This is a genomic window from Stappia sp. WLB 29, from assembly GCF_023507705.1.
In the GTDB taxonomy this organism is placed as follows: Bacteria; Pseudomonadota; Alphaproteobacteria; order Rhizobiales; family Stappiaceae; genus Stappia.
In genome coordinates, this window is sequence record NZ_JALBGD010000006.1 from 112,060 (window position 1) to 226,579 (window position 114,520).

General features: G+C 67.8%; 98 protein-coding genes, 1 tRNA gene, 2 other RNA genes and 1 pseudogene (2 of these 102 running past the window's edge). 54 read left to right on the forward strand and 48 right to left on the reverse strand.

What is annotated here, in order from left to right; genetic code table 11:
• Both MNI96_RS13265 and MNI96_RS13270 read left to right on the forward strand, forming a co-directional pair.
• Nucleotides 1-135, forward strand: the 3' portion of a protein-coding gene (locus MNI96_RS13265; RefSeq protein WP_249693864.1) for an N-acetylmuramoyl-L-alanine amidase. The gene continues 621 nt to the left of window position 1, outside the view; the window shows 135 of its 756 coding nt (coding positions 622-756); its start codon lies off the left edge, out of view; it ends in the stop codon at nt 133-135.
• A gap of 240 nt (nt 136-375) precedes the next feature.
• A complete protein-coding gene (locus MNI96_RS13270; RefSeq protein ID WP_502960340.1) occupies nt 376-873 on the forward strand; it encodes a lytic transglycosylase domain-containing protein in 498 nt (165 codons plus the stop codon).
• Here MNI96_RS13270 and MNI96_RS13275 read toward each other — a convergent pair.
• The gene (locus MNI96_RS13275; protein ID WP_249693868.1) at nt 848-1,606 is read right to left on the reverse strand and encodes a pyridoxamine 5'-phosphate oxidase family protein; all 759 of its coding nucleotides are present in this window, start codon (nt 1,604-1,606) and stop codon (nt 848-850) included. The two genes, MNI96_RS13270 and MNI96_RS13275, sit on opposite strands and share 26 nt — an antisense overlap.
• Before the next feature lie 105 nt (nt 1,607-1,711).
• Between MNI96_RS13275 and pdxR the strand changes: the two genes are divergently transcribed.
• From pdxR to MNI96_RS13395, 24 genes and pseudogenes are all read left to right on the forward strand, one after another.
• Nucleotides 1,712-3,190, forward strand: coding sequence for a MocR-like pyridoxine biosynthesis transcription factor PdxR (gene pdxR, locus MNI96_RS13280; RefSeq protein ID WP_249693870.1), 1,479 nt, complete (start codon nt 1,712-1,714; stop codon nt 3,188-3,190).
• A gap of 32 nt (nt 3,191-3,222) precedes the next feature.
• Nucleotides 3,223-3,620: RNase P RNA component class A (gene rnpB, locus MNI96_RS13285), an RNA gene on the forward strand.
• Between the two features lie 837 nt (nt 3,621-4,457).
• Nucleotides 4,458-4,919: a division/cell wall cluster transcriptional repressor MraZ gene (gene mraZ, locus MNI96_RS13290; protein ID WP_158193210.1), complete on the forward strand. Its 462-nt coding sequence runs from the start codon at nt 4,458-4,460 to the stop codon at nt 4,917-4,919.
• Entirely contained in the window at nt 4,916-5,935 is a 1,020-nt protein-coding gene (rsmH, locus tag MNI96_RS13295) for a 16S rRNA (cytosine(1402)-N(4))-methyltransferase RsmH (RefSeq protein WP_249693873.1), read from the forward strand. Before mraZ ends, rsmH begins: the two co-directional genes overlap by 4 nt.
• Before the next feature lie 4 nt (nt 5,936-5,939).
• Nucleotides 5,940-6,296, forward strand: a complete 357-nt coding sequence (gene ftsL, locus MNI96_RS13300; protein ID WP_249693874.1) for a cell division protein FtsL — start codon at nt 5,940-5,942, stop codon at nt 6,294-6,296.
• Nucleotides 6,297-6,305: 9 nt separating this feature from the next.
• Entirely contained in the window at nt 6,306-8,018 is a 1,713-nt protein-coding gene (locus MNI96_RS13305; protein ID WP_249693876.1) for a peptidoglycan D,D-transpeptidase FtsI family protein, read from the forward strand.
• A gap of 82 nt (nt 8,019-8,100) precedes the next feature.
• Nucleotides 8,101-9,573: pseudogene (locus MNI96_RS13310) on the forward strand (UDP-N-acetylmuramoyl-L-alanyl-D-glutamate--2,6-diaminopimelate ligase); the annotation flags it as partial.
• A gap of 663 nt (nt 9,574-10,236) precedes the next feature.
• Nucleotides 10,237-11,904, forward strand: coding sequence for a UDP-N-acetylmuramoylalanyl-D-glutamyl-2,6-diaminopimelate--D-alanyl-D-alanine ligase (locus tag MNI96_RS13315; protein ID WP_283776493.1), 1,668 nt, complete (start codon nt 10,237-10,239; stop codon nt 11,902-11,904).
• Between the two features lie 8 nt (nt 11,905-11,912).
• Nucleotides 11,913-12,998, forward strand: a complete 1,086-nt coding sequence (mraY, locus tag MNI96_RS13320) for a phospho-N-acetylmuramoyl-pentapeptide-transferase (RefSeq protein WP_249693878.1) — start codon at nt 11,913-11,915, stop codon at nt 12,996-12,998.
• A 4-nt stretch (nt 12,999-13,002) separates the two neighbouring features.
• A complete protein-coding gene (gene murD / locus MNI96_RS13325) occupies nt 13,003-14,403 on the forward strand; it encodes a UDP-N-acetylmuramoyl-L-alanine--D-glutamate ligase (RefSeq protein WP_249693880.1) in 1,401 nt (466 codons plus the stop codon).
• On the forward strand, nt 14,403-15,560 hold the full coding sequence (ftsW, locus tag MNI96_RS13330; RefSeq protein WP_249693882.1) for a putative lipid II flippase FtsW: 1,158 nt from the start codon (nt 14,403-14,405) through the stop codon (nt 15,558-15,560). The genes murD and ftsW overlap by 1 nt, the downstream gene beginning before the upstream one ends.
• A gap of 11 nt (nt 15,561-15,571) precedes the next feature.
• On the forward strand, nt 15,572-16,717 hold the full coding sequence (gene murG / locus MNI96_RS13335) for an undecaprenyldiphospho-muramoylpentapeptide beta-N-acetylglucosaminyltransferase (protein WP_249693884.1): 1,146 nt from the start codon (nt 15,572-15,574) through the stop codon (nt 16,715-16,717).
• Entirely contained in the window at nt 16,714-18,135 is a 1,422-nt protein-coding gene (murC, locus tag MNI96_RS13340) for a UDP-N-acetylmuramate--L-alanine ligase (protein ID WP_249693887.1), read from the forward strand. The genes murG and murC overlap by 4 nt, the downstream gene beginning before the upstream one ends.
• On the forward strand, nt 18,132-19,115 hold the full coding sequence (gene murB, locus MNI96_RS13345; RefSeq protein WP_249693889.1) for a UDP-N-acetylmuramate dehydrogenase: 984 nt from the start codon (nt 18,132-18,134) through the stop codon (nt 19,113-19,115). The genes murC and murB overlap by 4 nt, the downstream gene beginning before the upstream one ends.
• Complete coding sequence (locus MNI96_RS13350) at nt 19,108-20,037, forward strand: D-alanine--D-alanine ligase (RefSeq protein WP_249693891.1); 930 nt, start codon at nt 19,108-19,110, stop codon at nt 20,035-20,037. The genes murB and MNI96_RS13350 overlap by 8 nt, the downstream gene beginning before the upstream one ends.
• Nucleotides 20,038-20,057: 20 nt before the next feature.
• Complete coding sequence (locus MNI96_RS13355) at nt 20,058-20,936, forward strand: cell division protein FtsQ/DivIB (protein WP_249693893.1); 879 nt, start codon at nt 20,058-20,060, stop codon at nt 20,934-20,936.
• Between the two features lie 32 nt (nt 20,937-20,968).
• The gene (ftsA, locus tag MNI96_RS13360; protein WP_502960341.1) at nt 20,969-22,255 is read left to right on the forward strand and encodes a cell division protein FtsA; all 1,287 of its coding nucleotides are present in this window, start codon (nt 20,969-20,971) and stop codon (nt 22,253-22,255) included.
• A 112-nt stretch (nt 22,256-22,367) separates the two neighbouring features.
• Entirely contained in the window at nt 22,368-24,158 is a 1,791-nt protein-coding gene (ftsZ, locus tag MNI96_RS13365) for a cell division protein FtsZ (RefSeq protein WP_249693898.1), read from the forward strand.
• Between the two features lie 289 nt (nt 24,159-24,447).
• Nucleotides 24,448-25,395, forward strand: a complete 948-nt coding sequence (gene lpxC / locus MNI96_RS13370; RefSeq protein ID WP_249693900.1) for a UDP-3-O-acyl-N-acetylglucosamine deacetylase — start codon at nt 24,448-24,450, stop codon at nt 25,393-25,395.
• Between the two features lie 230 nt (nt 25,396-25,625).
• A complete protein-coding gene (locus tag MNI96_RS13375) occupies nt 25,626-26,492 on the forward strand; it encodes an outer membrane protein assembly factor BamD (RefSeq protein WP_249694113.1) in 867 nt (288 codons plus the stop codon).
• A gap of 230 nt (nt 26,493-26,722) precedes the next feature.
• Entirely contained in the window at nt 26,723-28,396 is a 1,674-nt protein-coding gene (gene recN / locus MNI96_RS13380) for a DNA repair protein RecN (RefSeq protein ID WP_249693901.1), read from the forward strand.
• A 124-nt stretch (nt 28,397-28,520) separates the two neighbouring features.
• The gene (ligA, locus tag MNI96_RS13385; protein ID WP_249693902.1) at nt 28,521-30,689 is read left to right on the forward strand and encodes an NAD-dependent DNA ligase LigA; all 2,169 of its coding nucleotides are present in this window, start codon (nt 28,521-28,523) and stop codon (nt 30,687-30,689) included.
• A 143-nt stretch (nt 30,690-30,832) separates the two neighbouring features.
• Nucleotides 30,833-33,256 carry an ATP-dependent helicase gene (locus tag MNI96_RS13390; protein WP_249693903.1) on the forward strand — a complete coding sequence of 808 codons (2,424 nt, stop codon included), beginning with the start codon at nt 30,833-30,835 and terminating at the stop codon, nt 33,254-33,256.
• 95 nt (nt 33,257-33,351) lie between these two features.
• Nucleotides 33,352-34,242 (forward strand): 50S ribosomal protein L11 methyltransferase, encoded by an 891-nt coding sequence (locus MNI96_RS13395; RefSeq protein WP_249693904.1) that lies wholly within the window; start codon nt 33,352-33,354, stop codon nt 34,240-34,242.
• 86 nt (nt 34,243-34,328) lie between these two features.
• Here the strand turns inward: MNI96_RS13395 and MNI96_RS13400 are convergent, their stop codons facing one another.
• The gene (locus MNI96_RS13400) at nt 34,329-34,553 is read right to left on the reverse strand and encodes a hypothetical protein (protein WP_120267158.1); all 225 of its coding nucleotides are present in this window, start codon (nt 34,551-34,553) and stop codon (nt 34,329-34,331) included.
• Between the two features lie 267 nt (nt 34,554-34,820).
• Here MNI96_RS13400 and MNI96_RS13405 point away from each other — a divergent pair, with 267 nt between their 5' ends.
• Nucleotides 34,821-36,635, forward strand: a complete 1,815-nt coding sequence (locus MNI96_RS13405) for an aminopeptidase P family protein (RefSeq protein WP_249693910.1) — start codon at nt 34,821-34,823, stop codon at nt 36,633-36,635.
• A gap of 30 nt (nt 36,636-36,665) precedes the next feature.
• On the opposite strand, the gene MNI96_RS13410 is transcribed toward MNI96_RS13405, so the two are convergent.
• Together MNI96_RS13410 and MNI96_RS13415 are read right to left on the reverse strand one after the other, a co-directional pair.
• Nucleotides 36,666-38,309 carry a chloride channel protein gene (locus MNI96_RS13410; RefSeq protein ID WP_249693913.1) on the reverse strand — a complete coding sequence of 548 codons (1,644 nt, stop codon included), beginning with the start codon at nt 38,307-38,309 and terminating at the stop codon, nt 36,666-36,668.
• Between the two features lie 48 nt (nt 38,310-38,357).
• The gene (locus tag MNI96_RS13415) at nt 38,358-38,852 is read right to left on the reverse strand and encodes a thioesterase family protein (protein ID WP_249693914.1); all 495 of its coding nucleotides are present in this window, start codon (nt 38,850-38,852) and stop codon (nt 38,358-38,360) included.
• A gap of 191 nt (nt 38,853-39,043) precedes the next feature.
• Between MNI96_RS13415 and MNI96_RS13420 the strand changes: the two genes are divergently transcribed.
• Both MNI96_RS13420 and MNI96_RS13425 read left to right on the forward strand, forming a co-directional pair.
• Nucleotides 39,044-40,459 carry an FAD-binding oxidoreductase gene (locus tag MNI96_RS13420; protein WP_249693916.1) on the forward strand — a complete coding sequence of 472 codons (1,416 nt, stop codon included), beginning with the start codon at nt 39,044-39,046 and terminating at the stop codon, nt 40,457-40,459.
• A gap of 65 nt (nt 40,460-40,524) precedes the next feature.
• Nucleotides 40,525-44,349, forward strand: coding sequence for an AsmA family protein (locus MNI96_RS13425; RefSeq protein WP_249693918.1), 3,825 nt, complete (start codon nt 40,525-40,527; stop codon nt 44,347-44,349).
• A 32-nt stretch (nt 44,350-44,381) separates the two neighbouring features.
• On the opposite strand, the gene MNI96_RS13430 is transcribed toward MNI96_RS13425, so the two are convergent.
• The 4 genes from MNI96_RS13430 to ssrA form a co-directional block, all read right to left on the reverse strand.
• Complete coding sequence (locus MNI96_RS13430) at nt 44,382-44,624, reverse strand: ribbon-helix-helix domain-containing protein (protein ID WP_249693921.1); 243 nt, start codon at nt 44,622-44,624, stop codon at nt 44,382-44,384.
• A 5-nt stretch (nt 44,625-44,629) separates the two neighbouring features.
• Nucleotides 44,630-44,845, reverse strand: a complete 216-nt coding sequence (locus tag MNI96_RS13435; RefSeq protein ID WP_349629171.1) for a DUF4169 family protein — start codon at nt 44,843-44,845, stop codon at nt 44,630-44,632.
• A 46-nt stretch (nt 44,846-44,891) separates the two neighbouring features.
• A complete protein-coding gene (locus MNI96_RS13440; protein ID WP_249694114.1) occupies nt 44,892-45,491 on the reverse strand; it encodes an SspB family protein in 600 nt (199 codons plus the stop codon).
• Nucleotides 45,492-45,703: 212 nt separating this feature from the next.
• Nucleotides 45,704-46,071: a transfer-messenger RNA gene (ssrA, locus tag MNI96_RS13445) on the reverse strand.
• Nucleotides 46,072-46,257: 186 nt separating this feature from the next.
• Between ssrA and MNI96_RS13450 the strand changes: the two genes are divergently transcribed.
• Nucleotides 46,258-46,761 carry a YHS domain-containing (seleno)protein gene (locus MNI96_RS13450; protein ID WP_249693925.1) on the forward strand — a complete coding sequence of 168 codons (504 nt, stop codon included), beginning with the start codon at nt 46,258-46,260 and terminating at the stop codon, nt 46,759-46,761.
• Between the two features lie 118 nt (nt 46,762-46,879).
• Nucleotides 46,880-47,674, forward strand: a complete 795-nt coding sequence (locus tag MNI96_RS13455; protein ID WP_249694115.1) for a thymidylate synthase — start codon at nt 46,880-46,882, stop codon at nt 47,672-47,674.
• Between the two features lie 52 nt (nt 47,675-47,726).
• Here the strand turns inward: MNI96_RS13455 and MNI96_RS13460 are convergent, their stop codons facing one another.
• The 4 genes from MNI96_RS13460 to MNI96_RS13475 all read right to left on the reverse strand — a co-directional run bounded on the left by MNI96_RS13460 (nt 47,727) and on the right by MNI96_RS13475 (nt 50,051).
• Nucleotides 47,727-48,488 carry an ABC transporter permease gene (locus tag MNI96_RS13460; protein WP_249693927.1) on the reverse strand — a complete coding sequence of 254 codons (762 nt, stop codon included), beginning with the start codon at nt 48,486-48,488 and terminating at the stop codon, nt 47,727-47,729.
• The gene (locus MNI96_RS13465; RefSeq protein WP_249693929.1) at nt 48,485-49,411 is read right to left on the reverse strand and encodes an ABC transporter ATP-binding protein; all 927 of its coding nucleotides are present in this window, start codon (nt 49,409-49,411) and stop codon (nt 48,485-48,487) included. Before MNI96_RS13465 ends, MNI96_RS13460 begins: the two co-directional genes overlap by 4 nt.
• Before the next feature lie 123 nt (nt 49,412-49,534).
• A complete protein-coding gene (locus MNI96_RS13470; protein WP_249693931.1) occupies nt 49,535-49,813 on the reverse strand; it encodes a hypothetical protein in 279 nt (92 codons plus the stop codon).
• 162 nt (nt 49,814-49,975) lie between these two features.
• A tRNA-Lys gene (locus MNI96_RS13475) sits at nt 49,976-50,051 on the reverse strand.
• Nucleotides 50,052-50,784: 733 nt separating this feature from the next.
• Between MNI96_RS13475 and MNI96_RS13480 the strand changes: the two genes are divergently transcribed.
• From MNI96_RS13480 to MNI96_RS13490, 3 genes are all read left to right on the forward strand, one after another.
• A complete protein-coding gene (locus MNI96_RS13480; RefSeq protein WP_249693933.1) occupies nt 50,785-52,551 on the forward strand; it encodes an acetolactate synthase 3 large subunit in 1,767 nt (588 codons plus the stop codon).
• A gap of 19 nt (nt 52,552-52,570) precedes the next feature.
• On the forward strand, nt 52,571-53,143 hold the full coding sequence (gene ilvN / locus MNI96_RS13485) for an acetolactate synthase small subunit (RefSeq protein WP_249693946.1): 573 nt from the start codon (nt 52,571-52,573) through the stop codon (nt 53,141-53,143).
• Nucleotides 53,144-53,599: 456 nt separating this feature from the next.
• The gene (locus tag MNI96_RS13490; protein ID WP_249693948.1) at nt 53,600-55,147 is read left to right on the forward strand and encodes a 2-isopropylmalate synthase; all 1,548 of its coding nucleotides are present in this window, start codon (nt 53,600-53,602) and stop codon (nt 55,145-55,147) included.
• Nucleotides 55,148-55,250: 103 nt separating this feature from the next.
• Here MNI96_RS13490 and MNI96_RS13495 read toward each other — a convergent pair whose 3' ends face one another.
• Entirely contained in the window at nt 55,251-55,793 is a 543-nt protein-coding gene (locus MNI96_RS13495) for a GNAT family N-acetyltransferase (RefSeq protein WP_249693950.1), read from the reverse strand.
• A 255-nt stretch (nt 55,794-56,048) separates the two neighbouring features.
• Nucleotides 56,049-56,963, reverse strand: a complete 915-nt coding sequence (gene miaA / locus MNI96_RS13500; protein ID WP_249693952.1) for a tRNA (adenosine(37)-N6)-dimethylallyltransferase MiaA — start codon at nt 56,961-56,963, stop codon at nt 56,049-56,051.
• Between the two features lie 32 nt (nt 56,964-56,995).
• Here miaA and serB point away from each other — a divergent pair, with 32 nt between their 5' ends.
• Nucleotides 56,996-57,892 carry a phosphoserine phosphatase SerB gene (gene serB, locus MNI96_RS13505; RefSeq protein WP_249693955.1) on the forward strand — a complete coding sequence of 299 codons (897 nt, stop codon included), beginning with the start codon at nt 56,996-56,998 and terminating at the stop codon, nt 57,890-57,892.
• An 83-nt stretch (nt 57,893-57,975) separates the two neighbouring features.
• On the opposite strand, the gene MNI96_RS13510 is transcribed toward serB, so the two are convergent.
• The 12 genes from MNI96_RS13510 to MNI96_RS13565 form a co-directional block, all read right to left on the reverse strand.
• Nucleotides 57,976-59,499 carry a DegQ family serine endoprotease gene (locus MNI96_RS13510; RefSeq protein ID WP_249693956.1) on the reverse strand — a complete coding sequence of 508 codons (1,524 nt, stop codon included), beginning with the start codon at nt 59,497-59,499 and terminating at the stop codon, nt 57,976-57,978.
• 118 nt (nt 59,500-59,617) lie between these two features.
• Nucleotides 59,618-59,803 (reverse strand): DUF2065 domain-containing protein, encoded by a 186-nt coding sequence (locus MNI96_RS13515; protein ID WP_158193169.1) that lies wholly within the window; start codon nt 59,801-59,803, stop codon nt 59,618-59,620.
• Nucleotides 59,800-60,732, reverse strand: a complete 933-nt coding sequence (gene hflC / locus MNI96_RS13520) for a protease modulator HflC (RefSeq protein ID WP_249693957.1) — start codon at nt 60,730-60,732, stop codon at nt 59,800-59,802. Before hflC ends, MNI96_RS13515 begins: the two co-directional genes overlap by 4 nt.
• Nucleotides 60,732-61,901, reverse strand: a complete 1,170-nt coding sequence (gene hflK / locus MNI96_RS13525) for an FtsH protease activity modulator HflK (protein WP_249693958.1) — start codon at nt 61,899-61,901, stop codon at nt 60,732-60,734. Before hflK ends, hflC begins: the two co-directional genes overlap by 1 nt.
• 224 nt (nt 61,902-62,125) lie before the next feature.
• Nucleotides 62,126-63,376 carry a flavin monoamine oxidase family protein gene (locus MNI96_RS13530; RefSeq protein ID WP_249693959.1) on the reverse strand — a complete coding sequence of 417 codons (1,251 nt, stop codon included), beginning with the start codon at nt 63,374-63,376 and terminating at the stop codon, nt 62,126-62,128.
• Nucleotides 63,377-63,387: 11 nt separating this feature from the next.
• Nucleotides 63,388-64,230 carry an S-formylglutathione hydrolase gene (fghA, locus tag MNI96_RS13535; RefSeq protein WP_249693960.1) on the reverse strand — a complete coding sequence of 281 codons (843 nt, stop codon included), beginning with the start codon at nt 64,228-64,230 and terminating at the stop codon, nt 63,388-63,390.
• 30 nt (nt 64,231-64,260) lie between these two features.
• Entirely contained in the window at nt 64,261-64,809 is a 549-nt protein-coding gene (locus MNI96_RS13540; protein WP_349629172.1) for a GNAT family N-acetyltransferase, read from the reverse strand.
• Complete coding sequence (locus MNI96_RS13545) at nt 64,806-65,216, reverse strand: helix-turn-helix domain-containing protein (RefSeq protein ID WP_249693961.1); 411 nt, start codon at nt 65,214-65,216, stop codon at nt 64,806-64,808. The genes MNI96_RS13540 and MNI96_RS13545 overlap by 4 nt, the downstream gene beginning before the upstream one ends.
• 99 nt (nt 65,217-65,315) lie before the next feature.
• On the reverse strand, nt 65,316-66,425 hold the full coding sequence (locus MNI96_RS13550) for an S-(hydroxymethyl)glutathione dehydrogenase/class III alcohol dehydrogenase (protein ID WP_249693962.1): 1,110 nt from the start codon (nt 66,423-66,425) through the stop codon (nt 65,316-65,318).
• A gap of 119 nt (nt 66,426-66,544) precedes the next feature.
• The gene (locus MNI96_RS13555; RefSeq protein ID WP_249693963.1) at nt 66,545-67,072 is read right to left on the reverse strand and encodes a dihydrofolate reductase; all 528 of its coding nucleotides are present in this window, start codon (nt 67,070-67,072) and stop codon (nt 66,545-66,547) included.
• A 121-nt stretch (nt 67,073-67,193) separates the two neighbouring features.
• The gene (gene ilvC / locus MNI96_RS13560; RefSeq protein WP_249693971.1) at nt 67,194-68,213 is read right to left on the reverse strand and encodes a ketol-acid reductoisomerase; all 1,020 of its coding nucleotides are present in this window, start codon (nt 68,211-68,213) and stop codon (nt 67,194-67,196) included.
• A 53-nt stretch (nt 68,214-68,266) separates the two neighbouring features.
• Complete coding sequence (locus MNI96_RS13565) at nt 68,267-68,920, reverse strand: TetR/AcrR family transcriptional regulator (protein ID WP_249693973.1); 654 nt, start codon at nt 68,918-68,920, stop codon at nt 68,267-68,269.
• A gap of 487 nt (nt 68,921-69,407) precedes the next feature.
• On the opposite strand from MNI96_RS13565, the gene MNI96_RS13570 reads away from it, so the two are divergent.
• From MNI96_RS13570 to MNI96_RS13585, 4 genes are all read left to right on the forward strand, one after another.
• Nucleotides 69,408-70,268, forward strand: coding sequence for a matrixin family metalloprotease (locus MNI96_RS13570; protein ID WP_249693975.1), 861 nt, complete (start codon nt 69,408-69,410; stop codon nt 70,266-70,268).
• A 193-nt stretch (nt 70,269-70,461) separates the two neighbouring features.
• Entirely contained in the window at nt 70,462-71,070 is a 609-nt protein-coding gene (locus MNI96_RS13575) for a PRC-barrel domain-containing protein (RefSeq protein WP_249693978.1), read from the forward strand.
• Between the two features lie 214 nt (nt 71,071-71,284).
• Nucleotides 71,285-71,854: a DJ-1/PfpI family protein gene (locus MNI96_RS13580; protein WP_249693981.1), complete on the forward strand. Its 570-nt coding sequence runs from the start codon at nt 71,285-71,287 to the stop codon at nt 71,852-71,854.
• A gap of 87 nt (nt 71,855-71,941) precedes the next feature.
• Nucleotides 71,942-72,304, forward strand: a complete 363-nt coding sequence (locus tag MNI96_RS13585; protein WP_249693982.1) for a ribbon-helix-helix domain-containing protein — start codon at nt 71,942-71,944, stop codon at nt 72,302-72,304.
• 22 nt (nt 72,305-72,326) lie between these two features.
• Here the strand turns inward: MNI96_RS13585 and MNI96_RS13590 are convergent, their stop codons facing one another.
• The gene (locus MNI96_RS13590) at nt 72,327-73,244 is read right to left on the reverse strand and encodes a PhzF family phenazine biosynthesis protein (protein ID WP_249693984.1); all 918 of its coding nucleotides are present in this window, start codon (nt 73,242-73,244) and stop codon (nt 72,327-72,329) included.
• A gap of 208 nt (nt 73,245-73,452) precedes the next feature.
• Between MNI96_RS13590 and MNI96_RS13595 the strand changes: the two genes are divergently transcribed.
• Together MNI96_RS13595 and trhO are read left to right on the forward strand one after the other, a co-directional pair.
• Nucleotides 73,453-74,166 carry an SDR family NAD(P)-dependent oxidoreductase gene (locus MNI96_RS13595; RefSeq protein ID WP_249693986.1) on the forward strand — a complete coding sequence of 238 codons (714 nt, stop codon included), beginning with the start codon at nt 73,453-73,455 and terminating at the stop codon, nt 74,164-74,166.
• Between the two features lie 88 nt (nt 74,167-74,254).
• A complete protein-coding gene (trhO, locus tag MNI96_RS13600; protein WP_249693988.1) occupies nt 74,255-75,061 on the forward strand; it encodes an oxygen-dependent tRNA uridine(34) hydroxylase TrhO in 807 nt (268 codons plus the stop codon).
• Here the strand turns inward: trhO and MNI96_RS13605 are convergent.
• From MNI96_RS13605 to MNI96_RS13615, 3 genes are all read right to left on the reverse strand, one after another.
• On the reverse strand, nt 75,051-75,932 hold the full coding sequence (locus MNI96_RS13605) for an SMP-30/gluconolactonase/LRE family protein (RefSeq protein ID WP_249693990.1): 882 nt from the start codon (nt 75,930-75,932) through the stop codon (nt 75,051-75,053). The genes trhO and MNI96_RS13605 overlap by 11 nt on opposite strands.
• Nucleotides 75,933-76,040: 108 nt before the next feature.
• Complete coding sequence (locus MNI96_RS13610; protein WP_249693992.1) at nt 76,041-76,520, reverse strand: response regulator; 480 nt, start codon at nt 76,518-76,520, stop codon at nt 76,041-76,043.
• A gap of 148 nt (nt 76,521-76,668) precedes the next feature.
• Nucleotides 76,669-77,169: an Lrp/AsnC family transcriptional regulator gene (locus MNI96_RS13615; RefSeq protein ID WP_158193153.1), complete on the reverse strand. Its 501-nt coding sequence runs from the start codon at nt 77,167-77,169 to the stop codon at nt 76,669-76,671.
• Between the two features lie 136 nt (nt 77,170-77,305).
• Here MNI96_RS13615 and ald point away from each other — a divergent pair, with 136 nt between their 5' ends.
• On the forward strand, nt 77,306-78,442 hold the full coding sequence (ald, locus tag MNI96_RS13620) for an alanine dehydrogenase (RefSeq protein WP_249693994.1): 1,137 nt from the start codon (nt 77,306-77,308) through the stop codon (nt 78,440-78,442).
• Between the two features lie 89 nt (nt 78,443-78,531).
• Here ald and MNI96_RS13625 read toward each other — a convergent pair whose 3' ends face one another.
• The 13 genes from MNI96_RS13625 to MNI96_RS13685 all read right to left on the reverse strand — a co-directional run bounded on the left by MNI96_RS13625 (nt 78,532) and on the right by MNI96_RS13685 (nt 92,138).
• Nucleotides 78,532-78,801 (reverse strand): YMGG-like glycine zipper-containing protein, encoded by a 270-nt coding sequence (locus MNI96_RS13625; RefSeq protein ID WP_249693996.1) that lies wholly within the window; start codon nt 78,799-78,801, stop codon nt 78,532-78,534.
• Nucleotides 78,802-78,929: 128 nt separating this feature from the next.
• The gene (locus tag MNI96_RS13630) at nt 78,930-79,199 is read right to left on the reverse strand and encodes a YMGG-like glycine zipper-containing protein (RefSeq protein WP_249693997.1); all 270 of its coding nucleotides are present in this window, start codon (nt 79,197-79,199) and stop codon (nt 78,930-78,932) included.
• A gap of 202 nt (nt 79,200-79,401) precedes the next feature.
• Entirely contained in the window at nt 79,402-81,027 is a 1,626-nt protein-coding gene (pgi, locus tag MNI96_RS13635) for a glucose-6-phosphate isomerase (protein WP_249693998.1), read from the reverse strand.
• Nucleotides 81,028-81,079: 52 nt separating this feature from the next.
• Complete coding sequence (locus MNI96_RS13640; protein ID WP_249694003.1) at nt 81,080-82,006, reverse strand: calcium/sodium antiporter; 927 nt, start codon at nt 82,004-82,006, stop codon at nt 81,080-81,082.
• Between the two features lie 144 nt (nt 82,007-82,150).
• On the reverse strand, nt 82,151-82,474 hold the full coding sequence (locus tag MNI96_RS13645; RefSeq protein ID WP_249694006.1) for a hypothetical protein: 324 nt from the start codon (nt 82,472-82,474) through the stop codon (nt 82,151-82,153).
• A 147-nt stretch (nt 82,475-82,621) separates the two neighbouring features.
• Entirely contained in the window at nt 82,622-83,266 is a 645-nt protein-coding gene (gene eda / locus MNI96_RS13650; RefSeq protein WP_249694008.1) for a bifunctional 4-hydroxy-2-oxoglutarate aldolase/2-dehydro-3-deoxy-phosphogluconate aldolase, read from the reverse strand.
• Nucleotides 83,267-83,293: 27 nt separating this feature from the next.
• The gene (gene edd / locus MNI96_RS13655) at nt 83,294-85,129 is read right to left on the reverse strand and encodes a phosphogluconate dehydratase (RefSeq protein ID WP_249694010.1); all 1,836 of its coding nucleotides are present in this window, start codon (nt 85,127-85,129) and stop codon (nt 83,294-83,296) included.
• 181 nt (nt 85,130-85,310) lie between these two features.
• Nucleotides 85,311-86,783 (reverse strand): glucose-6-phosphate dehydrogenase, encoded by a 1,473-nt coding sequence (zwf, locus tag MNI96_RS13660; RefSeq protein ID WP_249694011.1) that lies wholly within the window; start codon nt 86,781-86,783, stop codon nt 85,311-85,313.
• A gap of 30 nt (nt 86,784-86,813) precedes the next feature.
• Entirely contained in the window at nt 86,814-87,743 is a 930-nt protein-coding gene (locus MNI96_RS13665) for a carbohydrate kinase family protein (RefSeq protein ID WP_249694012.1), read from the reverse strand.
• Nucleotides 87,744-87,806: 63 nt separating this feature from the next.
• On the reverse strand, nt 87,807-88,586 hold the full coding sequence (locus MNI96_RS13670; RefSeq protein WP_249694013.1) for an ATP-binding cassette domain-containing protein: 780 nt from the start codon (nt 88,584-88,586) through the stop codon (nt 87,807-87,809).
• Nucleotides 88,583-89,659: an ABC transporter permease gene (locus tag MNI96_RS13675; RefSeq protein WP_249694014.1), complete on the reverse strand. Its 1,077-nt coding sequence runs from the start codon at nt 89,657-89,659 to the stop codon at nt 88,583-88,585. Before MNI96_RS13675 ends, MNI96_RS13670 begins: the two co-directional genes overlap by 4 nt.
• A gap of 112 nt (nt 89,660-89,771) precedes the next feature.
• On the reverse strand, nt 89,772-90,788 hold the full coding sequence (locus MNI96_RS13680; RefSeq protein WP_249694015.1) for a sugar ABC transporter substrate-binding protein: 1,017 nt from the start codon (nt 90,786-90,788) through the stop codon (nt 89,772-89,774).
• A gap of 51 nt (nt 90,789-90,839) precedes the next feature.
• Complete coding sequence (locus tag MNI96_RS13685; RefSeq protein ID WP_249694016.1) at nt 90,840-92,138, reverse strand: ROK family transcriptional regulator; 1,299 nt, start codon at nt 92,136-92,138, stop codon at nt 90,840-90,842.
• A gap of 221 nt (nt 92,139-92,359) precedes the next feature.
• Here MNI96_RS13685 and ade point away from each other — a divergent pair, with 221 nt between their 5' ends.
• From ade to MNI96_RS13700, 3 genes are all read left to right on the forward strand, one after another.
• Nucleotides 92,360-94,081 carry an adenine deaminase gene (gene ade, locus MNI96_RS13690; RefSeq protein WP_249694017.1) on the forward strand — a complete coding sequence of 574 codons (1,722 nt, stop codon included), beginning with the start codon at nt 92,360-92,362 and terminating at the stop codon, nt 94,079-94,081.
• Nucleotides 94,082-94,339: 258 nt separating this feature from the next.
• Nucleotides 94,340-95,959, forward strand: a complete 1,620-nt coding sequence (locus MNI96_RS13695; RefSeq protein WP_249694118.1) for a long-chain-fatty-acid--CoA ligase — start codon at nt 94,340-94,342, stop codon at nt 95,957-95,959.
• A 111-nt stretch (nt 95,960-96,070) separates the two neighbouring features.
• Complete coding sequence (locus tag MNI96_RS13700) at nt 96,071-96,940, forward strand: substrate-binding domain-containing protein (protein WP_249694018.1); 870 nt, start codon at nt 96,071-96,073, stop codon at nt 96,938-96,940.
• Nucleotides 96,941-96,955: 15 nt separating this feature from the next.
• On the opposite strand, the gene MNI96_RS13705 is transcribed toward MNI96_RS13700, so the two are convergent.
• Nucleotides 96,956-97,954 carry a DMT family transporter gene (locus MNI96_RS13705; RefSeq protein ID WP_249694021.1) on the reverse strand — a complete coding sequence of 333 codons (999 nt, stop codon included), beginning with the start codon at nt 97,952-97,954 and terminating at the stop codon, nt 96,956-96,958.
• 298 nt (nt 97,955-98,252) lie between these two features.
• Here MNI96_RS13705 and MNI96_RS13710 point away from each other — a divergent pair, with 298 nt between their 5' ends.
• Nucleotides 98,253-100,556 (forward strand): xanthine dehydrogenase family protein molybdopterin-binding subunit, encoded by a 2,304-nt coding sequence (locus MNI96_RS13710; protein WP_249694023.1) that lies wholly within the window; start codon nt 98,253-98,255, stop codon nt 100,554-100,556.
• A 139-nt stretch (nt 100,557-100,695) separates the two neighbouring features.
• Nucleotides 100,696-101,676, forward strand: a complete 981-nt coding sequence (locus MNI96_RS13715) for a DMT family transporter (protein ID WP_249694025.1) — start codon at nt 100,696-100,698, stop codon at nt 101,674-101,676.
• A gap of 24 nt (nt 101,677-101,700) precedes the next feature.
• Here MNI96_RS13715 and MNI96_RS13720 read toward each other — a convergent pair whose 3' ends face one another.
• Nucleotides 101,701-101,937 (reverse strand): Lrp/AsnC ligand binding domain-containing protein, encoded by a 237-nt coding sequence (locus MNI96_RS13720; RefSeq protein WP_120267215.1) that lies wholly within the window; start codon nt 101,935-101,937, stop codon nt 101,701-101,703.
• A 262-nt stretch (nt 101,938-102,199) separates the two neighbouring features.
• Between MNI96_RS13720 and MNI96_RS13725 the strand changes: the two genes are divergently transcribed.
• Nucleotides 102,200-103,342, forward strand: coding sequence for a TRAP transporter substrate-binding protein (locus MNI96_RS13725; protein ID WP_249694029.1), 1,143 nt, complete (start codon nt 102,200-102,202; stop codon nt 103,340-103,342).
• Nucleotides 103,343-103,373: 31 nt separating this feature from the next.
• Here the strand turns inward: MNI96_RS13725 and MNI96_RS13730 are convergent, their stop codons facing one another.
• Complete coding sequence (locus tag MNI96_RS13730; protein ID WP_249694030.1) at nt 103,374-104,072, reverse strand: TetR/AcrR family transcriptional regulator; 699 nt, start codon at nt 104,070-104,072, stop codon at nt 103,374-103,376.
• Nucleotides 104,073-104,559: 487 nt separating this feature from the next.
• Here MNI96_RS13730 and MNI96_RS13735 point away from each other — a divergent pair, with 487 nt between their 5' ends.
• The 3 genes from MNI96_RS13735 (at nt 104,560) to MNI96_RS13745 (ending at nt 110,510) form a co-directional block, all read left to right on the forward strand.
• A complete protein-coding gene (locus tag MNI96_RS13735) occupies nt 104,560-105,633 on the forward strand; it encodes an efflux RND transporter periplasmic adaptor subunit (RefSeq protein WP_249694120.1) in 1,074 nt (357 codons plus the stop codon).
• Nucleotides 105,630-108,836 carry an efflux RND transporter permease subunit gene (locus tag MNI96_RS13740; protein ID WP_249694032.1) on the forward strand — a complete coding sequence of 1,069 codons (3,207 nt, stop codon included), beginning with the start codon at nt 105,630-105,632 and terminating at the stop codon, nt 108,834-108,836. The genes MNI96_RS13735 and MNI96_RS13740 overlap by 4 nt, the downstream gene beginning before the upstream one ends.
• A 405-nt stretch (nt 108,837-109,241) precedes the next feature.
• Entirely contained in the window at nt 109,242-110,510 is a 1,269-nt protein-coding gene (locus MNI96_RS13745; protein ID WP_249694034.1) for an OmpP1/FadL family transporter, read from the forward strand.
• 79 nt (nt 110,511-110,589) lie between these two features.
• On the opposite strand, the gene MNI96_RS13750 is transcribed toward MNI96_RS13745, so the two are convergent.
• Nucleotides 110,590-111,369 (reverse strand): SDR family oxidoreductase, encoded by a 780-nt coding sequence (locus tag MNI96_RS13750; protein WP_249694036.1) that lies wholly within the window; start codon nt 111,367-111,369, stop codon nt 110,590-110,592.
• A gap of 203 nt (nt 111,370-111,572) precedes the next feature.
• Here MNI96_RS13750 and MNI96_RS13755 point away from each other — a divergent pair, with 203 nt between their 5' ends.
• The 3 genes from MNI96_RS13755 to MNI96_RS13765 all read left to right on the forward strand — a co-directional run bounded on the left by MNI96_RS13755 (nt 111,573) and on the right by MNI96_RS13765 (nt 114,480).
• On the forward strand, nt 111,573-112,382 hold the full coding sequence (locus MNI96_RS13755; protein ID WP_249694038.1) for a UDP-2,3-diacylglucosamine diphosphatase: 810 nt from the start codon (nt 111,573-111,575) through the stop codon (nt 112,380-112,382).
• Entirely contained in the window at nt 112,379-113,413 is a 1,035-nt protein-coding gene (locus MNI96_RS13760; RefSeq protein WP_249694040.1) for a glycosyltransferase family 4 protein, read from the forward strand. Before MNI96_RS13755 ends, MNI96_RS13760 begins: the two co-directional genes overlap by 4 nt.
• A gap of 77 nt (nt 113,414-113,490) precedes the next feature.
• Nucleotides 113,491-114,480 carry a threonine ammonia-lyase gene (locus tag MNI96_RS13765; RefSeq protein WP_249694042.1) on the forward strand — a complete coding sequence of 330 codons (990 nt, stop codon included), beginning with the start codon at nt 113,491-113,493 and terminating at the stop codon, nt 114,478-114,480.
• A 9-nt stretch (nt 114,481-114,489) separates the two neighbouring features.
• On the opposite strand, the gene MNI96_RS13770 is transcribed toward MNI96_RS13765, so the two are convergent.
• Nucleotides 114,490-114,520, reverse strand: the 3' end of a protein-coding gene (locus tag MNI96_RS13770; RefSeq protein WP_249694044.1) for a DUF2336 domain-containing protein. 1,019 nt of this gene lie beyond the right edge of the window; only the last 31 of its 1,050 coding nucleotides appear in the window; the start codon falls outside the window, past its right edge; the stop codon is at nt 114,490-114,492.

The following is a 114,520-nucleotide window of genomic DNA, read 5'->3' on the forward strand; positions in this document are numbered from 1 at the left end:
TTCGACGAGCGGACGCGGGCGGCGGTCGCCGCCTTCCAGCGTCACCACAGGCGCGAACGGGTCGACGGCATTGCCGACATGTCGACCATCGCCACGCTGCACCGGCTTTTGCAAAAGGTTCCGCAGCTCGGCTGACGCTGCGTCCCGCGCCGATTGCTGCATCGCAACATCCGCAAATCGCTGCCATCTCCCGGCCATGTTTGCCGGGATGATGGCCTTGCTTTCGCCAATTACGACGTTTTCTGCACGTTTTTGCCATATTTTATCGATGTTTTTGTAATATTTCGTGATCGTGCGTGCCGGATTTCGGTCGTACCGTCCCGCCATACAGCCGGCCTCTCAACAACGACGAACAGTTTGAAGGTCGGGCACATGATCAACTTCAAGGCGCCGCGTCTCATCGGTGCGCTCCTCCTGGCACTTGCCGCAGGGGCATGCCAAACGGCGACAGTCTCCACTACGACAGTCGATCCCAAGATCCTCGAGGCCGGGGCACGCGCCGAGAAATACAATGCGATGATCACTGCGGAAGCACGCAAGCACGGCGTGCCGGTGGAACTCGCCCACGCCGTCGTGCGGGTGGAAAGCAACTACAACCCGCGGGCTCGCGGCCGGGCCGGCGAGATCGGCCTGATGCAGATCAAGCCGCAGACGGCACGGGGCGTCGGCTTCCGCGGCAGCGCCAAGGCGCTCTACGATCCCAAGACCAACATCACCTACGGCATGAAGTACCTGGCGGGCGCCCACAAGCGCGCCGGCGGCGACCTGTGCGGTACGATCCTGCGCTACAATGCCGGCCACTTCGCCAAGCGCATGAACCCGGTGAGCCGTCGCTATTGCAGCAAGGTCAAGCTGCTCCTCGCCCGCGGCTGAGGCCCGGTGAGGGGGTGGGCGCTCCCGCCGCCTCCAGGGCGCGCAACGAGCGCGGCCGCGGCACGTCGGGAGCGAGCCTTTCGTCGGGCGTGACGGCGGTGACGGTCTCGGCGAGCTCGACGACGCCGGCCCATACGGGCAGGGCATAATCCGCCTCGTCGTCGACCGGCGGTCCCTCGCGCCGCTTCATGGTGATGTGCTCGACATCGATGGCGAGCACTCCGGTGGCGGCGAGCTCCTTGTCGGTCATCGGCCGCACCTCGTCCCAGCGGCCGGGCAGCAGCCGGTCGGTGAGGGCGACCAGCGCGGCCTTGCGCTCCCGGTCGTCGACGACATGGCGGGCCGCGCCGTGCACCACCACCGAGCGGTAGTTCATCGAGTGGTGGAAGGCGGAGCGGGCGACGACGATGCCGTCCAGCAGCGTCACGGTGAGGCATACCGGCGCGCGGTCCTGCATCCCCTTTACGATGCGCGTCGCCTTGGCGCCGTGGATGTAGAGCGTCCGCTCGATGCGGGCGTGCAGCATCGGGATGACCATCGGCCGGCCTTCGTCGATAAAGCCGACATGGGCGATGCGGGCGAGATCCAGCACTTCGAACGCGGCGGAGGGGGCAGCCACCTCGCGCTTGCCGACCCGCACCCTGGCATGACGGGGCAGGGAGGCGCGGCGGCTGCGCCGGGTCTCCGGCACGGAGACTGGGGTGGCGGTCTGGCGGGTCTCGGCATCGGTCATCGCTGGCAGTTCCCTACGTTTCGTCCCCTTTGCGTTGCTGCGAGGAATGTGCCATCAAACTGGTTCCAGTGAAGATCCGCTTTCGGGATTTGTGAGGATCCAGTCATGCTTGCCGGCCTCATCTCCATCGACCGTTCCTCGGCTGTGCCGCTGCCCGAGCAGGTCTATCGCGCCGTGCGCGCGGCCATCGGTGCGGGCCGGCTGGACGCGGGCGCGCGGCTGCCCTCCAGCCGGTCGCTGGCGGCCGCACTCGGCATCTCGCGCAACTCGGTGAACGCGGCCTATGAGCTGCTGGTGGCGGAGGGCATCGTCACGGTGCGCGGCGGCTCGGCGCCCAGGGTCGCAAACATCGCCCTGTGGGGCGAGGGCGAGACGCCGGCGATCGCGGCAAGGGCGGTGGCGCTGTCGGCGCGCGGACGGGCGATGAGCACCGATCCCTGGTCGGCGACCGAACGCCGGCGCGGAGGCAAGCTGGAGCCGGGAACGCCGAGCCTCGACCGGTTCCCGGCCAACGAATGGGCGCGAACGCTGCGCCGCGCGGCCCGCCGACTGCGCGGCGACGTGCTGAGCTACGGCGAGACGCGCGGGCTTCCGGACTTGCGCCGGGAGCTCGCGGCCTATCTGGCGGCCGAACGCGGCGTCCGGGCGACGCCCGAACGCATCCTCGTCACCCCGTCGACCCAGGCGAGCCTCACCCTGCTGGCGAGCGCCCTGGCCGATCCGGGCGAGGCCGCATGGCTGGAGGATCCCGGCTACCTGGGGGCCCGCGCGGCCTTCACCGCCGCGGGTCTCGACATCGTGCCGATGCCGGTCGACGAGGAGGGAGCGGACCCGCGCCTCGTCGCCGACCGGCGGCCGCCGCGGCTGATCTATGTCACCCCCTCGCACCAGTATCCCTATGGCACGCGCATGTCGCTGGCGCGCCGCGCGATGGTGCTGGATGCGGCGCGCGCCTGCGGCGGCGTGGTGCTGGAGGACGACTACGACAGCGAGTTCCTGTTTTCCGGGCGGCCGCTCGCGGCGATGCAGGGGCTCGGGGCGGAGGGCGAGGTGATCTATCTCGGCACCTTCTCCAAGAGCATGCTGCCGGGCCTGAGGGTCGCCTACATGGTGGTGCCGGACCATCTTGCCGGTCCGCTGGCGGTGGCGCAGCGGGTGTCGGGCATGCTCGCCAATGTGACGACGCAGGCAGCGCTCGCCGATTTCATCGCCTCGGGCCGGTATCGCGCGCATCTGCGGCGGGTGCAGGAGACCTGCGAGGCGCGGGGGCGGGGGCTGGCCGCCGCCCTGCGCCAGCGGCTCGGTGCGGCGGCCGACGTGCCGGACCCGGTCGGCGGCGTGCAGCTAGCGCTGAGGTTTACCGCTGCGGTCGACGATCTTGCGGTGGCGGCACAGGTCAATGCGGCCGGCTTCAGCGTTGCCGCGCTGTCGCCCTACGGCATCGGTTGTCGCCCGTCCGGTCTCGTCATCGGTTTCGCCGGGGCGCAAGAGGGCGAGGCGGAAGCCTGTGCCGAGGCAGTGGCCGAGGCAGTGGCGGGGGCAGTGGCGGGGGCGGCGGCCGGCCCGACGAAGCGTCGCGCTTGACCGAAGGGCCTGCGACGCATACCAGTCGCGCGTCAGCCGGCTGGACGGCCGCTCCTGCAAGTGCGGAAACGCCGCAGGGGAGGAAAGTCCGGGCTCCACGGAAAAACGGTGCCGGGTAACGCCCGGCGGGGGCGACCCCAGGGAAAGTGCCACAGAAAGCAAACCGCCGCGGTTGCGGCCGCGGTAAGGGTGAAAGGGTGGGGTAAGAGCCCACCGCGCGACCGGCAACGGAAGCGGCACGGTAAACCCCACCGGGAGCAAAACCGAATAGGGGCGGCGCGGGTCCCGCAAGGGATCCGGCCCGTTTCCAGGCCAGCCGCCCGGGTTGGTTGCGCGAGGCGCCCGGCAACGGGCGTCCCAGATGAATGGCCGTCACGTGCGGCAGCGATGCCGCGCCATACAGAACCCGGCTTACAGGCCGGCTGACACTTTTTCCTTTCCTGTTTCGATGATCCGCCCGGCGCCAGCCGGGGCGCGAGGGCGCCCTCGGCAGGTGTTTTTTCGCCCCTGCCTCTGCCGGCGTCTTCCCGGGCACGCGAAGCGCGACCGGGGATCCATTGGCACCCTCGGCAGGCATGAAACGGGCGCGTATCGCCACCTCTACCGCTGTCACGCCTGCGCAGGCAGGCGTCCAGTATCCGCCGGAGCGGATGGGTGCGCGAGAGCGGCCGCCTCCGGCCTTCCGGCGGCAGCGCAACGGCTTCGGTCGCGACCTTCCGTGGTTACTGGTTCCCGGTCTTCGGCTGCGCCGAAACCGGGACGACAGCCGAGGAGTGAGCTTCGCGTCGGAGTGGCTGTCCGCCTTTCCTCACGCCCCTGCTTCCCAGGCTGTCCTTCCCGCTCGAACCGAAGCCGCGAGCCGGGACCGGCGCCACGGACAAGCTGCGCCTGTGGGCAAGTCGTTGGAACCATTGCGCTTAGACCGCGAGGGCGGCGCGGAAGATCCCGAATCTGCGGCGTTGCAGGATGCAAGCGGCCGGCAACTCAAAATTAAGCTTAACGGTGGATAACTGATCCCCGGTGTTTCGCCGCACCGGCCGGGAGGGGGCAGAAACCATTGGATTCCGTTGACGCCCAGAAGGTCCCATGCTATCCCAGATTATCCCGTTTCGACAGACTGCAACGGGGCTCAAGCGGCTCACAATTCGACAGTGCGGGCCGACATGCGGTCGGGCCGTCGGCGTTGCGTTACGCATCGGCGTTTCCAGGGATCGGGGGTTAGGCGGTGGCCGGATGCGACGCATCCGGCGATGGGGCGAGAGAATCGATGTCCGGCTTCGTGTCGCACTACACAAATCGACTCGACGCCAAGGGGCGGGTTTCCGTACCCGCTTCCTTTCGCCAGGCCCTGACGCGCGACGGTTTCGAAGGCCTCTACTGCTTCCCTTCCCTGCACCAGATGGCGGTGGATGCCGGCGGTCACCAGCTCGTGGCGGAGATCGCCAAGCGGCTGGAGGGGCTCGACACCCTGACCGCGGACCACGACGCCCTGTCCACGGCGCTCTACGGCGCCAGCGAAACCCTGAAGATCGATGGAGACGGCCGCGTGATGCTTTCCGACATGATCCGCGAACACGCGGGAGTGACGGACCAGGTCACCTTTGTCGGCCAGGGCTACAAGTTCCAGATCTGGGAGCCCGAGCGCTTCCGCGCCCACCGCGCGGACGCGATGAAGCGCGCCATGTCGGTGCTGTCCTCTCCCCGTGCGGGCGCGGGAGGCGGCCAATGACGGCGCAGGCAAAGGACGAGGCGGCGCCCCGCCATGTTCCGGTTCTCCTGAAAGAGGTGATGGAGGCGCTCGGCGACGTGTCGGGCGCCACTGTCGTCGACGGCACGTTCGGTGCCGGCGGTTACACTTCGGCGCTGCTCGATGCGGGCGCGCAGGTGATCGCCATCGACCGGGATCCCAATGCGATCGCCGGCGGGCAGGCAATGGTCGCGAAAAGCGGCGGCCGCTTGATGCTCGTCGAGGGCCGGTTTTCCGCGCTCGATGCCCATGCGGCGGCCTCCGGCCATCCGCAGGTCGATGCGGTGGTGCTGGATCTCGGCGTCTCCTCCATGCAGCTCGACGAGGCCGAGCGGGGCTTTTCCTTCCGGTTCGACGGGCCGCTGGACATGCGCATGGAAGTGCGCGGGCTGTCGGCGGCGGACGTCGTCAACACCATGCCCCAGCGCGAGCTGACCCGGCTGATCGGCATTCTGGGCGAGGAGCGGCGCGCGTCCGCCGTCTCGCGAGCCATCGCCGAGCGGCGCAAGGAGCGGCCGTTCGAGCGGACCGCGGACCTTGCCGCCGTGATCGAGAAGGTGGTCGGGCGCTCGTTCAAGGGCAAGCAGATCCATCCGGCGACGCGCACCTTCCAAGCGCTGCGGATCTATGTGAACCGCGAACTCGACGAGGTGGTCGATGCGCTGGCCGCGGCCGAGCGCACGCTGAAGCCGGGCGGCCGGCTGGTCGTCGTCACCTTCCACAGCCTGGAAGACCGGATCGTCAAGAAATTCGTCGCCGAGCGCAGCCGTACCCGCGCCGGCGGTTCCCGTCACATGCCGGACATCGAGGTGCCGCCGGCGACCTTCGAACCCCTCCATCGCGGTGCGGTGGACCCGGGCGAGGAAGAGGTCGCCGCCAACCCGCGTGCGCGCTCCGCGAAGCTGCGCGCGGCCCGCCGTCTCGATGCCCCGGCACGCGAAGTCGACCCCCGCGAACTCGGCGCCCCGTCGGTCGCCGCGCCGGCCGGGGAGGAGTAAGCCCATGAGCCGCTACACCAACGTCATTCTCGCCATCGGCGTCCTGGCCGCCGCCGCTGCCGTCTACGACATGAAGCACGATGCGGAACGCTCGGCCGAGCATGTCGCGGCGCTGCAGAGGCAGATCGAGGACGAGCGGGCGCAGCTGCAGATGCTGCGCGCCGAATGGAGCCTGCTCAACGACCCGAGCCGCCTGCAGCGGCTGGTCGACCGCTACAACGACCACCTCCAGCTGCAGCCGCTCTCGGTCGAACAGATCACCCGGATCGAGGATGTGCCGATCAAACCGGTGCAGCTCGAGCCTATCGACAGCAACGTGACGCTCGGCGGTTTCGCCGGCGCGTCGCCGACGGTTCGATAGGGGGCAACAATGGCGGTCACGGATCAGCCCGTTTCCTTCCTGCAGCGCCGTACGGTCGGCGAGCGGCACGTGCCGCGCGGTCCCTCGACGCACGCCGTGCGGGCCCGGGTGCACATGGCCATGGCGGTCTTCGCGCTGGTCTACATGGCCATCGGCGGCCGGCTGATCATGCTGGGCATGAGCGAGGAGTCCAAATCCGCCTCCTACATTTCGGCGCAGGACAGCGTCGCCGCCTCGCGTCCCGACCTGCTGGACCGCAACGGCCAGATCCTGGCGACCGACATCAAGACCGCCTCGCTGTTCGCCGAGCCGCGCAAGATCCTCGACGTCGACGAGGCGCTGGAGGGCATCGCCAGCGTGCTGCCGGAGCTGGGCACCGATGCGGTGCGCCGGCGGCTGGCGAGCAATGCCGGCTTCATCTGGCTGAAGCGGGAACTGACCCCGCGCCAGCGCCAGCAGATCCACGACCTCGGCATTCCGGGCATCGGGTTCCTGGAAGAGAACAGCCGCTTCTATCCGGGTGGCCCGACGGCCGGCCATATCGTCGGTTCGGTCAATGTCGACAACCAGGGCATTTCCGGCATGGAGCTGGCGGTCGACCGGGCCTGGCTCGGCGATCTGCGCGAGCTCGGGTTCGCCAGCGACCGCACGATGGAGCCGGTGCAGCTGTCGGTCGACCTGCGGGTGCAGCACGTGGTGCGCGACGAACTGGTGAAGGCGCTGGAGCGCTACCGGGCCATCGCCGGCATCGGCGTCGTCCTCGACGTGGAGACCGGCGAGGTCGTCGCCATGTCCTCGCTCCCCGACTTCGATCCCAACGACCGGGCCCAGGCGCTGGAAAAGGACCGCATGAACCGCGCGTCCGGCGGCGTCTACGAGATGGGCTCGGTGTTCAAGGGCTTTACGGTCGCCATGGCGCTGGACAGCGGCAAGGTGACGATGAACGACAGTTTCGACGCCACGCGGCCGATGCGCGTCGGCGGGCGGACGATCAGCGACTTCTACGGCAAGGGACGCATCCTGTCGGTCGCGGAGACCTTCATCTATTCGTCCAATATCGGCACGGCCAAGATGATGCTGTCGGCCGGCATCGACAGGCAGAAGGAATTCCTGGAGCGGCTCGGCCTGACGTCGCGGCTGCAGACGGACCTGCCGGAAGTGGCGACGCCCCTGCTGCCGCCGCGCTGGAACGAACTGGCGGCGATCACGATCTCCTTCGGCCACGGCATCTCGGTGACGCCGCTGCAGACGGCGGTGGCGACGGCGGCCTTGATGAACGGCGGTCGCCTGATCCCGCCGACCTTCCTGCCGCGCTCGCGCGAGGAGGCGGACAAGCTGGCCAAGCAGGTGGTCAGCCCGCAGACCAGCGAGATGATGCGCTATCTGTTCCGCCTCAACGTGCTGTCGGGCTCGGGCCGGCGCGCGGAAGTGCCGGGCTACATGGTCGGCGGCAAGACCGGAACGGCGGAAAAGATCGAGAACGGCCGCTACGTATCCAACAAGCGCCGCAATTCTTTCCTTTCTGCCTTCCCGATGGACAAGCCACGCTACGTGGTCCTGGTCGTGCTGGACGAGCCGAAGCCCGAGCGCGAGGGCGTCAGCGCGACCGCAGGCGTGAACACCGCGCCGGTCACCTCGGCGATCATCCGGCGGGTTGCCCCGATGCTCGGAGTTTTGCCGAAGTTCGGAGACAAGACGGAGACGGTATCGATTTCCTACTGACCGGATCGCCAAGGGGGCGGGGTCGCACCAAAGCTCCCCTTACGGTCCTGACGACGACGCACAACGGATATTGGCGCAGGACATGCTGCTGAAGGACCTCACCGGCGAACAGGTGCTCGCCGCGCCCGAGTTCGAAACCGAAATCGCCGGATTGTCCGCAGACAGCCGAACGGTTTCCAGGGGATTTGTGTTCGCCGCGCTGAAAGGCGCGAAGGCGGACGGCACCCGTTTCATCGCGGCCGCACGCGACGCCGGCGCCGGCGCCCTGCTGGTGGGCAGCGACACGCCGCTTGCGGCGCTCGGCCCCGATGAGGGCGGCTGCCCCGTCATCGTCAGCGACGATCCGCGCCGCACGCTGGCGCTGATGGCCGCCCGCTTCTACGAGCGCCAGCCCGAGACGCTGGTGGCGGTGACCGGCACCAGCGGCAAGACCTCCGTCGCCGTCTTCACCCGCCAGATCTTCGCCCATGCCGGGTTCGAGGCGGCGAGCCTCGGCACCATCGGCACGGTGACCAGCCGCGGCGCCCAGTACGGCAGCCTGACGACGCCGGACCCGGTCTCCCTGCACCAGACGCTGGCGCGGCTCGCCGACGACGGCATCACCCATGCCGCGCTCGAGGCCTCCAGCCATGGGCTCGACCAGCGCCGGCTCGACGGGCTGCGCCTTGCGGCCGCTGCCTTCACCAATCTGGGGCGCGATCACCTCGACTACCATGCCGATGTCGAGGACTATCTCGCGGCCAAGATGCGGCTGTTCGATACGTTGCTGGAGGGCGACCGGCCGGTGGTGCTGGAGCCGTCGGCGCCCTATGCCGAACGCGTCCTGGCACTGGCGCAGGAACTCGGCCGCAGCGTCTTCACCGTCGGCGAGGGCGGCGACGACCTGAAGCTTCTCGACATCCGCCACGACGGGTTCGCGCAGATCCTGTCGATCGAGACGATCGAAGGCTTCTTCGAGGTGCGCCTGCCGCTGGCCGGGCGCTTTCAGGTGTCGAACGCGCTGGTTGCGGCGGGCCTTGCGATCTGCTGCGGCGTGCCGACCGGCGTGGCGCTGTCGGCGCTGGAGGATCTGCAGGGTGCGCCGGGGCGGCTGGAACTGGTCGGCGAGACCGACGACGGGGCGCTGGTCTTCGTCGACTACGCCCACAAGCCCGACGCGCTGGACACGGCGCTGGCGGCACTGCGCCCCTTCACCAAGGGGCGGCTGATCGTGGTGTTCGGCGCGGGCGGCGACCGGGATCCGGGCAAGCGCCCCTTGATGGGGCAGGCCGCCGCCCGGCAGGCCGACATCGTCATCGTCACGGACGACAATCCGCGCAGCGAGGACCCGGCCGCGATCCGCGCCGAGGTGATGGACGGGGCGCCGGAGGCGCTGGAGATCGGCGACCGGCGCGACGCCATCGAGGCGGCCATCGGCATGCTGCAGCCGGGCGACGTGCTGTGCATCGCCGGCAAGGGGCACGAGCCGGGGCAGATCGTCGGCGACGAGGTTCTGCCTTTCTCCGACCACGAGGTCGCCCGCGAGGCGATTGCGGCGCTGGCCGAAAGCGCCCTGTTCGACGCGGCCGAGGACGGCGGCATCAACCTCGGTCTCGACGGCGCGCGCGATCTCGACGATGCACTGGAGCAGGCCCTCGCCGAGAGCTTCGATCTGAGCGAGGAGATCGCCGGAGAGACAGCTGAGGAGACGCCCGAACAGGTGTCTGAGGAGGCGGGCGAGGAGGACGGGCTCCACCTGGAACTGTCCGAGGACGACCTGCTGGACGAGCTGTTCGAGGAAGAGGACGACCGGGACGCCGACGAGGCGCGGGACTTCGAGCCTTCCGAGGAGGCTGCGGAAGACGAGCTGCTGGCCGAAGAGCTCGCCGAAGACGATCTGGTCGACGAGGACGAGTTGCTCGAAGAGGGGGCGAGCGAAGAGGAGACCGCCGAAGACGAGCTTATGGCCGAGAGGCCGCAGGCCGAAGATGCGTCTGAGGACGAGGACGATCTGTTGGCCGATGACGGGTCGGAGAGCAGGCGCTTTCCGGAAATCCGGCTGACCGAGGAAGATCTTCTGGCGGACGAGCTCTTGCCGGCCGATGCGGAAGAGGGCGAGGCCGAGCAGGACACCGGCGCGGAGCCCTTCGAAGCGGAGAGCGAGGCCGATGAGCCGGGTCCCGAGGCGGCCGACGAGGCCGAGGAGGATCTTCCGGCGGACGAGCCGGACGCCGAAGCGATGGACGAGCCTGAGGACGAGATCTTCGCTGCCGGGGACGAGCACGAGCACGAGCTTGAGGCGAGCGAGGCGCATGCGGAGCCCGAAACGGATCTCGCGCGGGAGCCCGAAGTCGCGTCCAGACCTGCTGCCGCCAGCGTTCATCCGGCCTTCGTCGCGCCGGCGGTGCCGTCGTTCACGGCACCCGCTGCCCAGATCGTGAAGCCGGCGCCGGTCGCCGGCGAGCCGATCGCGGCCGAACCCGACCGGCCGCTGTGGTATCTGGACGAGATGGTCGAGGCCACCGGCGGCGAGTTGCGCGGTGCCGACATCCCCCATGTCACCGGCGTTTCCATCGACAGCCGCAGCATTGCCGCCGGAGAGGTCTTCGTTGCCATCGCCGGAGAGCGGTTCGACGGGCACGACTTCGCGGCCAAGGCCTGCGAGGCCGGGGCCGCGCTTGCCATCGTCGCGCGCGAGCGGGTCGGCGAGCTGCCGCCGCAGGGGCGCTACCTGGTGGTCGAGGACCCGTTGGAGGCGCTGCGCGATCTCGGACGGGCCTCGCGCGCCCGCAGCCGGGCCCGCATCGTGGCGGTGACCGGCTCGGTCGGCAAGACCAGCACCAAGGACATGCTGAAGCTGGCGCTGTCGCCGTCCGGGCGCACCCATGCGCCGGTCGCCTCCTTCAACAACCACTGGGGCGTGCCGCTGACCCTGGCGCGCATGCCGGCGGACACCGAATTCGGCGTCTTCGAGATCGGCATGAACCATCCGGGCGAGATCACGCCGCTGGTGCAGATGGTCCGCCCGCATGTGGCGGCGATCACCACGGTGGAGGCGGTGCATCTGGAGTTCTTCGGTTCGGTCGAGCGTATCGCCCAAGCCAAGGGCGAGATCTTCCTCGGGCTGGAGCCGGGTGGACTGGCGCTGCTCAACCGCGACAACAACCAGTTCGACCTTTTGACCTATCTGGCAAAGGCTGCCGGCGTGCGCCGCATCGCCACGTTCGGGCGGCAGGGGCCGGCGGACGTGCAGGCCGAGCGCGTGTCGCTGCAGACGGGCTGCAGCTCGATCTCGGGCCACGTCTTCGAGCAGCAGATCACCTACAAGGTCGGCGCGCCGGGCGTGCACCTTGTCACCAACAGTCTTGCCGTCTTGGGGGCGGTGGCGGAACTGGGCGGCGATCTCGCCCGGGCGGGCATGGCGCTGGCCGCCTTCCGCGCGCCGAAGGGGCGCGGCGAGCAGGCGGTGCTGAAGCTGCCGAACGGCCGCGCGACGCTGATCGACGAGAGCTACAACGCCAATCCCGCCTCGATGCGCGCGGCGCTGAATCTCCTGAAGGAAACTCCGATCGAGCGGAACGGCCGCCGCATCGCGGTGATCGGCGACATGCTGGAGCTGGGCGAGGCCGAGTTGCAGCTGCATGAAGCGCTCAACCGGCCTGTTGCCGAATCCGGTGCGGATCTCGTCTACTGCGTGGGTCCGCGCATGCATGCACTCTGGGAGCTGCTGCCGAAGCACCAGCGCGGCGCCTATTCCGAAGAGGCGGCGGGCCTGAAGCCGCTGCTCGTCGAGGATATCCGCCCGGGCGACGTCATCATGATCAAGGGCTCGCTCGGCACCCGCATGGGGCCGCTGGTCGAGGCCCTCAAACGCGATTTCCCCGTCGACGACGACGGGGCCGAATAGGAACGCCGATGCTTTATTTCCTCGTCGAGTTTGCCGACCAATTCTCGGCACTGAACGTGTTCCGCTACATCACGTTCCGGACCGGCGGCGCCATCATGACCGCGCTGCTGTTCATCTTCCTGTTCGGCCCGATGATCATCTCCTCGCTGCGCCTGCGGCAGGGCCACGGCCAGCCGATCCGCGCGGACGGCCCGCAGAGCCACCTGCTGACCAAGAAGGGCACGCCGACGATGGGCGGCCTGATGATCCTGTCGGGCATGATCGTCGCAACGCTGCTGTGGGCGAACCTCGCCAATCCCTATACCTGGATCGTGCTCGGGGTGACGGTGGGCTTCGGCGCCATCGGCTTTTACGACGACTATCTCAAGGTCACCAAGGCCTCGCATAAGGGCTTCAGCGGCCGCAGCCGGCTGGGTCTGGAATTCCTGATCGCCGGGTTTGCCGCCTGGTGCGTGACGCTGCTGGAAGTCGGCGCGCACGGCACCTCGATCGGCTTTCCGTTCTTCAAGGACCTGGCGTTCAACCTCGGCATCTTCTTCATTCCCTTCGCCGCCTTCGTGGTGGTGGGCGCGGGCAATGCGGTCAACCTGACCGACGGCCTCGACGGCCTCGCCATCGTGCCGGTGATGATCGCCTCGGCCTCCTTCGGCCTGATCGCCTATCTGTCGGGCAACGCGGTCTTCGCCGAGTACCTGCAGATCCACCATGTGGCGGGCACGGGCGAGCTGGCCGTGCTGTGCGGCGCGGTGATCGGCGCGGGCCTCGGCTTCCTGTGGTTCAACGCCCCGCCGGCGGCGATCTTCATGGGCGACACCGGCTCGCTGGCGCTCGGCGGCATGATCGGCTCCATCGCAGTGGCGACCAAGCACGAGATCGTGCTGGCGATCATCGGCGGCCTGTTCGTGCTGGAGGCCGTCTCGGTGATCGTGCAGGTCGCCTCGTTCAAGCTTACCGGCAAGCGCGTCTTCAAGATGGCGCCGATCCACCATCACTTCGAGCATCTGGGCTGGACCGAAAGCCAGGTGGTGATCCGCTTCTGGATCATCGCGGTGGTTCTCGCCCTGGTCGGTCTCGCCACGCTGAAGCTGAGGTGAGGGCATGATCGCGGTCAGCGGGTTCAGGGGCAGGCGCGTTGCGGTCTTCGGTCTCGGCGGATCGGGGCTGGCGACGGCACGCGCGCTTGCCGCCGGCGGCGCCGTGCCCGTGTGCTTCGACGACGGCGAGGCGGGGCGCGAGGCCGCGCGCAAGGCGGGCCTCACCGTGGCGGACCTTCGCCAGGAGGACTGGTCGCACATCGCCGCCCTGGTGCTGGCGCCGGGCGTGCCCTTGACCCATCCGCAGCCGCACTGGAGCGTCGAGCTCGCCCGCGAACACGGCGTCGAAGTGATCGGCGATGTGGAGCTGTTCCTGCGCGAGCGGCGGCGGATCGCCCCGGATGCGCCGCTGGTCGCCATCACCGGCACCAACGGCAAGTCGACGACGACCGCGCTGATCTCCCATGTCCTGACATCTGCCGGGCGCGATGCCCAGATGGGCGGCAATATCGGCGTGCCGATCCTGGAACTGGCCGAGCCGGCCCCCTCGCGCATCCATGTGATCGAGTGCTCGTCCTACCAGATCGACCTTGCGCCCTCGCTCGACCCGTCGGTCGGCATCCTTCTCAACATCACGCCGGACCATCTCGACCGGCACGGCACGCTGGAGCATTACGCGGGCGTCAAGGAACGGCTGATCGCGGGCAGCCGTCTTGCCGTGGTCGGCGTCGACGATGCCCTGAGCGCGGCCATCGCCGACCGGGCGGAGCGCTCGGGCACGCCCGTGCGGCGCGTCAGCGCCCGCCACCCGGTCGCCGACGGCACCCACGCGGACGGCAGCGTGCTTTGGCTGGACGAGGGCGGCGCGCAGAGCGTCTTCACGGACCTTGCGCCGATCCTGTCGCTGCGCGGCGCGCACAACGCGCAGAACGCCTGCGCGGCCATCGCCGCATGCCGGGCCCTGGGGCTGTCGGCCGAGGAGATCCGCGCCGGGCTTGCGAGCTTTCCCGGCCTTGCCCATCGCATGGAGATGGTGGCCCGCGCCGGGCGGGTGCTGTTCGTCAACGACAGCAAGGCGACCAATGCGGATGCGGCCGAGCGGGCGCTCGCCAGCTATTCGCGGATCTACTGGATCGCCGGCGGCCGCGCCAAGGCGGGCGGCATCGAGAGCCTGCGCCCGTGGTTCGGCCGCATCGCCAAGGCCTATCTGATCGGCGAGGCGGCGGAGGACTTTGCCGCAACGCTGTCCGGTCATGTCGAGACGCAGATGTCCGGCACGCTGGATGCGGCCGTTGCCGCGGCCGCGCGCGATGCGGCGCGCGACGGGGCGCAGGAGCCGGTGGTGCTGCTGTCGCCGGCCTGCGCCTCCTTCGACCAGTTTCCCAATTTCGAGGCCCGGGGACGGGCATTTGCCGAGGCCGTGCGCGGGATCGTCCCGCAGCAGGGCGGACAGGAGGTCGCGTAATGGTCAGCCGTGCCGATCGTAGCCCCTTCGCAGAGTGGCTGTGGACCGTCGACCGCTTTCTGGTGGCCGGCTTCATCGTGCTGATGATCGGCGGCATCGTGCTGTCCTTCGCGGCGAGCCCGGCCGTGGCCGAACGGCTCAACATCGACAGCTACCACTTCATCAAGCGGCAGGCCTTCTTCCTGGTGCCGGCGCTCGGCCTGATGCTGGCGATCTCGGCGCTCAGCCCGCGCTACGTGCGACGGGCGGCGCTGGCGCTGTTCGTCGTTTCCATGCTGCTGATGGTGGCGACGCTGTTCGTCGGCATGGAGGCCAAGGGCGCGCGGCGCTGGATCAACATGGCCGGCTTCTCGATCCAGCCGTCCGAATTCCTCAAGCCGGCGCTGATCGTGCTCGCCGCCTTCCTGATGGCGGAGGGCGGCCGGCGGCCGGAAGTACCGGGCACGCTGCTGTCGACGCTGCTCTTCGTGATGTCGGCGGCGCTGCTGGTCGCCCAGCCGGACTTCGGCCAGACCATGCTGCTGGCGCTGGTCTTCGCCGCGCTGATCTTCCTCAACGGGTTGTCGTGGCTCGCGATCGTGCCGCTCGGCGTGCTGGGCCTCGGCGGTCTCGTCTCCGCCTACATGATGCTGCCGCACGTGCAGAGCCGTGTCGACCGCTTCCTCGATCCGGGCGCGGGCGACACCTACAACATCGACCGCGCCATCGAGGCGTTCGTGTCGGGCTCCTGGTTCGGGCGGGGGCCGGGCGAGGGCACGATCAAGCGGATCCTGCCGGAAAGCCATACGGACTTCATCTTCGCCGTGGCGGCGGAGGAATTCGGCATCATCGTCTGCCTGCTCTTGCTGCTGGTCTTCGCCTTCGTGGTGCTGCGCGGCCTGCGCCATGCGGCGCAGGACAGCGACCCGTTCGGGCGTCTGGCGACGGCCGGCCTGATGGTGCTGTTCGGCATCCAGGCGGCGATCAACATGGCGGTCAACCTCAACCTGATGCCGGCCAAGGGCATGACGCTGCCGTTCATCTCCTATGGCGGCTCGTCGCTGCTGGCGATGGCGATTTCCATGGGCTTCGTGCTGGCGCTGACCCGCCGGCGGCCGCAGGCCTCGCGCTCCGACAGCGTGGTGGTTTCGCGCCTGTCGCCCGCGCATCTGTCGTGAGCGGTGGGGCCATGGCACGCACCATCCTGCTCACGGCCGGCGGCACCGGCGGCCATCTGTTTCCCGCGCAGGCGCTGGCGGCCGAACTCGGCCGTCGCGGCCATGTGGTGGAACTGGCGACCGACGCGCGCGTCAGCGACTTCGGCAAGGATTTTCCGGCGCGCGCCGTGCATGTGATCTCCTCGGCAACGCTGGCCGGCAAGTCGCCGGTGGCGCTCGCCCGCACGGCATTCAAGCTCGGCAAGGGCCTCCTGCAGTCGCGGCGGCTCATTGCCCGCCTGCGCCCGGACGCGGTCGTCGGCTTCGGCGGCTATCCGACCTTTCCGCCGATGTTCGCGGCCTTCCTCGGCCGGGTGCCGAGCGTGCTGCACGAGGCCAACGCCGTGATGGGCCGGGCCAACCGGATGCTGGCCGGCCGGGTGACGGCGGTGGCGACGAGCTTTCCGCTGGTCGACGGGGACGACAGCCAGTTCGCGGCCAAGTCCGTGCGCACGGGCAACCCGGTGCGCGATGCGGTGATCGCCGCGAGCGGGCGCGACTATGCGGCTGCGGGCCCGGGCGATGCCTTCCGCCTGCTGGTGTTCGGCGGCTCGCAGGGTGCGCGCTTCTTCAGCGATGCGATGCCCGGCGCGCTGGAGCACATGACGGGCGAGGAGCGGGCGCGGCTGGAGCTGGTCCAGCAGTGCCGGCCGGAGGACATGGAGCGCATGCGCGAGGCCTGCGACCGGCTGGGCGTCAAGGCAGAACTCGCCAGCTTCTTCGCCGACATGCCGGAGCGGATCGCCGGGGCGCATCTGGTTCTGTGCCGCTCCGGCGCCTCGAGCGTCAGCGAGCTGGCGGTGATCGGCCGGCCTTCGGTGCTGGTGCCGCTGCCGCATGCGCTGGACAACGACCAGGGACGCAACGCGGAAGTGCTGGCGAAGGCCGGCGGGGCCTGGCCCGTGCGGCAGGCGGATCTCGATGCCGAGCGGCTGGCATCGCTGCTGGGCGAACTGATGGCCGCGCCCGAGCGTCTGGCGGCGGCGGCAAAGGCGGCACGCGCCGCAGGACATCCGGACGCGGTCGGCCGCCTCGCCGATCTCGTGGAACATGTCGCGAGCGGAGCGCCGCTCAGTGCCCTTGCGGGCCATCTCGATCAAGAAGGAAGCGCATCATGAAGATGCCCCAGGACCTCGGTCCGGTTCATTTCATCGGCATCGGCGGCATCGGCATGAGCGGCATCGCCGAGGTGCTGCACACGCTCGGCTACACCGTGCAGGGCTCCGACGTTTCCGACAGCGCCAACGTCAAGCGGCTGCGCGACAAGGGCATCGAGGTGAAAGTCGGCCACGATGCCGGCAATCTCGGCGAGGCGCGCGTCGTCGTCGTTTCCTCGGCGATCAAGCGCGACAATCCGGAGCTGACGGCGGCGCGCGAGCGCTTCCTGCCGGTGGTGCGGCGCGCCGAGATGCTGGCCGAGCTGATGCGCTTCAAGCAGGCGATCGCCGTCGGCGGCACCCACGGCAAGACGACGACGACCTCGATCATCGCGGCGGTGCTGGATGCCGGCGGGCTGGACCCGACGGTGATCAACGGCGGCATCATCAATGCCTACGGCACCAATGCGCGCATGGGACAGGGCGACTGGATGGTGGTGGAGGCGGACGAGTCCGACGGCACCTTCGTCAAGCTGCCGGCCGACATCGCGGTCGTCACCAATATCGATCCGGAGCATCTCGATCATTACGGCAATTTCGACGGGGTGCGGGACGCCTTCCTGCAATTCGTCGAGAACGTGCCGTTCTACGGCTTTGCGGTGATGTGCCTCGACCACCCGGAAGTGCAGGCGATGGTCGGGCGCATCGAGGATCGCCAGGTCATCACCTACGGCCAGAACCGGCAGGCGGACGTGCGCTTCTTCGACCTGACGACCGAGGGCGCGAATTCGGTCTTCAAGGTGGAGATCCGCGACCGCATCGCCGGCACCACGCAGGTGATCGAGAACATCACCCTGCCGATGCCGGGCCTGCACAACGTCTCCAACGCAACCGCGGCCATTGCCGTTGCCTGGAAACTCGGCCTCGACGGCGACCAGATCCGCAAGGGACTGGCTGCGTTCCGCGGCGTGAAGCGGCGCTTCACCCATACCGGCAGCGCCGACGGGATCGAGGTGTTCGACGATTACGGCCACCATCCGGTGGAGATCCGCGCCGTTCTGGCCGCGGCCCGCGCGGTTGCGCCGGGGAAGGTGGTCGCAGTGGTGCAGCCGCACCGCTACAGCCGCCTGGAGAGCCTGTTCGACGATTTCGCCACCTGCTTCAACGATGCCGACCACGTGGTCTGCGCGCCGGTCTATGCGGCCGGCGAGGCCCCGCGCGAGGGCATCACCCATACCGCGCTTGCCGACGGCATCCGCGCCAGCGGCCATCGCAGCGTGCATGCGATCGGCGGCGAGGAGGACCTGGCGGCGACCGTGGCGCGCATCGCCGAGCCGGGCGACTACGTGGTGTGCCTCGGCGCCGGCAACATCTCGCAATGGGCGCAGGCCCTTCCCGAAACGCTGATTGTCGCCCGCAAGACCAGAGGCCCGGCATGAGCTGGCCCGACCTCGTTGCCCGTCACGGTCTCGACCGGATCGGGCTGCGCGGACGGCTGACGCCGAACCAGCCACTGTCGGCCGTGACCTGGTTCCGCGTCGGCGGACCGGCGCAGCTGATGTTCCAGCCGGCCGACACGGGCGATCTGGCGCTGTTCCTGAAGGCTCTGCCGCAGGAGGTCCCGGTGCTGCCGGTGGGCCTGGGGTCCAACCTTCTGGTGCGCGACGGCGGCATCGAGGGCGTCGTCGTACGGCTGGCGGCCAAGGGCTTCGGCTCGGTCGCGGTCGAGGAGGACGGGGCGATCCGCGCGGGCGCTGCGGTGCCGGACAAGCGGCTTGCCGAGGCCGCGGCGGAAGCCGGGCAGGGCGGGTTCGCCTTTTACGCCGGCATTCCCGGCGGCATCGGCGGGGCGCTGAGGATGAATGCCGGGGCGCATGGCAGCGAGACCGCCGACGTGATGGTGGAACTGACCGGGGTGACGCGGGCGGGCGAGGTCGTGCGGCTGACGCGGCAGGACATGGCCTATCGCTACCGGCACAGCGAGCAGCCGGGCGACACGATCTTCACCCAGGCGCTGTTTCGCGGCGAGCCGCGCGAGCGCGAGGCGATCCGCCAGGAGATGGCGGAGGTCAACGCCCACCGGGAAGCGGCGCAGCCGATCCGCGAGAAGACCGGCGGCTCGACCTTCAAGAACCCGCCGGGGCACTCGGCGTGGAAGCTCGTCGATGCGGCCGGCTGCCGCGGGCTGCAAATCGGCGGCGCGCGGATGTCCGACATGCATTGCAACTTCATGATCAACACCGGCGAGGCGACCGGCCACGACCTGGAGCTGCTGGGCGAAACGGTGCGCGCACGGGTGCTGGAGACCAGCGGCATCGCGCTGGAATGGGAGATCAAGCGGCTGGGCGTGTGGGCCGAAGGCGAGAGCGTCGAGCCGTTCCTCGGCAAGCGGATCGCGGAGGCGGCGAGCGATGGCTGAACGCAAGCATGTGGCGGTGCTGATGGGCGGCTGGTCGTCCGAGCGCTCGGTGAGCCTGAAGTCGGGCGAGGGCTGCGCGGCCGCGCTGGAGCGTGCCGGCTACCGGGTGACGCGGATCGACGTGCAGCGCGACATCGCCGCGGTGCTGGCGGAGCTGCGCCCGGACGTAGCCTTCAACGCGCTGCACGGGCCGTTCGGCGAGGACGGCTGCATCCAGGGCGTGCTGGAGATCCTCGGCATTCCCTACACCCATTCGGGGGTGGCGGCCTCTGCGCTGGCCATGGACAAGCAGAAAGCAAAGGCGGTGATGAAGGCGGTCGGCATCCCGGTCGCCGAGCACAAGGTCGTCCACAGGCTGGAGGCGGCTCGCGAACATGTGATGAGCCCGCCCTATGTCGCCAAGCCGGTGCGCGAGGGATCGTCCTACGGCGTGCTGATCGTCAAGGACAACGCCCCGCATCCGCCGCAGGAACTGTTCCGCGACGACTGGCCCTACGGCGATATCGTGATGATCGAGCGCTACGTGCCGGGGCGCGAGCTGACCTGTGCGGTGATGGGGAACGTGGCGCTGGGGGTCACCGAGGTGATGCCGCTGGGACACGGTTTCTACGATTTTGACGCGAAATATGCACCCGGCGGATCACAACACATCCTGCCGGCCGAAATTTCACCATTTGTTTACCAAGAAGTACAGAAACTTAGCCTACGGGCGCATCAGGCACTCGGTTGCAAGGGCGTGACGCGGGCCGACTTCCGCTTCGACGAACAGCCCGGCGGCGGCGGCGAACTGATCTGTCTTGAAGTGAACACTCAGCCCGGAATGACGGAAACCTCGCTCGTGCCCGAGATCGCGGCACATGCGGGACACTCTTACGAAGAACTGACCAGCTGGTTGGTGGAGGACGCAAGTTGCGGACGATGAAGGCAAAACGGGGTGAGGACATGGTCCTGCCGATCGAAGCGGCGCTGGCGCCGCGCGGTCGCGGCGTGCCCCGTTTGCACCGCCGCCCCCTGTGGCGCGCGGCCGGCATCCTGCAGGATCTTCCCGAGTGGACGGGCACGGCCGGCGCGCTGGTCTTCCTGTCCGCGACCATTTTCTACGCCCTGGCCGTCGGCGGTTACGCTCGCACGGTGAGCGAATCACTCACCTCGGCGGCCGGCTTCGAGATCGAGGCCGTTAAGCTGTCCGGCCAGCGCGAGACGACCGAGTTCGAGATCCTGGAAGCGCTGGAGATCGAGCAGGGCACCTCGCTCGCCCTGTTCGACGCCTCGGCGGCGCGCGAGCGGCTGGCCCGCATCCCGTGGATCGAGACCGTATCGGTGCAGAAGCTCTATCCGGGCACGCTGCAGGTGCGCATCGACGAGCGCGAGGCCTTCGCGCTCTGGCAGCGCGGCAACAGCCTGTCGGTGATCGATGCCAAGGGGCAGGTGATCAGCGACAATGTCGACGGGCGCTACGCCAACCTGTTGATGCTGGTCGGCCACGGCGCGCAGTATCGCGGCGCGGAGATCCTGGCGGCGCTGGAGAAGGTGCCGGAGCTGCGGGCGCGGGTGCGTGCCGCGCGCCTCGTCTCCGACCGGCGCTGGGACCTGCTGCTGGAAAACGGCCTGACCGTGCGCCTGCCGGAAAAGGACGTCGGCCGGGCGCTGGCCGACCTGATCCGCATGGACGCCGACAACGGGCTGCTGACCCGCGACATCACCGTCGTCGACATCCGCCTGCCGGACCGGGTGGTGGTGCGCATGAGCGACGAGGCGATCGAGCGCCGCAACGCGGAAACCAAGTCGCGGGGCGCCAAGCGCTCGGGAGGCAACGCATGAGCCGCCGCTCCTCCCCGATCTACCTGCCGCGGATGCGGCCGCTGCCCGGTCGCCGGGCCGTCGTCGTCTCGGTGCTCGACATCGGCTCGACCAAGGTCTGTTGCCTGATCGCCAAGCTGAGCCCGCGCAACGACGATTGCGTGCTGCCCGGCCGCACCCACTCCATCGAGGTGCTGGGCTACGGCTACCAGCGCTCGCGCGGCCTCAAGTCCGGCGTCGTCGTCGACATGGACGCGGCCGAGCAGGCGATCCGACTGGCGGTGGACGCGGCCGAGCGCATGGCCGGCCTGACGGTGGAATCGCTGATCACCAACGTGACCTGCGGCCGCCTGAACTCCGAGATCATCACCGCGAGCGTCGGGCTTGCGTCCGATTCCGTCTCCGAGGCCGACATCCAGCGCGTGCTGTCCGCCGGCAGCGCCCACACGGTCGCCGACGGGCGCGCGGTCATGCATGCGTTGCCGATCGCCTACACGCTGGACGGCAATCGCGGCATGCGCGATCCGCGCGGCATGATCGGCCGCCGGCTCGGCGTCGACATGCAGGTGGTGACGGCCGAGGTGGCGCCGGTGCGCAATCTCGAACTCTGCATCAATCGCGGTCACCTGACCGTCGAGACGATGGTTGCAACGCCCTATGCCAGCGGCCTGTCCACCCTGGTGGAGGACGAGGCGGAGCTGGGCGTCGCCTGTGTCGACATGGGCGGCGGCACCACGACATTGTCGGTCTTCGTCGAGGGGCAGATGGTGCATACCGACGCCATCGCCGTCGGCGGCCATCACGTGACGATGGATATCGCCAGGGCGCTGTCGACGCGCCTTGCCGATGCGGAGCGGATCAAGACGCTGCAGGGTTCGGCACTGCCGAGCCAGGCGGACGACCGGGACCTGATCTCCATTCCGCCGGTCGATGCGGACAGCGACCTGCCGCACCAGATCCCGCGCTCGATGCTGACGCGCGTGATCGTGCCGCGGGTCGAGGAGATCATGGAACTGGTGCGCGACAGGCTCACCGCCTCCGGCTTCGCCGGGCGGGTGGGCAAGCGCATCGTGCTCACCGGCGGAGCGAGCCAGCTCACCGGCTTGAGCGAAGTGGGCCGCCGGGTTCTCGGCCGCCAGGTCCGGCTCGGACGTCCGCTCGGCGTCGCCGGCCTGCCGGAAGCGGCCAAGGGGCCGGCTTTTGCCGCCGCCGTCGGACTGCTGATCTACCCGCAAGTGGCGCAGGTCGAGCAGTTCGAGCCGCGCGGCGCGAACGCAAGATGGACATTCGGATCGAGTGCGCTGGCCAGGGTCGGCAACTGGATCCGGGATAGTTTCTGAGGCGGGAAACTGCCTCGGGAAGCGCTGGGTCGCACAACCCCCGGCGCATGACGAGGGAACTGAGGGTTTGAGTGAGAGCCGGCAACGGTCTCTCGAGGGTCGCGAGGAAACCATGACCATCAACTTGAAAATGCCTGATCTTCAGGAACTGAAGCCCAGAATCACGGTGTTCGGCGTCGGTGGCGCCGGTGGCAATGCCGTGAACAACATGATCCAGGCCGGCCTCCAGGGCTGCGACTTCGTCGTCGCCAACACGGATGCCCAGGCGCTGGCCAGCAACCACGCCGAGCGCGTCGTCCAGATGGGCGTTGCCGTGACCGAAGGTCTGGGCGCCGGTTCGCAGCCCGACGTGGGCGCGGCGGCGGCCGAGGAAGTGATCGACGAGATCAACGACCACCTGTCCGGTTCGCACATGGTGTTCATCACCGCCGGCATGGGCGGCGGCACCGGCACGGGCGCTGCCCCGGTGATCGCGCGTGCCGCACGCGAGATGGGTATACTGACCGTCGGTGTGGTCACCAAGCCGTTCCAGTTCGAGGGCGTGCGCCGCATGCGCATCGCCGAAGCTGGGATCACCGAGTTGCAGAAGGCGGTCGATACACTGATCGTCATCCCCAACCAGAACCTGTTCCGCATCGCCAATGCACAGACCACCTTCGCCGACGCCTTCGCGATGGCCGACCAGGTGCTCTATTCGGGCGTGGCCTGCATCACCGACCTGATGGTCAAGGAAGGCCTGATCAACCTCGACTTCGCCGATGTGCGCTCGATCATGCGCGGCATGGGCAAGGCGATGATGGGCACCGGCGAGGCGTCCGGCGAGAAGCGCGCCATGCAGGCGGCCGAGGCGGCAATCGCCAACCCGCTGCTCGACGAGACTTCGATGAAGGGCGCCCGCGGCCTGCTGATCTCGATCACCGGCGGCAACGACCTGACGCTGTTCGAGCTGGACGAGGCGGCCACCCGCATCCGCGAGGAGGTCGATGCCGACGCCAACATTATACTCGGCGCAACCTTCGACGAGAGCCTCGACGGCATCATCCGCGTGTCGGTCGTGGCGACCGGCATCGACAAGGAACTGCGCGAGGAGGCCTCTCCGGCCGAAGCGCGCATGGCCGAGCTGACCGAGCGTCTCAAGACGATCTCCGATCCGGCGCCGGTGGCCCGTCCCCGTCCTGCCGCTCCGGCACCGCGCCCGGCCGCTCCTGCGCGCCCGGCCACGCTCGAGAAGATCGAGCAGGAGCTGGAGATCCCCGAGCCGGTGCAGGCCTCGACCGATCCGGAGGTCGAGATCGCCCCTTTTTCTCCGGCTCCGGGCATGATCGGTGACAACAGCCCGCTGGCCGACCTGGACGAGGCGGATCTCGCCGAGCCGGTCGCCGATGCGCCTGTCGTGGAGCCGTATATCCCGCCGGTCGCCGAAACAGTCTCGCAGCCCGCGCGCATGCCCTCGATCGAGGACTTCCCGCCGGTGGCACAGCGCGAGATGCGGGCTCATGCCCATGCCCATGCCCGTGCGCCGGAAGAGGACCATCATCACGGCGAGGACCGCCGTCCGATGAGCCTGCTTCGCCGTCTGGCCAACGGCCTGAGCCGCCGTGAGGAAGAGGACGACATGCCGGCGGCGGTGCCGGCCGCGGAAATGGCCCCGGCCCCGCGTCCGCAGCAGCCCGCTCCGCGTCCGGCGCCCGCCGCCCAGCCGCGCGCTGCCGCCCCGCAGCAGCGTCCGGTGCAGCAGCAGGCCCAGCCGGCGATGCGTCCGGCCCCGGCTCCAGCCCGTCCGGCCGCCCAGGGCGCTGCCGGCCAGCTCGACCTGACCGGTCGCCAGGCCCCGCAGGCCCGGACCCTGTCCGAGGAAGACCAGCTGGAGATTCCGGCCTTCCTGCGTCGTCAGGCCAACTGACGACGGGGCTCTCCGCGACACTCCCTCAACGGGCGATCCGGCTCCTCACCGGATCGCCCGCCCTCGAGGGAGCGGGCGGATTTTGCCAAGTTTTTCAAAGCTCTCATTTTTAATGAAGCGTTACATATCGTAACAAAGCTTTATTTCTGATCCCTCCCTCCGAACCTGTATGTTCACCCTGCGATTCAACGGGTACGCGACTCGCGCGCAGATGCCCGTCAGCCTCAAGGCCTTTCGGTCTCGCCATCGCATCCGCTTTTCAGGGTCTCGCAGACAGGACGATCTGGTGATGAAACTCTCTTCCGACCGGCAGACGACTTTGGCCGGCGCCGTCTCCCTGCAGGGGATCGGCGTGCATTCCGGCAACCGGGCGGACGTGACGCTGCAGCCGGCCGATCCCGGCACGGGCATCGTCTTCACCAACCGCAATCCACAGACCGGCTCCGAAGTCGAGTTTCCCGCGCATTGGCGCGCCGTCTCCGCCACCGCCCTTTGCACCGTCCTCGGCGATCCGAAGGCCGGCGGCGTCTCCACCGTCGAGCACCTGATGGCCGCGCTGCGGGGCCTCGGCGTCGACAATGCCATCGTCGAGATGGACGGTCCGGAAATGCCGATCATGGACGGCAGCTCGGACGCCTTCGTCGCCGCCATCGATACCGTCGGCCTGCGCCGCCAGCAGGCCGCGCGCCGCTATATCCGCGTCAAGAAGGCCGTGCGCGTCGACCAGGGCAGCGCCTGGTGCGAACTGCGCCCGCATGAGGGCTGCCGCTTCGACGTGACCATCGACTTCGAGGCCGAGGCGATCGGCCGCCAGTCGATGGTGCTGGACCTTTCGCCGGAGACCTTCCGCACCGAGCTGTCGCGCGCCCGCACCTTCGGCTCCGTGCAGGACGTCAAGAAGCTGTGGTCGATGGGCTTTGCCCTTGGCTCGTCACTGGAGAATTCCGTCGCGATCTCCGACGGCAAGGTGATGAACCCGGAAGGTACCCGCTGGCGCGACGAGTTCGTGCGCCACAAGATGCTGGATGCCGTCGGCGACCTGGCGCTGGCCGGCCTGCCGTTCCTGGGGCTCTATCGCTCCTACAAGGGCGGCCACCGCATGAACCACGCGATCCTGGTCGAGCTGTTCGAGAACGCCGGCAAGGATGCCTTCGAGATCGTCGAGGGCGCGTTCGAGCGGCCGGCACCGTCCCTGATGGACATGCCGATGATGGCTGTCGCGCAGGGCGCGTCCTGAGCAGGGCAAGTCGCCGAACGGCTCCGCAATGGCGGAAAACCGCCTCGGCGAAAACGACAGGCCACAAAAAAGCGACAAATGTCCCTCACATGGCGTGACGTGGCCGGGTGTTTTCCGTTAGAACACGCGCTGATCGGGATGCAGGACGCCCTTGCGGCGCCCCTTCCGGTCGGTCCGGATTGTCCGGACGGGGCCGAACCGGCGCTGAGTTCGAGGAGTGAGTCGACGTGATGGTGGCAGTGTCCAGTTCCAAGGCGAGGAGAACCGTCACCGGCGGTCTGCGCAAGGCCCGGATCGCATCTCTCGCCCTGCTGGCGGTTGCTCTGGCGGCCTGTTCCTCGACCAATGACGACGAGGACTTCGCCACCAACGACACGCCGGCGGAGGTGCTGTTCAACGAGGGGCTGTCGCTGCGCAACGAGGGTCGTCTGTCGGACGCCCGGCTGAAGTTTCAGGAAGTCGACAAGCTCCATCCCTATTCCGAGTATTCGCGCAAGTCTCTGATCAACCTTGCCTATCTGAACTATTCGCTGGGCAAGTTCCCGGAGGCGATCACCGCCGCCAAGCGTTTCACGACGCTGTATCCGGGCAGCGAGGACAGCGCCTATGCGCTCTACATCATCGGCCAATCCTATCACAAGCAGATCCCGGACGTGACGCGCGACCAGGAGATGACCCAGCGGGCGCTTGCCGCCTATGGCGAACTGCTCCAGCGCTTCCCCGATTCCGAATACGCCACTGATGCCGCGACCAAGGTCCGTGCCGCGCAGGACCAGTTGGCGGGCAAGGAGATGGAAGTGGGCCGCTACTATCTGAAGCGGAACCACCAGATCGCGGCGATCAACCGCTTCAAGGTCGTCGTCACCAATTACCAGACCACCCGCCATATCGAGGAAGCGCTGTTCCGCCTGACCGAGAGCTACTATGCGCTCGGCGTGGTCAACGAGGCCCAGACCGCGGCCGCCGTGCTCGGCCACAACTTCCCGGACAGCCAGTGGTACAAGGACGCCTTCAGCCTGCTGAAGACCGGCGGCTACAGCCCGAGCGAGGATTCGGGCAGCTGGATCAGCCGCGCTTTCAACAGCGTTTCGCTCTAGTCACCCGAAGCTGAAGTTCGTCTGCACCACACTAGCATCCGCGCCGGCGGCAGCGCGCCTGCCGTCCCGCAAAAGACCGCAAGAGACCGCAAGAGACACGCTCTCTTGCCGGCCTGCCGGCGATCGGTGCCAGTTTGCCGTTGCGGCCACCGGGTGCCTCCAGCTACACCTGATGCGGTTTCCCGTGCGCTTCGCCGCACATGTCCAGTCCGACCCGGTCACCCGCTCGCATGCTCGCTGCGCTTGCCATTCGAGATATCGTCCTGATCGACCGGCTCGATCTCGCCTTCGGCGCCGGCATGTCGGTGCTGACCGGCGAGACGGGCGCGGGCAAGTCCATCCTGCTCGATGCCCTGAGCCTGGCGCTCGGCGGGCGCGGCGATGCCGGCCTCGTGCGGCACGGCCAGGCGCAGGGGCAGGTGACGGCCGCCTTCGACGTGCCGATGGCCCATCCGGTGCGCGCCTTGCTGCGCGAGAACGACCTTGAGGCCGACGGCGACGTCATCCTGCGCAGGGTGCAGGCCGAGGACGGCCGCAGCCGCGCCTTCATCAACGACGCGCCGGTGAGCGTTGCCCTGCTGCGGCAGGCGGGCGGGCTGCTGGTCGAAATCCACGGACAGAACGAGGCGCGCGCCTATACCGATCCGGCCGAACACCGGCGGCTGCTCGATTCCTTCGGCGGCTGCGAAGCCGAGTGCGCGGCGGTCGCCAGCGCCCATGCTGCGATGCGAAAGGCGGCGCGTGCGCTGGCCGAACAGGAAGAGCGGATCGAGGCGGCGCGGCGGGAGGCCGACTACCTGCGCGCCTCCGCAGAGGAACTGTCGAAGCTTGCGCCGATCGTCGGCGAGGAAACCGAGCTTGCCGACCGCCGGCAGTCGATGATGCAGGTGGAGAAGATCGCCGGGGACCTCGGCGAATCCTTCGACCTGCTCAACGGTACGGCGTCCCCCATTACCGAGATCGCCTCGCTGTGGCGCCGGCTGGAGCGCAAGGCGGAGCAGGCGCCCGACCTCCTGTCCGGGCCGGTCGGCTTTCTCGCCGAGGCGCTGGACCGGCTGGAGGATGCGCGCGCGGGCCTCGAAGCGGCCGTGCGCGAGACGGAGTTCGATCCGCGCGCGCTGGAGGCGACCGAGGAGCGGCTGTTCGCCTTACGCGGGGCGGCGCGCAAGTTCCAGGTGCAGGTCGACGACCTGCCGGCCCTGCGCGAGCGGTTCGAGGCCGATCTTGCCGCGCTCGATGCCGGCGAGGAGGCGCTTGCCGGCCTGACCTCGGCGGCCGAGGCGGCACGCAGCGCCTATGACGCCAAGGCGGCAGCGCTGAGCAAGCGGCGGCAGGCGGCGGCCAAGGCGCTGGAGGAGGCTGTCTGCCGCGAGCTGCCGGACCTGAAGCTCGAGCGCGCGCGCTTCATCGTGAACCTGGAGAGCGACCCGGAAGCCCGCTCCCGCGAGGGTGTCGACACGGTCGAATTCTGGGTGCAGACCAATCCGGGCACGCGGCCGGGGCCGATGATGAAGGTCGCCTCGGGCGGCGAGCTCTCGCGCTTCCTGCTGGCACTGAAAGTGTCGCTGGCCGACAAGGGCTCGGCGCCGACGCTGGTCTTCGACGAGATCGACACGGGCGTGGGCGGTGCGGTGGCGGAGGCCATCGGCAGTCGTCTGGCGCGGCTTGCCGGCAAGGTGCAGGTGCTGACCGTCACCCATGCGCCGCAGGTGGCGGCGAAGGCGGGCGGGCATTTCTTGATCATGAAGGAAGATGCCGGCGCGGACCGCGTTGCGACGCGGGTGAAGCGGATCGACGTCGATCACCGGCGCGAGGAGATCGCGCGGATGCTGGCCGGCGCCACGATCACCGACGAGGCCCGCGCGGCGGCCGACCGGCTGCTGGCCGACGCCCCGCGCGGGTGAGCGGGTCAACCAGGGCTGGAAAAGCGGTTTGCTGCCCTTTGCCTTGCGCGGCGGCGGCCCCATACTCCACCCATTCGGGCGGCGAACGCCTGCTTCCATTCCGCATGCCAGAAGATGCGATCCCATGTCCGACACTGACCTTTCGTCCCGCGCCGTCGAAGACCTGACGCTTGAAGAGGCCGCGCTGGAGCTGGAGCGGCTGGCCGAGGAGATCGCGGGCCACGACCGGCGCTATCATGGCGAGGACGCGCCGGTCATTTCCGATGCGGACTATGACGCCTTGAAGCGACGCAACGACGCGATCGAAGCGCGGTTTCCCGATCTCGTGCGCTCCGACAGCCCGTCGTTGCGGGTCGGAGCTGCGCCGGCCGAAGGCTTCGGTAAGGTCACCCATGCGATCCCGATGCTGTCTCTGGACAATGCCTTCGCCGACGAGGATGTGCGCGACTTTTTCGGCCGCATCCGCCGCTTCCTGAAGCTCGATCCCCTGACGGGGGCCATCGCCGTGACGGCGGAGCCGAAGATCGACGGGCTGTCGCTGTCGCTGCGCTACGAGAAGCGCCGGCTGGTGACGGCGGCAACGCGCGGCGACGGCACGGTCGGCGAGAACGTGACGCAGAACGCGCTGACCATCGAGGACATTCCCCATCGCCTGCCGGGCACTGCACCCGACATCGTCGAGGTGCGCGGCGAGGTCTACATGCGCCACGAGGATTTCCGCGCGCTCAATGCGCGGATGGAGGAGCAGGGCGGCAAGGTCTTCGCCAATCCGCGCAACGCGGCGGCGGGCTCCCTGCGCCAGCTCAACCCGGAGGTGACGAAGTCGCGGCCGCTGCGCTTCTTCGCCTATGCCTGGGGCGAGATGAGCGAGGTGCCGCGCGCCACCCAGTACGAGATGGTGCAGCTGCTCGGCGAGTGGGGCTTTTCGATAAACGCCCGCATGGTGCGCTGCGAGACCGTGGAAGAGATCCTTGCGGCCTATCACGGCATCGAGGAGGAGCGTGCGCTGCTCGGCTACGACATCGACGGCATGGTCTACAAGGTCGACCGGCTCGACCTGCAGTCGCGTCTCGGCTTCGTCTCGCGTGCGCCCCGCTGGGCGATCGCCCACAAGTTTCCGGCCGAGAAGGCCTTCACCGTGCTGCGCGGTATCGAGATCCAGGTCGGGCGCACCGGCGCGCTGACCCCGGTCGCCAAGCTGGAGCCGGTAACGGTGGGCGGCGTCGTCGTGTCGAACGCGACGCTGCACAACGAGGATTACATCAAGGGCATCGGCCAGAACGGCGAGCCGATCCGCGGCGGCAAGGACATCCGAGTCGGCGACACGGTGCAGATCCAGCGCGCCGGCGACGTCATTCCGCAGATCGTCGATGTCGATCTGGACAAGCGCCCGAAGGATGCCGAGCCCTTCGCCTTCCCCACCACATGCCCCGCCTGCGGCAGCCATGCGGTGCGCGACGTCAATGCCTCGAGCGGGCGCATCGACGCCGTGCGCCGCTGCACCGGCGGGTTGATCTGCCCGGCGCAGGCCAAGGAAAAGCTGAAGCATTTCGTCTCGCGCCACGCGCTCGACATCGAGGGGCTGGGCGACAAGCAGGTGGAATTCTTCTTCGATCTGCCGATGGAGGAGGGCGGCATTCGTCAGCCGGCGGATATCTTCACCTTGGCGGAGCGGGACGCGGCCTCGCCGCTGATCAAGCTGAGGAACCGCGACGGCTGGGGCGAAACGAGCGCGGCGAATCTCTTCGCCGCCATCGACGCGCGGCGCGAGATGCCGCTCAACCGGGTGATCTTCGCGCTCGGCATCCGCCATGTCGGCGAAGGCAATGCCAAGCTGCTGGCCCGTCACTATCTCGACTGGGAGACCTTCCGCGCGGCCATGCAGGCGGCTGCGGACCCGGCTTCCGATGCCTTCGCCGAGCTGATGGATATCGACGGCATCGGCGAGACGGTGGCCCGGGCGGTGGTCGAGTTCTTCGCCGAGGACCACAACCGCGACGCGCTGGATGCCCTGCTGGCGCAGATCCGGCCGCAGGCGATGGAACGGGTGGAGGCGAGCGCAAGCCCCGTTGCCGGCAAGACGCTGGTCTTCACCGGCACGCTGGAGAAGATGAGCCGCGACGAGGCCAAGGCGCGCGCCGAGGCGATGGGGGCGAAAGTCTCCGGCTCGGTGTCGAAGAAGACCGACCTCGTGATCGCCGGCCCCGGCGCCGGCTCCAAGCTGAAGAAAGCCGAAGAGCTGGGTATCGACGTCATCGACGAGGATGCCTGGATCGAGATGGCCGGCGGGTAATCATGGGATTTGGAGCGCTGTTGCAGGGTTCTGGCCGGGGCCCCTCCTAAGCTCCGGCAAACTTGCTATATTGGTCCAAATAGCGAACAGATTCGCGGGCACGATCCGCGAGCAAACCCATCGAGCCCGAGATCCGACAATCGATGCCCGATTCCCACGGCGACCGCCTTTCCGCCCCCCAGCGGAGCGCCACTCCCTCCGGCAGCGGCATTGCCGCGCGCGCGCAGGCAGCGCTCGGGCCGCGGACGCCCGAACCCGGCTCCTATCTCGACGGGCTGAACCCGGAGCAGCGCGAGGCGGTCGAGACGCTGGACGGCCCGGTCCTGGTGCTGGCGGGTGCCGGTACCGGCAAGACCCGCGTCCTGACGACGCGCATCGGCCATATCCTGGCAACGCGCCGGGCCTTCCCGAGCCAGATCCTGGCGGTGACCTTCACCAACAAGGCCGCTCGCGAGATGAAGGAGCGGATCGAGCGGCTGATCGGCGAGAGCGCGGAAGGCATGCCGTGGCTCGGCACGTTCCACTCGATCTGCGTCAAGATCCTGCGCCGGCACGCCGAACTGATCGGCCTGCAGTCCGGCTTCTCGATCCTCGACACCGACGACCAGCTTCGCCTGATCAAGCAGATCATCCAGGCCGAGGGGCTGGACGACAAGCGCTGGACGGCGCGGGCCTTCGCCAGCCAGTTGGACGGCTGGAAGAATCGCGGCCTGACGCCCGACCAGGTGCCGGAGGGCGAGGCCCGCTCCTTCGGCAACGGCAAGGGCCGGGCGCTCTACGAGCAGTATCAGGAGCGGCTGTCGATCCTCAATGCCGCGGATTTCGGCGATCTCCTGCTGCATGTGATCACGCTGTTCCGCAACAATCCGGACGTGCTGGCGGAGTACCAGAACCGCTTCCGCTTCATGCTGGTGGACGAGTACCAGGACACCAACATCGCGCAGTATCTGTTCCTGCGGCTGCTGGCGCAGGGCAACCGCAACATCTGCTGCGTCGGCGACGACGACCAGTCGATCTACGGCTGGCGCGGGGCCGAGGTCGACAACATCCTGCGGTTCGACCACGACTTTCCCGGCGCCAAGGTGATCCGGCTGGAGCGCAACTACCGCTCGACGAGCCATATTCTTGCCGCGGCCTCGCATCTGATCGCCCATAACGAGGGGCGCCTGGGCAAGACCCTGTTCACCGACGTGGTGGACCCGGACGGCGAGGAAGTGCGGGTCAGCGTCGCGGCCGCCTGGGATTCGGAGGAAGAAGCTCGCGCCATCGGCGACGAGATCGAGGCGCTGCAGTCCAAGGGGCACAGCCTCGAGAGCATGGCGATCCTGGTGCGCGCGTCCTTCCAGATGCGCGAGTTCGAGGACCGGTTCGTCACGCTCGGCGTCAACTACCGGGTGGTCGGCGGCCCGCGCTTCTACGAGCGCATGGAGATCCGCGATGCGATGGCCTATTTCCGCTGCGTGGTGCAGCCGGCCGACGATCTCGCCTTCGAGCGGATCGTCAACACGCCGAAGCGGGGCCTCGGCGAGGCCAGCCTGAAGCTGGTCCATGCCTATGCGCGGGCGAACCGCATTCCGCTCATGCAGGCGGCCTCCGACCTGTGCCAGACCGAGGAACTGAAGCCGAAGGCGCGCACGACGCTGCGCATGCTGCTGGCCGATTTCGACCGCTGGCGCGACCTGGTGCCGGCCATGTCGCATACGGAGCTGGCCGAGATCATTCTCGACGAGAGCGGCTATACCGAGATGTGGCGCAACGACCGCTCGGCGGAGGCGCCGGGCCGGCTCGACAACCTGAAGGAGCTCGTCCGTTCGATGGACGAGTTCGAATCGCTCGCCGGCTTCCTGGAGCATGTCGCGCTGGTCATGGACCGGGACGCGGACGGCAACAACGAGGCGGTGTCGATCATGACGCTGCATTCGGCCAAGGGGCTGGAGTTCGACACGGTGTTCCTCCCCGGCTGGGAGGAGGGGCTCTTCCCGCATCAGCGCGCGCTCGACGAGAGCGGACGCGCGGGGCTGGAGGAAGAGCGGCGGCTCGCCTATGTGGGCATCACGAGGGCGCGGCGGCGGGCCAAGATCTGGTTCGCCTCCAACCGGCGCATCCACGGCATGTGGCAGAGCTCGATCCCCTCGCGCTTCCTCGACGAGCTGCCGGCCGACCATGTGGACGTGGTCGAGCCGTCGAGCAATTACGGCGGCTATGGCGGCGGCGGATACGGCGCCAGCCGTTTCGACACACGCGATCCCTTCAAGGCGAACTATTCGACCCCGGGCTGGCAGCGGGCGCAGCGTTCGCAGGCGCAAGGCGGCGCCAGTGGCGGCGGCTTCGCCGGACGGATGGGATCGGCCGGCGGGCGGCAGTCCGGTGGGCCTCGGATGATCGAGGGCGAGCTGGTCGCCAAGTCGGTGTCCGACACGCCGTCGGCCTTCGACATGGGCGAGCGGGTGTTCCACCTCAAGTTCGGCTATGGCGAGGTTGTCGGCATCGAAGGCAACAAGCTGACCGTCCAGTTCGACAAGGCGGGGCGCAAGAAGGTGCTCGACAGCTTCGTCGAGCGGCACTGAACGGCGCGCGTTTCCCCATCCAGCGCGAATGCGATTGATGCGCCCCGCTTTCGGGCGCTATAGGGCGGGCGCTGTTTCCTGTCTCCGGAGAGATCATGTCCACCATTCGCGTTCGCATCACCGCCCCCGAGATCGAGGCGAAGCGCATCTACGAGCTGCTGTCACGCGACTTCGAGGACGACGGCAATCCGGTGACGGTCTTCGAGGCGTCGGCGGACGGGCGGGACTGGACCGCCGAAATCCTGCTGTTCGACATGAGCGAGACGGAAGCGGCCGATCTCGTCAAGGACCGGCTGGGCGCGGACGCCTTTGCCGCTCCGGTCGAGGCGGTGGAACTGGAAGACATCAACTGGGTGGAGAAGAGCCTGGAAGGCCTGTCGCCGGTGCAGGCGGGCCGTTTCTTCATCCACGGCTCGCACGACCGCGCGAAGCGCCCGCTCGCCGGCATTTCCATCGAGATCGAGGCTGCGCTCGCCTTCGGCACCGGCCATCACGGGACGACCGCGGGCTGTCTGATCGAGATCGACCGGCTGCTGACCCGTCGGTCCTATGAGCGGATGCTGGACCTGGGCACCGGTACGGGCGTCCTGGCCATCGCGATGGCGCGGCTGTCCCGCCAGCCGGTGCTGGCGACGGACATCGACCCGGTGGCGACCATCACGGCGCGCGCCAATGCGATCCACAACCTCGCCGGCGGCCTGGTGCGCACGGCGACGGCAGCCGGTGTCGACAGCCGGATCTTCGCGGAAGCCGGCCCCTTCGACCTGGTGGTGGCGAATATCCTCGCCCGGCCCTTGATGCGCATGGCCGCCGGTCTGTCGGCGCGCATGACCCGCTCGGCGACGCTGGTCCTGTCGGGCCTGCGCGTGGAGGACGGTCCGCGCATCCTGTTCGCCTATGGCATGCAGGGGTTCCACCTGGTGCGCCGGCAGAACCGCGACGGCTGGCTGACGCTGACGCTGGTGCGCGGTCGCCACGAGGGCTGAAACCCCGGAAACAGCCTGCCCCAAAAAGAAACGGGCCCGGCGGAGGAACCGCCGGGCCCGTTTCTGTACAGTCGGCGACCGCCGTATCAGAATGCGGAGGTCAGCGAGCTGTTGCGCTCCAGCTCGGCCCGGTCGTAGCCGTAGGCGGCGAGCGTGGCGTCGTCGAGCGACAGAAGGTAGCCGTTCACATAGCGGCGAGCCTGACGCTCACGAGCGGTGATCATCGAGTCAAGCGCCTTGCGGAACACGCTCTTGGAAGAGCTGCGCGATACGCCCGAGATGGCGGTGGTGGTCGTGGTGGCAATGGCCATGAGCTTAGTCTCCGGTTCGAGGTCTCTAGATAGAGCTTCCTCCCTCAAACTCTCGAGACAGAGTATGGGGAGTGCCTGGCCATGCGAAAAGCGCCATAAGTGCATGGCAGTGCTGCGATTGCTGCATGTGCGAATTCATGGTTTTGCAATGCAGCAGAGCAGATGCCGAAATCCTCGGCGAAAGCCTGCCTTCCGCATGTGCAAAAGCCGGCTGGAGGTGCATTCAACGCCCTTTCGCGCCGCCGGCTTTGGCGCTAGCGTCGTCGCATGTTCCAGTCCTTCGACAATGTCATCGACCCCTCCGTCGGTTCCGCGCGTTGCGCGGCGCTGCGGCGCGAGCTGGCCCGCAGGGGCCTCGACGGTTTTCTGGTCCCGCGCGCCGACGCGCATCAGGGCGAATATGTGCCGCCCAGCGACGCTCGGCTCTCGTGGCTGACCGGCTTTGCCGGGTCGGCCGGAATAGCGGTTGTGCTGGCGGAGGAGGCGGCGATCTTCGTCGACGGGCGCTACACGATTCAGGTGCGCGAGCAGGTGGACACCAACGTTTTCCGGCCGATGCACCTGATCGAGACGCCGCCGTCCGAGTGGCTGGCGGGCAAGCTGCAGCCGGGCCAGAAGCTCGGCTACGACCCGATGCTCCACACGGTGAACGGCGCCAAGCGGCTGGCCGAGGCCTGTGCCAGGGCCGGAGCGGAGCTTGTGGCAGTGGACGGCAATCCGCTCGACGCGGTGTGGGAGGACCGGCCCGAGCCGCCGCTTGGCCAGGTGCGCGTGCACCCGCCGGAATTCGCCGGCGAGGCGGCGCAGGACAAGATCCCGCGCATGGCCGCCGAGGTGCGCCGCGCCGGGGGCGATGCCTTCGTGCTGACTCAGCCCGATTCCATCGCCTGGCTCTTCAACATCCGCGGCAGCGACGTATCGCATACGCCCCTGCCGCTGTCTTTCGCCATCCTGCCGCGCCAGGGGCGCCCGCAGATCTTCATCGACGCCCGCAAGCTCACCAATGCCTCGCGCGACCATCTGGAGGCACTGGCCGACATTGCCGAGCCGGGCGGGCTGACGGGTGCGCTCGGCGCCCTTGGAGCGTCGGGCGCAACGGTGCTGGTCGATCCCGACTGGGCGGGCGATGCGCTGGCGAGCGCGGTGCTTGCAGCCGGCGGCAAGGTGAAGCATGGCGCCGACCCGGTGACCAAGGCCAAGGCGGTGAAGAACGCGGCCGAGATCGCGGGCGCGCGCGCCGCGCATCTGCGCGACGGGGCGGCCTTTGCCCGCTTCCTGTGCTGGCTGGACGGTGCGGCGGCGGCCGGCGGGCTCGACGAGATCGCCGTTGCCGAGCGGCTGGAGGCGTTCCGAGCCGAGACCGGCAAGCTGAAGGAAATCTCCTTCGACAGCATTTCCGCGGCCGGCCCCAATGCCGCGATCTGCCACTACCGGGTCGATCGGGGCAGCAACCTGCCGATCCCGGCAAACAGCCTGTTCCTGATCGATTCCGGCGCCCAGTACGAGGACGGCACGACCGACATCACCCGCACCGTTGCCGTCGGCGAGGTGCCGCAAGAGCAGAAGCGCCATTTCACGCTGGTGCTGAAGGGGCATATCGCCATCGCCACCGCGCGGTTCCCGGTCGGCACAAGCGGCGCGCAGATCGATGCGCTGGCCCGCATCGCCCTGTGGAAGGCGGGTCTCGACTTCGACCATGGCACGGGCCATGGCGTCGGCTCCTATCTGTCGGTGCATGAGGGGCCGCAGCGCATCGCCAAGACCGGCCATGCGGCGCTGGAACCGGGGATGATCGTCTCCAACGAGCCGGGCTACTATCGCGACGGCAGCCACGGCATCCGGATCGAGAACCTGGAACTGGTGACACCGCCGGCCGCCATCGAAGGCGGCGAGCGGGCGATGCTCGGCTTCGAGGCGCTGACGCTCGCCCCGATCGACCGGCGGGCGGTGGTGGCGGAGATGCTCAGCGCCGAGGAGCGGGCCTGGTTCGACGCCTATCACGCCCGCGTCCTGCGCGAACTCGGCCCGCTGGTGGACGAGGCGACGCGGGCCTGGCTCGAGCAGGCGACGGCGCCGCTGTAAGGGGCGCTGTAACGGGTGGGGGAGCGCCGCTCAGCGGTGCTCCTCGACCTGGTTGTTGATCAGCTCGGCATTGAAGAAGCGCAGCGCCCGCACATGGGTAGCGTGGCCGATGACCTTGGTGGGATCAGCTGCATCCACCACCGGCAGCTTGTTGGTGCCGCTTTCGTCGAAGATCTTCAGCGCCGCTTCCAGCGTGTCGTCCAGCTTCAGGCTGGGACCGCCGGCCTCCGGATCGTGGGTTTGCGGTTCCGCATCGTCCGGCAGCCGCTCGACGAAATCCGAGACGTGCACGATCCGAACCAGCCACTTGTGCGCGCCCTCGTTCAGCATCACGCCGCGCATTTCCAGCTGCCAGTGGAAATAGGAGCGCCCGTGCACCGCCTGGGTCAGGCCGGTGGCGATGGAAACGGCAATCAGCAGCGCGATGGACAGCGCATAACCGCCGGTCAACTCGAACACGATCATCGTGGTGGAGAATGGCGCGCCGAGGACAGCGGCCGCAACGGCGCCCATGCCGAGGATCGCATAGAGCCCGTGCGAGGAGGCAAGCTCGGGGAAGGCGGCAGCAGCGATCAGGCCGAAGGCGCCGCCGGCCATCGCGCCCAGATAGAGCGCCGGGGAGAAGATGCCGCCGCCAAAGCGCGAGGCAAGCGTGATCGAGGTTGCTGCCGTCTTGGCGACCAGCAGCGCCAGCATGGTAACGAGCGGCAGCTCCTGGCGCAGCGCAAGATCGGTCGCCTCGTAGCCGACGCCGAGCACGCCGGGAAAGACGATGCCGATGGCGCCGACCGCCAGCCCGCCGATCACCGGGCGCAGCCAGAGCGGCATGGAGATGTTGCGCGCGACCCAGTCCGTGCCGATCAGCGAGAACTGGAAGATCACCGCCACGGCCGCACAGGTGAGGCCGAGCAGGGCAAAGGCCGGCATCTCCAGCAGGGAGGTGATCTGGTATTCGGGGATGGAGAAGGCGGCGATGTCGCCGAACCACAGGCGCGACATCAGCGTGCCGAGCACCGAGGCGATGACGATGGGCACAAAGGCGGTCATCGCATAGTGGCCGAGAATGACCTCGTGGGCGAAGAGAACGCCGGCGATTGGCGCGTTGAACGAGGCGGAGACCGCACTGGCAACGCCGCAGGCGAGCAGGATGCGGCGGGCGGCATCGGGCAGGCGGAACGTCTGGCAGAGCGCAGTGCCGATGGTCGCGCCGAGGTGCACGACAGGTCCCTCGCGGCCCGCGCTGGCGCCGCAGCCGAGCGAGGCGGAGGTGAGGAAGGCGGAGGAAATGCCCGACCAGAAGGGCAAGCCGCGCCCGCCCTGGACGCGCGCCTCGATCACGTCGGGAACGCCGCCGGTGCGCTGCTTGGGCTGGATCGTCTGCAGGAAGATGCCGATGCACAGCCCGCCGAGCGTTGGGGCCAGCAGGATCACCCACCAGGGCACGGTGGCGGCCGCGGTGATCACCGTTTCCGCCGAGGTTCCGAGCCACAGCCACTGGAACGCGCCGATGGCCATGCGGAAGAGGATGGCGGCAATCGCGGTCAGTACGCCGATGACGATGGCGAGCGCCCAAACCAGCGGCAGCCGCGTGGAGCGGAAAAGCCGGATGTTCGGCTTGATCCAGCCCGCGGTCAGCACGGGCAGGCGTTTCAATTGCGTCAGCAGACCGGTCATCGCTCGTCCAGCCGTCAGCCTGGCTCGCTGAGCCTCAAGCGTCTTTCGTCAGCGTCTTTCAAGGGAAATTCGTCGCCCGGACCGCTCGGGCCGGCCGAGCACCGCATGGCTCTCCCTCATCTCCTCCAGCCGCTCCAGCACGTCCTGCGGCCATGGCACCACCTTGCGGGCGGCAAGGTCGACATGCAGGGACACCTGCTCGGATGTGGCCGAAAGGAAACCGTCGTCCGCGTGGTGGAGCTCCTGGTAGAGATGCGCCCGTTTGGCGTCGAAATCAACGAGCTGCACCGTGACGCGCACGCGATCTCCCCCGTTGAGTTCGCGCAGGTAGCAAAGATGCGTCTCGGCGGTGAAGAAGGAGGCGCCGCACTCGCGGGCATAGTCCGGACCAAGGCCGAGGTGGATGAAGGCCTCGTCCAGCGCGGTGTCGAAGAGGACATTGTAGTAGGCCATGTTGAGATGGCCGTTGTAGTCCAGCCACTCGCTCCTGACCTCCTGGATCGACCCGGTGAAGGGGGCTGGCTGGCGGCTCGGCTGTGACATGGCGCTCCTTCCGTCCTCTCGGCTGGCCGGCCAGTTCCGGCAGCGGGTGAAACGGGCGGAAGTCTTTGGCCGGGATTGCCGTTTTTGCTAGTTTGCGCCAAACCTAGTCCGAGACCGGCAGGAAACGCAAATGCGCGCAAGGTGCCCGCAGGCGCCCGAGACGTCGGCCATCGCTCAAGCGGGAGAGAACCATGAGCCTTGCAAGCCTTCAGGCGTCGGTACAGCGCAACGAGGAAGGGATCGACCTCGCCCTCAAGATCCTGGCGCAGCGGTTCGGCGAGCGCTTCTCCACCTCTGCCGCGGTGCGCGAGCAGCACGGCCACACGACCACCTGGCTGCCGAATCAGGCACCTGACGGGGTGGTCTTCGCCCGGTCGACCGAAGAGGTCGCGGACGTGGTGCAGGTCTGCGCGCAGCACAAGGTGCCGATCATTCCCTTCGGCACCGGCTCCTCGCTGGAGGGACATGTCAACGCGCCGGCCGGGGGCATCTCCGTCGACGTGTCGCAGATGAACCGGGTGTTGCAGGTCAATGCCGAGGACCTCGACTGCGTCGTCCAGGCCGGCGTGACCCGGACCCAGCTCAACGAGTACCTGCGCGACACGGGCCTCTTCTTCCCCATCGATCCGGGTGCGGATGCGAGCCTTGGCGGCATGGCGGCAACGCGCGCCTCCGGCACCAACGCGGTACGCTACGGCACGATGAAGGACGTGGTGCTGGCGCTGACGGTGGTGACGGCGGACGGGCGCATCGTGCGCACCGGCGGCAGGGCCAAGAAGACGGCGGCCGGCTACGATCTCACCCGTTTGATGGTCGGCTCGGAAGGCACGCTCGGCATCATCACCGAGGTGACGCTGCGCCTTTACGGCATTCCGGAGGCCGTTTCGGGCGGCGTCTGTCCGTTCCCGGATCTCGACTCCGCCTGCAACGCTGTGATCACCACCATCCAGTCCGGCTTGCCGGTGGCGCGTATCGAGCTGCTCGACGCCAACCAGATTCGCGCCTGCAACGCCTATTCCAAGCTCGACTTGCAGGAAACACCGACGCTGTTCCTGGAATTCCACGGCACGGAAGCGGGCGTGCGCGAGCAGAGCGAGATCTTCGGCGAGATCGCCCGGGACAGCGGCGGCGGCGAGTTCGTCTGGGCGACCAAGGCGGAAGATCGCACCCGGCTGTGGAAGGCGCGGCACGATGCCTATTGGGCAGCGCTCGGCCTCAGGCCCGGCTGCAAGGGCGTCTCCACCGATGTCTGCGTGCCGATTTCGCGGCTGGCGGAGTGCATCGGCGAGACCTACAAGGATGTGGAGGCCAATGGCCTGCTCGCGCCGCTGGTCGGCCATGTCGGCGACGGCAATTTCCACGTCCTCGTGCTGGTAGATGTCGACAATCCGCAGGAGATCGCCAAGACTGAGGCCTTCATCGAAAGGCTCAACTGGCGTGCCATCGAGATGGGCGGCACCTGCACCGGTGAGCACGGGGTCGGGCAGGGCAAGATGAAATATCTCGCCCGCGAGCATGGCGCCGGCCTCGACATGATGGCGGCAATCAAGAAGGCTCTCGATCCGGACAACATTCTCAACCCGGGCAAGATCGTCCGGCTGGACTGACAGCCGCAGACTACGCGCGCAAACGGGAGGCCAGGGCGCTGAATTCGATCTACATCACGATAGGCGTGACCGTGATCGCGGTGCTGCTGGCCGCGCTCGTCGGGCCGTTTCTTGTCGACTGGACGGCCTATCGCACCACGTTCGAGCGCTATGGAGAGCAGTTGCTCGGTCATCGGGTGGCGGTGATGGGCGAGGCGGAGATGCGCCTGCTGCCGACGCCGACCCTGACCTTTTCCGACGTGCGGGTGGGCGAGCCGGAGGATCCGCTGCTGGCGGTGCAGCGCTTCGAGATGCGCATCGAGTTGCCGCCGCTGCTGAAGGGCGAGGTGCGGATCATCGACCTCGCCATGGACCGGCCGAACCTGCGCCTGTCCATCGACGAGGAGGGGCGGCTCGACTGGTTTACCGCAAGGGCCCGCAACGGGCTGATCTCCGAGGTCGATCCGGACCTCGTGATGCTGGAGCAGGCGACGATCCGCGACGGCGAGCTGACCGTGATCGATGCGCGCAACGGCCAGAGTCACAAGATCGAGGACATCGACCTCCTGGTCACGGCCCGCTCCATGCTGGGGCCGTTCAAGCTGGATGGCATGGCGAGCTTCCAGGGCCAGCGGGCAACCGTGGTGCTGGCGACCGGGCGGCGCGACCCGGCCGGCGGCTTGCGGCTGCGCGCCGGCGTGACGCCGGTCTCGGTGCCGGTCGACCTGGTGATGGACGGCACGCTCACCTTGTCGGACAGCCGGCCGGGCTATGAGGGCACCTATACGCTCGCCTCCGTCACGCCGGAGGAGGAGGCGCGCCGCGCCTGGCGCAGCGAGGGCAGTTTCGCTCTCGATATCGCAAGGCTGGCGCTCAGCGGAGCCAACTTCCGCTATGGCCCAGAGGATCGTCCGGTGACGCTGGAGGGCGGCGCGGACCTGACGCTGGTCGAGCCCTATCGCTTCGACGTCAAGGCGGCTGCGCGGCAGATCGATCTCGACCGTATCGCCGGGCGGGGCCCGGCCGAGCCCCTGGCGGCGGCGGAGACCGGGATGGGGCTGCTGGCGGCCTTGCGCGGACTGCCGCATCCGCCCGTCGACGGCAGCATCGAGCTCGCTATCCCCGCGGTCGTGTCCGGCGGCGGACTGACGCAGGACGTACTGCTCAAGGCCGACCGGCTGGCGAGCGGATGGAGGATATCCGAACTGTCCGGCCGGATGCCGGGGAGGACAGAATTTCTCGTCCGCGGGGACTTGGGCCTGCAGCCGGAACCGACCTTCCGCGGGAGTTTCGCCGCGTCCGTCGCCCAGCCGGTGGCGTTCGCCGACTGGTGGCGCAAGGACGGAGCTCGCGGAATCGCGGCCGTGCCCTTCGCCGTGGAGAGCCGGATGGACGCGGCGGGGGGGCATGTGTCGCTGACCGATTTCGCGTTCGAGATCGGCGAGGACCGCGGGCAAGGTGCGATCTCGTGGTCGGCGAGGGAGGGGGAAAGCCCGGTCTTCGAGGCCGATCTCGACGCTCGGCGCATCGACGGCGATCAGGTGGGACAACTTGCCCGCCTGTTCCTGGGAACCGAGGCCGGACTGGCCGCGGGCATCGCCGGCACGGGAACGGAGCTGGCGCTGCGCCTCTTTGCCGAAGAGGTGACCTTCGGCACGCTGTCGGCCTCCGCAACGCGGCTGCGGGCCTCGTACCGGGACGACACGCTGGTGATCGACGAGGCGCAGGTCGCGGACCTGTCCGGCGCGCGCCTCGGTGCCAAGGGGCGGATAGAACGGCTGTCGACGGCGCCCTCCGGCGCGCTGGAGATGGATGTGGATGCCGAGCGGCTCGACGGCGTCGCCGCGCTGGCGATGGCGTTGGCACCGGAAAACCGCATGGTGCGCGCGTTCGCAGGCCGGCCGGGCGCTTTCGCCCCGGCCAGGCTGACGCTGACCTTCCAGGGCGAGGCGAGCGGGGGCAGCGACAGCGCGGGCACCCAGGCAAGCCTTGTCGCCCGCGGCACGGCCGGCGGCACCGACGTGGATATCAATCTCGGCCTCGACGGGCGACTCGACCGCTGGCGGGCAGCAAGCGTCGACTTCGAGGCCAGCTTCAGCGCGGACGAGGCGGCCGATCTGGTGACCCAACTGGGTGTGACGATGCTACCGGTCGGCAGCCTCGGCGAGGCGCGGGTGGAAATCGGCGCGGCGGGGATCCCCGAGGAGGGGCTGGAGGGGCACGCCCGGCTCTATCTAGGCCCCTCGGCCCTGACGGCGATCGGCCGGCTCACCCTGCCGGAAAGCGGCGACAGCCGCTACGCCGCCGATCTTGCCGCACAGGCGCCGGATCTGGTGCCGCTGGCACTGCTGACCGGGCGACTGCCGTCGCTGGACGCCTCGACCGGTGCCGTCGACCTGGCGGCGAGGCTGGAGGGCGAGGGGGATCGCTTCACCCTGTCGGACCTTGCCGGCACATTTGCCGGGCTGCGGCTGGATGGGGATTTGCGCATCGACCTGCGCCGGGCGCTGGCCAGCCTCGACCCGCAGGTCAGAGGTGCCATCTCCTTGTCCGAACTGGATATTTCCCAGATCAGCGACTTGCTGCTGGGGGCCGACCAGCTGGCGGCCTCCACCGGGGGCACTTGGTCCGAAGCGGCGTTCGGTCCGCCGGTCGTCTCCGGCGTAGACCTGTCGCTCGATGTCGGTGCGCAGCGCATGGTCCTCGCCCCGCTGCCGCCGGCCAGCAACGTGACGGCGCGGGTCTCGATGAAGGACGACGCCCTGTCGCTCGACGTCGGCAAGGCGGGCTTTGCCGGCGGCGAGCTGACGGGTGCCTATACGCTGAAGCGGTCGGCCGGGCAGGCGGGGATGACCGCCTCGCTGCAGGTCGACGGGGCGCGGCTGGAAGAGCTGATATGGCGGCGGGCGGGACGTCCGCTCGCCATGGGTGCGGCGAGCATAAACCTCGATATCGAGGGCAGCGGCCGCTCGCTTGCCGGGATCGTCTCGGGCCTCACCGGCGGGGGGACGCTTCGCGTCGAGAACGGGGAGATCCGCGGCCTCAACCCGGAGGCCTTCGCGCTGGTGATCCGGGCCGTCGATGCCGGACTCGACCTCAACGACGAGGCGATCCGGACCGCCTTCTCCAGCCATCTCGATGCCGGCGTGCTGCCCTTCGCGGAGCTGGAGGCCAGCGCCTCGATTGCCGGCGGCGTCATGCGGATCGGCAATGCGCGGGTCGACAATCGCGAGGCCTCGATCTTCGGCAATGCCCAGGCCGACCTCAAGGCCTTGACCCTGCAGAGCGATTTCTCGCTGCGGGTCGATCCGGGCGAGGAAGCTGTGACCGGCGCGGAGGCGCAGGTGGGCCTCGTCTTCGCCGGGCCTCTGGCCGAGCCGCAACGCACCATCGACATCGCGCCCTTCACCGCCTTCCTCACCTTGCGGGCCTTCGAGCAGGAGGTGCAGCGGGTGGAGGACCTGCAGGCGGAAATCACCGAGCGCGACCGCTTGATGCGCGAAATGCGCCGCTCGCGCGAGGAGCAGCGCCGGCGGGAGCGGGAACAACGGCAGATGGACGAGGACGCCGCGCGCAAGCTGGAAGACGAGCGCGCGGCCGAGGAAAGCCGTAAGGCGGAAGAGGCCCGCAAGGCGGAAGAGGCGAGGAAGGCCGAGGAAGAGCGCCGCGCCGCAGAACGGCGACGGGCGGACCAGCGGCGGGCCGAGCAGCGCCGCCAGCAGCAGGCGGCCCCGGCGCAGACGCCCGCTTCCCAGTCACCGGCAGCGAGTTTCGGCGAGCGGATCCGGCGGGCTCTCGACGGTCCGGCAAGCACCGGCTCGGCGAGCGGAAATTCTGGCACGGGACAGCCGATGCAGTTGCTGCCGCCGCTCGATCCGCCGGTCTTCGTCGGTCCGACGCCGGACCGCTGACCATGCTTATCTATTTGAGATAAAAGCCTGAATCAGGCCGTGTTGGCCTTGGCCCGGCAATGGGCGAGGGCGGCAACGCGCAAGGCCGAGGAGAGCGAGGAGGGCAGGTCGCCGCCATCGGCCTCCATCTCGCGGGCATCGTCGATGCGGGCAACGAGCGCGGGAAGGCTGACGTCTTCGCTCTCGGCCATTTCCTCCAGCACCTCCCAGAACTCCGGTTCCAGCGCCAAACTGGTGCGGTGGCCGTGCAGGGTTAGGGAGCGTTTGGCCAGCATGGGGATTAGTGTTCCTCGCCGGTGCCGCCAGAGGCACTGTCCGAGGGTGTCCGCCGGTGTCCCTCGATGTGGACAAATGCCTTTTCGGCCTCGATGCGGTCGCGGGATTTCTCGGCCTTGCTGCGCCCGAAAAGGCTACGATTCTGCGCTGCCTTCTCGTCTTTCTCGCGCCGCGCGCGCGCTTTGCGCGCCTGCCTCAGATTGACGATATCCCCGCTCATCATCCGTCCCCTTCGGCCGATGCTGCTGGCGCGGCGTGGCCGTTTCTCAGGTTTTCTTGCGGAAAGCATCGAGCGAGACGACGTCGGCGCCGCCCGGCTCGCCGGACTTGTCCTCCTTGGACTCCGGCTTTTCAGGTTGATCAGAATTTTGCAAATTTTTGTGCTGAACTTGCGAAATCTTGTCCGATTTTGCGTCGCTCGTCTTTTCCTCGACGGCCGACAAGGCGGCCTCCGCACGCTCCTGCTCGCGGGCTGCCTCGACCAGTTCCTCGGGGAGTTCCTCGGCAGTCTTGCCCGGTTCGAACTCCAGCGCGAACTGCACGGAAGGATCGAAGAACCCCTTGATGGCGGAGAATGGGACGAACAGCTTTTCGGGGATACCGCCGAAGGACAGACCCACCTCGAAGGCGTGTTCGCCGATGGTCAGGTCCCAGAACTGATGCTGCAGGACGATGGTCATTTCCTTCGGATACCGCTCGTGCAGCCGCGAGGAAATGCGCACGCCCGGCGCGTTGGTGTCGAAGGCGATATAGAAATGATGCTCGCCGGGCAGCCCGACGCGGCCGACCTCGGAGAGGATCTTGCGGACGGCACCGCGCAGGGCGTCCTGAATGACGATATCGTAGCGGATCAGGTCTTCGGCCATCGCACTTACTGAACGTGAGAATCGGGTCGCGCCCAACATGGCGTGCGAAGGGGAGAATGAAAAGCGCCGATCCGCGCTCGCCACCGGCCTTTTGCCGCTTGCCCCGCTTTTTTTCGCGTGAGCCGCCCGCTGGACGCCGCTTGCGCCGGCCTCAAGGCCCTTGCCTCCTGTCCATTGAGCGGATCCGGGCGGGCCGAAGCTGGCGAAAATCGAGTGGAGGCTTCTGTTGCCAGGTGCCTCCGGACCCCGCCTGACGGGGCTAACCGCCAGGACTTAAAGGACTACCGGCACCGCATTACGCGGCGACAGCGTTGTCCATAGCATAGTTGTCGTTTGCAACTATTGAGACGGCCCGATAACGGCGGAACCATGCCGAGCGAAAGAACGACCTTTACACCCTCGTCGATCCTATTTCGCCCCCGCCGAAACCCGCCGATCGATGGATCGCACGGCGGGCTTGGGTGGAGGCGCCGGGTACCGCCCCCGGGTCCGATAGGCTTATTCCGAAGTCCGTTTATCGCCATAGCCGGCTTGCACCGGCAATCCGAATATAGGGGCAGGGAGGACCGCTGAAAAGAGGCCTGCGTCAACTGACGGCAGGACTTCGGGAAAACCTTAGGCGCAGGGCGGAACGGCGTGCAAGGCCATGGTGCTTCTTCGCGCCATCGCGGGCTTGTGAGACGACGTCATTGGCGGGGGAGCCGGCGCCTGCGCTAGAAATGGAGCTGCCCCCGTCGGGATGCGGGGCAGCGCGGAGGACAGGCGGATGACATGGAAGCGGTCGGGCGGAGTTTCGCGCAGGCGGGCAATGCTGGCAGGGGCTGCCTTTCTCCTTGTCGCCGGAACCGCGAGCGCCGGCTGGTTCGGGCTCGGCAGCAGCGACACGGGCCAGGTGTTCACTGGCATCGTCGACGGGGTCGCGGTCGGCGGCTACGACCCTGTCGCCTATTTCACGCAAGGGCGCCCGGTCGAGGGATCGCCCGAGATCACGACCGACTATCGGGGCGCGACATGGCGCTTTGCGAGTGAGGCGAACCGCGAGGCGTTCCTCGCCGAGCCGGAGAAATTTGCCCCTGCCTATGGCGGCTACTGCTCCTGGGCGATCGCGCAGGGCAAGCTCGCCAAGGGCGATCCGAAGAACTGGGACATCGTCGAGGGGCGGCTCTACCTCAACTACAACGACGACATCCAGTCGCGCTGGCGCAAGGACATCCCCGGCTTCATCGACAAGGCACAGGCGAACTGGCCGGGGCTTGCCGCCGGGAACTGAGCCTGCCGACGCTACGGCAGCCGGTGGATTGCAGGGACGAGGGCGCGGGTTTGCTTGCCCTCGGCGCCCTGGCCGGGCAACCATGGTGGTCCATGAGAATCGGCAGGCGGACGGCACCGTGCGGCAATATCACGAGCTGATGCAGCGCATCCTCGACGGGGGTGTGAAGAAGACCGACCGGACGGGCACGGGAACCATTTCCGTGTTCGGCCACCAGATGCGCTTCGACCTTGCCGACGGCTTTCCGATGGTGACGACCAAGAAGCTGCACCTGAAGTCGATCATCCACGAATTGCTGTGGTTCCTGGCCGGCGACACCAACATCCGCTACCTGAAGGAAAACGGGGTGCGGATCTGGGACGAGTGGGCCGACGAGAACGGCGATCTCGGGCCGGTCTACGGCTATCAGTGGCGGTCGTGGCCGGCACCGGACGGCAGCTCCATCGACCAGATTTCCAAGCTGCTGGAGCAGATCCGCAAGACGCCGGACAGCCGCCGGCTGATCGTCTCGGCGTGGAACCCGGCACTGGTCGACGAGATGGCGCTGCCGCCCTGCCACGCCTTCTTCCAGTTCTATGTCGCCGAGGGACGGCTGTCCTGCCAGCTCTATCAGCGCTCAGCCGACGTATTCCTGGGCGTGCCGTTCAACATCGCCTCCTATGCCTTGCTGACGATGATGGTGGCCAAGGTGACGGGATACGAGCCGGGCGAGTTCATCCACACGTTCGGCGACGCGCATCTTTACCTGAACCACCTGGACCAGGCGCGGGAGCAGTTGTCGCGCGAACCGCGCGCGCTGCCGACAATGCGGATCAACGAGGAGGCGAACGATCTCTTCGCCTTCCGCTTCGAGGATTTCGAGCTCGTCGGCTACGATCCGCATCCGCATATCAAGGCGGCGGTCGCCGTCTGAGCGAAACGCGCTGACGGGCGGGCCGCGAGGCGGCCCGCGCCGGATTTGCGGATCAGGACTTCAGCCGGTAGCCGGTGCGGAAGATCCACCAGATCACCGCAAGGCAGAGCCCCAGGAACAGCAGCGTCATGGCGAGGCTGATGCCGACGTCGACATCCGCCTGTCCGTAGAAGCTCCAGCGGAAGCCGCTGATCAGGTAGACCACCGGGTTGAGCAGCGTCACCTTCTGCCAGAAGGGCGGCAGCATCGAGATCGAGTAGAAGCTGCCGCCGAGAAAGGCGAGCGGCGTGATCACCAGCATCGGCACGAATTGCAGCTTCTCGAAATTGTCGGCCCAGATGCCGATGATGAAGCCGAACAGGGCGAAGGTGACCGCCGTCAGCAGCAGGAACAGCAGCATCCAGCCTGGATGCTGGATCTCGAGCGGCACGAAGAGTGCGGCCGTCGCCAGGATGATCAGCCCGACGATGATCGCCTTGGTGGCCGCCGCCCCGACATAGGCGATGACGATCTCCAGATAGGAGACGGGGGCGGAGAGCACCTCGTAGATCGTGCCGGTGAAGCGCGGGAAGTAGATGCCGAACGAGGCGTTCGACACGCTCTGGGTGAGCAGCGACAGCATGATCAGGCCCGGCACGATGAAGGCGCCGTAACTGATGCCGTCGACCTCGGAAATACGCGAGCCGATGGCCGCACCGAAGACGACGAAATAGAGCGAAGTGGAGATGACGGGGGAGACGATGCTCTGGAACAGGGTGCGGCCCGTGCGGGCCATCTCGAACCTGTAGATCGCCTTTATGGCATGGATGTTCATGACGGCGTCCTGACGAGGTTGACGAAGATCTCTTCCAGCGAGCTCTGCCGGGTCTGCAGGTCGCGGAAGCGGATGCCGGCGGCGTTGAGGTCCTGCAGCAGGGCGGTGATGCCGGTGCGCTCGCCCTGGGTGTCGTAGGTGTAGACCAGCTCGCTGCCGTCGGCGGACAGTTCCAGGTTGTGGGCCGAAAGGCCTGCCGGCACGGCGGACAGAGGATCGGCCAGATGCAGGGTCAGCTGCTTGCGCCCGAGCTTGCGCATCAGCTCGGCCTTGTCCTCGACCAAGATGATCTCGCCCTTGTTGATGACGCCGACCCGGTCGGCCATCTCCTCGGCTTCCTCGATGTAGTGGGTGGTGAGGATGATGGTGACGCCGGTGTCGCGCAGCTCGCGGATCACCCGCCACATGTCGCGGCGCAGCTCCACGTCGACGCCGGCGGTCGGCTCGTCGAGGAACAGGACGCGCGGCTCGTGGGCGAGCGCCTTGGCGATGAGCACGCGGCGCTTCATGCCGCCGGACAGCGTGACGAGCTTGTTGTCCTTCTTGTCCCACAAGGAGAGGTCGCGCAGGACCTTCTCCACCACGGCCGGGGCCTTGGGCTTGCCGAACAGGCCGCGGCTGAAGGAGACCGTCGCCCAGACCGTTTCGAAGGCGTCGGTGGTGAGTTCCTGCGGCACGAGGCCGATCAGGGAGCGGGCGGCACGGTAGTCGCGGACGATGTCGTTTCCGTCGACCGTGACGCTGCCCGAGGAGGCGTTGACGATGCCGCAGACGATGCTGATGAGCGTCGTCTTGCCGGCGCCGTTGGGGCCGAGAAGGGCGAAGACCTCGCCTTTCTCGATGTCGAGCGACACGGATTTCAGCGCCTGAAAGCCGGTGTCATAGGTCTTCGACAGACCGGAAATGGAAAGGATGGGTGCCATGAAGGGGGCCGGATGACAGAGGGAAATGGAGGAACGCGCATGCGAATGCGGGTTCGAAGGCGCGGGCCGGGCGATGCCGCCCCGAACCGGGGTTGATGGAGCATATAGGAACGAAGGCGTGCTTCAACCAACCCGTGCACGGGGAAAAACGCCGGGGCAGGAGCGGGAGGGGCTGACGGCAAGCGCGGCGTCGAGCCCGAGCAGATCGGCATAGTTGACGAGACCGAAGGCGCCCATAGAGGCGGCGAAGCCGACCGGGGCGAGGATGCGATGGGCAAAGGGGCGGTGGGGGCCGTCTTCCAGCATGCGATTGGCCAGCGCAACGATCACGACATTCTCGCGCGTCTCGGCCGGGATATGCTCGATGACGGTGTAGGCGGGCGAGGAAAAGATCTGATTCATCAATGGGCTGAAAAGTGTCTCGATGGTGCGAGGCAACTGCGAAAATGCATCTGCCATCATCGCGGTCGGCGGCAGCGCGTCAATCTTGCGCGAAGAGACAGGCGCTCTGCAACCGGCGGTTCGGTTCCGTGCGCGGCGTCTACATCAGGAAGGAAAGGGAAGTGGTGGGTGCACGGGGATTCGAACCCAGGACCGGCTGATTAAGAGTCAGCTGCTCTACCAACTGAGCTATACACCCACTAGCCATTTCGGCTGTTCGGGACTGGCGTGCCGGGTACCGTGGTTGCCCAAGGTCTCTCTGCAACAGCATCCCGAAGCGGAAAGCGTCGGACGCCGACCGCTGTGAGACGGGTGTATACAGAGACCGGCGGGCGGATGCAAGGGTCTTTTCGCCGGCGGTGAAAAAGCAAGGCGGGCGCACGGCGTTGCCGCGCGAAACGGTCTTTTCCGCCTGGGGATATCTTTTGCCGGAGCGTGCGCGAGACGGGCCTGCGACGCCGGGGTGCCAGGCAGGTGCGGAGGCGGTCTTGCAACATTCGGCAAGTCCGCGGGGCGCTTTGCGAAATTTCCGGATAATGCGCTTGACCGACGCAGGCGGCACGTCTAGTTTGCGCGGCGTCGGATCGGCTAAGTCGCGACATGACCCTGTCAGATGCGTCTTTCGACCGACACGCTTGCCGAAGGCGCTTCACAAGGGGCGGTGGGCAGGCACATTGGCAACACCGCCGGACAGGACGGATTTGACGTGACGAAGAGCATCGGGCTCATTCTTGTATGCGGGGCGCGCGCGGCCGGGACGAGGTAACACTCGGTTTCCCAGACAGCTCAGCGCGCGCAAGGCCTCCACCGGAGGCCTTTTTTATTGGCCGCATGCCGGAGGGCGCCCGGACCTGACTTGCGCGGGACGACGTGGCGGAAGACGAAACGGACGGTTCGGGGCGAGGACGCCGCGAAGATCGAGGACAGGAACGATGAAGCGCGAGATGACCGGCGCCGAAATGGTGCTGCAGGCACTCAAGGACCAGGGGGTCAAGCATGTGTTCGGGTATCCCGGCGGTGCCGTGCTTCCGATCTATGACGAGATCATCCAGCAGGACGACATCCAGCACGTCTTGGTGCGCCACGAACAGGGCGCCGGCCATGCGGCCGAGGGGTATGCGCGTTCGACCGGCAAGCCGGGCGTCGTACTGGTCACCTCCGGTCCGGGCGCGACCAACATGGTCACCGCGCTGACCGACGCGCTGCTCGATTCCATCCCGCTCGTCTGCATCACCGGCCAGGTGCCGACGCACCTGATCGGCAGCGACGCCTTCCAGGAATGCGACACCGTCGGCATCACCCGTCCCTGCACCAAGCACAACTGGCTGGTGAAGCGCATCGAGGACCTGCCGCGCATCCTGCACGAAGCTTTCTATGTCGCGACCTCCGGCCGTCCCGGCCCGGTCGTCGTCGACGTGCCGAAGGACATCCAGTTCGCCACCGGCATCTACGAGCCGCCGACCAATATCGCCCACAAGTCCTACCGGCCGAAGATCAAGGGCGACATCGAGCCGATCCGCCATGCGGTCGAGCTGCTGTCGCGGGCGAAGAAGCCGATCTTCTATACCGGCGGCGGCGTCATCAATTCGGGCCCGGCCGCGGCCCAGCTGCTGCGCGAACTGGTGCAGCTGACCGGCGCGCCGATCACCTCGACCCTGATGGGCCTCGGCGCCTATCCGGCCTCGGGCGACAACTGGCTGGGCATGCTCGGCATGCACGGCACCTACGAAGCCAACATGGCGATGCACGACTGCGACGTCATGATCTGCATCGGCGCGCGCTTCGACGACCGCATCACCGGCCGCATCGATGCCTTCTCGCCGAAGTCGTTCAAGGTGCATATCGACATCGACCCGTCCTCGATCAACAAGACGGTGAAGGTCGACATTCCGATCGTCGGCGATGTCGCCCATGTGCTGGAAGACATGGTTCGGCTGTGGCGGACCGGCGGGCACAAGCTCGACGCCCCGGCGCTGAAGTCGTGGTGGGAGACGATCGACCGCTGGCGCGGGCGCAACTCGCTCGCCTACCGGCCGTCGGAAGACATCATCATGCCGCAATACGCCATCCAGCGGCTGTACGAGGCGACCAAGGGCCGCAAGACCTTCGTGTCCACGGAAGTCGGCCAGCACCAGATGTGGGCGGCGCAGTTCTTCGGCTTCGAAGCGCCCAACCACTGGCTGACCTCGGGCGGCCTGGGCACGATGGGTTATGGCCTGCCGGCGGCGATCGGCGCGCAGGTGGCGCATCCGGACGCGCTGTGCATCGATATCGCCGGCGATGCCTCGATCCTGATGAACATCCAGGAGATGTCGACGGCCGTGCAGTTCGGCCTGCCGGTCAAGGTCTTCATTCTCAACAACCAGTACATGGGCATGGTGCGCCAGTGGCAGCAGCTGCTGCACGGCAACCGGCTGTCGCATTCCTACATGGACAGCCTGCCGGACTTCGTGAAGCTGGCGGAGGCCTTCGGTGGCCACGGCATCGTCGTCGACAAGCCGGCGGATCTCGACGACGCCATCCAGGAGATGATCGACACGCCGAAGCCGGTGATCTTCGACTGCCGGGTGGCGAACCTTGCCAACTGCTTCCCGATGATCCCCTCGGGCAAGGCGCATAACGAGATGCTGCTGCCGGACGAGGCCAACGACGAGACGGTGGCGAACGCCATCGACGCGGCCGGCAAGGCCTTGGTCTGAGATCGCGGAGACGAGAGAGATGAACGCACAGAACCTCAATGCGCCCTCCGCCTATTTCATGGCCGAGGTGGTCGAGCAGGTCGAGAGCCACACGCTCTCGGTGCTGGTCGACAACGAGCCGGGCGTGCTTGCCCGCGTCATCGGCCTGTTCTCGGGCCGGGGCTACAACATCGACAGCCTGACCGTCTCGGAGACCGAGCACGAAAAGCACCTGTCGCGAATCACCATCGTGACCACCGGCACGCCGATGGTCATCGAGCAGATCCACCATCAGCTGGAGCGCCTGGTGCCGGTGCACCGGGTGACCAACCTCACGGTCGAGGCGCGGCGGCGCAGCTTCGAAAAGCCGCTGGAGCGGGAGCTGGCCCTGATCAAGGTGGCAGGCGTCGGCGAGAAGCGGCTGGAAGCCCTGCGGCTGGCGGATGCGTTCCGTGCGACCGTGATCGACGCGACGGCGGAGCATTTCGTCTTCGAGATCACCGGGCGGACCAACAAGGTGGAGCAGTTCATCGCCATCCTGAAGCCGCTCGGCCTGGTGGAGGTGTCGCGCTCCGGCGTTGCGGCCCTGCAGCGCGGCCCGGAAGGCATCTGAAATCGAACGCAGGGCGGGGGCGACCCCGCCCTGTCTCGTCTCGTGCGGACGTCTGCCGCACGGGAGACATGAAAGTCCGCGCAAGTATCTTGCAAGGGCGCAGGCGATCGGGTACCACCTTGGTGCATTAACGCCTCTTTCGGGAAATCTTGCGCAAGCTTGGCGCGTTTCCCATGCCACCGGCCCGCAACGGACGGGCAAGACGCAAGGACTGGACGAACCGCATGATCGCCGCTGGCACATATGCCGCTTTTGCGATCGACGCGCGCACGGCGCGCGGCGGAGCCCTGCGTCGCGGCGGCCTCCTTCTCCTTATCTGCCCCTGAGCACCGGCTGCCTCCCAGCGGAACGGAGGCGGGCGCTCAGGGGACGAAACCTTCACCGACCGAACGCATTTCGGCCCGCGCCCCATGGACACGCGAGCGGCGCAGGGCCCGACCCGAAGGGAAACGGATAATGTCTGCCCAGGATCAGATCTTCATTTTCGACACCACCTTGCGCGACGGCGAGCAGTCGCCCGGCGCCTCCATGACGCTGGAGGAGAAGCTGCAGGTGGCCGAGATTCTCGACGACATGGGTGTCGACATCATCGAGGCCGGCTTTCCGATCGCTTCCAACGGCGATTTCGAGGCGGTCTCCGAGATCGCCAAGCGCACCAAGCGCTCGGTGATTGCGGGCCTCGCCCGCGCCATCCATGCCGATATCGACCGGGCCGGCGAGGCGGTACGCCATGCCGAGCGCGGCCGCATCCACACCTTCGTCTCCACCTCGCCGATCCATCTGGAGCACCAGATGAAGAAGACCGAGGCGCAGGTGCTCGACATCATCACCGACACGGTCGGCCGGGCCCGCAACCTGATCGACGATGTGGAATGGTCGGCGATGGACGCCACCCGCACGCCGATCGAGTATCTGTGCCGCTGCGTCGAGGCGGCGATCCGCGCCGGCGCGACAACGATCAACCTGCCGGACACGGTCGGCTATGCGACGCCGGACGAGTACAAGTCGATGTTCGAGCAGATCCGCGCCCGGGTGCCGGATGCGGACAAGGCGATCTTCTCCGTGCATTGCCACAATGACCTGGGCCTCGCCGTCGCCAATTCGCTGGCCGGTGTCGCCGGCGGCGCGCGGCAGATCGAGTGCACGATCAACGGCCTCGGCGAGCGCGCCGGCAATGCGGCGCTGGAAGAGATCGTCATGGCGATCCGCACACGCTCCGACGTGCTGCCCTACGGCTGCTCGGTCGAGCCGCGCTATCTCACCCGGGCCTCCAAGCTGGTGTCGGCGGTGTCCGGCTTCCCGGTCCAGTTCAACAAGGCCATCGTCGGCAAGAACGCCTTCGCGCATGAAAGCGGCATCCACCAGGACGGCATGCTGAAGAACGCCGAGACCTACGAGATCATGCGCCCGGAGGATGTCGGCGTGAAGGCGACCTCGCTGGTGATGGGCAAGCATTCGGGCCGCCACGCGTTCCGCCAGAAGCTGGAGGAGCTGGGCTACGAGATTGGCGACAATGCGTTCGAGGACGCCTTCCGCCGGTTCAAGGACCTCGCCGACCGCAAGAAGCACGTCTATGACGAGGACATCGAAGCCCTGGTCGAGAACGAGATCGCGACCCAGGGCGAGCAGATCAAGGTGATCGCGCTGACCGTGATCGCCGGCACCGGCTCGGCCGGCAAGGCGATCCTGACGCTGGACGTCGAGGGCCGCCACGAGACCCGCGAATGCACGGGCGACGGCCCGATCGACGCCACGTTCAACGCCATCAAGACCATCGTGCCGCACGATGCGCGCCTGTCGCTCTACCAGGTGCATGCGGTGACGGAAGGGACCGATGCGCAGGCGGAGGTGTCCGTCCGGCTCGAGTCGAACGGCCGCATGGCGACGGGCAAGGGCGCGGACACCGACACGCTGGTGGCCTCGGCCCGCGCCTATATCTCGGCGCTCAACCGCTTGATCGCCCGCCAGAGCAAGCCGGACCATCAGGAACTCAGGGCGGTCTGAGCTGCCGACCGGCAGCACGGGGCAACGTGAAAAAGCCCCCGGCGGAGCGATCCGCCGGGGGCTTCTGTGTCTCAGTGCAGGCTGGATGGCCGTCCGGCTTCGCTCAGGCGCTGGCGCGGGCGTAGCGGGCAAGGGCCGGCGAGAGCACCTGCAGGCAGTCGAAGGCGTTGCCGTCGATCACCGTGCGCTGGCGCTGCGAGAAGCCGATGCCTTCTACCATGCGGCGGGCGGGATCGTTGCCGACAGCGACGAAGGCGATGAGATGGGTGAAATAGGTGTTCTCGAAGAACCAGGTCACCAGGGCGCCGGCGAGCTCGGACGCATAGCCCTTGCCCCAGAAATTCGGCTTCAGGCAGATGCTGAGCGCCACTTCCGAGGTTTCCGGATAAACGGAAAAGCCGGCGCGGCCGGCAAAGCCGCCGTCGAGCAGCGTCGCCTTCCACTGGCTGAAGCCGCGATGGTCCTGGCCCTCGATATAGTCGCGCAGGCGCTGCTCGGCATCCGTGCGCGTGCGGATCGCCTCGTGCGAGGCGAGGAAGCGGTTGACGCCCTCGTGGCAATGCAGGGCGTGGAGATCGCCGGCGTCGGCGTCACTGAAGGTCGACAGACGCAGGCGCGGCGTCTCGAGAATCGCGTTGTCCGCCATGTCTCACTCCTCGCGGGTCCGGCGCCGATGGGGCGGCGCGTTGTCCGTAAAAGACGGTCTGGCGGAATCGGGACCTTGCGGCCCGTCCTCCGGAAGAATGGCTGTCGCGCGATCTGCGCCGCGTCGAGCCGGGGGGCACATGATGGGATGTACCGGACAGTGCCTGCAAGGATTCGCGCGGGAGCGCCACAGGCCTATCTTCGCTTAAGAGAAGTTTATGCGCAAATGATGGCGATTCAATCAAGGGGTGTAAAATTACGAGTGGCCCCGCAGAAGGCGTCGCCACGCGGAGGTGTCGGCCGGATCGAGACGGGGCCAATCGCCGAGTTGGCCGCGGAAGAAGGTTTCCTGCCGCTTGGCATAGCGGCGGGTCTCGGCGGTGGCTTTCTCGATGGCCTGTTCCAGCCCGCCGAGAGAGGCGGGTAGGGGACCGAGATCCCGTACCCCGATGGCCTTCATCGCCGGCAGGTCCGGGTCGAGCTTGCGGGCGAGGAGGCGGCGGGCCTCGTCCACCGCGCCGGCCTCCACCATCATGCGGAAGCGGCGGGCGATGCGTTCGTGCAGCCAGGGACGGGGCGGGGCGAGCACCACGCGCGCAGCCTCCGGGCCGACCAGGACCGTGCCCTGCTGCTGCTGCCAATAGGCGAGCGAGCGGCCCGTCGCCTCGACCACCTCCAGCGCCCGCAAGATGCGCTGGGTGTCGCCGGGCTCGAGGCGCGCGGCGACCAGCGGGTCGGCCTCGGCCAGCCTTCGGTGGAGCGCTCCGGCGGGCGCGTCCGAGGCCTCGGCGCGCAGGCGGGCGCGAACGTCTTCCGGGATCGGCGGAACGGCGGACAGCCCGCCGGCAAGGGCGCGGAAGTAAAGGCCGGTGCCGCCGACGATGACGAGCGGCCGGCCGACGTCGCGCGCCTCGTCCAGCACCTTGCCGACGTCCTTCAGCCAGCGGGCAACCGACCAGGGCTCGGCCGCATCGACATGGCCATAGAGGCGGTGCGGCGCGCGGGCAAGATCCGCCGGCGAGGGGCGGGCGGTCAGTACGTCGAGATCGGCGTAGACCTGCATGCTGTCCGCATTGACGATCCAGGCGCCATCGTGCTCCGCCAGATCCAGGGCCAGCGCCGACTTGCCGCTCGCCGTGGGTCCGGCTATCAACGTCACCGGTTTCGCCACGTCTTCCTCATTCCCTTTCAAGGCGCTTCACGATGTCGCTCATCGCAACTCTCGTCGCCAATCCCTCGCGTCCGGTCCTCGACGAGACGCTTGTCGCGCGGGCGCTCCATGTGTTGCCGGCAGGCTCCGCGGCCGACTGGCTGGCCGCCGGCATCGCCTGCGACCTTGCCTTCGGCGGCAGGCCGGAACAAGCGGGCGAATTCGACGCGCGCTTGCGCGAAGTGCTTGCCGATGCGCCCGTCGACGTCCTTGTGCAGAAGCACGAGGGCCGACGCAAGCGCCTGCTGATCGCCGATATGGATTCCACCATGATCGGGCAGGAATGCATCGACGAACTCGCCGCCGCCGTCGGCAAGAAGGACGTGATCGCGGCGATCACCGAGCGGGCGATGCGGGGCGAGCTGGAGTTCGAGCCGGCCCTGCGCGAGCGCGCGGCGATGCTGGCGGGCCTCGAAGCGAGCGTAATCGGCGAGGTGCTGGCCAACCAGATCACCCTGACGCCGGGCGCGCGAGAACTGGTCGGCACGATGCGGGCGCACGGCGCCTATTGCGCGCTGGTCTCGGGGGGCTTCACGGCGTTCACCTCCGAGATCGCCGAACGGCTCGGCTTCCACGAGAACAGGGCGAACACGCTGGGTATTGCCGAGGGGCGGCTGACCGGCAAGGTGGACGAGCCGATCCTGGGGCGCGAGGCCAAGCGTCAGCGGCTGGAGGAATTGCTCGCCGAGAAAGGGCTGGCGGCGGAGGCGGCGATCGCCGTCGGCGACGGCGCCAACGATCTGGCGATGATCGAGCGGGCAGGACTGGGCGTTGCCTATCACGCCAAGCCGGCGGTGGCGGCGGCGGCTGATGCGCGGGTCGACCATGGCGACCTGACCGCGCTGCTGTATTTCCAGGGCTACCGCGCGAGCGAGTTCGCCGCCGGCTGAGCCGGCGGACTGCAACGGGACACGAAAAAGGCCGCGGGGCATGCCCGCGGCCTTTGTTTTTTTCGGAAAAAGTATTCGTGATCCTAAGGCTCGATGGTGAGCGGGATGAAGCGGACCTCTCCTTGCGCATTCGAGATCAGGAACAGGGCGAGGCGGCGGCCTTCGCCCTTCAGGCTCTCGACACGCGCGGCGATGTCGGCCGGCGAGGAGACGGTCTCCTGCGCCACCTCGACGATCACGTCGCCGGCGGTGATGCGCTTTTCGGCCGCGCCCGAGCTCTCCTCGACGGCGGTGACCACCACACCCTTGATATCGGCGCCGATGGAGTACTGCGTGCGCAGCTCTTCGGTGAGCGTCGACAGGGTCATGCCGAGCACCGTCGGGGTGTCGTTGGCCGGGGCCTCGTCGGAAGGAGCCATGCTGTCTGCGGCAGCGGAGGCATCGGCCTCCTCGAGACGGCCGAGCGTGACCTGGAGCGTGACTTCCTCGCCCTTGCGCAGGACGACGACCGAAACTTCCTCGCCGACCGGAGTGTCGGCGACCATGCGCGGCAGGTCGTGCATGGCCGGAACGCGGGAGCCGTTGAACTCCAGCACCACGTCGCCGGCCTCGAAGCCTGCGTCCTCGGCCGGACCACCCTCGGTGATGCCGGCGATCAGCGCGCCCTCGGCCTTGTCCATGCCGAGGCTTTCGGCGATTTCCTCGGTTACTTCCTGGATGCGCACACCGAGCCAGCCGCGGCGGGTCTCGCCGAACTCGCGCAGCTGCGCGATGACCTTGGTTGCGGTCTCGGAAGGAATTGCGAAGCCGATGCCGATGGAGCCGCCCGAGGGCGAGATGATCGCGGTGTTGATGCCGATCACTTCGCCGTTGCGGTTGAACAGCGGGCCGCCGGAATTGCCCCGATTGATGGAGGCGTCGGTCTGAATGTAGTTGTCGTAGGGACCGGAATTGATGTTGCGGTTGCGGGCCGAGACGATGCCGGTGGTGACCGTGCCGCCGAGGCCGAACGGGTTGCCGATCGCCATCACCCACTCGCCGACGCGCAGGCTCTTGGAATCGCCGAACGAAACGGCCTTGAGCGGGGCCTCCGGCTTCACCTTGAGCACGGCAATGTCGGTCTTGCTGTCACGGCCGATCACCTCGGCCGCGAGCTTGCTGCCGTCGTTGAAATTGGCGGTGATCTCGTCGGCGCCCTCGATCACGTGGTTGTTGGTGATGATGATGCCTTCCTCGGCATCGACGACGAAGCCGGAGCCGAGCGACTGCACCCGGCGCGGGCGATTGTTGTCGCGGTTCTGCCGGTTGAAGAACTCGTCGAAGAACTCCTGGAAGGGCGAGCCTTCCGGCACTTGCGGCAGCGGCACGGAGCGCTGCGCGGTTACGTTCTGCGCCGTCGAGATATTGACGACCGCGTCGAGCAGCGATTCTGCAAGATCGGGAATCGACTCCGGTGCCTGGGCCCGGGCCGCGCTGTAGTCGGCGACGGTGGCCGTCGCGGCAAGGGCAAGGGCAAGGGCGGCGGCGGCAAGCCGGCGCGCGATAGGGCGGCAGCCTGTCGTGCCGGACGGGCTGGCCTGACGCTGGCGGGTGTTCAACAGGGCCATCGGCCGTTGTCCTCCATCTGGGTTCGGGGGGCGCACCCCGCGATCACTGGCGGCGGGCCGGAGCGAGATGCGCCCCGGCCGGCCCTGGCAAAGTCTGCGTCCGTGTTTCGCGCAAGGGCTATCCGCGGACAAGCCAGACGATGAAAACGCCGATTATGGCGGCAATCAGTCCGCCTGTCCGCAGGATCCCTTCCGGCAGCTCCAGCATCTGCCGGATCGCCTGCTTCATGGCTCCCGGGGCGAGCGCGTAAAGCGCTCCCTCGAGAGCCAGGACGAGGCCCAGTGCGACCCAGAGATCGCTCACTGGGCGAGCGGACCCCGGGCGACCGGCGCGTCGCCGGAGGCGGCGGGCGCCGGCGGGCGCGCAGTGCCGCTGGGATCGCGGAAGTAGCGGAAGAACTCGGAGGTCGGCGACAGGACCATGGAGGTGTCGCCGGCCTTGAGGCCTTCCGAATACGCCTGCATCGAGCGATAGAAGCTGAAGAACTCCGGATCGCGGTTGAAGGCGTCGGCAAAGATCCGGTTCCGCTCCGCATCGCCGTCACCGCGGATCACCTCGGCGTCGCGATTGGCTTCGGCGACGATGACGGTGGAATCGCGCTCGGCACGCGCGCGGATGCGCTGCGCCTGCTCGGCACCTTGCGCGCGGATCTCCGTCGCCTCGCGCTGACGCTCCGTCTGCATGCGGCGGAACACCGCATCGGAGTTGGTCTGCGGCAGGTCGGCCCGGCGGATCTTCACGTCCACCACCTCGATGCCGATGGGGGCGGCGCGCGAGGCGACGTCCTGGCGGATCTGATCCATCAGACCGGAACGGTCGTCACGCACCATCTGCACGAAGGTGGCGCGCGCGAGCACCGAACGAAGGCTCGACTGCAGGAAGGTGGATAGGCGCTGGTTCGCTTCGCCGATGTTGTTCACCGTCTGGTAGAACAGCACCGGATCGGTGATGCGATAGCGGGCGAAGGCGTCGACGACCAGGCGCTTCTTGTCCGACAGGATCGGCTCGATGAGCGGCATGTTCAGATCGAGCACGCGCTTGTCGAAATAGACCACGTTCTGGATGAAGGGCCGCTTGAACTTCAGTCCCGGTTCCTGCTCTGCCCGCTTGATCTCGCCGAACTGCAGCACCAGCGCCTGCTGGGCCGGGTTGACGATGAAGATCGACAGGTAGAGCGCGAGTGCGGCGAGGGCGACGAGGATGCCGCCGATCCCAAAAAGGCCGTTTTTCATCACTGGTTGCCTCCGCTGCGGGCGGCGCCCTGGTTTCGGTTGAGCTGGTCGAGCGGCAGGTAGGGCACGACACCCGAGCCGCTGGCGCTCTCGTCGATGATGATCTTGGTATTGCGGCCGAGAACCTGCTCGAGGGTCTCCAGGTAGAGACGCTCGCGGGTCACGTCCGGAGCCTTCTGGTACTCGTCCAGGATCTTCATGAACCGCTGGGCCTGACCGTTGGCTTCCGCGACCGTCTGCTCGCGATAGGCGTTGGCGGCCTCGAGGATGCGGGCGGACTCGCCTCGGGCTTCCGGCACGACGCGATTGGCATAGGCCTGCGCCTCGTTCTGGATGCGCTCCTGGTCGGCACGCGCGGCCTGCACGTCGCGGAAGGCCTCGATGACCTGCTGCGGCGGATCGACCTTCTGCATCTGTACCTGGGTGATCTCGACGCCGGCGCCGTAGCCGTCCAGCGCGGTCTGCATCAGCTCCTGCACGGCGACCTGGATCGGGGTGCGGTTCTCACCGAGAATGGCGTCGATGTTGCTCTCGCCGACGACCTCGCGCATGGCGCTCTCGGCGACGGCCTTCACCGTGCCGTCCGGGTCCTGGATGTTGAACAGGAAGTTGGACACGCCTTCCGGCGTATTGCGGATGCGCCACTGCACCTTGAAGTCGACGTCGACGATGTTTTCGTCGCCGGTCAGCATCAGGCTTTCCTCGACGACGTCCTGGCTGTTGACCCGGGTACCGCTGACGCTCTCGCGCAGGCCCACGGTGAGCTCGCGAATTCGCAGGACTTCCGGCGTAAAGACGGTGCCGACGGGATAGGGCCAGTTGTAGTTCAGACCGGGAGCGGTTTGGCCGGTGACCTCACCGAAGACCAGCTCGACACCTACCTGACCCTGCTCGACCCGGTAAAACCCGGTGGTGAGCCAGATACCGGCTGCGATGATCAGCGCCAGCAGGATGCCCTTGAAGCCGAGATTGCCGCCGCCGGGAAGCACGGTTTTCAGCGTGTTCTGGCTGCGTTTGAGCAGTTCTTCCAGGTCCGGCGGGTTACCGCCTCCTCCGCCGCCACGCTGCGGGCCGCCCCCCCAAGGGCCGCCACCGCCGGAACCGCCCCAGGGGCCACCGCCCCCGCCGCCCTTCCAGCCGCCGCCACCGTTCTGGTTGCTCCAAGGCATCAAGACATCCTTCACTGGGGAAACGGCACGGCGCCGTTTCCGGTTGTTCGTCGACACGCCACGCGGGCCTTGTCGGGTTATAGGGAGATTGCCCCCGCCTTTCAACGAAAGCCGGTGTTTGCACCACCCCTTGGAATTGGCGACGCGCCGGAGCGATGTCAATGCGCGCGCCGCGGAAACCAGCCGTTCTGCCGTCGCCGGTGACGAATTGGCGCACGGATGGTTTACGGCTGCGCGGCAATCACCTGCGCTGCTGCCGCAAGACCGGTCTCGCGGGCGCCGTGGGCGGTGGAAAATGCGGCTTCCGAGACCGCCTCCCCGGCTATGAAAAGCCGGTCGCCGACCGGCTGCCGCAGCACGGCGCGCGCCCCCGCGTGGCCGGGCAGGGCGCACGAATAAGCGCCGAGCACATGCGGATCCGAGCCCCAATGGGTGGCGGTTGCGCCGCGCACCCGCCGGGCGATGCCGCTGCCGAGCATGTCCTTCAGCGCCTCCAGCGCGAACGCGGTCATGGCCGCCTCGCCCTCGCGTTCCAGCGCCTCCGCCGTTTCGCCGCAGAGCTGGCCGACGACGAGCGGCCAGCCGAGATGGTTGGCGACGAAGTTCACCGGCGGGCGGTCCGGTCGGTCGGGATCGAGCGTGTCGACATAGACATTCTCGCCGAACTCAGCCAGCGGGGCGTCGAGCAGGAAGGCGACCTTTTCCGCAAGGCCGGTCGGGCAGCCGGCGGCAGCATCCGCGATCTCCGCCGGCAGGTCGGGCAGGAAGCGGATGGCGCCGCTGGCGATCACGTTGGTGGAGACGGTGAGGATGACATGGCCGGCGCGCAAGGTGCCGCGGCTGGTCTCGATGCGGATCGGCGTGCCGCGCATGTCGATGCTGCGCACCTCGACACCGAGATGCACGGGCACATGCGCCGAGGTGCGGGCAACCAGCGCGCCGTAGCCGTCGGAGACCGGCCAGTTCTCGTAGGTGTCGGCATAGGCGGCAAGATCGAGCGCCGAGATGCGCTCCGGCGGCAGGGCGGACAGCAGCGTCAGCCAGTGGCGGGCAAGCCGCCACCAGGGGCCGGAGGTGTCGCAGCCCGCAATGGCCGGCCGGTCGGACTCGCCGGGCGCGGCGGCTGCCGCCTCGAAGGCCTGTTCGACGGCGTTCCAGGCCTCGCGGGCGGTCTGCGCATCGGCTTTCGTGCTGCCGAGGAAGAGATCGGCGGAGCGGCGGGTGGCGCGAACCATATAGCGCATGCCGAGCCGGTCGGCCGCCTCACGGAAGGGATTGCGCGAGGCGCTGTGCAGCCAGTGGCAGCCCCGGTCGAAGGGGATGCCGCCGAAGACATGCCGGTCCGTCCAGGCGCGTCCGCCGATCCGTTCCTTGGCTTCCAGCACGGCAAAGCTCAGCCCGCTGGCGGCGAGGCGTTCGCCGGCCGCAAGTCCGGCGGCGCCGGCACCGATGACGATGACGTCGTACTCGCTCACCGCATCCGCCCTCAGCCGGTCAGGCGCGCGGCATGCCAGGCGACATGGTCGGCGAGGAAAGTGGAGATGAAGTAGTAGGAGTGGTCGTAGCCGCCTTGCATCCGCAAGGTGAGATCGACGCCGGACTTGCGGCAGGCACGCTCGAAGTTCCAGGGCTTGAGCTGCTCGTCCAGGAAGCCGTCGGCGGTGCCCTGGTCGATCAGGATGTCGCCGGACCAGCCGGCGTGCTCGACCAGATGGCAGGCGTCGTGAGCGGCCCAGGCCGTACGGTCCTTGCCGAGATAGGCGGTGAAGGCCTTCTCGCCCCAGGGGCAGTCGAGCGGATTGACGATCGGGGCGAAGGCGGAGACCGAGCGGAAGCGGTCGGGATGCTTCATCGCAAGGGTCAGCGCGCCATGGCCGCCCATCGAGTGGCCGGTGACGCCCACGGCGCCTTCCCACACGGGCAGTTCGGCCGCGACCAGATCGAACAGCTCGCGCGCGACGTAGCTCTCCATCGCGAAATGCGGTGCCCAGGGCGCCTGCGTCGCATCGATGTAGAAGCCGGCGCCCTGGCCGAGATCGTAGGCCGCATCGTTGGCGACGCCTTCGCCGCGCGGGCTGGTGTCCGGGGCGACGAGGATCAGCCCGTATTCGGCGGCAAGACGCTGGTAGCCGGCCTTGGTGGTGGCGTTCTCCCAGGTGCAGGTGAGGCCGGAGAGATAGAAGAGGGTGGGGCAGGCCTCGCCGCGCAGCGCCTCGGCCGGCAGGAAGGCGGCGAACTCCATGTCGGTGCCGGTGGCGGCGGAGGCGTGCCGGTAGACGCGCTGCTCGCCGCCGAAGGCGCGGGCGGAAGAGACGGTGTCGAGGGTCATGGGTGTCGGCTCTCGCGTGAGGGGAGGGGATCAGGTGTCGTGGCAAGCGGGGTCGCGCAGCATGTCGACATGCGGAATCCCGTCTTCCAGATAGGTCTCGGACACGGGCACGAAGCCGTGCCCCGAATAGAAGGCGGTCAGATGCGCCTGCGCCGACAGGGCCTGTGGGCTGTCCGGTGCGATGCGCCTCGCCTCGGCAAGGGCCGCGCGCATCAGGTAGTCGCCAAGGCCGGTGCCGCGCCAGGCCGGCGCAACGACGATCCGGCCGATGCGTAGCGGCGCGCCGGGCGCCGCCGGCCGTAGCAGGCGCAGGCAAGCGGCAAGCTCTGCTTCGCCTTCGCCGCTTTCGCTCGGCGCGCTGAGCAGAAGATGACGGGCGGCAGGATCGCGGCCGTCGATCTCCGGATAGGCGCAGGCCTGCTCGACCACGAAGACATCGACGCGCAGGCGCAGCACGTCATGGAGCTGCCGCGGGGTGAGTTCGTCCATCTCCGCCCAGAGCACGGTGAGGGGAGCCCGGCCGGCAATCGCCGGAGGGGCAGGCATGTCGAGCGTGCGGCTGGCCATGGCTGCGCTCACGCGCCGGGGCCCTGCGCGCCCTTGCCGATAAGCCGACCGATCTGCTCGACCTGCGCCTCGAGCCGGGCGAGCGCCTCGCCGGTGCGCTCGTGGGTCTCGCGCAGCAGCTTCAGGCTTGAGGCGATCAGCGCCATTTCGCTGGCCAGCGGGGTTTCCGCCGGCGCATCGCCGAGGCCGTAGAGCAGCCAGGTGGGGCTGACGCCGAGAAAGCCGGCCAGCATGGTCAGCCGGTTGGCGCGGGGTTCGGAGCGCCCGCTTTCCCAGGCGCTGACGGTCGCGGTCTTGACGCCGATGCGCCGGGCGAGTTGCGCTGCGGAGAAGTTCGCCGCCTCGCGTGCACGGCGGATGCGCCCGCCGATGGTGTCGCCGTCGCGGGGCTCGGCCCACATGGTCTCGGTTTCGCTCATCGGTCCCCCCGGTTTGTGGTGTCTTGGCCGCAGGCGCGGCCGGCCCCGCATGCGGGATGCGGTGCGGGCCGGGATGCAGCGCCTCCCGGCCCGCCTTGATCAGAACGTGACGACCGAACGGATCGACTTGCCCTCGTGCATCAGGTCGAAGGCCGTGTTGATCTCGTCGAGCGGCATGGTGTGCGTGATCATGCTGTCGATCTCGATCTTGCCGTCCATGTACCAGTCGACGATCTTCGGCACGTCGGTCCGCCCGCGTGCCCCGCCGAAGGCCGAACCGCGCCAGGAGCGGCCGGTGACCAGCTGGAACGGACGGGTGGAGATCTCCTGCCCGGCGCCGGCGACGCCGATGATGATCGACTCGCCCCAGCCCTTGTGGGCGCATTCCAGCGCCTGGCGCATGGTGTCGGTGCGGCCGATGCACTCGAAGGAATAATCCGCGCCGCCCTTGGTGAGGTCGACGAGATAGGGAACGAGATCGCCCTCGACTTCCAGCGGGTTGACGAAGTGGGTCATGCCGTAGCGCTCGGCCATGGCCTTCTTGTCGGGGTTGATGTCGACGCCGACGATCATGTTGGCGCCGACGAGGCGGGCGCCCTGGATGACGTTGAGGCCGATGCCGCCGAGGCCGAAGACCACGACGTTGGAGCCCGGCTCGACCTTGGCGGTGTTGATCACCGCGCCGATGCCGGTGGTGACGCCGCAGCCGATGTAGCAGATCTTGTCGAAGGGCGCGTCGGGACGAACCTTGGCGAGCGCGATCTCGGGCAGCACCGTGTAGTTGGCGAAGGTCGAGGTGCCCATGTAGTGGAAAATCTTCTCGCCGCCGATGGAGAAGCGCGAGGTCCCGTCCGGCATCACGCCCGCGCCTTGCGTGGAGCGGATCTTCTGGCACAGGTTGGTCTTCGGATTGAGGCAGTATTCGCACTCGCGGCACTCGGGCGTGTAGAGCGGAATGACATGGTCGCCCGGCTTCAGCGAGGTGACGCCCTTGCCGACCTCGACGACGACGCCGGCGCCCTCATGGCCGAGAATGGCCGGGAACAGGCCTTCCGGATCGTCGCCCGACAGGGTGAAGGCATCGGTGTGGCACACGCCGGTCGCCTTGATCTCGACCAGCACCTCGAAGGCGCGGGGTCCCTCGATCTGCACCGTCTCGATCGACAGGGGCTGGCCTGCCTTGAAGGCGACTGCAGCACGTACGTCCATGAAAAAACCTCCGGCTATGGAACGAGCGGCGGCGAGGACACCGGCCCCGCCCCGCGTTGGACAGCGATCCTAGGAAATTGGGCCGGCGGACGAAAGGCCCGAGGCGACAATCAGATGTCTCAGCGCGACGGCGCCTGTGTACAGCGGCGGTAGGTCAGGAAGGTGACATCCGCCGTATCCTTCTCCCCGCGCGGCGGCGTCTCGCTTGCGACTTGCCTCCAGAGCTGCGGGTCGATCTTCGGGAACAGCGTGTCGCCATCGGGCGTCGCGTGCACGCGGGTGATCTCCAGCCGGTCGGCCATAGGCAGGGCGGCCGCATAGATCGTGCCGCCGCCGATGACCATCACCGCGTCGCCTGCACTCTCGCCGGCAAGCGCGAAGGCTTCCTCCAGCGACGCGGCGCGGACCACGCCCTCATGCGCCCAGCCGGCATCGCGGGTGACGACGATGTTGGCGCGGCCGGGCAGGGGACGGCCGATGGACTCGAAGGTCTTGCGACCCATCACCACGGGATGGCCGAGGGTGAGGCGCTTGAAGCGCTTCAGGTCGGTGGAAAGCTTCCAGGGCATGTCGCCGTCCGAGCCGATGACGTCGTTCTCGCCGACGGCGGCGATCAGCACGATCTCGGGTCTTGCGGCTGCGGTCATGTCCGGCTCCTGGCGGGTGGTCGTCGGCGCCTGTAGTAGCGCCCTCGCCCTCAAAAGAAAACGGCCCGCGGATGCGGGCCGTTTCCGTTTGGCTCAGAACGCGCGGGAAAGCGCGTGCGGATCAGTTGCGCTCCTTGTCGACCAGGGCGCCCTTCTTGATCCACGGCATCATGCCGCGCAGCTTCTCGCCGACTTCCTCGATCTGGTGAGCGTCGTTGAGGCGGCGGGTCGCCTTGAAACGAGCCTGGCCGGCCTTGCATTCCTGCATCCACTCCGAGGTGAACTTGCCGGTCTGGATGTCGGTCAGGATGCGCTTCATCTCGGCCTTGGTCTCCGGCGTCACGACGCGCGGACCGGACATGTACTCGCCCCACTCGGCGGTGTTGGAGATGGAGTAGTTCATGTTGGCGATGCCGCCCTCGTAGATCAGGTCGACGATGAGCTTCACCTCGTGCAGGCACTCGAAATAGGCCATCTCCGGCGCGTAGCCGGCCTCGACCAACGTCTCGAAACCGGCGCGGATCAGTTCGACCAGGCCGCCGCACAGGACTGCCTGCTCGCCGAACAGGTCGGTCTCGCACTCTTCCTTGAAGGTCGTCTCGATGATGCCCGAACGGCCGCCGCCGACGCCGCAGGCGTAGGCCAGGCCGAGGTCGAGGGCGTTGCCCGAGGCGTCCTGATGGACGGCGACGAGGCAGGGCACGCCGCCGCCCTTCTCGTATTCGCCGCGCACGGTGTGGCCCGGGCCTTTCGGTGCGACCATGAGGACGTCGACGGTGGGCTTCGCCTCGATCAGGCCGAAATGCACGTTCAGGCCATGGGCGAAGGCGATGGCGGCGCCGTCGCGGATGTTGTCGGCGATGTGGTCGCGGTAGATGTCGGCCTGCAGCTCGTCCGGAGTGGCCATCATCATCAGGTCGGCCCAGCCGGCCGCCTCGGCGACGCTCATGACCTTGAGGCCGTCGGCCTCGACCTTCTTGGCGGTGGTGGAGCCGGGGCGCAGCGCCACGACGATGTCCTTGACGCCGGAGTCCTTGAGGTTCAGCGCATGGGCACGGCCCTGGCTGCCATAGCCGATGACGGCGACCTTCTTGGACTTGATGAGGTTGAGGTCGGCATCGCGATCATAATAAACGCGCATCTGGTTTCTCCCGTTTGGCGTTTGCGTTGGGCCGGGAACCGTCCCGGCCGGGGTCAGCTCCGCCCCTGCCGCGCGTTGTTGCGCGGCAGGGGCGGATGAAGGGCAATGAACTGGTCGACGGCACGGCGCGCCTGACCGGCGAAGTCGGCATCCTCCTCGAGCGGCGGCTGACCGAGCAGCCAGCGCCCATGGGCATCGCGAATGATGAGGCCGTAAAGGGTGCGGTAGGCCTCCGTCGCGTCCTGGAAGTCGATGTGACCCTGGTCGCGGCCGGCCTCCAGCAGGGTGCGGGCGCGGGTGGCGATCCGCTCGCGGCCGCGCTCCAGCAGCAGGCGGCCGAGCGGCGCGCCGTGCCGGCTGGCATGGGCGATGGCGATCCGATTGAGCGCCAGCGAGGTGTCTCCGGCGAGCACGGTGAGAAGGTCCTCGGCGAAGGTGGCGAGGCGGCTGCGGAACTCGGCAAGGTCGAGCGCGCCGGCGCTCTCGCTCGGCACCCGGACCTTGGCCGCCTGGTGCGCGACGATGGCGGCAAGCAGGCCGTCGCGGTCGCCGAACCAGCGATAGAGGCTTTCCTTGGAGCAGTTCGCCGCGCGCGCCACCGCCGACGTGGTCAGCGCCTTCTCGCCGCCGTCGACGACAAGGCGCAGGGCCGAGGCGAGGACCTCGTTCTGTCGCGGCGTGAAATCGCTGTCGGGGACGGGGGGCATGGAGCGACGCAGGTTAGGGTGGCAGGCGGGCCCGGCATGAGCCGGAAAAAAAGCCTGAGGACATTTCAGTACCGTACGGTACGGTTCGGCGGCACACTCGCGCGGATGCCCCTTCGCGTCAAGGGAAAACGAAAGCCTTCGAACAGCCGCCCCCGTGGGATCGGCAAGGCAGACAGGTACGAGATCTGACGCAAACGGGAGATGTTGCAGAAAAGACACGGAGGGAGGACGATCCGTCGCAGGGGGCGCCCAGGCCTTGCCGACGCAGGGGAAACGGGCGCAGGCTGTCAATACTGACCATGGTGTTCCGGGGTGCTTCGGGGAAACACGGATTCGGCGCAGGGCAAGTTTGCGCTAGGGTCCCGGCCTGCAGATTGAGGGTCCCGACATCCGGCACTGGATGAGGCCCGGCGCGAAGCCGGCCAGCGAGAGCGAGGACCCGCTGCATGATCTTCGGTGAAACTCCGGTTTACGGGTCCGGCTCGCTTTGACCTACGCGACGATCTCCTGCTCCGTTCTCGCCCTGCTGCTTGCAGCCGTCGTGGCGCTGCCGGCACCGGCAGCCCTGGCGGCCGGCCCGCAGGCCCCGGCCCTGGCTGCCGAGAAGCTCCAGCAGGCGGCCCCTCGTACCAAGGCGCGGCTGCCGCTGGCGCGCCTGTTTACCCCGCTCAGGCTCGAAGGATCGATCCTCAAATGGGGAGAGCCGCGGGTGGGAACGCCGGCGCGGGTGACCTATGCCTTTGCCGACGGGCCGGTCAGCCGTCCCGATGCGCGCAACTGCCGCCAGATGCAGAACCTCGATCGCCTGGTGGAGGCCACCGGCGCGACGGCGCAGGCGATCCGCGCGGAAGCTGCGGCGGCTTTCCGCATGTGGAGCGAGGTAAGCGGGCTCGTGTTCGAGGAGATTGCGGACGCAGACGCCGCGAACATCCTGCTCGGCGCCCAGGCGATGCCGCGCGGCTTTGCCTTCACCAATGTGGAGTTCGCGCGTGAGGATGCTACCGGCGTGATGGAGGCCGGCGGCTCCGACGGGCGGGGATTGAGCTTGCCCGTCGCCGGGACGGGAGAGGGCGTGCGGACGGCACCGGTTGCCGCGCGGATTGCGCCGATCACCCGCTCGGCCATCTGTCTCAACCCCAGGCACGACTGGAAGATCGGCTTCGACGGCAACCTTGCGGCCTATGACCTGCGCTACACCTTCGCACATGAGATCGGCCACGCGATCGGTTTGGACCATCATCTGAAGGGCCTGTCGATCATGCATTTCAAGTATAGTGAAATTTTCCAGGACCTTCAGGCAGCGGACATTTCCGGTGTGCAGTGGCTTTATGGACCTCCTGCGCGCTGAAAGATGTCATCTTCCTGCCAGGATCCTGTTGTATGAGCCTGAAACTCAAAAATATTAAACGATTGTTTTGATGGATATTGCGCGAAGAAGGTGCGGCCGGAAAAAGATCATGATCTCTTCCTAAGTTTGTTCGACTGTCCGGCCCGGCGCTATCCTGGCGTGGCGGGCGAGAGACGCGACAAGGGAGTCGATGATGATGAAGACGCTTCTTGCGACGACCGCAACGCTCGCAATCTTGTCGGTGGGCCCGGCCTGGGCTCAGTCGGCAACGGAACCTCAGGTCGACGAGCCTTTGGTTGAGGAAACGGCACCGGGTGCGGTCATGCCGTCCGACGAGGCGCCGGATACCGGGATGTCGACCGAGATGCCTCGGGCTGACGCTCCGGCCGCGACCGCGACCGCAAGCTTCATTGGCGAACAGCAGGACGGGAACTGGTTGACCAGCAGCTTGATCGGCCTGGAGGTCACCAACCCGGAAGGCGAATCGCTCGGCAAGGTGGCTGCGCTGGAGATCGGGCCGGATGGTCAGGTCGTGTCGGTGCTGATCGAGGCCGGCGGCTTCCTGGGCATGGGTGCGCGTCAAGTGGCGGTGCCGTATGAGTCCGTGCAGCACGTGACCATGACCCCGGGCGAGCATCAACTGATCCTCGCCGCGACGAGCGAGGACCTGGAGTCGGCCCCGGACTTCGTCACCCTGGTGCAGAAGCATCGGGAAGAGGAGGCCCTTCGCGCCCAGCAGGAAATGGGGGCGGGCCAACCGGCCGCGGTGGATCCGGCCAATCCTCCGGGTACGGCACAGTAAATCTGCCATCTGCCGATCCGCAACGGGCTGCGGCGTGCCGCGGCCCGTTCGCTCGTCTGCTCCCGCGTCTTCCCAGCATCTGTAGTAGCGACCTAATACCCGCTGTCGCGGCGGGCTTGCTAGGGTTCGCGCGGCCTGAAAGGTCCACCGGGACGGCGCTTCGCCCCTGCGGGGCATCCGTCGCCGGTGTCGTATTGCAAGGGAGGACTGCAGCATGGCCGCGAAGAAGATCCTGATGATCACCGGCGATTTCACCGAAGACTACGAGACGATGGTGCCGTTCCAGACGCTGCTTGCGGTCGGGCACGTGGTCCATGCGGTGTGCCCGGGCAAGAAGGCGGGGCAGACGGTCGCCACCTCGATCCACGATTTCGAGGGCGACCAGACCTATAGCGAGAAGCGCGGGCACAACTTCGCTCTCAATGCGACGTTCGCCGATATCGATCCGGCCGATTACGACGCGCTGGTGATCCCCGGCGGCCGGGCGCCGGAATATCTGCGGCTGGATGCGCAGGTGATCGCCGCGGTGAAGCATTTCTTCGAGGCGGGCAAGCCGGTCGCCGCGATCTGCCACGGGGCGCAGCTGCTGGCAGCGGCGCGGGTGATCGAGGGGCGGACCCTCTCGGCCTATCCGGCCTGCCGCCCGGAGGTGGAACTGGCCGGCGGCACCTATGCGGACATCGCCATCGACGGTGCGGTGACCGACGGCAAGCTGGTGACGGCACCGGCCTGGCCGGCGCATCCGGCGTGGCTGTCGCAGTTCATGGCCGTGCTCGCCGCCTGAGGTGCCCGCGAAATCTTCGAGCCGAGGACTTGCGGCCGTGCACAAGCGGCCGCAAGCTCCGCAGTGCATGCCGCAGGGAGGATGCACATGTGCAAGCTGTTCATCGAAGCCGACCCGGCCTTGTGGGAAAGCACGACGAAGTCTTTGAGGATCGACAGGATGGTCACCAGCGTCCGTCTGGAGACCTTCTTCTGGACGGTGCTGGAGGAGATCGCCACCCGCGACGGCATGAACCTGGTGCAGTTGATCACCCGGCTGCATCACGAATCCATCGAAGCCGGCCACGACCTCGGCAATTTCGCCTCGTTCCTGCGGGTCTGCTGCGGGCGCTACCTTGCGCTGCAGCTGAGCGGCGACATTCCGCGCGATCTGGATACGCCGATCTCCTCGCTCGACAGCCCGCGCATTCTCGACCGGGAGCGGGAACGGGACAGGGAGCGGCTACACTGAGCGGGCGGCATGAGCCGGGCCGTTACAGGTAGAGTTCGCCTTTGGAGACGATGACGGCCTGACCGCCGATGCGCACCGCCTTGAGGGCGCCTGCGGCGACATCGACTTCCAGATCGATCATCGAGGGCCGGCCCATGTCGAAGCCCTGCTCGATGCGCAGGTAGTGAGTTCCGTCCGTCAGCTTGTCGAAATGGCGGACGATGCCGGAAAAGGCGGCAGCGGCCGAGCCGGTCGCCGGGTCTTCGCCGATGCCCATGTGGGGGGCGAACATGCGGGCGGCAAAGGTGCTGTCCTGCGAATTCGTCTGGCGGCAGTAGAGATAGGCGCCCATTTCCCCGCCGCGGCCGAAGGCGTCCTCCCAATGGCGATGGACCGGCGACACGCGCGACAGGGCATCGAGGCTGGCGACCGGTACGAAGGCGAAGGGCACGCCCGCCTCGAAGGCGCAGGGGCGGTGGTTCTCGAAGCCGATCTCGTTCGGCTCCAGCCCCACGGCGGCGGCAATGATCTCCCGGTCGCCCAGGGGATCGCAGGGGCGGGGCAGGCGGGGAATGTCGAATTCGGCAAAGCCGGCAGCCCCGTTCTTCAGCACGACGCCGCAGCGCACGTTGCCGACCGTCTCCTCCAGCACGACCATGGCATTGCGGTCGGCATCGGATTCCATGTCGCCGAAGCGTTCCTTGGCCAGCAGGATGGCGGTGCCGACGGTGGGATGTCCTGCGAAGGGCAGCTCGCGGGCGGGCGTGAAGATGCGCAGGCGCGCAGAGTGGGCGGGATTTTCCGGCGGCAGGACGAAGACGGTTTCCGACAGGTTGAATTCGCGCGCAATCGCCTGCATGCGAGCATCCGTCAGCCCTTCGGCGTCCAGCACGACGGCCAGCGGATTGCCGGCGAGCGCCTGGTTGGTGAAGACGTCGAGGACGAAGAAACGTCGAGGCATCGTAAGGTTTCCCTGCTGGACGGTGGCGTCGTTTCGTCTTGCCGGACTTCGCGTTGCGCCGGCCCAGCCGGCGACGGGCGAGACTGTGGCATGGCCGGGCGCTGCTTGCCAACCTGCCAGTGAACCGGTGCTGCATGGCAGGCTAACGTTTCGTTAACTGCTCGGGTTTCGACAAAACCGCCGAGGCCGCCGGAGCGTATGCCCCGGCATGACCATTGATCTCACCAGTTTTCCTAAAGGCGGTCTTGCCGTGGTTGCCGGCGCCACCGGAGGCATCGGGTCGGCCCTTGCGCGGCAGATGGAGGCGAGCGGCCGCTTCGAGCGGGTGGAGCGGCTCGCGCGCAGCCTGACGCCCGGCTTCGACATCGAGGACGAGGAGAGCATCGCTGCTGCTGCGCGGCGGATCGGCGCGATGGGGCCGCTGCGGCTCTTCGTCGATGCGACGGGCCTGTTGAGCGATGCGCAGATGCAGCCGGAAAAGGCGCTGCGCCAGATCGACCCGGCCGCAATGGAGCGCTCGTTCCGCGTCAACGCCATCGGACCGGCGCTGATGATCAAGCATTTCGCCCCGCTGTTCCCGCGCGAGGGCAAGGGCGTGCTTGCGAGCCTGTCGGCCAAGGTCGGCAGCATCGGCGACAACCGGCTGGGCGGGTGGATCAGCTACCGGGCATCGAAGGCGGCGCTCAACCAGATCGTCCGCACGGCGTCGATCGAGCTCGCCCGCCGGCAGCCGGACCTGGTGGTGCTGGCGCTGCATCCGGGCACGGTGGATACGGGGCTGTCGCGCCCCTTCGCGCGCGCAGGCCTCACCGTTCGCACGCCCGACGAGGCGGCACGCCGGCTGCTTGCGGTGATCGAGACCGTAGGGCGTGAGGACAGCGGCGCGTTCCTCTCCCATGACGGCGAAAGGCTGCCCTGGTAGGGCGAAGCCCGGATGTTGCCAGCAAGGAAGGGGCAAGTGTAGAAGGCTCGGCAGGCCGAGACCTTAGCCGACGAGCTCCAACGCAGTCATGACCGATATCCGCATTTCCGCCTTCTATCACTTCGCGGCCCTGCCGGACTTCGAAGCCCTGCGCCAGCCGCTGCTGGAGACGGCCGGGGCGGCGGGCGTGCGCGGATCGATCCTGCTGGCGAGCGAGGGCGTCAACGGCACGATCGCGGGTGCCGAGGAGGGCATTGCCGAGGTGCTGGCCTGGCTGCGGTCCGACCCGCGCCTTTCCGGCCTTCGCGAAAAGGCCTCCTGGGCCGAGCGCATTCCCTTCGCCCGGCTCAAGGTGCGGCTGAAGCGTGAGATCGTGAGCCTCGGCGTTGCCGGCATCGACCCGACCCGGCAGGTCGGCACCTATGTGGCGCCGCAGGACTGGAACGAGCTCATCAGCGATCCGGACGTGCTCGTCGTCGACACGCGCAACGACTACGAGGTCGCTTTCGGCACGTTCGAGGGGGCGAGTTCGCCCGATACCCGCTCGTTCCGCGCCTTCCCTCAGTGGCTGCGCCAGCAGCGGGAGCAGGCGTCGGGGCTGCGCAAGGTGGCGATGTTCTGTACCGGCGGCATCCGCTGCGAAAAGGCTTCCGCGCTGCTGCTTTCCGAAGGCTTCGAGGAGGTCTACCACCTCGAGGGCGGCATCCTGAACTACCTGGAAAAGGTGCCGCAGGAGAAAAGCCTGTGGCGCGGCGACTGCTTCGTTTTCGACGAGCGGATCGCCGTCGACCACGCGCTGCGCCCGACCTGGGGCCGCAATGCGCCGGACGAAGCCTTGCCCGTGCTGCCGCGCGATATCGCGGATACAGCGCGCGAGGACGCGGCTAAAGGCTGAAGCGCCAGCCCGGCAGGCCGATTGCGCCCGGCGCCAGGGCGAAGAGGCAGCCGGAGTCCGGAAACTCGGCCAAAAGGTCCGGCGCGGTGTGGGGGCGCAGGCTCGTCACCACCAGTTCGTCCAGCGCGGGACCGCAGAAGCAGGGCATGGTCGGGCGTGGCACCGGCATCGGGATCGCGTCGACGAGCGTGCCGTCGGGCGCAAAGCAGTTCAGCACGCCCGCCGAAACGCCTGCCGACCAGTAGCGCCCCTGCGCGTCCACCGTGCCGCCATCGGGGCGTCCGGTCTCGTTGGTCAGCTGCGCAAACAGGCGCCGGCCGGAGATCGTGCCCGTCGCAGCGTCGAAATCCCAGGCCTCGATATGCCCCGGCCGGCTGTCGGCATGGTAGAGCACCGTCCCGTCGGGCGACCAGGCAAGGCCGTTGGAGACGGTCACGCCCTCGACGAGGCGCGTCGTGGTGCCGTCGCGGGCGACCCGGTAGAGCGCGCCGATGGGCTGGCGGTCGGGGCGGTCGTCCATGGTGCCGACATAGAAGGCACCGTCCGGGCCGACCTTGCCGTCGTTGAGGCGGGTGCGGGGATCGTCCGCCTCGATCTCGGCCAGGGTCTCGATGGCGCCGCTCGACAGGGTGAAGAGCACGACCCGGTCGCGCAGCGCGACGACGAGCCGGTCGTCGTCCTGTGTCAGTCCGATCGAGCCGACGACGTCCGGCAGGTCCCAGTGCTCTTCCTGCCGGGTCCGCCAGTCGAGCGCGTGGATGCGCTTTCCGAGGATGTCGCACCAGTAGAGGCGGCCCAGCCGCTCGTCCCAGGTCGGACCCTCGGCAAGCTCGCAGCGCGTGTTGCTGAGGCGGGAAATCGCATGGGCCATGAAGGTGCTCCTGAGACTGGAAAACGGGTCTTTGTTGTCGGATGACAGGCGCGTGCGATCAAGCACCTTGAGGCAGTCCGGGAGGAGCGTGAGGGGAGGCCGGACCGCTCAGGCCCGCGCCTTGGTGCAGCAAGGCCGGGGCGCGCGGCGCGCGAGCACGGTGCGAAAGATGCCGGCAGCGAGGCACGCGATACTGTCCATTGAGTCGGGCTTGGTGAAGACCGCGTCCGCGCCGGCGGCAAGGGCGCGTTCGGCCACGACCGCGTCTTCCGCCGTGGACAGGATGATGATCGGCGTTGCATCGAGGCCGGCGCGCGCGCGAAGGGCGGCCAGGACATCGAGGCCGCTGAGGCCGGGCATGTTCATGTCGAGAAGGATGGCATCGGGCAGCGGCTCGCCGGCCGAGAGCGCCTGCTCGATCCGGGCAAGGGCCGCCGCACCGTCGGCGACGGCGACCAGCGACAGTTCTCCGGGCTCCGGGCAGGCGCGGCGAAACAGATGCCCGAACATCCAGAGGTCGTCCGGATCATCGTCGACGATCATCAGCGTCAAGCCGGGGCCGCTTGCAGACGCCGGTTGTGCGTTCATAGCTGGACTGCCAAGGCGATAGCTCGCGAAGTTTCGGAAACGCTGCGACAGTCTATCAGTAAATTAGACAGGGCTCCATAAAGACGGATGCCGACCTTTTAGGCAGGAGCGACAGGGCGGAACGGGAAATTCTCAGTCCGAAAGGGTTCTAGCGGTCGTCGTCGTCCGGCAGCGGAAAAGCCGTGCTGCGGGAAATGGTGCGGATCGCGAAGGACGAGCGCATGCGCGAGACGCCCGGCAGGCGGGCGAGATGGTCGCGGTGGATGCGCTCGAAGTCGATGGGATCGGCGGCGGTGATCCGCAGCAGGTAGTCGGCATCGCCCGCCATCAGGTGGCATTCCATGATCTCCGGAGAGCGGGCGACGGCCTGCTCGAAACGGGTCAGCACGTCGTTCGACTGCGAGGTCAGCGAGATCTCGACGAAGATGTTCATGCGCCGGCCGATGCGGGCCTGGTCCAGCAGGGCGACATAGCGGTCGATGACGCCGCTCTCCTCCAGCATGCGCACCCGGCGCAGGCAGGCCGAGGCCGACAGGCCGACGGCTTCGGCAAGATCGGCATTGGCGATACGTCCGTCCACCTGCAACAGGGAGAGGATATGCCGGTCGATCCGGTCCAGTCTCGCGGTTTCCTTCGAAGATTGTTTCATGATCTGCCGCTTTCACGCCGGAATATTGCGCAGATTGTGAAGAGCGGCGCGACAACGCAAGCAAATTCGACAGGTTTTGCCGTAGCATTTCCGATCATCCCGACCGCATGGCGGTCGAGTACGGAGGAGGTTCGAAATGCGCGTCGGTGTCCCGAAGGAAATCAAGAACCACGAGTATCGCGTCGGCCTGACCCCGGACAGCGTCCGGGAACTGGTGGCCAATGGCCATGAGGTGCTGGTCGAGACCGGTGCCGGCCAGGGCATCGGTGCGGACGATGCCGTCTACGAGGCCGCCGGCGCGTCGATTGCCGCGATCCCGGCGCAGGTCTTCGAGGCGTCGGAGATGATCGTCAAGGTCAAGGAGCCGCAGGCGTCCGAGCGCGCCATGCTGCGGCCCGACCACCTGCTCTTCACCTATCTCCACCTTGCACCGGATGCCCCGCAGACGGCCGACCTCGTCAGGTCGGGCGCGACCTGCATCGCCTACGAGACCGTCACGGACGCGCGCGGCGGCCTGCCGCTGCTGTCGCCGATGTCGCAGGTGGCGGGCCGCCTGTCGGTGCAGGCGGGCGCGACCGCGCTGGAGCGGGCCCATGGCGGCGCCGGCGTGCTGCTCGGCGGCGTGCCCGGCGTTGCCCCGGCCAAAGTGGTGGTGATCGGCGGCGGCGTCGTCGGTGCCCATGCGATCACCATGGCGCTGGGTCTTGGCGCCGACGTCACTGTGCTCGACCGCTCCATCGATGTGCTCGGCAGCCTTTCGGCCCGTTTCGGTGCGGCGCTGCGCACGGTCTATTCCACCCGTTCGGCGGTGGAGCAGTATGTGCTGGAAGCCGACCTGGTGATCGGCGCCGTGCTGGTGCCGGGAGCGGCGGCGCCCAAGCTGGTCACGGCCGACCATGTGCGGCGGATGAAGACCGGTTCGGTGCTGGTGGACGTTGCCATCGACCAGGGCGGCTGTTTCGAGACCTCGCATGCCACGACGCATGCCGAGCCGACCTATGTGGTCGACGGGGTGGTGCATTACTGCGTCGCCAACATGCCGGGCGCGGTACCGCGGACCTCGACCTATGCGCTGAACAACGCGACGCTGCCCTTCACCCTGGCGCTCGCCAACAACGGTTATCGCAAGGCGCTGGCGGACAATCCGCACTTGATGAACGGCTTGAACGTCCATGCGGGGCAGGTGACGTGCGAAGCGGTCGCGACCGCACTCGGCTACGACTATGTCGCTCCGGCCAAGGCGCTGGGCAAGGCGACGGCCGCCGCCGCCTGATCCCGGCTTCACGGTTTCTCGGCGTAAACGAAAAACAGCCGGCCAGGAGTTCCTGGCCGGCTGTTTTGCCTCACGAAGGATGGTTTCGCTTACCGGCAGGCGACGCGATAGGCGCGGCCGTAGCGGTCGTATTCGACGCAGTTCTTCGGCGTGGTGGCCGCACCGACCGCCGCACCGCCGGCTGCGCCGATGGCGCCGCCCACGAGTGCTCCGCCGACGTCTCCAGTCGCGGCCGCACCCACAGCTGCGCCGGTGGCAGCGCCCAGGCCGCCGCCGACAAGGGCGCGGTCGGACTGGCTGTCGGACTGACACGCAGCAAGAAGCAGGGCGGTCGCCGCAACGATCACGAGTTTAGTCATGAAATTCGCCTCCGATTGGTTGGCCGGGCTGCGTTTCGTCGGAAACGCATGCACCACCGCAACGGTTGGCCGGAGCTTCCGTTGCGGCGGTCAGGCATGTCCCTCTCGGGGCAGGCGATTGTCGACCCTTACGGGCAGGCAACCCGATAACGGCGGCCGTAGCGGTCGCGTGCGATGCAGTTCTTCGGTGTCGTGGCCGAACCGACCATGGCACCGCCAACACCGCCGATGACGCCGCCAACCAGCGCGCCGCCGACATCACCCGTCGCCGCCGCACCGATCACTGCACCCGTTGCAGCGCCGAGGCCGCCGCCGACCAGCGTGCGATCACGCTGGCTGTCGGACTGGCACGCCGCCAGCAGAAGCGCAGCTGCGCCCACAAGAACAATCCTGACCATCCTATAACTCCTCACGTGTCACATGGTTCCGGCGAATGTCGCCTCCCGGAAGGCGCCGCGACAGGGAGACGGGAAGTTGTCCCTGCGTTGTCGCCTATCTGAGCACCAAAACCGCAGACAGTCTAGCAGGTCTGCTGAGGCGAAGCTGTGACGCAGATCATTGGAGAGGCGTTCTTGTCGCCTGCCGGTTAACGGTCCGATATCAACGGCTTCGCAGCCGGGCGAGAAGGCCGAGGGTGGAACTGTCGCGTCCCGTCGCCGCCTCGCGCCCGTCCAGCATCGGCAGCAGCTCGTTGGCCAGGACCTTGCCGAGCTCCACGCCCCACTGGTCGAAGGAATTGATGTTCCAGATCGCGCCTTCCACGAAGACGCGGTGTTCGTAAAGGGCGATGAGGCGGCCGAGCGAACGCGGCGTCAACTGGTCGTGGACGATGGTCAGCGACGGCCGGTTGCCGGGAAACACCTTGTGCGGGGCGAGACGCGCGATTTCCGCCGCCGACTTGCCCTCGCTCGCAAGCAGGGCCTCGGCTTCCTCGCGCGTGCGGCCGTTCATCAGGGCTTCCGACTGGGCGAGGCAGTTGGCGACGAGCAGGGCGTGATGATGGACAAGGTCCGGCTCGTGCCCTCGCGCGGCGACGATGAACTCGCACGGGATCACGTCCGTGCCCTGGTGCAGCAGCTGGTAGAAGGCGTGCTGGCCGTTGGTGCCGGGCTCGCCCCAGACGAGTGGACCGGTGGCGCTGTCGACCGGATCGCCGGACAGCGTCACGCGCTTGCCGTTCGATTCCATGTCGAGCTGCTGCAGATAGGCGGGCAGCCGCGCCAGGCGCTGGTCGTAGGGAAGGATGGCGCGGGCGGGAAAGCCGCAGAAATTGCGGTGCCAGATGCCGGCAAGCCCCAGCAGCACCGGCAGGTTTGCCGTGGCCTCCGTCTCCAGGAAGTGCCGGTCGAGCGCGTGGGCGCCTTCCAGGAAATGGGCGAAGCCGTCCGGGCCGATCGCGATCATCACCGGCAGACCGATGGCCGACCACACGGAATAGCGTCCGCCGACCCAATCCCAGAAGCCGAAGACCCGCGCCGGATCGATGCCGAAGGCGCCGACCTTCTCCAGCGCGGTGGAGACGGCGGCAAAATGCGCGCCGACGGCGTCCTCCCCCAGCGCCCTGACGATCCACTGCCGCGCGGTGCGGGCATTGGTCATCGTCTCGATGGTGGTGAAGGTCTTGGAGGCGACGATGACCATCGTCGAGCGCGGATCGAGGCCTTTCAGCGTGTCGGCGATATGGGCGCCGTCGACATTGGAGACGTAGTGCAGCCGCGGGCCGTCGGCGAAGGGGGCGAGGGCCGCGGTGACCATCGCAGGCCCCAGATCCGATCCGCCGATGCCGATGTTCACCACGTCGGTGAAGGGTCGCCCGGCGGCCGAGAGGATCGAGCCGTCGCGGATGCCGCGGGCGAAGGCCTCCATCTGCGCCAGCGTCTGGCGCACGCTCGGCATCACGTCGCGGCCGTCGACGAGGACGGGCGCCTCGCCCCGGCTGCGCAGGGCGACATGCAGCACCGCGCGGGCCTCGGTCTCGTTGATCGCCTCGCCGCCGAACATCGCCGCGCGGCGCTCTTCCATGCCGCGCTCGCGGGCGAAGGCGGCAAGGGCCGCGACGGTGTCGCGGTCCCAGTGCATCTTAGACAGGTCCAGCAAGAGGTCCTCGAAGCCGAAGGACAGTGCGTCGAAGCGGCCGGGATTGTCGGCGAAGAGGCGGCGAAGTCCGGTTGCGCGGAACGCCTCGGCCTTCTGCCTCAGGTCTTGCGGGAACGCGGGGCCGGTCATGGCTGTACTCCTCCTCGTGATGTCGGTGATGCCGCCACGACCGGCCCGTGCGTCAGACGAACAGCACGGTACAGTACCAGCCGTAGGCCGCAAGCAGGACCAGTCCCGCCCATTGCGGTACGCGGCGCGTGAAGGTGAGCAGCGCCGCAATGGCGACGGTGACGGCGACCATCACCGGGATGTCGAACGTCACCATCTGCGGCGCCACAGGAATGGGGGAGATGGCGGCGGTCAGACCCAGAATGCCGAGAATGTTGAAAATGTTCGATCCGACCACATTGCCGACGGCAATTTCCGGCTGGCGCTTGAAGGCGGCGATGACCGAGGTGGCGAGTTCGGGCAGGCTGGTGCCGACGGCCACGATGGTCAGGCCGATGACCGCATCGGAGACGCCCATGCCGCGGGCAAGGCTGGTCGAGCCGTCGACGAGGAAATCCGCGCCGAAGACCAGGGCCGCGAGGCCGGCTGCGACGAAGCCGAGTGCGGGCCACAGTTTCGGCGAGGCTTCGGTGTCGGGCAGGTCCGCCCCTTCCGAACGGCCGCGCATTGCGCCGTAGACGAGATAGGCGGCCAGCAGCGCGAGAAAGAGCAGGCCGTGCCAGGTCGCGAACCGGCCGCCTATGGAGACAAGCGCCAGCAGGCCGGCGCTGGCCAGCATGGCCACCACATCGCGTCCGATGCCGGCAATGCGCGTCGGCAGGGGCGCGACCAGCAGGGCAAGACCGAGGATGAGCAGGATGTTGGCGGTGTTCGAGCCGACCACGTTGCCGACGGCGATGTCCGGCAGGTTGGCGAAGGCTGCGTTCAGCGAGACGAGCAATTCCGGCATCGAGGTGCCGAAGCCGACGATGGTGAGGCCGATCAGCAGCGGGGGAACGTTGAGGCGGGCCGCCAGCGCCACGGCGCCGCGCACGAGAAGGTCGCCGCCGAAGAACAGGAGGACGAGACCGAGGCCCACAAGGGCGATGTCGATGAGCATGATGATACCGATCCGGGCACTTGCAGGACGAAACCGTCCGGTGAGGCCATGGAGGGGATCCGGCCGAGACGACCGGGACGGATTGTCCGGGAGCGCGCGCCCGCGGCGGAGGTGCTGGGGTACGCGGTCCGGACGACGAAGAGGTCAGTCCGCCCGGATGGCGGGGACGCGCTGCGATGGATCGGGAGAGTCCGGGAGCAGGTTCAGCTCGCCGCGAACGGCGAGAACGGCCAGGCGCCAGGTGGCAAAGGCGGCAGCGGGCAGGAGGACGACGGAAAGCACGGTCGTGCCGATGGGCCCCAGCGACATGATGCCGATGAACGCCCAGAGAAAGCCGAGGGTCATTGCCCAGATCTCGGCGGCGAAGAGAAGCGTTGCGGAGACGACGATAATGAAGAAGGTCAGGCCCGGACGGACTTTCGTCCGGGCTGCAACCGCCGGGGTGGCGGTATCCTGCGACTGTGACATGGATCAATGCCTCATGGAGTGCGGACGAACGGGTCCGCAGCCAGAAGCAGATGGGAACGGGGAAAATCCCCTTCAAGACGGGCAAGGGGCGTGCGGCAAGTTTATTTTTCGCCACGGCTTGCCCCATTTTGCCCGTCCGTCATCGTCTCAGGCCGACAGGCTTGCCGCCTGGCTTGCCCGCGCCTCGATGCCGTCCCAGTCCTCGGCAGCGATCGCGTCCGGCCCGGCGATCCAGGAGCCGCCGACGCACACGACATTCGGCAGACCGAGATAGGTCGGGGCGGTCTTCTCAGTGATGCCTCCGGTCGGGCAGAAGCGCGCGGCCGGCAGCGGCGAGGCGAGGGACTTGAGCAGATTGGCGCCGCCGACCGCCTCGGCCGGGAACAGCTTCAGGCGCGAGTACCCCGCCTCCAGCAGCTTCATCACTTCCGAGGCGGTGGAACTGCCCGGCAGCAGCGGCACGTCGTGGCCCGACGCGGCCGCCAGCAGCCGGTCGGTCGCGCCGGGCGACACGACGAAGGTGGCCCCCGCCTCCACGGCCGCCTGGTACTGCGCAGCATCGAGCACGGTACCGGCCCCGACGAAGGCGCCTTCCACCTCGCTCGCGACGGCACGGATCGCCTCGAGCGCCTTCGGCGTGCGCAGGGTGATCTCGATGGCCGGCAATCCGCCGCGCACCAGCGCGCGCGCCATCGGCACGGCCTTTGCCGGGTCGTCCACGATCAGCACCGGAATGACCGGTGCCGCCTGCATGATCTGGTCGAGGCGTTCGGTGTTCTGGCTTGCGGCCATGAAGTCGGTCTCCGTGAGTGGTATGCGTCAGGCGGCGAAGCCGTGAGTGCCGAATACGTGGGCGCCCTGATCGGCCGGGCCGGCAAAGGCGCGGAAGGCGGCGAAGAGGTCCCGACCGACGCCGTGCTGGTGGGCCGAAAGGTCGGCGGTCGCGGGCGTGCGGGCGGCGAACTCCGCCGCGTCGACCAGCACCTCGAGTCTGCCGGCGGGCGCATCGACGCGCAAGAGGTCGCCGTCGCGGATGCGGGCGATGGGGCCGCCGTCGACGGCTTCCGGCGTGACGTGGATCGCCGCCGGCACCTTGCCGGAGGCGCCCGACATGCGCCCGTCGGTGACCAGTGCGACCTTGATGCCGCGGTCCTGCAGCACGCCGAGCGCCGGCGTCAGCTTGTGCAGTTCCGGCATGCCGCAGGCGCGCGGGCCCTGGAAGGGCAGCACGGCGATGAAGTCGGAAGTGAGCTCTCCCGCCTTGAAGGCGGCCTGCAGGGCCTCCTGCGAGGCGAAGACGCGGGCCGGGGCCTCGACCACCCGCCGCTCCGGCGCGACGGCGGAAACCTTGATCACCGCGCGGCCGAGATTGCCCTCAAGGACCGTGAGGCCGCCGTTCTTCTGGAACGGCTCTGCCACCGTCGACAGGACCTTGGGATCGCCGCTTTCGCGGGTGGCCGGCACCCAGGCAACGCCGCCTTCGTCCGTCAGCCGCGCTTCGCTGGTATAGGCGTCGAGGCCGGTGCCGTTGACAGTGCGCACGTCGCGGTGCAGCAGGCCGGCCTCCAGCAACTCGCCGATCAGGTAGCCCATGCCGCCGGCCGCCTGGAAGTGGTTCACGTCCGCCATCCCGTTCGGGTAGATGCGGGCGATCAGCGGAACGGCGTCCGACAGGTCGGAAATGTCGTCCCAGGTCAGGCGGATGCCGGCGGTGGCGGCGATGGCGACCAAGTGCAGGGTGTGGTTGGTGGAGCCGCCGGTCGCGTGCAGGCCGACGACGCCGTTGACGATGGCGCGCTCGTCGATCATCTCGCCGACCGGCGTATAGGCATTGCCGAGCGCGGTGAGCGCCAGCGCGCGCTTCGCCGCCTCGCGGGTCAGCGCATCGCGCAGCGGCGTATTGGGATGCACGAAGCTGGCGCCCGGCAGGTGCAGGCCCATGATCTCCATCAGCATCTGGTTGGAATTGGCGGTGCCGTAGAAGGTGCAGGTGCCCGGCGAGTGGTAGGACTTGCTCTCCGCCTCCAGCAGTTCGGCCCGGCCGATCTTGCCTTCCGCATAGAGCTGGCGGGTCTTGGCCTTCTCGTCGTTGGACATGCCGGTGGGCATCGGGCCTGCCGGAACGAAGACCGCCGGCAGATGGCCGAAGGACAGCGCCCCGATCATCAGGCCGGGAACGATCTTGTCGCAGATGCCGAGGAAGACGGCGGCGTCGAACATCTGGTGCGACAGGCCGATGGCCGTCGACATGGCGATCACGTCGCGGGAGAACAGCGACAGCTCCATGCCGGCCTGGCCTTGCGTGACGCCGTCGCACATGGCCGGAACACCGGCAGCGACCTGGGCGACCGCGCCGACCTCGCGCGCCGCATCGCGGATCAAGCCGGGGAAGCGCTCATAGGGCTGATGCGCCGACAGCATGTCGTTATAGGCGGTGATGATGCCGAGGTTCGGCACCACGTCGCCGGCCAGCCGCTCCTTGTCGGTGATCCCGCAGGCGGCAAAGCCGTGGGCGAGGTTGCCGCAGGAGAGCGTCGAGCGGCGCGGACCGTTTTCGGCAGCAGCGCGGATGCGGTCGAGATACTGGGTGCGGCTGTCGCGGCTGCGCTCGACGATGCGCTCGGTGACGGCGGCGATGGTGGAGTGAAGGCTCATGGCGGTTTCCGTCCTTTCGGTTGCGGTCTGTCCGGCGGGAGTGATCCGGATGGTTCACTTCGGACGACCGGCGATCCTGTTGGACCGGCAGGCGGATGCCTGTTCCGGCACGACGTTTAAATCGATTTAATTTCCCATTCAACCGGGATGCGCGCACCGCATCCCGGCACAGTCGATTGGTCTAGATCAGGTCCTCGAACCAGGTGCGGCCGTCCCGCTCGATCAGGGCGATGGCCGCCGATGGTCCCCATGTTCCGGACGTGTAGCCCTTGGGCGCTTCCTTCAAGGTCGACCAGGCCTGAAGGATCGGATCGACCCAGGCCCAGGCCGCCTCCACCTCGTCGCGGCGCATGAACAGGGTCTGGTTGCCGCGGATCACGTCCATGATCAGCCGCTCGTAGGCATCCGGGTTGCGCACGGCGAAGGCCTTGGCGAAGGACATGTCGAGGGGTACCTGCCGCAGGCGCATGCCGCCGGGGCCGGGGTCCTTGATCATCACCTGCATGCGCACGCCCTCGTCCGGCTGCAGGCGGATCACCAGCCGGTTCGGCGGGATGGCGCCGGCTTCCTCGCCGAAGATCGAGTGCGGGATCGGGCGGAACTGGACGACGATCTCCGAAACGCGGGCGGCAAGGCGCTTGCCGGTGCGCAGGTAGAAGGGCACGTTCGCCCAGCGCCAGTTGGCGATCTCGGCCTTGATGGCGACGAAGGTCTCGGTCTCGGATGCGGAGTTGCTGAGCTCTTCCAGATATCCCGGCACCGCGCCGCCGGCCGAGGCGCCGGCCCGGTACTGGCCGCGCACGGTGGTGCGGGCGGCGAGATCGGCATCCATGGGCCTCAGCGCCTTGAGCACCTTCAGCTTCTCGTCGCGCACCGAATCCGCGTCCATCGACTCGGGCGGCTCCATGGCGACCAGGCAGAGCAGCTGCAGGATGTGGTTCTGCACCATGTCGCGCATGGCGCCGGCCGTGTCGTAATAGCCGGCGCGGCCCTCGACGCCGAGCGCCTCGGCCACGGTGATCTGCACATGGTCGATATGGGCGGCGTTCCACAGCGGCTCGAACAACGCATTGGCGAAGCGCAGGGCCATCAGGTTCTGCACTGTCTCCTTGCCGAGATAATGGTCGATGCGGAAGATCTGGTCCTCGCGGAACACCGCACCGATGGCGGCGTTCACCTTGCGCGCCGACTCGCCGTCCTTGCCGATGGGCTTCTCGATGACGACGCGGGCAAGTTCCGTTGTCAGGCCGTGGGCGCCGATGCGCTCGCAGATCGGCCCGAAGAAGTCCGGCGAGACGGCAAGGTAAAAGGCGCGCACCACATCCTCGCGGCCCGCAAGGGCGGAGGCGAGCTCGCTCCAGCCACGCTCTCCGGCCGCATCGACGGCGAGATAGGAGAGGCGGTCGAGAAAGCGCGCCAGCGCCTCGTTCTCGATGTCCGAGACATGCTCGCTGATCGCCTCACGGGCGAACGCGCGATAGTCGCTGTCGGACATATCGCGCCGCGAACAGGCCAGAATGCGGGCGTCCGCCGGGATCTGCCCGTCGAGATCGCGGTGATAAAGGGCGGGCAGCAGCTTCCTGTGCGCCAGATCGCCGGTGGCTCCGAAAACGATCAGGTCGAACGGGGCGACTTCGATGACGCGCGCGGCCATGGCGGTCCTTTCAATCTTGCGGTGTCGCCGTCAGGCGAGAAGTTCGGCGCGGCGGGGGAGGTCCGCTCCGCGCCGGGTGCAGGTGATGGCAGAGGCTTTGCCCGCATAATCGAGGAGATCGGCGAGCGTGTCTGCCCCGAGAGCGGAAATTGCGGTCCGGGTCCGACCGGCGGTCTCGCCGAGCCGGGCCAGCAGCGCCGCCTGGAACGTGTCGCCGGCCCCGACCGTGTCGACGACGGCAACGGTGCGCCCGGGCACGCTTGCCGTGGCCGTGGCGGTGAAGGCGCTCGCGCCCTCTCGCCCGCGGGTCACCACGACCAGCGCGGGGCCTCCGGCGAGCCAGCCGCGCGCCAGCTCGGCCGGATCGGCGCCGGGAAACAGCGTCTCGGCGTCCTCGGCGCTGATCTTCAAGAGATCGACATGCGGCAGCAGGTCGTCCAGCCGCTGCCGCCATGCGGTAAGGTCGGCAACGACCGTGGGCCGGATGTTCGGGTCATAGGCGACAAGGCGTTTGCCATGTTCGCGCCGGACCAGCTGCAGCAGGCTGTCGCCGACCGGCGAAACGAGCGCCGAGAACGAGCCGAGATGGATCGTGTCGATGCCCTCCGACAAGGCAGGCAGTTCGTCGGGCGAGACCAGCCGGTCGGCGGCGCCTTCCCCGTAGAACGAATAGGCCGGGCTTCCCGAGGCATCGAGGCCGACGATACTGAGGGTGGTCAGCGCGTCGCTGTCGACGACGAGGGACGTGTCGACGCCTTCCGTTTCCAGCGCGGCCTTGAGTCGCCGGCCGAAGAAGTCGCGCGACAGGCCGCCGAAATAGGCGACCGGAACCTCAAGCCGCGCAAGGCCTACGGCGACGTTGAAGGGCGAGCCGCCGATGCGGGCATCGAGCGTCAGCTGCCCGCCGCCGCCGTCCTCGGCAAACAGGTCGAACAGCGCTTCGCCGCAGACGAGGATCATTGAACGGGGCTCCTTCGAGGCATCGGGGTCGGCAACAGGCGCATTCGGTCTGTCTCCGTATGTTCAGGCCGCCGCGGCCTGCGGCGGCTCCATCGCGCCGGTCATGATGGCGACGGCGTCCGACATGGAGAAGTCGTCCGGCCTGATGACACAGGCACGACGCCCGAGGCGATGGATATGGATGCGGTCGGCGACCTCGAACACATGCGGCATGTTGTGGGAGATCAGCACGATGGGCAGGCCGCGCGCCTTCACGTCGCGGATCAGGTCGAGGACCTTGCGGCTCTCCTTGACGCCGAGGGCGGCCGTCGGCTCGTCCATGATCACGACCTTGGAGCCGAAGGCGGCCGCGCGCGCCACGGCAACACCCTGGCGCTGACCGCCGGACAGGGTCTCCACGGCCTGGTTGATGTTCTGGATGGTCATCAGGCCGAGCTCGGAGAGCTTCTCCCGGGCGATGCGTTCCATGGCCTTGCGGTCGAGCTTGCGCAGGTACTTGCCCATCCAGCCGGGGTGGCGCAACTCGCGGCCCATGAACAGGTTGTCGGCGATGGAGAGCGCCGGCGACAGGGCAAGGTTCTGGTAGACCGTCTCGATACCGGCCTCGCGGGCCCGCATCGGCGAGGAGAAGTTGACCGGCTTGCCCTCCAGCCGGATCTCGCCCTCGTCCGGCACGACCGCGCCGGAGATTGCCTTGATCAGGGTCGACTTGCCCGCGCCATTGTCGCCGATCACGGCGAGGATCTCGCCGGGATAGAGGTCGAAGTCGGCCCGGTCGAGGGCGACGACGCGGCCGTAGCGCTTGACGAGGCCGCGGGCGGTGAGGATCGGTTCGCGGGTCATGCTGCAACCTTTCTGATCCACTGGTCGATGGCGACGGCGCCGATGATCAGCATGCCGATGAGCAGGTAGGTCCATTGCGGATCTGTGCCGATGAGGCGCAGGCCGAGCGAGAACACGCCGACGATGAGCGCGCCGAACAGCATGCCGAGGATCGAGCCGCGTCCGCCGAACAGCGAGATGCCGCCGATCACCACGGCGGTGATGGATTCGATGTTGGTAAACTGGCCGGTGGTCGGGGAGACCGAGCCGAGGCGGCCGATCATCGCCCAGCCGCCGATGGCGCAGATGAGGCCGGCCAGCGTGTAGACCGAGATGCGCATGCGGGCGACGCGCACGCCGGCAAGCTCTGCCGCGTCCGGATCGTCGCCGATGGCGTAGACGTGCCGTCCCCAGGCGGTGTGGTTGAGCACGTAGTTGAGCACCAGCACCAGCAGGAACATGGCGATGACGCCATAGGTGAAGACGGCGCCGCCGACGTTGAACTTCTCGCCGAAGAACTGGAGGATCGGTGCTTGCGCCTCGATATCCTGGCTGCGGATCGTCTCGTTGGCCGAGTAGAGGAAGTTGGCCGCCAGCACGATCTGCCACATGCCGAGCGTGACGATGAAGGGCGGCAACCGCATCCAGGCGACCAGCGCGCCGTTGATGAAGCCGCACAGGGTGCCGCAGGCGAGGCCGCAGAGCACGGCGATCTCCGGCGGCAGCCCGTAGCGGAAGGTGAACTGGCCCATCACCACCGAGGACAGGACCATGATGGCGCCGACCGACAGGTCGATGCCGGCGGTCAGGATCACCAGCGACTGGGCGCAGCCGACGATGCCGACGATGGCCACCTGCTGGAGAATGAGCGTCAGGGCGAAGGGCGAGAAGAATTTCGAACCGAGCAGGATGCCGAACACCGCCAGCGAGAGCGCAAGCACGATCAGCGGCACGAACTCGGGACGGGCGTGCAGGCGGTGCTGGATGCGGTCGATCAGCGGGCGCTCGGCTCGCTCGAAGGCGGCGACTTCCGAGGAGCTTCCGGCGAGGCCCTTTTCGAAATCGTGTTTGGCGGATGTCTGTGCGTCGCTCATTGGGTTTCCTCCCCCCGGAACGGTGCCTGGCCTGTTAGGCTGGCGGATCGCCCGCGCGGGCGGCAAAGTGCCGTTCCCGCGCGGAGCGTCCGTCAATGCGAGGTGCCGGATCTCAGCCCCAGCACTTGTCCATGCCTTCCTTGGTATCGATGGAGGGAACGCCCTCCGCCGGCTTGTCCGTGACCAGCGCGACGCCGGTGTCGAAGAAATTCTTGCCCGGCGTCGGCTCCGGCTTGGCGCCGGTATCGGCGAAGGTCTTGATCGCCTCGATACCGAGCGAGGCCATCAGCAGCGGATATTGCTGCGAGGTCGCGCCGATCACGCCTTCGACGACGTTCTTCACGCCCGGGCAACCGCCGTCCACCGAGACGATCAGCACATCGTTTTCGCGACCCATCGCCTTCAGCGCCTCATAGGCGCCGGCGGCAGCGGGCTCGTTGATCGTGTAGACGACGTTGACCATGGGATCCTTGGTCAGCAGGTTCTCCATGGCGCGGCGGCCGCCTTCCTCGTTGCCGGCGGTCACGTCGTTGCCGACGATGCGCGGGTCGTCCTCGTCGCCCCAGCGGTTCGGGTCCTTCACGTCGATGCCGAAGCCGGTCAGGAAGCCCTGGTCGCGCAGCACGCCGACGGAGGGCTGGCTGACGGCAAGGTCGAGCATGGCGATCTTGGCATCGGCCGCCGCATCGCCCAGCGTGGCGCGGGCCCACTGGCCGATCAGTTCGCCGGCCTTGAAGTTGTCCGTGGCGAAGGTCGCGTCGGCCGCGTCGATGGGCTCCAGCGGGGTGTCGAGGGCGATCACCAGGATGCCGGCATCGCGCGCCTGCTTGACGCTGTCGACGATGGCCTTGGTGTCGGACGCGGTGATCAGGATGCCCTTGGCGCCGTCGGCGATACAGGTCTCGATGGCGGCGACCTGGCTCTCGTGGTCGCCGTCGATCTTGCCGGCATAGGACTTCAGTTCGATGCCAAGTTCTGCCGCCTTGGCGGTGGCGCCCTCCTTCATCTTGACGAAGAACGGGTTGGTGTCGGTCTTGGTGACGAGGCACGCGGAGATGTCGGCGCCCAGGGCCGGAGTGGCCGCGGCCATGCCGAGCACGGTGCCGGCGAGCATGAGTTTCCTAAGCATTGTCAGTTCCTCCCAGTTGGCTTGCGATCGGATCGCAGGCCGTCCGGCCCCTCAAGCCGGGCGGCCATCCTGTGCGGGCTCGACGTCCTTGCGCGCCTTGCGCGCGGCGGCATCGGCAGCACCTCGTTTGCCCTCGTTCGCGGTCGGGATCGCGGTGCGGGGCGAATAGTTGAAGAAGATTGGCAGATTGGCGGCGCCGACAGCGCCCGCGTCCTGGCCGAAGGAGCCGCGGCGAAGGCGCGGCGGCACCCGCGATTGCGGCGCGGCCAGCGCCAGCGACCGGGTCAGGTCGTCGATCAGGCGCTGCGGCAGGCCGCCGTCGATGTCGAAATCGATCACCACCAGCGGCACGTCGATCAGCGAGATCGCCGACCAGATCGCCGGCGTCAGCGCGGCGACGCAATCCGCCAGCCACTCTTCCACCGCCGGGTGGCCGCCTTCCGCCGCGCGTTCCAGATCGTCGCGCGTCTCGGCGACGATGCCGTGATGGGCAAGGTGCCGCTTCAGCGCCGAGATCGAGGCGCGGGTCAGCAGGATGTCCATCTCCCCGCGCGGGGCCGGGGCGGAGGCGAGCCGGCTGCGCGGCACCGGGATCATGGCGACGTCGCCGGCATTGCCCTGGACGCCCTTCACGCAGTCGCCGCCATAGACGACGCCGCCGCCGATGGCGGGACCGAGGAACAGGTAGAGGAAGTCGTCGGCATGGCGGCCGGCGCCGGAGAACAGCTCGGCGATGGCGGCGGCGGTGCCGTCGTTTTCGGAAAAGACCGGGAAGTCGATCGCCTCCTCAAGCATCTGCTTGAAATCGATGTCGTCCCACAGGTGAAAGTTCGCCTTCGGCAGGCCGAGTTCGTGCAGCCAGGAGCCGAGGTTGAACGGCATGGCGACGCCGACGCCGGCGATGCGCGCGTGCTCCTGCGGCGAGATCAGCCGCAGCAGCATGGCGATGTCGCGGGCCACGATGTCGACGACCCGCTCGGGCTCGGGAAGGAACCGGTCGTGCGACTGGCGGCCGATGATGCGGCCGGAAAAATCCGCCAGCACCGTCTCGATGGAGGTGCGGTCGATGCGCACGCCGAAGCCGTAGGCCCCCGCGGCGGACAGGCGCAGCATCGTCGCCGGCTGGCCGCGCCCGCCGTCGTGCCGCTTGCCCAGCGTCTCGATGAGCCCGCTGGCGGTCAGGTCCTGGATGATGCCGCCGATGGCCGCGTTGGTCAGCTGGGCGAGGCGTGCCAGATCCGCTTTGGACGCGTCGCCGACACGGCGCAGCACCTGCAGCACGATGCGCTCGTTGTAGCGGCGCAGCTGAACGGAATTCGATCCCTGTCCGACGAGCGGGCGCCTTGCCAACGCGAAATCCTCCCTCACCCCGCCTCCGCCTCTGCCGGGCGGTTGGACGATTTATTTCTTTAAGTTGATTTATTAATTATCGGCGGGCGGCGCTTGTCAATCCGCTTTCGGTGCTGCAGCGCGGAATCCGCAACGTCCGGTGGCGCTGGCGCGCCGTGCCGTGCTTGTGCCATGCTTGGGTGCGAGGCAAGGTGCACGGATCGCACGGCAGGGAGCACTACATGCCGAACACGATGGAAACACGGCCCTTTCTCGAACGGGCGATTGCCGCCGGGCGCGGGGAGGAGCCTGCGGATCTCGTCCTTCGAAACGTGCGCCTGTTCTCGGTGATCGACGGGTCGCTGACGGATACGGATGTGGCGATTGTCGGCGACCGGATCGTCGGGACGCATGGGCGCTATCGCGGGAAACGGGAAATCGACGGCGGCGGGCGCATCGTGGTTCCCGGTTTCATCGACACGCATCTGCATGTCGAATCGTCCCTGGTGACGCCGCTCGAATTCGACCGCTGCGTGCTGCCGCACGGCGTGACGACGGCGATCTGCGATCCGCACGAGATCGCCAATGTGCTGGGCGCGGCGGGTATCCGCTATTTCCTCGATGCGTCCGAGCGCACGCTGATGGATCTGCGGGTCAACCTGTCGTCTTGCGTGCCCGCGACTGCGTTCGAGACGGCCGGCGCGCAGCTCGAAGTCGAGGATCTCGAACCGTTCCGCGACCATCCGAAGGTGATCGGCCTTGCGGAGTTCATGAATTTCCCCGGTGTTCTGGCGCGCGATCCCGGCGCCATCGCCAAGCTGGCGGCCTTCCAGGACGGGCATATCGACGGGCATGCGCCGCTGCTGTCGGGGCTCGATCTCAACGGTTATCTCGCCGCGCGCATCCGCACCGACCATGAGGCCACGACGGCAGAGGAAGCACGCGAGAAGCTCGCCAAGGGCATGACGATCCTGATCCGGGAAGGCTCCGTGTCGAAGGACCTAGAGGCGCTGGCCGAAGTGCTGACGCCGGACACCTCGTCCTTCGTGTGCCTTTGCACCGACGACCGCAATCCGCTCGACATTGCCGAGGAAGGCCATCTCGACAGCATGATCCGGCGGCTGATCGCCCGCGGCGCGCGGCCCTGCGACGCCTATCGTGCGGCCAGCTGGTCGGCGGCGGTCGCCTTCGGCCTGCGCGACCGGGGACAGGTGGCGCCGGGCTGGCGCGCCGATCTCGTGCTGCTCGACGACCTGGAAGAGTGCCGCGTCCATTCGGTCGTTGCCGCAGGGCGTCCGGTGGACGAGGATGCCTTTGCCGCGCGCCAGCCGCTGCAGCCGGTCGGGCTCGACAGCGTCCGCCTGCAGCGCCCGGTGACGGCGGAGGATTTCCGCCTCGCGGGTTCGGGCTTAAACGAAAGCGCCGTCATCGGCGTGGTGCCGGGCCGGATCATCACCGAGCATCTCACACGCAGCCTGCCGGAGGGGGAGGGCGGGGTGCTGGCCGATCCTGCTTCGGATGTCGCCAAGGTCGCGGTGGTGGAGCGGCACGGGAAGAACGGCAATATCGGCCGCGGCTTCGTCTCCGGGTTCGGCTTGCAGGGCGGGGCGATCGCCTCCTCCGTCGGGCACGACAGCCACAATATCTGTGTGGTCGGCTGCGACGATGCCTCGATGGCGACGGCGGTCAACCGGATCGCCGAGCTGCAGGGCGGTTTCGTCGTGGCGCGGGGCGACACGGTGATGGCGGAGCTTGCGCTTCCCGTTGCCGGGCTGATGAGCCTTGCCTCGTTCGAGGAGGTTCGTCACGCCTTGGAGTCGCTGCGGATCGCCGCCCGTGCGCTGGGCTGCACGTTGCCCGAGCCGTTCCTGCAGGTCGCCTTCCTGCCCCTGCCGGTCATCCCGCACCTGAAGATCACGGATCGCGGGTTGTTCGACGTCGACCGTTTCGCGCTGCTCGGTTGAGCATGGCGACCGGCCGCGATGCCGATCTCTGCCGCCGCGTGGTAGACTGGCGCAAGGCTCGAGCGCAGTCGAGGAGTCGGATTTTACGTTGACGTAAAGGGAAGGCTTGCCCATGTTGACCATGCCGGCGAAGCCGGCCGCGAGTCTGCGGGAGGGGCGGGCGCCGTGCAACAACAGGGCACGATCCACGTGCCAGGTCCGGGAGGAACCATCGTGAGCGAACCGCAGGTCTGGCTTGCCGCTTTTCGTCCGCAGTCGATGCACACCTATCTCGACACGGCCGCCAGGGAGCATGGCCGGCGACCGGCCATGGACTTCCTCGGCAAGGGCTGGACCTATGCCGAGATCGCGGCGCTGACCGACCGGGCGGCGGCCGGCCTTCAAGCGATGGGCGTGGTCAAGGGCGACAAGGTGGGTCTGTGCCTGCCGAACACGCCCTACTACACGATCTTCTATTTCGCGGTGCTGAAGATCGGCGGCATCGTGGTGAACTTCAACCCGCTCTACGTGGAGCGGGAACTGTCGTTCCAGGCGCGGGACAGCGGTACGCGCATCATGGTGACCATGGATCTCAAGGTCATCTACGACAAGGTGGAGGCGGTGCGGCGCGAGGGGACGCTCGACCGCGTCATCGTCTGCCCGATGGCCGATATCCTGCCCCAGCCGAAGAAGCTGCTGTTCCAGCTGTTCAAGCGCGGCGACCGGGCGCGCGTGCCGCACGATGCCGCGCATCCGCGCTTTTCGGAAGTCGTCGGCCATGGCGCCAGCCCGCGCGTCGCCGACATCCGCCCCGATACGGACATCGCCGTGCTCCAGTACACGGGCGGGACGACCGGGGTTCCCAAGGGCGCGATGCTGACCCACACCAACCTTGCCGCGAATATTGAGCAGATGCGCTCGATCTTCTGCGATGCACAGGTCGGCGAAGAGAAGATGCTCTGCGTGCTTCCGTTCTTCCACGTCTTCGCGATGACGGTGGCGCAGAACCTGTCCGTGGTGCTGGCGGCCGAGATGGTCCTGATGCCGCGCTTCGAGCTGAAGATGCTGCTCGACACGATCCGGCGGAAGAAGGTCACGCTGTTCCCCGGTGTGCCGACCATCTACACGGCGATCAACAATTCCGAGATGACCAAGGGGTACGATCTCACCACGATCCGGCTGTGCATTTCCGGCGGCGCGCCGCTGCCGGTGGAGGTGAAGACGCAGTTCGAGGGGCTGACCGGCTGCATTCTGGTGGAGGGCTACGGCCTGACCGAGGCCTCGCCGGTCGTGGCGGCGAACCCGCTCAACGAGAACCGCCGTGCGGGCTCCATCGGCCTTGCCATTCCCGGCACGGTGCTGGAGTTCCGCAGCCTCGAGAACCCGTCCCAATGCGTGCCGGAGGGCGAGAAGGGCGAGCTGGTGGTGCGCGGGCCGCAGGTGATGGCCGGCTATTACAACCGCCCGGAAGATACGGCGCGGGCCATCGAGAACGGCGCCCTGCATACCGGCGATGTCGGTTATCGCGATCCGGACGGCTTCGTCTATCTCGTCGACCGGATCAAGGACCTGATCCTGTGCTCGGGCTACAACGTCTATCCGCGCATGATCGAGGAGGCGATCTACCAGCATCCGGCCGTGGAAGAGACGATCGTCATCGCCATTCCCGACCCTTATCGCGGGCAGGCGCCCAAGGCTTTCGTCAAGCTGAAGCCGGACGAGAACGTCTCCGCCGAGGATCTCCGGCAGTTCCTGAAAGGCCACCTGTCGCCAATCGAGCTGCCGCAGGAGATCGAGTTCCGCGACAGCTTGCCTAAGACGATGGTCGGCAAGCTGTCCAAGAAGGAGCTGGTGGAGGAGGAGAAGGCGAAGCGGGCCGCCGCTGCCGCTGAAGGCTGACGGTCTCGTTGTGTTCACAAGTCCTTGCGCCGGCGGTGCTTGATGCGGGCGGGCCGACTTGGCATTGTCGGCCAGACCCTATCCGACACGCGCAACGGGACACCCGGCAAGATGACGGCCGACCTGCCGACCTATCTCACGACCAAGGAAATGGCCGACCTGCTCCGGGTGAAGGAGCGAAAGATCTACGATCTGGCGGCTGCCGGCGAGATCCCGCACAGCCGCGCAACCGGCAAGCTGCTCTTCCCCCGCGAAGTGGTGCTGGCCTGGATCGAGAATGCCAGCGAGGCGCCGACCGGCGAGGGCACGCGGCCGGCCGTCGTCCTCGGCAGCCACGATCCGCTGCTCGAATGGGCGCTGCGCGAGAGCGGCTCGGGCCTTGCCGCCTTTTTCGACGGCAGCCTCGATGGGCTCGACCGGTTCGAGCAGCTGGAAGGCGTTGCCGCCGGGCTGCACATGATCCAGGACGAGGGCTGGAACACCGAGCTCGTCTCGCAGCGTTTCCGCTTCCGCCCCGTGGTGCTGGCCGAATGGGCGTGGCGCGACCGCGGCGTCATCGTCTCGCCGGGCAATCCGCTCGGCATCGGCTCCATCGCCGATCTTGCCGGCAAGCGCTTGGTCTTGCGCCAGCCGCAGGCGGGCAGCCAGCACCTGATGGAGCGGCTGTTCGCGCAAGCCGGCATTGCCGTTCCGCAAGGAGCCCCGGTGGCACGGGACGAGCGCGAGGCGGCGCTTGCCGTGCTCGACGGGCGGGCGGATGCGGCCTTCGGGCTCGCCGCCTCGGCACGGCAGTTCAAGCTGGATTTCGTGCCCGTGTGCGAGGAGCGGTTCGACCTGCTGGTGTCGCGGCGCGACTGGTTCGAGGCCCCGTTCCAGGCGCTGATCGCCTTCACGAGAACACCGGCCTTTGCGGAAATGGCAAGGACCCTCGGCGGCTACCGCGTCGACGGAATCTGGACGCCGCATTTCAACGGCGCGTGAGCCCTCTGAGCAAGGTCAGGGCGGGTCGGCCCGCACGCCCGTGCGCGCCGTGACCTGGCGGCCGAGCCGGTTTTCCCGCCAGACCGTATAGAGCGCGCCGGCGACGATGAGCGCCGAGCCTGCATAGGTCACGGGCGCGGGCAGATCCCCGAACACCAGAAAGCCGATGATGGTCGCGTAGATCAGGCGGGCATAGTCGAGCGCGGCGAGCGCCGAAGCCTCGCCCGCACGGAAGGCGCGGATGTTGCACATCTGCCCGGCCCAGGAGGCCATGCCGACCAGCAGCAGCAGGCCCCATTCCTCCGGCGTCGGCGTCTTCCAGTAGTAGATGGCGATGGGCAGCATGATCAGGCCGACGAAAAACGCTTGGTAGGTGAGGATGGTGACCGGGCGCTCCACCTGAGACAGCTTGCGGATGATGATCATGACGATGCCGGCTGCCGCCGCGCCGGCGACGGCCATGGCGGCATAGATGCTGAAGCCCGTGTCGCCGCCCGGCTGCAGGATGATGACGACGCCCAGGAAGCCGACAGCGGTCGCCGCCCAGCGGTGCGGGCCGACGGTCTCGCCGAGGAACAGGATCGCGAAGATCGTCAGGAAGAAGGTCTTGGAAAAGGCGATGGCGGTGGCGTCCGCCAGCGGCAGGTGGATGATCGCGGTGAAGCCGGCGAGCATCGCCACCGAGGCGCAGCCGACGCGGATGACATGCAGGCCCGGGCGCTGCGTCTTCAGCGAACCGGGAAGGCCGGAAATGATCACCGGCGCGACGATGATCGTCATGATCACCTGGCGGATCAGGATGATCTCGGCGACATGCAGCCGCTCGCCGAGGATCTTGATGAGCGTCACCATCGCCGTGAAGAAGATGCCGGCGACCAGCATCCACAGGATGCCGCGGATGTTTCCGGGAAGCAGCGAGAGCCTGTCGCCCGTGTCGCGGTAGCGCTGGGCGAGGCTGCGTCCCTCTCCGGGATCGGGAGGGTCCGGGGGCGTGTGCTCGGAAGGTGGGGGCATCGGGCTGTCCGTGCGCGGGAAGGCGACGAGCGCCGCCGCAAGAAGGTGAGGGGCCGAGCATAGTCCCATTGGCCGCTTTCGCGAAAGGGCCCGGCCGGTGTTCCGCTCCCCCTTGGCGAACAGGCGCTTTTGCCGCTAAGCTTTTGCCCATCCACACAGCGGCAGCTATCGTCGCGTCGCCCGACCCGTGATCGGCCTTGACCCTCCCGGCACTGCGCCACATGTCGCACGCAACGCTTTCCGCAATCACCGCAGCGATCTCCGGGCCGTGCCCGGCTGTTAGCAACGAGGCATTCGAATGAACGAGATGGTGCACGCCAAGTTCGGCATCGGCGCACCGGTGCGCCGCAAGGAAGACGACGCACTGGTCACCGGCCGGGGCCATTACACCGACGACGTCCAGTCCGACGGCATGCTGCGTGCCTTTGTGGTGCGCTCCAGCGTGGCGCATGCGCGCATTACCCTCGGCGACCTGGAGCCGGCCCGCTCCGCCCCCGGCGTCGCCATGGTGATGACCGCGGCGGACATTCCCGATCTCGGCCTGATGCCGACCAAGGCGATCCTCACCCAGACCGACGGCACGCGCCATGCGGTTCCCCCGCGCCCCGTGCTGGCGACCGACACCGTGCGCCATGTCGGCGAGCCCATCGCCCTGGTCGTCGCCGACACGCTCGCCAATGCGAAGTCGGCGGCGGAACTGGTCGAGGTCGACTACGAGCCGCTCGATGCGGTGGTCGACACGGGCGATGCCCTGAAGCCGGATGCGCCGCTGGTGTGGCCGGAGACCGGCACCAATCTCGCCTTCATCTATGACGCGGGCGATGCGGCGGCGACGAACCGGGCGTTCGAGACCGCCCATCACGTCACCCGGATCGACATCGTCAACAACCGCCTGGTGTGCAACTACATGGAGCCGCGCGGCTGCATCGGCGAATACGATGCGGAAACCGGCCGCTATACGCTGACCGCCGGCACCCAGGGCGGCCACAGCATGCAGGCGATCATCGCCGGCGACATCCTCGGCATCCCGCGCAACCGCTTGCGGGTCGTCACGCCGGATGTCGGCGGCGGGTTCGGCACCAAGAATTTCGTCTATCCGGAATACCCCGTCTGCCTGGTGGCGGCGGAGCGCCTCGGCCGGCCGGTCAAGTGGGTCTGCGAGCGCAGCGAGCACTTCCTCGCCGATGCGCACGGGCGCGACAACCTGTCGGTGGCGGAAGTGGCGCTCGATGCCGAAGGGCGCATCCTGGCGCTGCGCGTCGAGATCGTCGCGGCGATGGGCGCCTATCTGCACCAGTACGGTCCGATGATCCCGAATTTCGGCCTGTCGATGGCGACCGGCCTCTACCACGTGCCTGCGATGTACGGCGTGGTGAAGGGCGTCTACACCAACACGACGCCGACCGACGCCTATCGCGGCGCGGGCCGGCCCGAGGCCGCCTATCTGCTGGAGCGGCTGGTCGACCGGGCGGCGGCGGAGATGGACATGTCGCCGGCCGAGTTCCGCCGCCGCAACTTCATCCGTCCCGAGCAGCTGCCCTACACCACCCACACGGGGCGCATGTACGACACCGGCGACTTCTCCGCCCATATGGACAAGGCGATGGCGGCGATCGGCTGGGACGGCTTCGCCGAGCGGGCAGAGGCGTCCGCTGCGCGCGGGCGCTATCGCGGCATCGGCATGGCGACCTATATCGAGGCCTGCGCCTTTGCGGGTTCCGAGGAGGCGACGGTGGAGCTGGGCGGCGACGGTTCTCTGACGCTGCTGATCGGCACGCAGACCAACGGCCAGGGCCATGCCACCGCCTACGGGCAGATCATCGCCGAGCAGTTCGGCGTCGATCTCGACCGCATCACCATGATCCAGGGCGACACCGACCGGGTGCGCAAGGGCGGCGGCACGGGCGGCTCGCGCTCGATCCCCATCGGCCTTCCCTCCGTGCTGGAGGCCTCGCGCAGCCTGGTGAAGAAGATCAAGGACCTTGCCGCCGACAAGCTGGAGGCGGGCCCTGAGGACCTGGAGCTCGTCGACGGCGAGGTGCGGGTCGTGGGCACCGACAGGTCGGTGACCTTGGCCGAGATCGCGGCCGCCGCGCCCGAGCAGCTGACGGCGAGCGAGGAGGTCAAGCAGGCCGAGGCGACCTATCCCAACGGCACGCATATCTGCGAGCTGGAGGTCGATCCGGAGACCGGCGACATCGAGCTGCTGGACTATGTGATCGTCGACGATTTCGGCGTGACGGTGAACCCGATCCTTCTGGCCGGCCAGGTGCATGGCGGCGTGGTGCAGGCCATCGGCCAGGCATTGATGGAGCACACGGTCTACGACGAGGACGGGCAGCTGCTGACGGCCTCCTTCCTCGACTACCAGATGCCGCGGGCGGCCGACATTCCCGGCATCCGCTTCGAGACCAACAACATTCCCTCCACCACCAACGCGCTCGGCATCAAGGGCGCCGGCGAGGCGGGCACCATCGGTGCAGGTCCCGCGGTGATGAACGCGGTCGGCGATGCGCTTCGCCGGGGGGCGGGCGTTGCCCATATCGACATGCCGGCGACGCCGCTGCGCGTGTGGGAGGCGATCCGGGCCGCCAACAGCTGACGCTAGGTCATGTGTTTCGCGCAGGGGTGCCCGTGCAATTCCCATGGGTGCTCCTGCGCGATTCATCCTATAAATGCAGGATGTTCCACTTCTCCGGGCTGTCAGACAGGCCGGTGTCACCGGCAGATCCCGACACGCAATGGCCTCCGAACTTGCCGAAAAGACGACCGGGAACACGCCGGCCGCCAAAGATTTCAACGCCTACAACCCCCGGCTCGGCATTGCGCTGAAAGTCGTGTCGGCCCTCGTCTTCACCGGCATGATCGCCATGGTGAAGCTGCTCGACGGGGCCTACCCGGTCGGCGAGGTGATCTTCGCCCGCTCGTTCTTCGGCATGCTGCCGGTGCTGCTGGTCATCGCCTGGCAGGGCAAGCTGGCCGAGGCCTTCTCCACGCAGCGCCCCTGGGGCCACGTTAGCCGCGCCATCGTCGGCGGCACCGCCATGTCCCTGTGGTTCGCCGCCATCGCCCGCCTGCCGCTGCCCGATGCGACCGCGATCAGCTTCTCCGCGCCGCTCGTCACGGTGGCACTTGCCGCCATCATCCTGCGCGAAAAGGTCCGCGCCTACCGCTGGAGCGCGGTCGTCGTCGGCTTTCTCGGCATTCTCATCATCCTGTCGCCGCACCTGTCCGGTGTCGCGCCGACGGAAGAGGCCTCGCTCGGGGCGATGCTGGCCTTTGCCAGCGCGATCTTCATGGCGCTTGCGATGATCACGGTGCGCCGGCTCACGGGAACGGAGCGCACCTCCACCATCGTGGTGTGGTTCGCGGCGGTGACCTCGGTCTTCGCGCTGATGTCGGCGCCGTTCGGCTGGGCGATGCCGGACCTCGACGATGCGATCATCCTCGTCGCCATCGGCCTGTCGGGCGGCGTCGGCCAGATTCTGCTCACCCAGAGCTATCGCTATGCCGATGCCTCCACCATCGCGCCTTTCGAATACACGACGATGCTGTGGACGGTGCTGGTCGGCTGGATCGTCTTTGCGGAAGTTCCGACGCTGGAAGTGATCGGCGGCGCGATCATCGTCATCGGCGCGGGCGTCTTCGTCATCTTCCGCGAGCACCGGCTCGGCCTCGACAGGTCCCGCGAACGCAGCACGGTCACCCCGTCCAAGGCCTGAGCCGGCACGGCTGGTTCAAGGGCGTCAGAACGCCTTGAACGTGATCATGGTCTTGGTGTCGAGAATGCCGTCGAAGGGATGGACCTTCTCATTGACGAAATGGCCGATGTCGGTCTCGTCGTCCACGTAGAACTTGACCAGCAGATCGTAGTCGCCGGCGGTCGAGTAAATCTCGGAAGCGATCTCCGCGTCGGCGATGGCATTGGCCACCTGGTAGGCCTTGCCGAGATGGCATTTGATCATCACGAAAAACGGAACCATGGACATCTCCGGGTGGCAGGGCGGCGGGCGCCGCGACTCATCGCGACAGTGAAGCGGATGCGGACCCATGGGGCAAGGGCAACCATGGCCGCTCGCGGGTCGTCGCGTCCTGTTGCAGGCGGTTGTGAAACTTTGATCTTGCGGGACTTGCGCAGTTGCCCCCCATGTCGGACTCTGCCATGAAACACCGGTTCGCATCGCCTGTGCGGAAACGGCACGATCGGGGCACGGCACGTTCCGCAGACATGGTTCCAGACGCCGAATGAAACATCGCAAGACATCCTCCCCTTCCTCCGGTCCGGCCGATCCTCGGCCGGCCGATGTGACGCGGCGCGGTGCGCTCGGTCTCACGGGACTGGGCCTTACCGGTCTCGCGCTTGCCGGCGGACTGGCAAGGCCGGCGCTCGCCCAGACGACGATCGAATGGAAGATGGTGACCACCTGGCCGGCCGACCAGCCGGGGCCGGGAGTGTCGGCATCGCGGATCTGCGACACGATCGCGCGCCTCAGCGGCGGGCGCATGCGCGTGCGCCTGTTTCCCGCCGGCGGCCTGGTGGCGGGCGGAGAGGTGTTCGATGCGGTCTCGGCCGGAACGGCGCAGATGGGGCATGCCTCGCCCGCCTTCTGGCAGGACCGGCTGCCGGCCGCGGTCTTCTTTTCCGCCGTGCCCTTCGGCCTGCTGCCTTACGAGCATGTGACCTGGCTGGAGCAGGGCGGCGGCATGGGGCTTTGGGAGCGGCTTTATGCGCCGTTCGGCATCAAGCCGCTGATGGGCGGCAACAGCGGCCCGCAGCTCGGCGGCTGGTTCATGCGCCCGGTTCTGACGCTCGAGGATCTTCGCGGCTTGCGCATCCGCATGACGGGTCTGGGCGGCGAGGTGATGCGGCGCCTGGGGGCGACGCCGGTCTCGCTGCCGTCTTCCGAGATCGTGCCGGCGCTGCAGAGCGGCCTTCTCGATGCGGCGGAGTTCCTCGGCCCCGAGGGCGACCGGGCGATGGGCTTCCAGACCGTTTCCAAGCTGTGCTACACGCCCGGCTTCCATGAGCCGAACGGGGCGAGCGAGACCTTGATCAACCAGGTGGCCTACGAGGGGCTGCCGGACGATCTGAAGGGGGTGATCGCCGCTGCCTGCCGCATGGAGACGCTGCATTCCATCGCCGAGAGTTCCTGGCGCAATGCCGAGGCGCTGCGGCAACTGCTGGAAGAGGACGGGGTGGAACTGCGACGCTTCCCCGAGCCGGTCATGCAGGCGCTGCGGGCAACGTCCAGGGATGTCGTGGCTGCGCTGGCGAATTCCGGCGACATCGCCCGCGACATCCATACCAGCTACACCCAGGCGCTCCAGCGGCTCACGCCGTGGAGCGAGGTGAGCGACCGGCAGATGCTCGACGGCCGCGCGCCCTGAAGCTTGCGCCCGGCGCGGCGGCTGCCGTGTCTCAGCACGCTGCCGCGGGATGAAGGACTTCGGCCGGCACGTTGCGGAAACGCCCGTCCCTGAGCGCTGCGAGCGCAAAATCCACCATCGGCTCGAACATCAGGTCCTGATGCCCCTCGGGCAGGCAGCGGCAGGTTTGCGCCACCAATGCCGGATGGAAGAACATCACCAGCGAATGCTGGAACAGCAGGGCCGAGGTGTCGGCGTCCTGCGGCGGAAACTCGCCCTTCTCGATGCCTTCCTGGATCAGGTGCGCGAAGCTTTCCCGCATCTCGGCCTTGTGGATCTCTATTTCGTCCCACGCCTCGTCCATGGCGGCTTCCAGCAGGTCGTGAATCTTCCTGTTGTCCGTGTAGTGGTCGCGGATATGGTGGAAGTGCTGGCGAACCATCTTGCGCAGCTTCTCGCTGCTGCCGCCGCAGCAGCCTTCGATATCGTGCTCCATGGCGGCGCGAAGGCCGCTGGTCACCAGGACGGTGACCGCCTTGGTCAGTTCGGCCTTGGAGGCGAAGAAGCGGTAGACGTTGGCCGGCGACATGCCGAGTTCGCGGGCGATGTCGGCCACGGTCGTCTTCTGGTAGCCGTAGAGATGGAACAGCTCGCTGGCCTTCTCGACGATGCGCCTGCGCGTCTCGCGGGTCGCAGGACTGTTCGTCCCGTCCCGGGCGGCTGCCTCTTCCATATCCAGCAAGTCACTCATGATGCACTGATCCGGTCTTTTCTGGTTCTTGAGCCTGCGGCCTGGTTGCCCGCATGTCTCGAAAAACGAGGGCGGCAACTCAGGCTCACAATGGGAGCCATGGCCGCCTGCGTCAACTCGTCCCTGCTGCCCGGCCTGCGAAGCGAAGTCTCTGGAGGCGGCGCGCGAGAAGGGCAGGCCGAAGCGCGTGCGCCGGGCCATGCCTGCCGGGCACCGACGCCTCCTGACGACTAATATATGTTCACTGACGTTTATTGACAATCGTCACTTGTCATCCATATTGAGGGTCGCGCGGAGGTGTCTGCGCTTGTTCCATGATCCTGCCGGTCGGCCCGGTGCCGACGATACTGCGCCCGAAAGGCCTCAAGTGATGAGCAGCTTCCCCGCATCTCTCGCCTCCGCATTTCCGGTGCGTCGCCTTCCTGCTGGTTCATGGTTCGGTTTCGGCAGCCCTGTGGGGCGGGTCGGCGCGGTCCTTTTGACGGCCGTGTTGGTCGCCGCCTGCCAGCCGCAGGCCGCCGAGGACGCGGACACCTCCGCCGCATCGCCTCGTGTCGTATGGGTCGAGCCGGCCGTGAAGGTCGACGGCCACGGCGTCACCTTCTCCGGCACCGTCCACGCCCGCAGCGACGCGCCCGCCGCCTTCCGGGTGGGCGGCAAGATTTCCGAACGCTTGGTGGATGTCGGCGACCGGGTTTCCGCCGGCCAGGCCATCGCCGCTCTGGACGAGGAAGACCTGCGCGCCGGCCTGCGTGCCCGCGAGGCGGAAGAGCGGGCCGCACAGGCGCAGGCGCGCAAGACGTCCGAGGACCGCACCCGCATCGCCGCGCTTCAGGCCAAGGGGCATGTCTCGCAATCCGCGCTCGACCAGGCCATCGCCGCGGACGATGCGGCCGCCGCCGCGCTGAAGGCGGCGTCCGAACAGCGCATTCTCGCCGAAAACCAGCTCGCCTATGCCACCTTGCGCGCGGATCGCGACGGGGTGGTGACGGCCGTGGCGGCGGAACCCGGCGAGGTCGTCGCCGCAGGGCAGGGGATCGTCCGCATCGCGGGAGACAGCGAGCGCGAGGTGGAAGTCGCGATTCCCGAGGCGCAGGTCGCCGGCCTTGAAAAGGCGCGGGCGAGCGTGACGCTGTGGGCTGATCCCGACCGGCGCTACCAGGCCCGGCTTCGCGAGCTCTCGCCGGTCGCCGACGCGGCCGCACGGACCTTCACCGCACGCTTCGCCATCGACGACCCCACCGCCGATGCGCGGCTCGGCATGACCGCGACCGTTCACTTGCAGCAGGTCGTGCCCGAGGACGAGGTTGCCGTGCCGCTCACGTCCGTCTGGTACTCCGGCGAGACGGCCAATGTCTGGCGGGCAGCGCCGGGCGCCGAACAGGTCGAGGCCGCCCCCGTCGAGATCCGCCGCATCGAGGCCGAGCGTGCCGTCGTTACCGGTCTTTCGGCCGGCGAGCATGTCGTCAGCCTCGGGGTGCACCGGATCGATCCCGGCCTGACGCTGAAGGCGGTGCTGCGCCAGTCGCGCGGTCCGGTGCAGGTGGGGGCGCTGCGATGAGCGGCTTCAACCTGTCCGCCTGGGCCATCCGTCACCAGACGCTGGTTCTCTTCTTCATCCTCGTCACCGCCATTGCCGGCGTCTACGCCTACGGCAATCTCGGCCGCAACGAGGATCCCGCCTTCACCGTGAAGGTGATGGTGGTGACCGCCGTATGGCCGGGCGCCAGCGCCGAGGAGATGCAGGAGCAGGTTGCCGACCGCGTCGAGACGCGGCTGCAGACCCTGCCCTGGCTGTCGCGGCTGGAGACCTATACCCGCCCCGGCTTCATGGCGACCCAGATCGTCCTGGACGATGCGACCCCGCCCTCCGAGGTCGAGGAGCTGTGGTATCAGGCCCGCAAGAAGGTGGGCGACATCTCCGGCGAGCTGCCGCAGGGCGTGCGCGGTCCCTTCTTCAACGACGAGTATGCCGACGTCTATGTCCAGGTCCATGCGCTCACCGCGCCCGGTGCCACCTGGACCGAACTGTCGGATCTTGCGGAGATGGCCCGCCAGTCGTTCCTGGCCGTGCCGGGCGTGGAGAAGGTCCAGCTCTTCGGCGAGCAGGACCAGAAGATCCATGTCGACATCTCCTATGCGAAACTTGCGACGCTCGGCATTCCCGCCAGCGCGATCTTCGATGCGCTCGCCGCCCAGAACGCCGTCGTGCCGTCGGGCTCGGTCGACACGCCGAGCGAGACCGTGCAGGTGCGCGTCAGCGGCAGCCTGACCGGCGTCGAGGCGGTGGCGGCCGTTCCCGTCGAGGCGGAGGGCCGGGTGTTCCGGCTCGGCGACATCGCCACGGTCAGCCGCGGCGTCGCCGATCCGCAAAGCTATGTCGCGCGCTACAACGGCGAGGACACGATCCTGCTCGGCGTCGCCATGTCGGACGGCGGCAACGTGCTGGAGCTCGGCGAGCGCCTGCACGAGAAGGCGGCAGAGATCAAGGACCGCCTGCCGGTCGGTGCGGAGCTGCACCAGGTCTCCAACCAGCCGGAAGTGGTGGAGGAGGCCGTCGGCGAGTTCCTGCTGAAGTTCGTCGTCGCCATCTCCATCGTTCTGCTGGTCTCCTTCCTGTCTCTCGGCTTTCGCACCGGCATCATCGTCGCGCTCTCCGTGCCTCTCACGCTCGGGGCCACCTTCGTGGTGATGATGCTGATGGGCATCGACCTGGAGCGCATCTCGCTCGGCGCGCTGATCCTGTCGCTCGGCCTCCTGGTCGACGATGCGATCATCGCCATCGAGATGATGGTGGTGAAGATCGAGCAAGGCTGGGACCGCTTCCGCGCGGCGACCTTCGCCTGGGAATCCACCGCCTTTCCGATGCTGACCGGCACGCTGGTGACGGCGGCCGGCTTCCTGCCGGTCGGCTTCGCCAAGTCGGCGGCCGGCGAATATGCCGGCGGCATCTTCTGGGTGGTGACGACGGCGCTGCTGATCTCCTGGCTCGTCGCGGTCGTCTTCACGCCCTATCTCGGCCTCAAGCTGCTGCCGCGCTCGCTGGAGCGCCATGCCGCCGAGCGCGGGCATGTGGACGAGGAGGCGATCTATCACACGCCCTCCTACAACCGCCTGCGTGCGATGGTCACTGCTGCCTTGCGCTTCCGCCTGCCGGTGGTGCTGGCGACGGTGGGCCTGCTGGTCCTGGCCGGCTACGGCATGGGCTTCGTCAAGCAGCAGTTCTTCCCCAGCTCCTCGCGCCCCGAGGTTCTCGTCGAACTGAAGGGGCCGGAAGGCGCGTCCTTCGCGGCGACCGAGCGCGAGGCGAAGGCCATCGAGGATTGGCTCAAGGCCAACGAGCATGTCGATTATTTCACCACCTATGTGGGGGCGGGCGCGCCGCGCTTCTTCCTCGCCTACAACCCGGCCCTGCCCAATCCGAGCTACGCCCTGATCCTGGTGCAGACCAGGGGCGGCGAGCACGCCGATGCGCTGGTCGGCCAGCTCCAGGCCCGGTTCGCCGAGGCGGAAGGGGCGGTGCAGGGCCGCGCCAACAAGCTCGAGCTCGGCCCGCCGGTCGGCTATCCGGTGCAGTTCCGCGTCGTCGGTCAGGACCTGGAAGAGGTGCGGGCGGCGGCAGCGAGGGTGCGCGATGCGATGCGGGCCAGCCCCGACACCCGCAACACCGAGCTGCAATGGGGCGAGAAGGTGAAGTCCGTGCGCCTTGAGGTCGATCAGGACCGCGCGCGGGCGCTGGGGCTGTCCACCTCCGAGATCGGCCAGTCGCTGCAGACGCTCCTGTCCGGCTACGAGGTGACGTCGCTGCGCGAGGGCCGCCATTCGGTCGGCGTCGTGGTGCGGGCCGACGAGACGGAGCGCGCCGCGCTCGGCGATCTCGGCGACATGGTGCTGCAGGTGCGGGACGGGCGGGCCATTCCCGTCTCCCAGGTCGCGCGGATCGTCTACACGGCCGAGGACCCGATCCTGTGGCGGCGCAATCGCGAGACGGTGCTGGCCGTGCGGGCGGATGTCGCCCCGGGCCTGCAGGCGCCGGACGTGACCGCCTCCCTTCTGCCGACGATGCGCGAGATCGAGGCGACGCTGCCGGCCGGCTACCGGATCGACACGGGCGGCGCGGCGGAGGAATCGGCCAAGGCCAACGTGGCGCTCGCCGCGGTGTTCCCGCTGATGTTCCTCGCCATGGCCGTCTTGATCATGCTGCAGATGCAGTCCTTCTCGAAGATGGCTCTGGTGTTCCTGACCTTCCCGCTCGGGTTGATCGGGGCGGTGGCCGCCCTGCTGATTGCCGACGCCGCCTTCGGTTTCGTCGCCATTCTCGGCGTCATCGCGCTCGGCGGCATGGTCATGCGCAACACGCTGATTCTGGCCGATCAGATCGACCACGACCTGCATGCCGGCGCCACCATGCGGCGCGCCATCGTGGAATCGACCGTCCGCCGGGCAAGGCCGGTGATCCTGACCGCGATGGCCGCGGTTCTCGCCTTCATCCCCCTGACGATGAACATCTTCTGGGGACCGATGGCGATCGCGATGATCGGCGGCCTCACGGTCGCGACCGTGCTGACTCTCGTCTTCCTGCCGGCGCTCTACGCCCTGTGGTTCCGCAACCGCCTGGACAAGACCGAGGAGGAAGTGATGGCCGCAAGGCAGGCACGGCGCGAGGCCGGCCGGTCCGCGGCCGTCGACATGAAGGCGGCCAACACCGATGTGGCAGAGCGTGCACCGGTCCCCGCGCCGGCTCTGCCTCAGGCGGCGGAGTGACATCCCCCGTTTCTCCGCCGCCACTTTCGTTGCAGTCGGGCAACACCCTTCCGAAAAGGGAAGGTGTTGCCCTGATGGCGGAGAATTGCTCAAAAAATATGCAAATGCGCATCGGCTGTGCGCGGCTGTCGTGAAACTGTCACGCAGCAGCACGTTTTGAGGTCCGACAGGTATTTCCCTTGGGGAAGCTTTCCTTAGCGGAACCTGCAAAACCTGAATTTCCGTTGGCAATACTCGATAAAATCCGGTCGTTCATGACGATTGCTTAGCTGCTGCGACTTTCTCATCCTCTTCGCAACAGGACGGCACCGGGGCTTTGCTTCGTCCTGCAGCCCGGGGAGGAACGGTCGAGACATGTCATCCAAGAGCAAGAGCCTTCTACTGTCGTTTACCGCAATATCTGTGGTGTTTGCTTCGTCCGCCGCCCTTGCCGGCGGCTTCGCCCTGCGCGAGCAGAGCGCCTACTATCAGGGCATGTCGTTCGCCGGCAACGGCACGACCGGGCCCTCGATCTCGTCGATGTTCTGGAATCCGGCGACGATCACCGGCGCCGGGGAGGGGTTCACCTTCGAGAGCCATCACACGCTGGTCGCTCCCACCGCCGAGATCACCGGCGCCTTCACGCCCTCGCCCATAGGCGCCGGCGTTCTCGGCCTGACGCCGAGTACCGCGCCCTCCGGCGATATCGGTAGCGAAGGCTATGTTCCGGCCTCCTACACGACCTACAAGTTCAACGACCAGATCTTCCTGGGCCTTGCCATCAACGCGCCCTACGGCCTTGCCACCAAGCCGCATCAGAACTGGGCAGGACAGTTCTATTCCAGAACGTCCAAGGTGATGTCGGTAAACGTGACGCCGGCCATCGGCTACAAGCTCAACGACATGCTGTCCTTCGCCTTCGGCGTGCAGGTCCAGTATTTCAAGGTGACTCTCAAGTCCGCCCTGCCCAACGTGCCGGGCTTCCCGTCCGCGATCCTGGAAGGCGACGACATCGGCTTCGGCGTGACCGCCGGCGTGACGTTCAAGCCGTTCGAGGGGACGGAGCTCGGCCTCGGTTTCCGCTCGGGCGTCAGCCAGACCCTCGACGGCGACATCCAGACGCCGGCCGGCATCACCGACATCGACGCCTCGCTGATCACGCCGGAGACGATCAACTTCTCGGCCAAGCAGCGGGTGACGGATGCGTTCCGGGTCTTCGGCACGGTCGAGTGGAGCAACTGGAGCCGCCTCAAGTCGCCGCGCGTCACCTCGCAGGCGACCGGCGCGACGGTCCAGACCCTGCATTTCAACTATCGCGACAGCTGGTTCTTCGCCGTCGGCGGCGAGTACGACGTGACCGAGGACCTCACGATGCGCGCCGGCATCGGCTATGAGATCTCGCCGATTACCGACGAGATCCGCTCGACCCGCCTGCCGGACGCCGACCGCCTGTGGCTCTCGGCCGGTGCCAGCTACAAGTTCACTGACGACCTGTCGTTCGACCTCGGCTACACCTATATCCACGCGGCCGATGCGGACATCAACATCGGCCCCGGCCATCAGGACTACAACCCGAATGTCGGCAGCTATGTCGGCAAGGCGCAGGCGCATGTGAACATCATTTCCGCGTCGATGCGCTATCGCTGGGGCGGTCCTGCCGAGCGCCCGGAATACGACGTGGCGCGCGGCTACTGAGCCGTCCGGTCCTTAAAACGAAAAAGCCGGCGGGGAGGGTGCCCCGCCGGCTTTTGCGTGTGCGGACGGCCAGTTGCGCTCAGAACGCTGCCGGATAGAGCCCGCCGTCGACGAGGATGTTCTGCCCCGTCACATAGCCGGCCGAGGTCGAGCAGTAGAAGGCGCAGATCCTGCCGAATTCCTCCGCCGTGCCGAAACGGCCGGCCGGGATTTCCGCCTGTTGCGCCTTGCCGACCGCATCGACGCTCTGCCCGGTCATGCCGGCCGTCCGCTCCAGGCCGCCGCGCAGGCGGTCGGTGTCCATCTTGCCGGGCAGCAGGTTGTTGATGGTGACGTTGCGCCCCGCATAGGTCCGGCAGACGCCGGCCAGGAACGCGGTGAGGCCGGCGCGCGCGCCGCTCGACAGGTCGAGCCCCTCCAGCGGCATGCGCACGGTGATCGAGGTGATGTTGACGATGCGCCCGAAGCCGCGCTCGGCCATGCCGTCGGCCACCCGCTGGATCATCTCGATCGGCGAGATCATGTTCTGGATCACCCCGCCGATCATCGCCTCGCGATCGAGCTCGCGATAGTCGCGACGCGGCGGGCCGCCATTGTTGTTGACCAGGATGTCGGGCTCGGGGCAGGCGGCGAGCAGGGCGTCCTGCCCCTCGCGCGTCGAGACGTCGGCGACGACCGAGGCGACGTCGACGCCGTAGCGGGCGCGGATCTCGGTTGCGGCGGTTTCCAGTCGCAGCCGGTCCAGCCCGTTGATCACCAGGTCGCATCCGGCTTCCGCCAGCGCTTCGGCGCAGCCCCGGCCGAGGCCGCGGCTGGAGGCGCAGACGATGGCCTTTCGGCCGGAAAGTCCAAGATCCATGTCGTATCTCCCGATCTGGTTCGTCCGGGGCAGGGGCCGGCGGACGTCGTTGCCGAATTGATAGCGGAGCCGTCCACGCTCCGTCCAGCGGCAGACGTGCGGGGGCGTTTTCTTTCCCCCTCTCGCGTCGTTCCGGCTGCTTGTCATATTTCTGAGACCGGAATCGCGCATCTAGACGCTCAAAGACTTGTCAGGAGCGTGTCATGTCCTCCGAGCCGACCCAGAGACATTTCAGGGCGATCTTCCTGTCCGATATTCATCTTGGTACGCGTGGCTGCCAGGCGGACATGCTGCTCGATTTCCTCAAGTATCACGATGCCGAAACCATCTACCTGGTCGGCGACATCGTCGACGGGTGGCGGTTGCGCCGCATGTGGTACTGGCCGCAGACCCATAACGACGTGGTGCAGAAGCTGATGCGCAAGGGGCGCAAGGGCGCCCGCATCGTCTATACGCCCGGCAACCACGACGAGTTCCTGCGCGATTTCCTCGGCACCCATTTCGGCGGCATCGAAGTCGTGGAGGAGACCATCCACGAGACAGCCGACGGGCGCCGCTATCTGGTCATCCACGGCGACCGCTTCGACGTGGTGGTGCGCCATGCCAGGTGGCTCGCCTTTCTCGGCGACTGGGCCTATGTCACCGCGCTCAACCTCAACACCGGGCTCAACATCCTGCGCCGCCGCCTCGGCCTGACATACTGGTCGCTCTCCGCCTGGGCCAAGCTCAAGGTCAAGAACGCGGTGAACTTCATCGGCAAGTTCGAGGAGACGCTGGCGGGCGAGGCCGAGCGCCAGGGCGTCGACGGGGTGATCTGCGGCCATATCCACCATGCCGCCGACCACACCGAGTTCGGCACCCACTACATCAACACCGGCGACTGGGTGGAGAGCTGCACGGCCGTCGCCGAGCACCACGACGGCACGTTCGAGATCATCCGCTGGGCGGACCGGACAGAGCGTGTGCCGGCACTGGAAGCCGGCGAGCCGCGCCGGGCGCAGGCTGCCGCATGAAGTCGCTGCTCATCGTCACCGATGCCTGGCATCCCCAGATCAACGGTGTCGTGCGCTCCATCGAGCGCACCGTGGACGAGCTGCGCCGCATGGGCGTGCCGGTGGAGGTGCTCTCGCCGGCCGACTTCTTCACCGTTCCCTGCCCGACCTACTCCGAAATCCGCCTGTCCCTGACGACGCCGTCCGTCTTGCGCCGGCGGATCGCAGCGGGCGGGTACGATCATCTGCATATCGCCACCGAAGGACCGCTGGGCCTGATGGCGGCGCGCGTCGCCCGTCTGCTCGACCTGGTCTACACGACGAGCTACCACACGCGCTTTCCGGAGTATCTTTCGGCGCGCATCCCGGTGCCGGTTTCCTGGTCCTATGCCTGGCTGCGCCGCTTCCACAATGCCGGCCAGGGCTGCATGGTGGCGACCTCGACGCTGGAGCAGGATCTGGCGACGCGCGGCTTCGTCAACCTCATGCGCTGGTCGCGCGGCGTCGATCACGAGCTGTTCCGGCCGCGCGAGGGCAGCGTCCTGCCGACCGGAATTTCCGGGCCCGTCTTCATGTATGTCGGCCGGGTGGCGGTGGAAAAGAACATTGCCGCCTTCCTCGATCTCGAGCTGCCGGGGACCAAGGTGGTGGTCGGCGACGGGCCGCAGCTGGCGGAGTTGCGCGCGCGCTATCCGCAGGTCCTGTTCACCGGCTCGAAGACCGGCGAGGATCTCGCCCGGCATTATTCCTCCGCCGATGTGGTGGTCTTTCCGAGCCGCACCGACACGTTCGGCAATGTGCTGCTGGAGGCGCTGGCGGCGGGCGTTCCGGTTGCCGCCTATCCGGTGATGGGACCGCTCGACATCCTTCAGGGCACGGAAGCCGGCGTACTGGACGAGGATCTCGGCAAGGCGGCCGTCGCGGCGCTGGCCATTCCGCGTCAGCGCTGCCGCGAACTGGCCCTGTCCTACAGCTGGGAGGCGAGCACCCGCCAGTTCCTGCGCAACTGCTACCTTGCGGGGGAGCAGGCGCAGGCGCGCGGCGCTGCCTGAGCGCCTTTTCGCTGCCCAGCCTGCTTCAACCGGGCGCTGCGATCATGTAGGACTCAAGACTTCTGCAGGAGGCCTTCATGGACGCGATTCCCGTCTCTTCCCCCGTATTCCAGGACATTCGCGACGCGCAGCGGCGCATAGCCGGCGAGGCGGTGGTGACGCCCCTGCTGCGCTCGGCGTTTCTCGACGCGCTCACCGGCGGCACCGTGCTGCTGAAGGCGGAGAACCTGCAGCGCACCGGCTCCTTCAAGTTCCGCGGCGCTTTCAACCGCCTGTCGCTGATCCCGGACGGCGACCGCCATCGCGGCGTGGTCGCCTGTTCCTCCGGCAACCACGCACAGGGCGTGGCGGAGGCCGCGCGGGTTCTCGGCATGCCGGCGACCATCGTCATGCCGCAGGACGCGCCGCAGGCGAAGCTCGACCGCACCCGCCGCTCCGGCGCGCGGGTCGTCACCTATCGCCGCGGCGTCGACGACCGCGACGCGCTTGCCCTGGAGATCGCCCGCGAGAGCGGCGCGACGATGGTTCACCCCTACAACGATGCCGGCGTCATTGCCGGCCAGGGCACCATCGGGGCCGAGGTCGCCGAACAGGCGGCGGCCATGGGGTTGGTGCCGGACGCGATGCTCACCTGTGCCGGCGGCGGCGGCATGACCGGCGGCATCGCCCTCGCGCTGGAGACGTTGCTGCCCGATTGCGAGTTGCTGCCGGTGGAGCCGGAAGGCTTCGACGACCACGGCCGCTCGCTTGTCGGCGGCACGGTCGTCGCCAATCCGAGCGAGGCCGGATCGGTCTGCGACGCGCTGCTTGCCCGCCAGCCGGGCGAGATCGGCTTCTCGATCACCCGCCGCCGGGCGAGCCGCGGCCTTGCCGTGAGCGATGCCGAGGCGCTGGCGGCGGTCGCCTTCGCCTTTCGCGAGCTGAAGCTGGTGGTGGAGCCGGGCGGCGCCGTCTGCCTTGCGGCGGTGCTGTCGGGCCGGCTGCCGGTGAAGGGGCGGGTCGTCGCTCTCACCCTGTCCGGCGGCAATATCGACGCCGACATGATGGCGAAGGCGCTGGCGGGCTAGACAAACGCCTTAGTTGAAGGCGCGCTTGCTGCCGGGATGG

Bases quoted from the DNA above. Each gene is read 5' to 3' on its own strand.
- MNI96_RS13275 (WP_249693868.1), bottom strand. From the start codon at position 1,606: ATGACCGATGCCGAGACCCGCCAGACCGCCACCCCAGTCTCCGTGCCG.
- pdxR (WP_249693870.1), top strand. From the start codon at position 1,712: ATGCTTGCCGGCCTCATCTCCATCGACCGTTCCTCGGCTGTGCCGCTG.
- mraZ (WP_158193210.1), top strand. From the start codon at position 4,458: ATGTCCGGCTTCGTGTCGCACTACACAAATCGACTCGACGCCAAGGGG.
- rsmH (WP_249693873.1), top strand. From the start codon at position 4,916: ATGACGGCGCAGGCAAAGGACGAGGCGGCGCCCCGCCATGTTCCGGTT.
- ftsL (WP_249693874.1), top strand. From the start codon at position 5,940: ATGAGCCGCTACACCAACGTCATTCTCGCCATCGGCGTCCTGGCCGCC.
- MNI96_RS13305 (WP_249693876.1), top strand. From the start codon at position 6,306: ATGGCGGTCACGGATCAGCCCGTTTCCTTCCTGCAGCGCCGTACGGTC.
- MNI96_RS13315 (WP_283776493.1), top strand. From the start codon at position 10,237: ATGGACGAGCCTGAGGACGAGATCTTCGCTGCCGGGGACGAGCACGAG.
- mraY (WP_249693878.1), top strand. From the start codon at position 11,913: ATGCTTTATTTCCTCGTCGAGTTTGCCGACCAATTCTCGGCACTGAAC.
- murD (WP_249693880.1), top strand. From the start codon at position 13,003: ATGATCGCGGTCAGCGGGTTCAGGGGCAGGCGCGTTGCGGTCTTCGGT.
- ftsW (WP_249693882.1), top strand. From the start codon at position 14,403: ATGGTCAGCCGTGCCGATCGTAGCCCCTTCGCAGAGTGGCTGTGGACC.
- murG (WP_249693884.1), top strand. From the start codon at position 15,572: ATGGCACGCACCATCCTGCTCACGGCCGGCGGCACCGGCGGCCATCTG.
- murC (WP_249693887.1), top strand. From the start codon at position 16,714: ATGAAGATGCCCCAGGACCTCGGTCCGGTTCATTTCATCGGCATCGGC.
- murB (WP_249693889.1), top strand. From the start codon at position 18,132: ATGAGCTGGCCCGACCTCGTTGCCCGTCACGGTCTCGACCGGATCGGG.
- MNI96_RS13350 (WP_249693891.1), top strand. From the start codon at position 19,108: ATGGCTGAACGCAAGCATGTGGCGGTGCTGATGGGCGGCTGGTCGTCC.
- MNI96_RS13355 (WP_249693893.1), top strand. From the start codon at position 20,058: ATGGTCCTGCCGATCGAAGCGGCGCTGGCGCCGCGCGGTCGCGGCGTG.
- ftsA (WP_502960341.1), top strand. From the start codon at position 20,969: ATGCGGCCGCTGCCCGGTCGCCGGGCCGTCGTCGTCTCGGTGCTCGAC.
- ftsZ (WP_249693898.1), top strand. From the start codon at position 22,368: ATGACCATCAACTTGAAAATGCCTGATCTTCAGGAACTGAAGCCCAGA.
- lpxC (WP_249693900.1), top strand. From the start codon at position 24,448: ATGAAACTCTCTTCCGACCGGCAGACGACTTTGGCCGGCGCCGTCTCC.
- MNI96_RS13375 (WP_249694113.1), top strand. From the start codon at position 25,626: ATGGTGGCAGTGTCCAGTTCCAAGGCGAGGAGAACCGTCACCGGCGGT.
- recN (WP_249693901.1), top strand. From the start codon at position 26,723: ATGCTCGCTGCGCTTGCCATTCGAGATATCGTCCTGATCGACCGGCTC.
- ligA (WP_249693902.1), top strand. From the start codon at position 28,521: ATGTCCGACACTGACCTTTCGTCCCGCGCCGTCGAAGACCTGACGCTT.
- MNI96_RS13390 (WP_249693903.1), top strand. From the start codon at position 30,833: ATGCCCGATTCCCACGGCGACCGCCTTTCCGCCCCCCAGCGGAGCGCC.
- MNI96_RS13395 (WP_249693904.1), top strand. From the start codon at position 33,352: ATGTCCACCATTCGCGTTCGCATCACCGCCCCCGAGATCGAGGCGAAG.
- MNI96_RS13400 (WP_120267158.1), bottom strand. From the start codon at position 34,553: ATGGCCATTGCCACCACGACCACCACCGCCATCTCGGGCGTATCGCGC.
- MNI96_RS13405 (WP_249693910.1), top strand. From the start codon at position 34,821: ATGTTCCAGTCCTTCGACAATGTCATCGACCCCTCCGTCGGTTCCGCG.
- MNI96_RS13410 (WP_249693913.1), bottom strand. From the start codon at position 38,309: ATGACCGGTCTGCTGACGCAATTGAAACGCCTGCCCGTGCTGACCGCG.
- MNI96_RS13415 (WP_249693914.1), bottom strand. From the start codon at position 38,852: ATGTCACAGCCGAGCCGCCAGCCAGCCCCCTTCACCGGGTCGATCCAG.
- MNI96_RS13420 (WP_249693916.1), top strand. From the start codon at position 39,044: ATGAGCCTTGCAAGCCTTCAGGCGTCGGTACAGCGCAACGAGGAAGGG.
- MNI96_RS13430 (WP_249693921.1), bottom strand. From the start codon at position 44,624: ATGCTGGCCAAACGCTCCCTAACCCTGCACGGCCACCGCACCAGTTTG.
- MNI96_RS13435 (WP_349629171.1), bottom strand. From the start codon at position 44,845: ATGAGCGGGGATATCGTCAATCTGAGGCAGGCGCGCAAAGCGCGCGCG.
- MNI96_RS13440 (WP_249694114.1), bottom strand. From the start codon at position 45,491: ATGGCCGAAGACCTGATCCGCTACGATATCGTCATTCAGGACGCCCTG.
- MNI96_RS13450 (WP_249693925.1), top strand. From the start codon at position 46,258: ATGACATGGAAGCGGTCGGGCGGAGTTTCGCGCAGGCGGGCAATGCTG.
- MNI96_RS13460 (WP_249693927.1), bottom strand. From the start codon at position 48,488: ATGAACATCCATGCCATAAAGGCGATCTACAGGTTCGAGATGGCCCGC.
- MNI96_RS13465 (WP_249693929.1), bottom strand. From the start codon at position 49,411: ATGGCACCCATCCTTTCCATTTCCGGTCTGTCGAAGACCTATGACACC.
- MNI96_RS13470 (WP_249693931.1), bottom strand. From the start codon at position 49,813: ATGAATCAGATCTTTTCCTCGCCCGCCTACACCGTCATCGAGCATATC.
- MNI96_RS13480 (WP_249693933.1), top strand. From the start codon at position 50,785: ATGAAGCGCGAGATGACCGGCGCCGAAATGGTGCTGCAGGCACTCAAG.
- ilvN (WP_249693946.1), top strand. From the start codon at position 52,571: ATGAACGCACAGAACCTCAATGCGCCCTCCGCCTATTTCATGGCCGAG.
- MNI96_RS13490 (WP_249693948.1), top strand. From the start codon at position 53,600: ATGTCTGCCCAGGATCAGATCTTCATTTTCGACACCACCTTGCGCGAC.
- MNI96_RS13495 (WP_249693950.1), bottom strand. From the start codon at position 55,793: ATGGCGGACAACGCGATTCTCGAGACGCCGCGCCTGCGTCTGTCGACC.
- serB (WP_249693955.1), top strand. From the start codon at position 56,996: ATGTCGCTCATCGCAACTCTCGTCGCCAATCCCTCGCGTCCGGTCCTC.
- MNI96_RS13510 (WP_249693956.1), bottom strand. From the start codon at position 59,499: ATGGCCCTGTTGAACACCCGCCAGCGTCAGGCCAGCCCGTCCGGCACG.
- hflC (WP_249693957.1), bottom strand. From the start codon at position 60,732: ATGAAAAACGGCCTTTTTGGGATCGGCGGCATCCTCGTCGCCCTCGCC.
- hflK (WP_249693958.1), bottom strand. From the start codon at position 61,901: ATGCCTTGGAGCAACCAGAACGGTGGCGGCGGCTGGAAGGGCGGCGGG.
- fghA (WP_249693960.1), bottom strand. From the start codon at position 64,230: ATGACCCTCGACACCGTCTCTTCCGCCCGCGCCTTCGGCGGCGAGCAG.
- MNI96_RS13545 (WP_249693961.1), bottom strand. From the start codon at position 65,216: ATGAGCGAAACCGAGACCATGTGGGCCGAGCCCCGCGACGGCGACACC.
- MNI96_RS13550 (WP_249693962.1), bottom strand. From the start codon at position 66,425: ATGGACGTACGTGCTGCAGTCGCCTTCAAGGCAGGCCAGCCCCTGTCG.
- MNI96_RS13555 (WP_249693963.1), bottom strand. From the start codon at position 67,072: ATGACCGCAGCCGCAAGACCCGAGATCGTGCTGATCGCCGCCGTCGGC.
- ilvC (WP_249693971.1), bottom strand. From the start codon at position 68,213: ATGCGCGTTTATTATGATCGCGATGCCGACCTCAACCTCATCAAGTCC.
- MNI96_RS13565 (WP_249693973.1), bottom strand. From the start codon at position 68,920: ATGCCCCCCGTCCCCGACAGCGATTTCACGCCGCGACAGAACGAGGTC.
- MNI96_RS13575 (WP_249693978.1), top strand. From the start codon at position 70,462: ATGATGAAGACGCTTCTTGCGACGACCGCAACGCTCGCAATCTTGTCG.
- MNI96_RS13580 (WP_249693981.1), top strand. From the start codon at position 71,285: ATGGCCGCGAAGAAGATCCTGATGATCACCGGCGATTTCACCGAAGAC.
- MNI96_RS13585 (WP_249693982.1), top strand. From the start codon at position 71,942: ATGTGCAAGCTGTTCATCGAAGCCGACCCGGCCTTGTGGGAAAGCACG.
- MNI96_RS13590 (WP_249693984.1), bottom strand. From the start codon at position 73,244: ATGCCTCGACGTTTCTTCGTCCTCGACGTCTTCACCAACCAGGCGCTC.
- MNI96_RS13595 (WP_249693986.1), top strand. From the start codon at position 73,453: ATGACCATTGATCTCACCAGTTTTCCTAAAGGCGGTCTTGCCGTGGTT.
- trhO (WP_249693988.1), top strand. From the start codon at position 74,255: ATGACCGATATCCGCATTTCCGCCTTCTATCACTTCGCGGCCCTGCCG.
- MNI96_RS13605 (WP_249693990.1), bottom strand. From the start codon at position 75,932: ATGGCCCATGCGATTTCCCGCCTCAGCAACACGCGCTGCGAGCTTGCC.
- MNI96_RS13610 (WP_249693992.1), bottom strand. From the start codon at position 76,520: ATGAACGCACAACCGGCGTCTGCAAGCGGCCCCGGCTTGACGCTGATG.
- MNI96_RS13615 (WP_158193153.1), bottom strand. From the start codon at position 77,169: ATGAAACAATCTTCGAAGGAAACCGCGAGACTGGACCGGATCGACCGG.
- ald (WP_249693994.1), top strand. From the start codon at position 77,306: ATGCGCGTCGGTGTCCCGAAGGAAATCAAGAACCACGAGTATCGCGTC.
- MNI96_RS13625 (WP_249693996.1), bottom strand. From the start codon at position 78,801: ATGACTAAACTCGTGATCGTTGCGGCGACCGCCCTGCTTCTTGCTGCG.
- MNI96_RS13630 (WP_249693997.1), bottom strand. From the start codon at position 79,199: ATGGTCAGGATTGTTCTTGTGGGCGCAGCTGCGCTTCTGCTGGCGGCG.
- pgi (WP_249693998.1), bottom strand. From the start codon at position 81,027: ATGACCGGCCCCGCGTTCCCGCAAGACCTGAGGCAGAAGGCCGAGGCG.
- MNI96_RS13640 (WP_249694003.1), bottom strand. From the start codon at position 82,006: ATGCTCATCGACATCGCCCTTGTGGGCCTCGGTCTCGTCCTCCTGTTC.
- MNI96_RS13645 (WP_249694006.1), bottom strand. From the start codon at position 82,474: ATGTCACAGTCGCAGGATACCGCCACCCCGGCGGTTGCAGCCCGGACG.
- eda (WP_249694008.1), bottom strand. From the start codon at position 83,266: ATGGCCGCAAGCCAGAACACCGAACGCCTCGACCAGATCATGCAGGCG.
- edd (WP_249694010.1), bottom strand. From the start codon at position 85,129: ATGAGCCTTCACTCCACCATCGCCGCCGTCACCGAGCGCATCGTCGAG.
- zwf (WP_249694011.1), bottom strand. From the start codon at position 86,783: ATGGCCGCGCGCGTCATCGAAGTCGCCCCGTTCGACCTGATCGTTTTC.
- MNI96_RS13665 (WP_249694012.1), bottom strand. From the start codon at position 87,743: ATGATCCTCGTCTGCGGCGAAGCGCTGTTCGACCTGTTTGCCGAGGAC.
- MNI96_RS13670 (WP_249694013.1), bottom strand. From the start codon at position 88,586: ATGACCCGCGAACCGATCCTCACCGCCCGCGGCCTCGTCAAGCGCTAC.
- MNI96_RS13675 (WP_249694014.1), bottom strand. From the start codon at position 89,659: ATGAGCGACGCACAGACATCCGCCAAACACGATTTCGAAAAGGGCCTC.
- MNI96_RS13680 (WP_249694015.1), bottom strand. From the start codon at position 90,788: ATGCTTAGGAAACTCATGCTCGCCGGCACCGTGCTCGGCATGGCCGCG.
- ade (WP_249694017.1), top strand. From the start codon at position 92,360: ATGCCGAACACGATGGAAACACGGCCCTTTCTCGAACGGGCGATTGCC.
- MNI96_RS13695 (WP_249694118.1), top strand. From the start codon at position 94,340: ATGCACACCTATCTCGACACGGCCGCCAGGGAGCATGGCCGGCGACCG.
- MNI96_RS13700 (WP_249694018.1), top strand. From the start codon at position 96,071: ATGACGGCCGACCTGCCGACCTATCTCACGACCAAGGAAATGGCCGAC.
- MNI96_RS13705 (WP_249694021.1), bottom strand. From the start codon at position 97,954: ATGCCCCCACCTTCCGAGCACACGCCCCCGGACCCTCCCGATCCCGGA.
- MNI96_RS13710 (WP_249694023.1), top strand. From the start codon at position 98,253: ATGAACGAGATGGTGCACGCCAAGTTCGGCATCGGCGCACCGGTGCGC.
- MNI96_RS13715 (WP_249694025.1), top strand. From the start codon at position 100,696: ATGGCCTCCGAACTTGCCGAAAAGACGACCGGGAACACGCCGGCCGCC.
- MNI96_RS13720 (WP_120267215.1), bottom strand. From the start codon at position 101,937: ATGGTTCCGTTTTTCGTGATGATCAAATGCCATCTCGGCAAGGCCTAC.
- MNI96_RS13725 (WP_249694029.1), top strand. From the start codon at position 102,200: ATGAAACATCGCAAGACATCCTCCCCTTCCTCCGGTCCGGCCGATCCT.
- MNI96_RS13730 (WP_249694030.1), bottom strand. From the start codon at position 104,072: ATGAGTGACTTGCTGGATATGGAAGAGGCAGCCGCCCGGGACGGGACG.
- MNI96_RS13740 (WP_249694032.1), top strand. From the start codon at position 105,630: ATGAGCGGCTTCAACCTGTCCGCCTGGGCCATCCGTCACCAGACGCTG.
- MNI96_RS13750 (WP_249694036.1), bottom strand. From the start codon at position 111,369: ATGGATCTTGGACTTTCCGGCCGAAAGGCCATCGTCTGCGCCTCCAGC.
- MNI96_RS13755 (WP_249694038.1), top strand. From the start codon at position 111,573: ATGTCCTCCGAGCCGACCCAGAGACATTTCAGGGCGATCTTCCTGTCC.
- MNI96_RS13760 (WP_249694040.1), top strand. From the start codon at position 112,379: ATGAAGTCGCTGCTCATCGTCACCGATGCCTGGCATCCCCAGATCAAC.
- MNI96_RS13765 (WP_249694042.1), top strand. From the start codon at position 113,491: ATGGACGCGATTCCCGTCTCTTCCCCCGTATTCCAGGACATTCGCGAC.